101 protein-coding genes, 9 tRNA genes, 6 rRNA genes, 1 other RNA gene, 2 pseudogenes and 1 other annotated feature (2 of these 120 only partly in view) are annotated in these 115,343 nt (G+C 44.1%); of the genes and pseudogenes, 54 read left to right on the plus strand and 65 right to left on the minus strand.

Going from position 1 to position 115,343, the window contains the following annotated elements:
- On the minus strand, positions 1–1,461 hold the 5' portion of the coding sequence (locus IRB79_RS00855) for a methyl-accepting chemotaxis protein (protein ID WP_243506333.1). Its footprint begins 234 nt before the window's first position; only the first 1,461 of its 1,695 coding nucleotides appear in the window; the start codon lies at positions 1,459–1,461; its stop codon lies off the left edge, out of view.
- Between the two features lie 183 nt (positions 1,462–1,644).
- On the opposite strand from IRB79_RS00855, the gene IRB79_RS00860 reads away from it, so the two are divergent.
- Positions 1,645–2,130 carry a hypothetical protein gene (locus tag IRB79_RS00860; RefSeq protein ID WP_243506334.1) on the plus strand — a complete coding sequence of 162 codons (486 nt, stop codon included), beginning with the start codon at positions 1,645–1,647 and terminating at the stop codon, positions 2,128–2,130.
- Between the two features lie 44 nt (positions 2,131–2,174).
- On the opposite strand, the gene IRB79_RS00865 is transcribed toward IRB79_RS00860, so the two are convergent.
- Positions 2,175–2,324: a hypothetical protein gene (locus IRB79_RS00865; protein ID WP_197217394.1), complete on the minus strand. Its 150-nt coding sequence runs from the start codon at positions 2,322–2,324 to the stop codon at positions 2,175–2,177.
- 170 nt (positions 2,325–2,494) lie between these two features.
- Here IRB79_RS00865 and IRB79_RS00870 point away from each other — a divergent pair, with 170 nt between their 5' ends.
- The 7 genes from IRB79_RS00870 to IRB79_RS00895 all read left to right on the plus strand — a co-directional run bounded on the left by IRB79_RS00870 (position 2,495) and on the right by IRB79_RS00895 (position 5,648).
- Positions 2,495–3,199, plus strand: a complete 705-nt coding sequence (locus tag IRB79_RS00870) for a DUF421 domain-containing protein (protein WP_243506335.1) — start codon at positions 2,495–2,497, stop codon at positions 3,197–3,199.
- Between the two features lie 203 nt (positions 3,200–3,402).
- Entirely contained in the window at positions 3,403–4,215 is an 813-nt protein-coding gene (locus tag IRB79_RS00875; protein ID WP_243506336.1) for a hypothetical protein, read from the plus strand.
- 193 nt (positions 4,216–4,408) lie between these two features.
- Positions 4,409–4,894, plus strand: a complete 486-nt coding sequence (locus IRB79_RS00880) for a sigma-70 family RNA polymerase sigma factor (protein ID WP_243506338.1) — start codon at positions 4,409–4,411, stop codon at positions 4,892–4,894.
- Between the two features lie 74 nt (positions 4,895–4,968).
- On the plus strand, positions 4,969–5,073 hold the full coding sequence (locus IRB79_RS28200) for a DUF1659 domain-containing protein (protein ID WP_431833405.1): 105 nt from the start codon (positions 4,969–4,971) through the stop codon (positions 5,071–5,073).
- Complete coding sequence (locus IRB79_RS00885; protein WP_431833457.1) at positions 5,022–5,186, plus strand: DUF1659 domain-containing protein; 165 nt, start codon at positions 5,022–5,024, stop codon at positions 5,184–5,186. The genes IRB79_RS28200 and IRB79_RS00885 overlap by 52 nt, the downstream gene beginning before the upstream one ends.
- A 36-nt stretch (positions 5,187–5,222) precedes the next feature.
- A complete protein-coding gene (locus IRB79_RS00890) occupies positions 5,223–5,441 on the plus strand; it encodes a DUF2922 domain-containing protein (protein WP_243506340.1) in 219 nt (72 codons plus the stop codon).
- Positions 5,442–5,510: 69 nt separating this feature from the next.
- Positions 5,511–5,648, plus strand: a complete 138-nt coding sequence (locus IRB79_RS00895) for a YvrJ family protein (RefSeq protein ID WP_019380521.1) — start codon at positions 5,511–5,513, stop codon at positions 5,646–5,648.
- Between the two features lie 224 nt (positions 5,649–5,872).
- Here the strand turns inward: IRB79_RS00895 and IRB79_RS00900 are convergent, their stop codons facing one another.
- From IRB79_RS00900 to IRB79_RS00935, 8 genes are all read right to left on the minus strand, one after another.
- A complete protein-coding gene (locus tag IRB79_RS00900) occupies positions 5,873–6,745 on the minus strand; it encodes an AraC family transcriptional regulator (RefSeq protein WP_243506342.1) in 873 nt (290 codons plus the stop codon).
- Positions 6,746–6,829: 84 nt separating this feature from the next.
- Entirely contained in the window at positions 6,830–7,219 is a 390-nt protein-coding gene (locus IRB79_RS00905; protein WP_243509690.1) for a helix-turn-helix domain-containing protein, read from the minus strand.
- A 243-nt stretch (positions 7,220–7,462) separates the two neighbouring features.
- Positions 7,463–8,974, minus strand: coding sequence for a malate:quinone oxidoreductase (locus IRB79_RS00910; RefSeq protein WP_243506344.1), 1,512 nt, complete (start codon positions 8,972–8,974; stop codon positions 7,463–7,465).
- Between the two features lie 273 nt (positions 8,975–9,247).
- A complete protein-coding gene (locus IRB79_RS00915; protein ID WP_243506346.1) occupies positions 9,248–10,189 on the minus strand; it encodes a PfkB family carbohydrate kinase in 942 nt (313 codons plus the stop codon).
- Between the two features lie 21 nt (positions 10,190–10,210).
- On the minus strand, positions 10,211–11,650 hold the full coding sequence (locus tag IRB79_RS00920; RefSeq protein ID WP_243506348.1) for a glycoside hydrolase family 32 protein: 1,440 nt from the start codon (positions 11,648–11,650) through the stop codon (positions 10,211–10,213).
- Between the two features lie 30 nt (positions 11,651–11,680).
- Positions 11,681–13,090, minus strand: a complete 1,410-nt coding sequence (locus IRB79_RS00925; protein WP_243506350.1) for a sucrose-specific PTS transporter subunit IIBC — start codon at positions 13,088–13,090, stop codon at positions 11,681–11,683.
- Positions 13,091–13,238: 148 nt separating this feature from the next.
- On the minus strand, positions 13,239–14,228 hold the full coding sequence (locus IRB79_RS00930; protein ID WP_243506351.1) for a LacI family DNA-binding transcriptional regulator: 990 nt from the start codon (positions 14,226–14,228) through the stop codon (positions 13,239–13,241).
- 98 nt (positions 14,229–14,326) lie between these two features.
- Positions 14,327–15,280 (minus strand): hypothetical protein, encoded by a 954-nt coding sequence (locus tag IRB79_RS00935; RefSeq protein WP_243506352.1) that lies wholly within the window; start codon positions 15,278–15,280, stop codon positions 14,327–14,329.
- 234 nt (positions 15,281–15,514) lie between these two features.
- Between IRB79_RS00935 and IRB79_RS00940 the strand changes: the two genes are divergently transcribed.
- On the plus strand, positions 15,515–16,429 hold the full coding sequence (locus IRB79_RS00940; RefSeq protein ID WP_243506353.1) for a nuclease-related domain-containing protein: 915 nt from the start codon (positions 15,515–15,517) through the stop codon (positions 16,427–16,429).
- 588 nt (positions 16,430–17,017) lie between these two features.
- Here IRB79_RS00940 and aspA read toward each other — a convergent pair.
- The 6 genes from aspA to IRB79_RS00970 all read right to left on the minus strand — a co-directional run bounded on the left by aspA (position 17,018) and on the right by IRB79_RS00970 (position 23,409).
- Positions 17,018–18,448, minus strand: a complete 1,431-nt coding sequence (gene aspA, locus IRB79_RS00945; protein ID WP_243506354.1) for an aspartate ammonia-lyase — start codon at positions 18,446–18,448, stop codon at positions 17,018–17,020.
- 196 nt (positions 18,449–18,644) lie between these two features.
- Entirely contained in the window at positions 18,645–19,274 is a 630-nt protein-coding gene (locus tag IRB79_RS00950) for a bifunctional transcriptional activator/DNA repair enzyme AdaA (RefSeq protein ID WP_243506355.1), read from the minus strand.
- Positions 19,275–19,302: 28 nt separating this feature from the next.
- The gene (locus IRB79_RS00955) at positions 19,303–20,073 is read right to left on the minus strand and encodes an isocitrate lyase/PEP mutase family protein (RefSeq protein ID WP_243506356.1); all 771 of its coding nucleotides are present in this window, start codon (positions 20,071–20,073) and stop codon (positions 19,303–19,305) included.
- Positions 20,074–20,221: 148 nt separating this feature from the next.
- Positions 20,222–21,793 (minus strand): L-lactate permease, encoded by a 1,572-nt coding sequence (locus tag IRB79_RS00960; RefSeq protein WP_243506357.1) that lies wholly within the window; start codon positions 21,791–21,793, stop codon positions 20,222–20,224.
- A gap of 35 nt (positions 21,794–21,828) precedes the next feature.
- On the minus strand, positions 21,829–22,758 hold the full coding sequence (locus IRB79_RS00965) for an L-lactate dehydrogenase (RefSeq protein WP_243506359.1): 930 nt from the start codon (positions 22,756–22,758) through the stop codon (positions 21,829–21,831).
- Between the two features lie 273 nt (positions 22,759–23,031).
- A complete protein-coding gene (locus IRB79_RS00970) occupies positions 23,032–23,409 on the minus strand; it encodes a hypothetical protein (protein ID WP_243506361.1) in 378 nt (125 codons plus the stop codon).
- Between the two features lie 226 nt (positions 23,410–23,635).
- Here IRB79_RS00970 and guaD point away from each other — a divergent pair, with 226 nt between their 5' ends.
- Positions 23,636–25,003, plus strand: coding sequence for a guanine deaminase (gene guaD / locus IRB79_RS00975; RefSeq protein WP_243506363.1), 1,368 nt, complete (start codon positions 23,636–23,638; stop codon positions 25,001–25,003).
- Between the two features lie 69 nt (positions 25,004–25,072).
- Here guaD and yeiL read toward each other — a convergent pair whose 3' ends face one another.
- Positions 25,073–25,744 (minus strand): transcriptional regulator YeiL, encoded by a 672-nt coding sequence (gene yeiL / locus IRB79_RS00980; protein WP_243506365.1) that lies wholly within the window; start codon positions 25,742–25,744, stop codon positions 25,073–25,075.
- 79 nt (positions 25,745–25,823) lie between these two features.
- On the opposite strand from yeiL, the gene IRB79_RS00985 reads away from it, so the two are divergent.
- Both IRB79_RS00985 and IRB79_RS00990 read left to right on the plus strand, forming a co-directional pair.
- The gene (locus IRB79_RS00985; RefSeq protein ID WP_243506367.1) at positions 25,824–27,005 is read left to right on the plus strand and encodes an MFS transporter; all 1,182 of its coding nucleotides are present in this window, start codon (positions 25,824–25,826) and stop codon (positions 27,003–27,005) included.
- Between the two features lie 72 nt (positions 27,006–27,077).
- The gene (locus tag IRB79_RS00990; protein WP_243506369.1) at positions 27,078–27,977 is read left to right on the plus strand and encodes an EamA family transporter; all 900 of its coding nucleotides are present in this window, start codon (positions 27,078–27,080) and stop codon (positions 27,975–27,977) included.
- 18 nt (positions 27,978–27,995) lie between these two features.
- Here IRB79_RS00990 and IRB79_RS00995 read toward each other — a convergent pair whose 3' ends face one another.
- The 3 genes from IRB79_RS00995 to IRB79_RS01005 all read right to left on the minus strand — a co-directional run bounded on the left by IRB79_RS00995 (position 27,996) and on the right by IRB79_RS01005 (position 30,393).
- On the minus strand, positions 27,996–28,136 hold the full coding sequence (locus IRB79_RS00995; RefSeq protein ID WP_243509695.1) for a hypothetical protein: 141 nt from the start codon (positions 28,134–28,136) through the stop codon (positions 27,996–27,998).
- 48 nt (positions 28,137–28,184) lie between these two features.
- Positions 28,185–28,619, minus strand: a complete 435-nt coding sequence (locus tag IRB79_RS01000; RefSeq protein ID WP_243506371.1) for a GNAT family N-acetyltransferase — start codon at positions 28,617–28,619, stop codon at positions 28,185–28,187.
- Positions 28,620–29,007: 388 nt separating this feature from the next.
- Positions 29,008–30,393: an amino acid permease gene (locus IRB79_RS01005; protein ID WP_243506372.1), complete on the minus strand. Its 1,386-nt coding sequence runs from the start codon at positions 30,391–30,393 to the stop codon at positions 29,008–29,010.
- A gap of 464 nt (positions 30,394–30,857) precedes the next feature.
- Here IRB79_RS01005 and IRB79_RS01010 point away from each other — a divergent pair, with 464 nt between their 5' ends.
- On the plus strand, positions 30,858–31,322 hold the full coding sequence (locus tag IRB79_RS01010) for an SRPBCC family protein (protein WP_243506374.1): 465 nt from the start codon (positions 30,858–30,860) through the stop codon (positions 31,320–31,322).
- 70 nt (positions 31,323–31,392) lie between these two features.
- Here the strand turns inward: IRB79_RS01010 and IRB79_RS01015 are convergent, their stop codons facing one another.
- Positions 31,393–32,355 carry a helix-turn-helix transcriptional regulator gene (locus tag IRB79_RS01015; RefSeq protein ID WP_243506375.1) on the minus strand — a complete coding sequence of 321 codons (963 nt, stop codon included), beginning with the start codon at positions 32,353–32,355 and terminating at the stop codon, positions 31,393–31,395.
- Between the two features lie 107 nt (positions 32,356–32,462).
- Here IRB79_RS01015 and IRB79_RS01020 point away from each other — a divergent pair, with 107 nt between their 5' ends.
- The 3 genes from IRB79_RS01020 to IRB79_RS01030 all read left to right on the plus strand — a co-directional run bounded on the left by IRB79_RS01020 (position 32,463) and on the right by IRB79_RS01030 (position 35,075).
- On the plus strand, positions 32,463–32,942 hold the full coding sequence (locus IRB79_RS01020; protein WP_243506376.1) for a GyrI-like domain-containing protein: 480 nt from the start codon (positions 32,463–32,465) through the stop codon (positions 32,940–32,942).
- 22 nt (positions 32,943–32,964) lie between these two features.
- The gene (locus IRB79_RS01025) at positions 32,965–33,429 is read left to right on the plus strand and encodes a phage tail protein (protein WP_243506377.1); all 465 of its coding nucleotides are present in this window, start codon (positions 32,965–32,967) and stop codon (positions 33,427–33,429) included.
- A gap of 458 nt (positions 33,430–33,887) precedes the next feature.
- Positions 33,888–35,075, plus strand: a complete 1,188-nt coding sequence (locus IRB79_RS01030) for a DUF3880 domain-containing protein (RefSeq protein ID WP_243506378.1) — start codon at positions 33,888–33,890, stop codon at positions 35,073–35,075.
- A 297-nt stretch (positions 35,076–35,372) separates the two neighbouring features.
- Here the strand turns inward: IRB79_RS01030 and IRB79_RS01035 are convergent, their stop codons facing one another.
- Positions 35,373–35,993, minus strand: a complete 621-nt coding sequence (locus IRB79_RS01035) for a LysE/ArgO family amino acid transporter (protein WP_243506379.1) — start codon at positions 35,991–35,993, stop codon at positions 35,373–35,375.
- A 119-nt stretch (positions 35,994–36,112) separates the two neighbouring features.
- Between IRB79_RS01035 and IRB79_RS01040 the strand changes: the two genes are divergently transcribed.
- Positions 36,113–37,567: a MocR-like pyridoxine biosynthesis transcription factor PdxR gene (locus IRB79_RS01040; RefSeq protein ID WP_243506380.1), complete on the plus strand. Its 1,455-nt coding sequence runs from the start codon at positions 36,113–36,115 to the stop codon at positions 37,565–37,567.
- Between the two features lie 97 nt (positions 37,568–37,664).
- Here IRB79_RS01040 and rlmH read toward each other — a convergent pair whose 3' ends face one another.
- From rlmH to IRB79_RS01165, 25 genes are all read right to left on the minus strand, one after another.
- A complete protein-coding gene (gene rlmH / locus IRB79_RS01045) occupies positions 37,665–38,144 on the minus strand; it encodes a 23S rRNA (pseudouridine(1915)-N(3))-methyltransferase RlmH (protein WP_243506381.1) in 480 nt (159 codons plus the stop codon).
- Positions 38,145–38,224: 80 nt separating this feature from the next.
- Complete coding sequence (locus IRB79_RS01050) at positions 38,225–38,395, minus strand: CxxH/CxxC protein (protein WP_374940688.1); 171 nt, start codon at positions 38,393–38,395, stop codon at positions 38,225–38,227.
- Between the two features lie 147 nt (positions 38,396–38,542).
- Positions 38,543–39,772 (minus strand): S1C family serine protease, encoded by a 1,230-nt coding sequence (locus IRB79_RS01055; RefSeq protein ID WP_243506383.1) that lies wholly within the window; start codon positions 39,770–39,772, stop codon positions 38,543–38,545.
- A gap of 251 nt (positions 39,773–40,023) precedes the next feature.
- Positions 40,024–40,818: an MBL fold metallo-hydrolase gene (locus IRB79_RS01060; protein WP_243506385.1), complete on the minus strand. Its 795-nt coding sequence runs from the start codon at positions 40,816–40,818 to the stop codon at positions 40,024–40,026.
- A 7-nt stretch (positions 40,819–40,825) separates the two neighbouring features.
- Positions 40,826–41,632 (minus strand): two-component system regulatory protein YycI, encoded by an 807-nt coding sequence (locus IRB79_RS01065; RefSeq protein ID WP_243506387.1) that lies wholly within the window; start codon positions 41,630–41,632, stop codon positions 40,826–40,828.
- Positions 41,619–42,956, minus strand: a complete 1,338-nt coding sequence (locus IRB79_RS01070) for a YycH family regulatory protein (protein ID WP_243506389.1) — start codon at positions 42,954–42,956, stop codon at positions 41,619–41,621. Before IRB79_RS01070 ends, IRB79_RS01065 begins: the two co-directional genes overlap by 14 nt.
- Positions 42,953–44,782 carry a cell wall metabolism sensor histidine kinase WalK gene (gene walK, locus IRB79_RS01075; RefSeq protein WP_243506390.1) on the minus strand — a complete coding sequence of 610 codons (1,830 nt, stop codon included), beginning with the start codon at positions 44,780–44,782 and terminating at the stop codon, positions 42,953–42,955. The genes IRB79_RS01070 and walK overlap by 4 nt, the downstream gene beginning before the upstream one ends.
- Positions 44,783–44,790: 8 nt before the next feature.
- Positions 44,791–45,501 (minus strand): response regulator YycF, encoded by a 711-nt coding sequence (yycF, locus tag IRB79_RS01080; RefSeq protein WP_221877170.1) that lies wholly within the window; start codon positions 45,499–45,501, stop codon positions 44,791–44,793.
- 355 nt (positions 45,502–45,856) lie between these two features.
- Complete coding sequence (locus tag IRB79_RS01085; protein WP_243506391.1) at positions 45,857–47,332, minus strand: M23 family metallopeptidase; 1,476 nt, start codon at positions 47,330–47,332, stop codon at positions 45,857–45,859.
- Positions 47,333–47,710: 378 nt separating this feature from the next.
- Positions 47,711–47,783, minus strand: a tRNA-Phe gene (locus tag IRB79_RS01090).
- Between the two features lie 88 nt (positions 47,784–47,871).
- Positions 47,872–47,948 (minus strand) — tRNA-Asp (locus tag IRB79_RS01095).
- Between the two features lie 61 nt (positions 47,949–48,009).
- Positions 48,010–48,081, minus strand: a tRNA-Glu gene (locus IRB79_RS01100).
- A gap of 13 nt (positions 48,082–48,094) precedes the next feature.
- Positions 48,095–48,170 (minus strand) — tRNA-Lys (locus tag IRB79_RS01105).
- A gap of 565 nt (positions 48,171–48,735) precedes the next feature.
- Positions 48,736–50,028, minus strand: coding sequence for an adenylosuccinate synthase (locus IRB79_RS01110; RefSeq protein WP_221877175.1), 1,293 nt, complete (start codon positions 50,026–50,028; stop codon positions 48,736–48,738).
- A gap of 238 nt (positions 50,029–50,266) precedes the next feature.
- The gene (gene dnaB, locus IRB79_RS01115) at positions 50,267–51,631 is read right to left on the minus strand and encodes a replicative DNA helicase (RefSeq protein ID WP_113885492.1); all 1,365 of its coding nucleotides are present in this window, start codon (positions 51,629–51,631) and stop codon (positions 50,267–50,269) included.
- A gap of 223 nt (positions 51,632–51,854) precedes the next feature.
- Positions 51,855–52,301, minus strand: a complete 447-nt coding sequence (gene rplI, locus IRB79_RS01120; RefSeq protein WP_243506392.1) for a 50S ribosomal protein L9 — start codon at positions 52,299–52,301, stop codon at positions 51,855–51,857.
- Positions 52,298–54,271 (minus strand): DHH family phosphoesterase, encoded by a 1,974-nt coding sequence (locus tag IRB79_RS01125; RefSeq protein ID WP_243506393.1) that lies wholly within the window; start codon positions 54,269–54,271, stop codon positions 52,298–52,300. The genes rplI and IRB79_RS01125 overlap by 4 nt, the downstream gene beginning before the upstream one ends.
- 31 nt (positions 54,272–54,302) lie before the next feature.
- Entirely contained in the window at positions 54,303–55,238 is a 936-nt protein-coding gene (locus IRB79_RS01130; RefSeq protein ID WP_243506394.1) for a YybS family protein, read from the minus strand.
- A 243-nt stretch (positions 55,239–55,481) separates the two neighbouring features.
- Complete coding sequence (gene rpsR, locus IRB79_RS01135; RefSeq protein WP_009332461.1) at positions 55,482–55,721, minus strand: 30S ribosomal protein S18; 240 nt, start codon at positions 55,719–55,721, stop codon at positions 55,482–55,484.
- A gap of 57 nt (positions 55,722–55,778) precedes the next feature.
- Positions 55,779–56,288, minus strand: coding sequence for a single-stranded DNA-binding protein (gene ssb, locus IRB79_RS01140; RefSeq protein WP_243506395.1), 510 nt, complete (start codon positions 56,286–56,288; stop codon positions 55,779–55,781).
- A gap of 37 nt (positions 56,289–56,325) precedes the next feature.
- Complete coding sequence (gene rpsF, locus IRB79_RS01145) at positions 56,326–56,613, minus strand: 30S ribosomal protein S6 (protein ID WP_009332474.1); 288 nt, start codon at positions 56,611–56,613, stop codon at positions 56,326–56,328.
- Positions 56,614–56,994: 381 nt separating this feature from the next.
- Positions 56,995–58,095, minus strand: a complete 1,101-nt coding sequence (gene ychF / locus IRB79_RS01150) for a redox-regulated ATPase YchF (RefSeq protein WP_221877179.1) — start codon at positions 58,093–58,095, stop codon at positions 56,995–56,997.
- Between the two features lie 126 nt (positions 58,096–58,221).
- On the minus strand, positions 58,222–60,228 hold the full coding sequence (locus IRB79_RS01155) for a molybdopterin-dependent oxidoreductase (protein WP_243506396.1): 2,007 nt from the start codon (positions 60,226–60,228) through the stop codon (positions 58,222–58,224).
- 27 nt (positions 60,229–60,255) lie between these two features.
- Positions 60,256–60,453, minus strand: a complete 198-nt coding sequence (locus IRB79_RS01160; RefSeq protein ID WP_009332477.1) for a DUF951 domain-containing protein — start codon at positions 60,451–60,453, stop codon at positions 60,256–60,258.
- 2 nt (positions 60,454–60,455) lie between these two features.
- Positions 60,456–61,346, minus strand: a complete 891-nt coding sequence (locus tag IRB79_RS01165) for a mechanosensitive ion channel family protein (protein WP_243506398.1) — start codon at positions 61,344–61,346, stop codon at positions 60,456–60,458.
- Between the two features lie 277 nt (positions 61,347–61,623).
- Here IRB79_RS01165 and yyaC point away from each other — a divergent pair, with 277 nt between their 5' ends.
- On the plus strand, positions 61,624–62,253 hold the full coding sequence (gene yyaC, locus IRB79_RS01170; protein ID WP_243506399.1) for a spore protease YyaC: 630 nt from the start codon (positions 61,624–61,626) through the stop codon (positions 62,251–62,253).
- Positions 62,254–62,678: 425 nt separating this feature from the next.
- On the opposite strand, the gene IRB79_RS01175 is transcribed toward yyaC, so the two are convergent.
- From IRB79_RS01175 to rpmH, 11 genes are all read right to left on the minus strand, one after another.
- A complete protein-coding gene (locus IRB79_RS01175; protein WP_243506401.1) occupies positions 62,679–63,392 on the minus strand; it encodes a DUF554 domain-containing protein in 714 nt (237 codons plus the stop codon).
- Positions 63,393–63,515: 123 nt separating this feature from the next.
- Entirely contained in the window at positions 63,516–64,358 is an 843-nt protein-coding gene (locus IRB79_RS01180; RefSeq protein ID WP_243506402.1) for a ParB/RepB/Spo0J family partition protein, read from the minus strand.
- Positions 64,351–65,112 (minus strand): ParA family protein, encoded by a 762-nt coding sequence (locus IRB79_RS01185; RefSeq protein WP_206841021.1) that lies wholly within the window; start codon positions 65,110–65,112, stop codon positions 64,351–64,353. The genes IRB79_RS01180 and IRB79_RS01185 overlap by 8 nt, the downstream gene beginning before the upstream one ends.
- Before the next feature lie 213 nt (positions 65,113–65,325).
- Entirely contained in the window at positions 65,326–66,207 is an 882-nt protein-coding gene (noc, locus tag IRB79_RS01190; RefSeq protein ID WP_243506403.1) for a nucleoid occlusion protein, read from the minus strand.
- Between the two features lie 140 nt (positions 66,208–66,347).
- Entirely contained in the window at positions 66,348–67,064 is a 717-nt protein-coding gene (gene rsmG / locus IRB79_RS01195; protein ID WP_243506404.1) for a 16S rRNA (guanine(527)-N(7))-methyltransferase RsmG, read from the minus strand.
- 42 nt (positions 67,065–67,106) lie between these two features.
- Positions 67,107–68,996, minus strand: a complete 1,890-nt coding sequence (gene mnmG / locus IRB79_RS01200) for a tRNA uridine-5-carboxymethylaminomethyl(34) synthesis enzyme MnmG (protein WP_243506405.1) — start codon at positions 68,994–68,996, stop codon at positions 67,107–67,109.
- Positions 68,997–69,129: 133 nt separating this feature from the next.
- Positions 69,130–70,515 carry a tRNA uridine-5-carboxymethylaminomethyl(34) synthesis GTPase MnmE gene (mnmE, locus tag IRB79_RS01205; RefSeq protein WP_243506406.1) on the minus strand — a complete coding sequence of 462 codons (1,386 nt, stop codon included), beginning with the start codon at positions 70,513–70,515 and terminating at the stop codon, positions 69,130–69,132.
- Positions 70,516–70,860: 345 nt separating this feature from the next.
- Positions 70,861–71,487, minus strand: a complete 627-nt coding sequence (jag, locus tag IRB79_RS01210) for an RNA-binding cell elongation regulator Jag/EloR (protein WP_243506407.1) — start codon at positions 71,485–71,487, stop codon at positions 70,861–70,863.
- On the minus strand, positions 71,484–72,269 hold the full coding sequence (gene spoIIIJ / locus IRB79_RS01215) for a YidC family membrane integrase SpoIIIJ (protein ID WP_243506410.1): 786 nt from the start codon (positions 72,267–72,269) through the stop codon (positions 71,484–71,486). The genes jag and spoIIIJ overlap by 4 nt, the downstream gene beginning before the upstream one ends.
- 138 nt (positions 72,270–72,407) lie before the next feature.
- Positions 72,408–72,776 (minus strand): ribonuclease P protein component, encoded by a 369-nt coding sequence (rnpA, locus tag IRB79_RS01220; RefSeq protein ID WP_243506412.1) that lies wholly within the window; start codon positions 72,774–72,776, stop codon positions 72,408–72,410.
- A gap of 82 nt (positions 72,777–72,858) precedes the next feature.
- Positions 72,859–72,993 carry a 50S ribosomal protein L34 gene (rpmH, locus tag IRB79_RS01225; RefSeq protein WP_019382473.1) on the minus strand — a complete coding sequence of 45 codons (135 nt, stop codon included), beginning with the start codon at positions 72,991–72,993 and terminating at the stop codon, positions 72,859–72,861.
- A gap of 860 nt (positions 72,994–73,853) precedes the next feature.
- Here rpmH and dnaA point away from each other — a divergent pair.
- The 13 genes from dnaA to rrf (IRB79_RS01290) all read left to right on the plus strand — a co-directional run bounded on the left by dnaA (position 73,854) and on the right by rrf (IRB79_RS01290) (position 89,996).
- On the plus strand, positions 73,854–75,200 hold the full coding sequence (gene dnaA, locus IRB79_RS01230; RefSeq protein ID WP_243506414.1) for a chromosomal replication initiator protein DnaA: 1,347 nt from the start codon (positions 73,854–73,856) through the stop codon (positions 75,198–75,200).
- A gap of 176 nt (positions 75,201–75,376) precedes the next feature.
- On the plus strand, positions 75,377–76,513 hold the full coding sequence (gene dnaN / locus IRB79_RS01235; protein WP_243506416.1) for a DNA polymerase III subunit beta: 1,137 nt from the start codon (positions 75,377–75,379) through the stop codon (positions 76,511–76,513).
- Between the two features lie 252 nt (positions 76,514–76,765).
- The gene (gene yaaA, locus IRB79_RS01240; RefSeq protein ID WP_243506417.1) at positions 76,766–76,987 is read left to right on the plus strand and encodes a S4 domain-containing protein YaaA; all 222 of its coding nucleotides are present in this window, start codon (positions 76,766–76,768) and stop codon (positions 76,985–76,987) included.
- 185 nt (positions 76,988–77,172) lie between these two features.
- On the plus strand, positions 77,173–78,291 hold the full coding sequence (gene recF / locus IRB79_RS01245; RefSeq protein ID WP_243506419.1) for a DNA replication/repair protein RecF: 1,119 nt from the start codon (positions 77,173–77,175) through the stop codon (positions 78,289–78,291).
- 9 nt (positions 78,292–78,300) lie between these two features.
- On the plus strand, positions 78,301–78,549 hold the full coding sequence (gene remB / locus IRB79_RS01250) for an extracellular matrix regulator RemB (RefSeq protein ID WP_206841044.1): 249 nt from the start codon (positions 78,301–78,303) through the stop codon (positions 78,547–78,549).
- A 137-nt stretch (positions 78,550–78,686) separates the two neighbouring features.
- Complete coding sequence (gyrB, locus tag IRB79_RS01255; protein ID WP_243506421.1) at positions 78,687–80,609, plus strand: DNA topoisomerase (ATP-hydrolyzing) subunit B; 1,923 nt, start codon at positions 78,687–78,689, stop codon at positions 80,607–80,609.
- A 231-nt stretch (positions 80,610–80,840) separates the two neighbouring features.
- Positions 80,841–83,366 (plus strand): DNA gyrase subunit A, encoded by a 2,526-nt coding sequence (gene gyrA / locus IRB79_RS01260; RefSeq protein WP_243506423.1) that lies wholly within the window; start codon positions 80,841–80,843, stop codon positions 83,364–83,366.
- A gap of 87 nt (positions 83,367–83,453) precedes the next feature.
- Complete coding sequence (locus tag IRB79_RS01265; RefSeq protein WP_243506425.1) at positions 83,454–84,536, plus strand: HD-GYP domain-containing protein; 1,083 nt, start codon at positions 83,454–83,456, stop codon at positions 84,534–84,536.
- 338 nt (positions 84,537–84,874) lie between these two features.
- Positions 84,875–86,397, plus strand: a 16S ribosomal RNA gene (locus tag IRB79_RS01270).
- Between the two features lie 89 nt (positions 86,398–86,486).
- Positions 86,487–86,563: transfer RNA gene (locus IRB79_RS01275), tRNA-Ile, on the plus strand.
- Positions 86,564–86,574: 11 nt separating this feature from the next.
- Positions 86,575–86,650, plus strand: a tRNA-Ala gene (locus tag IRB79_RS01280).
- A 251-nt stretch (positions 86,651–86,901) separates the two neighbouring features.
- Positions 86,902–89,799: ribosomal RNA gene (locus tag IRB79_RS01285) — 23S ribosomal RNA — on the plus strand.
- Between the two features lie 80 nt (positions 89,800–89,879).
- Positions 89,880–89,996, plus strand: a 5S ribosomal RNA gene (gene rrf / locus IRB79_RS01290).
- Together the 16S, 23S and 5S rRNA genes with 2 tRNA genes alongside form the textbook arrangement of a ribosomal RNA operon.
- Before the next feature lie 328 nt (positions 89,997–90,324).
- Here rrf (IRB79_RS01290) and IRB79_RS01295 read toward each other — a convergent pair.
- On the minus strand, positions 90,325–91,284 hold the full coding sequence (locus IRB79_RS01295; protein WP_243506427.1) for a YaaC family protein: 960 nt from the start codon (positions 91,282–91,284) through the stop codon (positions 90,325–90,327).
- A gap of 112 nt (positions 91,285–91,396) precedes the next feature.
- Here IRB79_RS01295 and guaB point away from each other — a divergent pair, with 112 nt between their 5' ends.
- The 6 genes from guaB (at position 91,397) to IRB79_RS01325 (ending at position 97,939) form a co-directional block, all read left to right on the plus strand.
- Positions 91,397–92,860 carry an IMP dehydrogenase gene (gene guaB / locus IRB79_RS01300; RefSeq protein ID WP_243506429.1) on the plus strand — a complete coding sequence of 488 codons (1,464 nt, stop codon included), beginning with the start codon at positions 91,397–91,399 and terminating at the stop codon, positions 92,858–92,860.
- 333 nt (positions 92,861–93,193) lie between these two features.
- Positions 93,194–94,498: a D-alanyl-D-alanine carboxypeptidase family protein gene (locus tag IRB79_RS01305; RefSeq protein WP_243509136.1), complete on the plus strand. Its 1,305-nt coding sequence runs from the start codon at positions 93,194–93,196 to the stop codon at positions 94,496–94,498.
- 161 nt (positions 94,499–94,659) lie between these two features.
- A complete protein-coding gene (pdxS, locus tag IRB79_RS01310) occupies positions 94,660–95,541 on the plus strand; it encodes a pyridoxal 5'-phosphate synthase lyase subunit PdxS (RefSeq protein WP_053433282.1) in 882 nt (293 codons plus the stop codon).
- 12 nt (positions 95,542–95,553) lie between these two features.
- On the plus strand, positions 95,554–96,141 hold the full coding sequence (gene pdxT / locus IRB79_RS01315; protein ID WP_243506432.1) for a pyridoxal 5'-phosphate synthase glutaminase subunit PdxT: 588 nt from the start codon (positions 95,554–95,556) through the stop codon (positions 96,139–96,141).
- 61 nt (positions 96,142–96,202) lie between these two features.
- Positions 96,203–96,428 (plus strand) — a binding site (T-box leader).
- 52 nt (positions 96,429–96,480) lie between these two features.
- Entirely contained in the window at positions 96,481–97,758 is a 1,278-nt protein-coding gene (gene serS / locus IRB79_RS01320) for a serine--tRNA ligase (protein WP_243506434.1), read from the plus strand.
- A gap of 88 nt (positions 97,759–97,846) precedes the next feature.
- A tRNA-Ser gene (locus IRB79_RS01325) sits at positions 97,847–97,939 on the plus strand.
- A 343-nt stretch (positions 97,940–98,282) separates the two neighbouring features.
- On the opposite strand, the gene IRB79_RS01330 is transcribed toward IRB79_RS01325, so the two are convergent.
- From IRB79_RS01330 to IRB79_RS01350, 5 genes and pseudogenes are all read right to left on the minus strand, one after another.
- On the minus strand, positions 98,283–98,951 hold the full coding sequence (locus IRB79_RS01330; protein ID WP_035333477.1) for a deoxynucleoside kinase: 669 nt from the start codon (positions 98,949–98,951) through the stop codon (positions 98,283–98,285).
- Positions 98,948–99,589, minus strand: coding sequence for a deoxynucleoside kinase (locus IRB79_RS01335; protein ID WP_243506435.1), 642 nt, complete (start codon positions 99,587–99,589; stop codon positions 98,948–98,950). Before IRB79_RS01335 ends, IRB79_RS01330 begins: the two co-directional genes overlap by 4 nt.
- 192 nt (positions 99,590–99,781) lie before the next feature.
- Positions 99,782–100,390: pseudogene (locus IRB79_RS01340) on the minus strand (glycosyl hydrolase family 18 protein); the annotation flags it as partial.
- A 13-nt stretch (positions 100,391–100,403) separates the two neighbouring features.
- Positions 100,404–101,069 (minus strand): annotated as a pseudogene (locus tag IRB79_RS01345) (LysM peptidoglycan-binding domain-containing protein); the annotation flags it as partial.
- Between the two features lie 46 nt (positions 101,070–101,115).
- Positions 101,116–101,691 (minus strand): cysteine hydrolase family protein, encoded by a 576-nt coding sequence (locus IRB79_RS01350; RefSeq protein WP_243506437.1) that lies wholly within the window; start codon positions 101,689–101,691, stop codon positions 101,116–101,118.
- Positions 101,692–101,770: 79 nt separating this feature from the next.
- Between IRB79_RS01350 and tadA the strand changes: the two genes are divergently transcribed.
- The 13 genes from tadA (at position 101,771) to rrf (IRB79_RS01410) (ending at position 111,755) form a co-directional block, all read left to right on the plus strand.
- Entirely contained in the window at positions 101,771–102,304 is a 534-nt protein-coding gene (gene tadA, locus IRB79_RS01355) for a tRNA adenosine(34) deaminase TadA (protein WP_243509139.1), read from the plus strand.
- A gap of 79 nt (positions 102,305–102,383) precedes the next feature.
- Positions 102,384–102,648, plus strand: an RNA gene (ffs, locus tag IRB79_RS01360) — signal recognition particle sRNA large type.
- Positions 102,649–102,784: 136 nt separating this feature from the next.
- Positions 102,785–104,482: a DNA polymerase III subunit gamma/tau gene (gene dnaX, locus IRB79_RS01365; protein WP_243506438.1), complete on the plus strand. Its 1,698-nt coding sequence runs from the start codon at positions 102,785–102,787 to the stop codon at positions 104,480–104,482.
- 22 nt (positions 104,483–104,504) lie between these two features.
- A complete protein-coding gene (locus IRB79_RS01370; protein ID WP_053433273.1) occupies positions 104,505–104,828 on the plus strand; it encodes a YbaB/EbfC family nucleoid-associated protein in 324 nt (107 codons plus the stop codon).
- A 162-nt stretch (positions 104,829–104,990) separates the two neighbouring features.
- The gene (gene recR / locus IRB79_RS01375) at positions 104,991–105,587 is read left to right on the plus strand and encodes a recombination mediator RecR (RefSeq protein ID WP_095246242.1); all 597 of its coding nucleotides are present in this window, start codon (positions 104,991–104,993) and stop codon (positions 105,585–105,587) included.
- A 17-nt stretch (positions 105,588–105,604) separates the two neighbouring features.
- Positions 105,605–105,823 carry a YaaL family protein gene (locus IRB79_RS01380; protein ID WP_243506439.1) on the plus strand — a complete coding sequence of 73 codons (219 nt, stop codon included), beginning with the start codon at positions 105,605–105,607 and terminating at the stop codon, positions 105,821–105,823.
- A 121-nt stretch (positions 105,824–105,944) separates the two neighbouring features.
- A complete protein-coding gene (locus tag IRB79_RS01385; protein WP_206846176.1) occupies positions 105,945–106,208 on the plus strand; it encodes a pro-sigmaK processing inhibitor BofA family protein in 264 nt (87 codons plus the stop codon).
- A 276-nt stretch (positions 106,209–106,484) separates the two neighbouring features.
- A 16S ribosomal RNA gene (locus IRB79_RS01390) occupies positions 106,485–108,021 on the plus strand.
- A 215-nt stretch (positions 108,022–108,236) separates the two neighbouring features.
- A tRNA-Ile gene (locus IRB79_RS01395) sits at positions 108,237–108,313 on the plus strand.
- Positions 108,314–108,324: 11 nt separating this feature from the next.
- Positions 108,325–108,400: transfer RNA gene (locus tag IRB79_RS01400), tRNA-Ala, on the plus strand.
- A 127-nt stretch (positions 108,401–108,527) separates the two neighbouring features.
- Positions 108,528–108,659, plus strand: a complete 132-nt coding sequence (locus tag IRB79_RS27980; protein ID WP_279401044.1) for a hypothetical protein — start codon at positions 108,528–108,530, stop codon at positions 108,657–108,659.
- Positions 108,654–111,556: ribosomal RNA gene (locus tag IRB79_RS01405) — 23S ribosomal RNA — on the plus strand. Before IRB79_RS27980 ends, IRB79_RS01405 begins: the two co-directional genes overlap by 6 nt.
- 82 nt (positions 111,557–111,638) lie before the next feature.
- Positions 111,639–111,755 (plus strand): 5S ribosomal RNA (gene rrf / locus IRB79_RS01410).
- A 152-nt stretch (positions 111,756–111,907) separates the two neighbouring features.
- Here the strand turns inward: rrf (IRB79_RS01410) and IRB79_RS01415 are convergent.
- Positions 111,908–112,111: a sigma factor G inhibitor Gin gene (locus IRB79_RS01415; RefSeq protein ID WP_221878791.1), complete on the minus strand. Its 204-nt coding sequence runs from the start codon at positions 112,109–112,111 to the stop codon at positions 111,908–111,910.
- 266 nt (positions 112,112–112,377) lie between these two features.
- On the opposite strand from IRB79_RS01415, the gene IRB79_RS01420 reads away from it, so the two are divergent.
- From IRB79_RS01420 to IRB79_RS01435, 4 genes are all read left to right on the plus strand, one after another.
- On the plus strand, positions 112,378–113,814 hold the full coding sequence (locus IRB79_RS01420; RefSeq protein ID WP_243506440.1) for an aminotransferase class I/II-fold pyridoxal phosphate-dependent enzyme: 1,437 nt from the start codon (positions 112,378–112,380) through the stop codon (positions 113,812–113,814).
- A gap of 20 nt (positions 113,815–113,834) precedes the next feature.
- Complete coding sequence (gene tmk / locus IRB79_RS01425; RefSeq protein ID WP_243506441.1) at positions 113,835–114,461, plus strand: dTMP kinase; 627 nt, start codon at positions 113,835–113,837, stop codon at positions 114,459–114,461.
- 168 nt (positions 114,462–114,629) lie between these two features.
- Positions 114,630–114,959, plus strand: coding sequence for a cyclic-di-AMP receptor (locus IRB79_RS01430; RefSeq protein WP_009336682.1), 330 nt, complete (start codon positions 114,630–114,632; stop codon positions 114,957–114,959).
- Positions 114,960–115,001: 42 nt separating this feature from the next.
- Positions 115,002–115,343, plus strand: the 5' portion of a protein-coding gene (locus IRB79_RS01435; RefSeq protein WP_221878788.1) for a YaaR family protein. Its footprint extends 99 nt past the window's final position; only the first 342 of its 441 coding nucleotides appear in the window; it begins with the start codon at positions 115,002–115,004; its stop codon lies beyond the right edge, outside the window.

The raw sequence follows: 115,343 nt of genomic DNA on the forward strand, positions 1-115,343 counted from the left end.
TCCGCTTACATTAGAAATCTCATTCATCAGCTCGTCCAATGATATTTTGGATTGGCCTGCCATCTCAAGATTGCCTTTTATCTCTGTATGTAGCTGGTCAAATTCCTCTGAAGCCCTGAGTGTTATATTCTCCATATTTCTTATTCCCTGAGTGATATCTTCTGCAGCACCTGCAGATTGCTCAGCCAATTTCCTGACTTCTCCTGCGACCACGGCAAAGCCTTTCCCTGCCTCTCCCGCACGGGCAGCCTCGATGGAAGCATTTAAGGATAACAGCCTTGTTTGTTCAGCAATCCCTTTTACCATTCCGACAAGATTTGTAATCGCTGAGGAATGGTCTTTGACCTCTTTTATTGTCAGGGTCAATTTTCCAAACTCCGAGCCAAAGGAATGAATGGCAGCGATCAGATCACTGATGCTGTTCCCGCCGCGCCTGGCAGAATCATTCATCACCTCTGAGCTGCGGTTTACACTTTCCATATGTAAAAACATGTCTTCGAACTTATCTTTCATTTCTTTAAAACTGGACGCACTATTTTCAGAACTGGCAGCGGTTTGCTCTGCCCCTATTTTCACAAGGTGAATGGCTGATACCAGCTGCTGTCCGCTTTCAAGAGCGCTGAAGGAGGACCCTTTCAGCTCATTGCCCGTACTCTCCAGCTCCTTCGTTGTGCCGGTCAGCTCCCGCAGCAGGCTCCTCATTTGTTCAATCATGCTGTTATAACTTTTCTGCAGAGAAGCAATTTCGGGAATTTCTGTATGAATCTCAAGCGGGTTTTGCAGGTTTCCTTCCCGGACCTCCCGCATGGTGTTTCTTAATAGGTTCAAAGGCTTTGTTACTTTTCTTACAAAAAGACTGATAATAGCCGAAGCAGCCGATAAACTGACCACAATCGCTGCAATCATAAAATACCCGATCGCATGCACATCAGACATATACGCTTTTGCCGGGATGAGGACTACATAGACTCCGCTAATTTCCTTCATCTCCTGAAAGGCCGCTGTATAATCTGTCCCATTCATCTCAATGTGTATGACGCCATTTTTCATTGCGCTGATCTTACTGATTGTATCCCTTGAAAAAGTGGCATCCCTCTTGCTGCTGACCTTAAAAGGCGTAATCTTGTTATCTGCAAGATAGAAAAAATCAGAGTCAATCCCATCCGACTGCAGCTTTTTCTGCTGAGAACGGACACTGGCCTCGAGCTGCTGCTTAAAGTACGCATCATCACTTACATACACAAACTTTAAGTTTTCCGCTATATAGCCCATTAATTCCGCTTCTCTTGCCAGTCTATCCTCAATTGTTTTGATTGCCATGTCCTTTGTTTTAAGATAGGAACTAACTCCGACTGCCGCTATCGATAGCAGCAGCAGGGTAAAAAACAGTGCCAATAATCTTGTGCCCAGATTCAGCTTATGGCTGAAGGCTGCCGCAAAGTTGTCCAGTCGCTTCTTCATTTATCCAAAACCCCCAAAATATCATACTAATGACCTATAAGAAAATTATACAGACCGAATGTAAATTGAATGTAAAGATTGGGTGAAGAGTAATGTTTTGTAAATTTAAAAGGAACGTAATGTGGGCTGTTTTAATATATTGGTTAAATCCGAGGCTTTATTTTATAAGAACGGGGGAAGGACATGACCAATTTTCAATATTTCACGGGAACCGTTACTCAGATCTCTAATTTTAATGGAGAAGGCTGCCATAAAATCATTTCCGCTGATAATGGAATGGGGGGAACTGTCAATTTCATCGTATCTCCTTCCACTTACGTTTTAGATCAAACCATGCTGTCTGCGGGGGACATCATTACTGGATATTATGACGGCAATGCTCCTGTTCCGCTGATATATCCTCCTCAATACCGTGCGCTTGTGGTCGTAAAACATACTTCTCACCAAAATGTGAAAACGGACTATTTTAATAGCCAACTAGTCAGCAGTGATGGCCAGCTGCAATTAAACGTCTCGCCGTATACCCAGATGGTGCTGACAAATGGGCAGGCCTTTACCGGCAGCCCCGCAAACAGAGACTTAGTTGTAATCTATGGTCCGTCTACCAAAAGCATACCTGCCCAGACCACACCTTATAAGATCGTTGTTTTGTGTTTATCCTCCACATGAAAAAGAGTGCCTGGGATGGGCACTCCTTTTTTCAAGGCTAGTATTTACTCATCATCCACTTCGCCGTCGCCAATTTCATCCTCTTCTTCCACATCTTCAACCTGTTCGTCTTCCTCAGGCTTTTCATCGTTTCCGCAGCCCGTTAACGTTACGAAAGATAGAGATAGAAAAAGCATCAATAAGTATTTTTTCATTTAGATAACCTCCTTTCTCTTAGTTTTTCAAAAAGACAAATCATATATGTATTGTTAATAATTTACAAACCTTCCTCCCTTTTGAATATTTGCAGCTGGATAGGAAAACACTTGTATAAAGCTGAACTATGCAAGCTTACTTTTTACGCAGATTAAAGGATGTGCCATAAATGGATTTTTTACAGAGTCAGCACTCACTTTCTGCCTTGGAGTGGGGACTCAGGGCTGTCATCGCTTATTTCTTCTTAGTCATTGTTGCCAAAGTGCTGGGGCAGCGTGCCATTTCCCAATTAAGACTCCTGGATTTAGTAATGGCTTTAGTGATAGGCAATATTATTGCCCATCCCTTATCAGATGAGGAGCTAGGACTAAAAGGTTCAATTGTTACAACCACTGTACTTGTGGTTCTTTACCTGATCAGTTTATTCAGTATCCTGAAATGGCCAGCGGTTAGAAGACTGGTAAACAGCAAGCCTATCCCCCTTGTGCAGAATGGAGAAATCATCTACAAGGGCTTAAACAAAGCAAGGATATCCATTGATGTGCTGCTGGAGGAATTACGCGAGAAAAAAGTAGAAGATGTAAAAAAGGTGGCGCTGGCTCTATGGGAGGCCAACGGGAGCATTTCCTTCTTTTTAGACCCCAAATATGAGCCCATTACACCTGATTTCCTCCAAAGGAATGCTGAACCATTCGATATGCCCAGAACCATCATTAAGGAAGGCAAAGTGGATAAAAAAGAGCTGCAAAACATACAAAAGGACGAAAGATGGCTAATCTCCCATTTAGAACGCTGCTATCAAACAGAAATTAATAACGTTCTGTTAGCTACCCTGGACAGCAAAGGAACCTTGAAGGTATTTTTATATCACTAATTTGGGCATTGCCAAAGACATGTCTCTCTTTTATGGAAAAGGCCTGCTGATTGCCATTAGGGAAAAATGGCTCGAACAGCCGCCACAGGCAGCGGGGACACAGGTATAAAATTTTTCACCATTCTGTCACATCTTTCTTCAATCCCCCTGTCTTTTCCCCCCTTTCATTTCGATTATCAATGATGAAAGGGCGGTGCAGAGATATGAATCTTAAATCAGGCAGTGTGGACCAGTTTGAACAGTTTTCTCAGTTTAAAGATCTTCAGGAGTTTAATACCCATCTGGAAATGTGGCTTGCCGTACATAAGAATGAGTTTTCGAAGGGAGAACTTGTTGGGCTGAAACGGCTTGTTCGTTTTGCCGCTAAGGTTCCCGGTGTTTCCAATGCCAAGATCGGGACTGTGTTAAAAGCCATTCATGAGGAATACAGCGGCAATGGCATTTCCCGCTCCACTTTTAAAAGAATGGCAGCCAAGGCCGCAAGCCTCGGTCTCTTTACCGTTCATGAAACGGAAAGAAAAAACGGCTCCCAGTCCAGCAATTTGTATGTATTTAATCGTTTCCCCAAGTGTGGACCACCAAAAAAGAAAAAAATGGACCACCCTAATAAAACTATCAATCTTTCTAAAACTAATAAAAATCAAAAGAATACTAAACGTTCCGAAACCGGACTTGATTACAGCTTTACCAGTGATCGTGTTCCAAAAGCATTTTTGGAACTTGCCCGTTCCTTTTTTCCGGAAGCAAAGCAGATTGAGGAGTTCTGGAGAATGACAGCCATAGCCGCTTACAAGCACAATTGTGAACAAAATATGAACGTGGTGCTGGATAGAGCTATCCATGCTTTTAAACAGCTGATCCGGAAAATAAAAACCTGTACAATCGCCCGTCCTATCGCGTATTTCTATGGAATTTTAACGAGAAAATTTGAAGAGCAGTATTACGAAGAATTATTCGAAATGGGCTTTTCAGCGCGTGAAGAGGATTTGTTTGCGAAATTTTTTTATATAAAATAAAAAAACTTCGTTACTGCCCGTAACTCTCAAGTTAGACCCCTTAACTCCGGACTTAGACCCCCTAACTCCGGAGTTAAGGGGTGTTAACTGCCGATTTACAGCTTTTTCTCCATTCGCAAAAAAATGATGAAAAAGCTATGTTTGAGCTACCCGGGAATACTTAGAGAGCGCGCTTTCCTGAAGGGATTCCAGCATGGAGAGCTTTGAGCAAGTGGCAGCACAATATGAACCGATGATTCATCAGATTATTCGATCTTTGAGTATTTATAAAAATCAGGAAGAGTATTTTCAAATCGCCCTCATCCGGCTTTGGGAGGCATGGAATCTATTTGACCATACAAAGGGAAAGTTTCTGACCTTCGCCTATAGCATCGTTAAACAGAAGCTGATTGATGAATTGAGAAAAACCAGGATGCAGAAAAACACCACTGTCACCCGGAGTGAAGAATTCTGGTCACCAGCGGAATCTTCCTATACACATCAGCCACTCGAAGAAGAGCAGCTTCTTTCTTACTGCAGCAGCCTCACCAAAAATCAGACCATCTGGGTCCTATCGACTTTCCTCTATGGTTTGTCAGTCAAACAGATTGCCGAACAGCATGGAGTAACAGTTTCAGCGGTAAAAGCCTGGAAAAAAGGCGCCCTGACAAAAATCAGGGCCACCCTTCAGCAAGATTAATAAAAAAATTTTTCCCACCCTGTCTTTTTACAGCCTTCATTTCGATTATATAGGTGAAAGGGAGGTGAGCAAGAATGGCACAGGCAATCATCATTGATTCAAAGCTTCGCCTGGTTTTTGAAACAGGATTGAACGGACAGGGCAAACCTGTCTACAAATCAAAAACCTACAACAGGTGAAGCAATCCGCTACAGCGGACCAGCTTTTCACAGTGGGACAGGCAATCGCCGGATTATCAAGCTACCCGCTGACAGAGATGAACAGAAATGACAGCTTCGATATTTTAGGCTAATTCTTGTTGAAAATAACAAAGCGGGAGGTGAAAGGAATGGCGAAGACACTTGAAATGACATTTGTAACGGAGCTTGGCAAAGAAACCAAATTATCGGTTGACAGCCCGAAGGAGCCAATTGATCCGGGAGCTGTGAAGGCAGTGATGGAACAAATCATTGCAGTGAACGCATTTGACGGCAATGGCGGTGACCTTGTTTCTGCCAAAGGTGCTAGATTAATAGAGCGCAATGTGACTGATTACGAATTAGTGTAAAGGAATGAGGCCGGATTCTTTGGAACCCGGCCTTTTTTATAGCTTGTAAAATAGAAAGGAGCATATAGGATGGAACAGATGGTCACCCTGATCAGCGAACTCGGCTTCCCGATTGTGGTCACGCTTTTTTTGCTGAACCGGATCGAAGCCAAGCTTGATGTGGTCGTGTCCTCAATCCAGGGATTGCCGGATCGGCTGAAAGAATAGAAAAGCGGAAGGCGCCTTGCCCATTCCCGACAAGCATAAGTCGAGCCCTGCAAGAAGGTGTTCTTTCCTTCTGGAAGGAATGGCTTACTTCTCGAGTCCCTAGGAGCCGCAGCAAGACAAGCTTGTGACCTCGAGGGGCAGGCGCTGGAGAGCTAGACAGTTATCTAATTCCAAATGTTAATACTTATATAAATATCTGGGACTCCACTAGCTGCTGGGGAGTCCTATTTTTTTGCAACCGGAATCCAGATTTCACTGCGAAATACCGGGGAAGTGGTATCTTTACTTTCATTCCAGAGTATTTCCGGCCCTTCTATTTGCTGATAGGAAGAGGAAGGAAACCATTCCGAGTAGATGCGTCCCCAGATATTCTGAAGCGTTTCAGGGAATGGCCCCACCGCTTCAAAAACTGCCCATGAACATGCTTCAACCTCAAGGGACGCCATACCCTCTGGACATTCCTTCGTGGTAGCTGCCCCTATATAATGATCAAGCTCCCCCTTTTCTTCCATTCTTCCTTCAGAAAAATTTGCTGATGCACTAATCAGACCCAGGGGATCTGTATTCGATAAACTTTTAAGTTTAATAATCATTTGTTCATCTAAACTCTTCCACATGGCTGCAATCTCCGGATTCACCCCGTTAAAAATGATCGGTACCCTCTTCTTTAAGCCCACAATCCGAAAGGCATCTTTTTCTTCTATACGATAGTTCATTGCATTTCCTCCCTTAATAGATAAATGGAAGGTCATCGGCGGATAAGCCTTAAGGGCATGGCCATCACTCCTGGCTTCTGAAGGAGTGATGCCATGAAGCTGCTGGAATGCCCGCGTAAACGAATCAGGCGAGCTATACCCATATTTCATGGCTACATCAATGACCTTGGCATTCTTATCCTTCAGATCGAAGGCAGCCAATGTCAGCCGTCTCCTGCGGATATACTCGGAAAGCGATACACCGGCAAGAAAGGAAAACATTCGTTTAAAATGGTATTCCGAGCAATACGAAATCTTTGCTGCTACTTTGAAGTCAATTTCATCCGTTAAATGCTCTTCAATATACCTCATCGCCAGATTCATATTTTGCAGCAAATCCATATCGATGACCTCCTTGTATCTACAGAATAGCAGGAGCTGCATGGTGGGCGCCCGACAATCCATGCACAAGAATGCAGGATTGCGTTACTCATTTTTATATTTCTTTTTTAATGTGTCAGAGAAAATCGCACCGCCCAGCATTAAGAATAAAGGACCGAAATTCCAGAAAAAAGATCCGCGAAGAGGAGTGTCCAGTGCAGTAAATTTATTGAGGCCTAAAATGCATAGTTTAATGATTAGCATGGCGGACCCTATCAAAAATAAACAATCAAAGAATACTTTCCATCTGGGATAAGCCAATTGCCTGCTGTCCTTTATCACTTTCTCTGTCAATTCCCCGTCACTCCTTAACAATTCATCAATTGTAACCCCAAACAGATCACTCAGTTTAATAATAATTTCAATGCTGGGATAGTTTTGGCCATTTTCCCATTTGGAAACAGACTGGCGGCTCACAAACAGCTTTTCAGCCAGTTCCTCCTGTGACCATCCTTTCTCTTTCCTCTACTTTTTCAGCTTCTCGGCAAAAATCATATTCACAATCACCTTTCTGCAAATCGATAATCCCATTATGGTAAAATTTTTGGCCAAAAGTAAAGATAGGAATGGTTGCAGGGGGACGCAAGCTTAGGTTGCAAGGCTTTACCACTGGTTTCTCAGCATATAAAAAAGAACCTTCAACCCGCATTTAGGGTCAAAGGTTCCATCTGGTAAAGATCAGGTATAGGCCAGCTCTTTTTGATTTTCTGCTTCGCTCAGTCCCAGCACCTGTGCTGTTGATTCATGAATCTCATGGAACAGCTCAGGATTTTCCGATAGTGACATACCATAGGACGGAATCATTTTCTTGATTTTAAAATGCCACTCTTCCATATACTGCGGGAAGCATTTTTGCAATACTTCAAGCATGACGTTAACGGCTGTTGAAGCACCCGGAGAAGCTCCGAGCAAGGCAGCAACCGAGCCATCTGAGGCACTGACTACCTCGGTGCCGAATTGCAGGGTTCCTTTTCCGGCAGGCGTATCCTTGATAACCTGCACACGCTGGCCTGCGACCACGACACTCCAGTCTTCGCTCTGAGCGTTTGGAATAAACTCACGCAATTCTTCGACACGCTGTTCATGGGATAGCATGACCTGCTGAATCAGATATTTTGTCAGCCCCATTTCTTTTGCACCAGCTGCCAGCATGGTGATGACATTATTCGGTTTAACGGACTTGATCAGGTCCAAATTGGAACCTGTCTTTAAGAACTTCGGCGAGAAGCCGGCAAATGGTCCGAACAGCAGGGATTTCTTGTTATCAATAAACCTTGTATCCAAATGTGGTACGGACATTGGAGGTGCACCTACTTTGGCTTTTCCGTACACTTTTGCATGATGCTTCTCGACAATTTCCGGTTTGTTGCAGACGAGGAACAGTCCGCTTACCGGGAATCCGCCTATATGCTTGGATTCAGGGATGCCCGTCTTCTGCAGCAGATGCAGGCTTCCGCCACCGCCGCCGATGAATACGAACTTCGCCTGATGGTTTTCGGTTGTGCCGCTTTCCATATTTCGAACTTTGACGTTCCATGATCCATCATCAGCACGCTTCAAATCCTCAACGCTGTGCTTATAATGAACATTGACATTTTTACTCTTTAGATGGTCAAACAGCATGCGCGTTAACGCACCGAAGTTGACATCCGTACCAGAGTCAATTTTGGTAGCTGCAATTGGCTCGTCCGAAGTGCGGCCATCCATCATCACCGGAATCCATTCCTTCAGCTTTTCAGGGTCATCGGAAAATTCCATGCCCTGAAACAGCGGATTAGCTGACAGCGCTTCCAAACGTTTTTTCAAAAACGATACATTTTTTTCCCCTTGAACAAAACTCATATGAGGGATTGGCATAATAAAGTCCTGCGGATTGCGAATCAGGTTGTTTTCTACAAGATAAGCCCAAAACTGTCTGGAAAGCTGAAATTGTTCATTTACATTAATCGCTTTAGTAATATCTATTGATCCATCAGATTTTTCAGATGTATAGTTAAGCTCGCACAATGCAGCATGTCCCGTCCCTGCATTATTCCATTCGTTAGAGCTTTCTTCTCCTGCGCTTTCGAGCTTTTCAAACACTTTGATTTCCCATTCAGGTGCTAACTCTTTCAGTAAAGACCCCAAAGTCGCGCTCATGATTCCGGCACCAATTAAGATAACGTCTGTTTTGTTCTGTACGCTGCTCATTTTAAACCTTCCTTATCCCAGATATTTGCCAAAAACTGCAGGCGCTGCTCAGGTGTCACCACTAGAAAGGCATCACCCAAGGACACACCTTTTCCGTCACACAAAATACACATTCTATTCTATTATAATGATTGATCGGGTAAGATAGCTAGTATTATCTGATAATTATATACTATTTTAGACAAATTAGAAAGTGGCGCGGGGCTTTTCGGGAACCAAAACAGCAGACAAAACGGTTCCATTATTGGAAGGTTTGTCTGCTGTTTGGTAAAATTATGTCTTTTTAAGAATTTCCTGCACTTCATCCAGGCAGGGAAGACCGGTCATGGCGCCTTTTCTGGTTACAGCCAGGCCTCCTGACACATTTGCAAAGCGAACCATGGAAGCTATCTCGTCATGCGAATGCTCCTCAAAAGCTTTAGGAGATTCATTTATGCAATAAAGGAGCCCGGAAACGAATGCATCTCCGGCACCGGTGGTATCCACCACCTTGTATGGCAATGCAGGAATTTTCCCAATCTCATCTTTACAGCGGAAGAGGCTGCCGTCACTGCCCAATGTAACGATTGTCAGCTGATTTTCAGGCAGCCGGGATATTCCTTCCTCAATATCACTGCACCCCGTTAAAAAGGTGAGTTCCTCCTCCGAAATTTTTAACATATCAGCATAGGGGAGAGTCGCCATAATTTCTGCTTTCGCCCTGTCCGCAGAATCCCACAATCCCAAGCGGAGATTCGGATCATATGAAATAATCATGTTCATTTCCTTAGCCCTCTTCACTGCTTGAAGGGCTGCAGTTCTCGAAGGCTCATGAATCAGTGAAATCGAGCCAAAGTGAAAAATCTTATATTCTTCAAAAATGGACCAGTCGATCTCATCTTTATTCAGGAAACTATCTGCACTTGGGTTAATATAAAAACTAAAATCCCGTTCACCAGAGGGCTCTAACGTCACAAACGTAATACCTGTCCGCGCTTCATCCGTCAGTTTCATATATTGTGTATGGACCCCGTACCCCTTCAAGGTATCCTGCAGAAAGTGCCCGAGGACATCGTTTCCGACTTTCCCGATGAAGGCAGCCTTCCCTCCAAGCTTCGAAACTCCAACCGAAACATTAGCCGGTGCCCCGCCCGGAGCCTTTTGATAGGTTGAATTATCAGAAGTCAGGGGAATAAAATCAATCAGAGCTTCCCCTAAACATAGAACTCCTTTCATAGTACACCTCATTCAAATAAGTTATTTATCCTCAAGATTCCACATGGATACCGAAAAGCCTGCATCCCCGCTAAAGAAAATCGTTTCATCCTCAGGATCAGGAAAATATCGTGCGGTGAACACTTCCTCTCCGCCATTTATGAAAATTTCCAGTGAAGACTGATCCATAAACACATGCAGTTTGGATAGACTTGAAATTTTGCAGATTCTTGACTCCTGCATTCCTGTTTTTACATTTCTTCTTTTCAGCTGGATTTCCTTTTGATCCGGATTATAAGTAAGAGAGGCCTCATTCCGTAAATCCATTTTGAATATTCCCTTTACATTCTTAAAGGATTCCAGCATCAGTTCGGCCGTTTTTCCCCTTAATCCGTCCAGTTGCAGGCTTTCTCCATTAATCTCCATATTATGGAGCTCCATCTTATCTTTGCGGAGATTTTTTAATTCCTTTACAGGCGTCTGGATAAGCCTTCCGTTTTTTATTTCAAGCACTCTTGGCATGGTCAATGCGTGGATCCAGCGATAAGGAACAGTTGGTTGGCTGGATTCAGCTTCATCTGTAATGCCCATCCATCCATAAAGAATCCGCCTGCCTGAATCGTCTTTAAACGTCTGCGGTGCATAAAAATCAAAGCCGCGATCCAGCTCAGCAAAGGAACCATGTTTAAACTTCGCTTTTTCGTAATCAAGCTTTCCGGCAAAATACCCTGATTGAAAAAGGTTATGGTATTCATACCCGCTCGGCTCAAGCCCCTGCGGTGAAATAAGCAATATCTCCTGGCCATCCAGCTCAAATAAATCCGGACATTCCCACATATAACCGAAGTCTTCTAGACCATTCATCCATGCGCCGGCAATCTTCCCTTTTTCCTCCCAATGGTATAAATCCTTCGAAGCAAACAGGACAGCGGCACCCTCCTGATTGGGGGTCTGAGCTCCAACTACCATATAGAAGTGCCCATCCTTTTCCCAGACCTTCGGATCCCGGAAATGAGCGGTATACCCTTTCGGCAGCTCCAGGACAGGCCCTTTTTTGGCAAAATGGATGCCATCTTCTGAAACGGCAAGACACTGATAAGTCTCGCGCTTGCCCTCCTCCGTCTTCACATTTCCTGTATAAAAGAGATAAAGCTTTCCATCATGATCTATCGCACTGCCGGAATAGCAGCCATTCCGGTCATACCACTGATCAGGAGCCAGCGCGATAGGCTCCTCCTTCCAATGGACGAGATCCCTGGATGAGTAATGTCCCCAATATTTGGCACCATGTGCAGTGTCGAACGGATTCCATTGATAAAATACATGGTAAACACCCTTGAACTGGATTAAGCCATTGGGATCATTCAGCAAGCCGACAGGCGGCATGAGATGATACTTCAACCGGTAAGGATCCTGCCTAACCAAATGCCTGTTTTTTTCTGCTTCCCCGCTGGCCTTCTTGAATAAATCTATTTCAGTCATTTTAGAACATCCTTGCTGTTGAAATTTCTGTTACTGTCCCTGTTCCACTTCTTTCTTTGCCTTATCCGAATATCCAAACATCCAGGTCAGGGCAAAGGCCACTGCGATGGCAATCACATTGACTAAAATGTACTGCAGAACCTGGCCATTTAAGTAAAGAAGGGTGCCTGGAATAACGGTAACGGCCATTCCTGTCGCTTTCAGCTGAAGCAGGGAGGCAGCGAACCCGCCGGCAGCTCCGCCAATCAGTCCCATGACAAACGGCTTTCCGTAGCGCAGATTGACACCGAACAATGCTGGCTCGGTTATTCCCAAAAACGCAGATAAAGCAGATGGAAAAGCCAAAGCCTTTAATTTGGCTGATTGTGTTTTTAAAGCGACTGCTAAGGTTGCACCGCCTTGTGCTGCAACGGCACATGTAACAATTGCGTTGTAAGGATTGCTTTTATATTGAGCCAATAGCTGGATCTCCAGCATATTGAAAATATGATGAACACCAGTGATAACGATAAGCTGATTAAGACCCCCGATAAGGATGCCGCTGATCCCGAACGGCCATGAGAGCACAGTCGTAGTAACATCCAGGATGCCCTGCTCCACCATATGAAATAACGGCCCAATGACAAGAAGCGATAATCCAATCATGATCAGAAGGGTTAAGAACGGGGTAATAATTAAATCCAACGCATCCGGCACCCGTTTTCGAATGACCCTCTCCAATTTTGCCCCAATAATCCCGGCAATAAAGGCTGGAAGGACAGATGCCTGATAGCCGACAACCGGAATGAATCCAAAAAAGTAAATCGGTTCAACATTTCCACCTGCTACATCCCAGGCATTAGGCAGGGAAGGACTTACAAGCATCAAGCCAAGGATTAAACCGATAATAGGCGTCCCGCCAAATACTCTAAAGGTTGACCAGGCGATAAGAGCCGGCAGGAAAATAAACGCCGTATCCGTCAGTACCTGAGTGAATAAAATGAAATTTTCTGACACATCAGATGCCGTCATGCCAAATAAAGCGAGAATTTCCTCCTGCATCACCAGTCCGCGCAATCCCATAAAGAGTCCTGTCGCGACAAGGACTGGAATGATCGGCACAAATACATCCCCGAATTTCCGGATCGCCCTTTGGAAAGCAGAACCGCTTTTAACCGCTTCTTGTTTCTGCTCTGATGCTGACATGGATTCAATGTCCAGGCCGGATACTTCTTCATAGACTTTATTAACCGTTCCCGTGCCAAAAATAATCTGATATTGGCCTGAATTGAAGAAAGCTCCTTTTACCTTATTGATGCTTTCAACCTTTTCCTGATCAATTTTTTCCTTATCATTCACCATGATCCGCAGCCTGGTCGCACAGTGGGCTACTGAGTGAACATTTTCCCTGCCTCCGACAGCGTCAATTAATTCCTCCGCAATTTTACGATACTCCGACATTCTCTTCACCCCTATTTTCATACGTTTGTGGAATCGATTCCACATTGGATAAAAAATAATGGAACGTTCCGTTGTGAAATCGATTCCATAAAAACAAAAATAAAAGTGTAATCGATTAATCCTACCTATGAAATCGATTACACAATCATTATATACTTTCTCTTTCTACAAGTCTATATCTAATTTTCCGCGTTATTTCCGGGTCATGTTCCCCTTTAATTTTTTGAAGAATTAATAAGGCTGCCTCCCGGCCCGCATCTTCAAAGGAAAAATCTATGGTTGTCAGTCCCGGGGTGATATATTTAGAAAGCTCTGATCCGCCCATGCCGGCTATCGCTACATCACCAGGAACCGAAAATCCATTTTGTCTGAGATATTGCAATGCGCCAATCGCCAGACGATCTGTCACAGCAAGAACAGCTTGAGGTTTATTTTCAGCAGATTCCATGATTCTCTTCATGCACTCAGCGCCTGAGTCTATATCGAAAATCCCCTTTTGCAGCCAGCTCGCTTCAACCGGGAGCTGATGTTCCTTCATTGCATCGAGGTATCCTTTTTTCCGGAGATACCCCACCGCACGGTCGGCTTCATCCACGCCTATAAAAGCAATTTTTCTATATCCCTTCTTGATTAGCAGGCCAGCCATGTCCCTCGCAGCCTGATATTCATCAAAAATTACACTCGTCAATTCTTCCGCATACTGCCCCACCATGATAAAAGGGATTTTCAGCTGATGGATTTCCTGAATCAATTCCGGCTGCACGTTTGTAGCTGACAGAATCATGCCGTCCACATTCCTGCTTTTCAGAAGCCGTATATATTCTATCTCTTTTTCAGCGTGAAGATTTGTATTAGCAAGGAGAATCTGATAGCCTTCCCCGGCCAATACATCGTCAATCCCATTAACCAGACGGCTGGACGTTTCGGTGCTGATCTTCGGGAGAATAACCCCAATAACCTTTGTTTTTTTTGTGCGGAGCGACTTCGCATGGGCACTCGGGACATAACCGGTCTCCTCTATTACGTGCAGGACCCTTTTCCTTGCGTCCTCACTTACATAACCGGAATTATTCATAACCCTCGAAACAGTTGTCCGAGAAACATTCGCCCTTTCTGCTATTTCCTTTATGGTAATCATCTAAATCCTCCCGGGCCAAAATAGTCTATTATCATTTTACACAAATGAAGGGAAAAGGAAATAGCCTGCGTAAGCAAGGACGAATATTACTCCGAATATTACTCCTGCCTTATCAGCGCTCGCCGCCGATCGTGCAGAACCAGGAGAAGGATTATTCCCATCATCACGCCCAATACAATACCGGCCTCCGTGGTCAGCACCCGGGCCAGCGGGTACTCCGGGCTGGACTGAAAATCCGGGCGGATGATGGAAAAGAGGTTATAAGAAAACAGCATGCCCGACGAAATCCATGCCGCAGCCATGGGCGGCAAAAAACTCCGGGAGCCGCGACGGGTAATCAGCACCAAGAGGCCCCACGCACCCACTAGAGCCCACCCGCCTGTACTTAGCGTCAAGAGGTGCCACCACAAATCACGGGAATCCAGCATGCCCGGGTCTATACCAAGGGTTCCACCTGCCGACCAGAACACCTTTATGGCGCCAAGCTGAATGCATCCCGCTGCAGCAAGTCTGCCCAAAGTGACTTGCAGCTGCCGCGTGTGTCCCGGCAGCTCCCCGCAGTCGATTGGACCGCCAAGCGCCTCAGGCCACCGCGCCTTGGCGTACCCTGCCAAAGCCAGAGGCAGGCAAATACCGACCCCGGCCAGAGAGACCATAACGAAGATCTGCTCGTAAATCCAGAAGCCAGCGGCACCTGCTTCCTGATCCTGAGCCATGGCGGCTGGACCAAGGACAGGAGCGAGCAGCAGCATGGGAACAAGAAGACCGGTACCCAGCCAGACAGGCAGAGCCACCAGCCACGCCGGCAGCCGTTCACCCCACGGCCTGCAGAACGCCATCGCCAGCAGGAGGCCAACCGCCGCAACAATCGCCGTAGCTGCGTTAATCCCTCGCCAACTGGCATCGCCCATTTGCTCTGTTGGAAGAAAGATGCCACACGTCCAGGCGATTTTGATTAGCAGATAAGGAGTCACCGCTATCGCGGCGCCATAACCGCCTATTTTGCGCATTTTTTTCGAACGGAAAGATGCCTGCTTTATATTTAATGCCATACCTTCACCTCTGCTGCCTGGAGGACAATAGGTGTTATAGAACCTATTTAAATTGAAACCTCCTGTTTTTTATCAACAATGGAATTGTATTCGGCGGGGTAACACTTAATGTATTGATGTTTCATTAAATCTGGAAAATGGTGTATATTTTCATCTTGGGAGATGATTGAAAGTTGTTTGTATCTTTTGATATTTCTTATAGAATAAGCTTAAGATCAAGAAAGGAAGTGGAAAATGTTAATTAGAAAAAGACCCGTGCCGGAAGAATTATTGTTTTTTAGATTTTTAAACACTCGCATGGAGTTAAGCGAAAAGCAAAAGCATCACTATTCGAACCTTGAAAAAGGCTACACAGGTGAAGTGAAATTTGACCTTCTTGCAGAACAGCTGAAAGAAGAAAGGCTGATTATTAATGACCTGTTCTTGGAAGTAAATAACTCATATTTTCAAATCGACACCTTGATCATTTCACAAGGAATGATCCATCTATTGGAAGTAAAAAATTATCAGGGAGACTGGTATTTAGAAGCTGACAAACTTTATACCGTGAATACCGGCAGGGAATATAAAAACCCTGTAGACCAATTGAAAAGAAGCACAGCTCTATTCCGCCAACTGCTCCAAACCCTCAAGCAAAATTACCCCGTTGAAGCCTCCGTTATCTTTATTAACCCTGAATTCACCTTATATCAAGCCCCTATGGACCAGCCCATTATACTGCCAACCCAAGTGAACCGCTTTTTTAATGACTTAAATAATACACCATCCAAATTAAATGATGGGCACAGGAAACTCGCCCAAAACTTACTCTCCTTACACCAAACGGAAAATCCATTTACATTTACGGGGTTACCTGATTATCACTACGATCAGTTGCTAAAAGGGATGTATTGCGAAACCTGTACATCCATATTGCTATTTGAAAAAAATAGCAGACTTGTATGCGAAAGGTGCGGAGGGCACGAAAAGATTGAACAAGCTATTCTGCGGAGTGTGAAGGAATTTAAACTGCTTTTTCCCCAACGAAAAATTACGACCCAAAGCATTTATGAATGGCGCAGCGCAGCTTTAAGCAGGAAGACATTTTGCAGGGTTTTGAAGAAGAACTTTACTGCAGTTGGAAGTACTAGTGATACTTATTATGAATAATCTTATTGATTTTGTGCATGGTGAGTAGGTTCGGACTGGATTTATCGGATTTCGGCTTAGCCTGTCCGAAGGCACGTCAACTTCGGACTCACTCTCTCGGTTTTCGGCTTAGCCTGTCCGAAGGCACGCCAACTTCCGACTCACTCTCTCGATTTTCGGCTTAGCCTGTCCGAAAGCGCACATACTTCGGACTCGTTCTCTCGGTTTTCGCCTTTTCCTGTCCGAAGGTGCACCAGCTTCGGACTCACTCTCCCTGTTTTCGCCTTTTCCTGTCCGAAGGCACGTCAACTTCCGACTCACTCTCTCGGGTTTCGCCTTTTCCTGTCCGAAGGTGCACCAGCTTCGGACTCATTCTCTCGATTTTCGCCTTCTCCTGTCCGAAGGCACGTCAACTTCGGACTCACTCTCTCGGTTTTCGGCCTAGCCTGTCCGAAGGCACGCCAACTTCGGACTCACTCTCTCGATTTTCGCCTTCTCCTGTCCGAAAGCGCACATACTTCGGACTCGTTCTCTCAATCTTCGTTCGCTCTTGTCCGAATAAGCAAAAAACCCCCCAAACAATACAGTATTGGGGGTCAAGTAAAATTATCAGTCCCTCTCCAGCAGCGCAGCGCCTGCGATGCCAGGATCGGTCATTTCATATGGATCGAGAATTAAATCCAATTCTTCTTCAGTTAGCACATCATATTTCAGGCATAGTTCCCTGATTGGTGAGCCGGTCAAGATTGCTTCTCTGGCAATTCTTGATACGACTTCATAGCCGAGGTGCGGGTTTACTGCAGTAATGATCCCCACACTCTTTTCAACGTATTCCCTTAATCTTTCTTCATTGGCTTCGATTCCTTTTACACAATGCTCTGTAAACGTATTAAAGGCATTGTTCATAATGCTGATCGACTGCAGAAGGTTAAAGATCAGGACTGGCTCCATGACATTCAGTTCAAGCTGTCCTGCTTCTGAAGCAAGAGAGATGGTATGGTCGTTTCCGATGACCTGGAATGCCACCTGATTAATAAGCTCCGGAAGAACAGGATTTACTTTTCCTGGCATAATGGATGAACCCGGCTGTCTTGCTGGAAGCGAAATTTCGCCAAGGCCAGCTCTTGGGCCTGACGCCATTAGACGCAAGTCATTTGCGATTTTAGACATATTGATCATGCAGATTTTCAAAGCTCCGGAAACTTCTGTGTAAGAATCGGTATTCTGCGTGGCATCTACAAGATGTTCTGCCCCTTTAAACGGCAGGCCGCTGATGTCGGCAATGTGCTTCACCACTAAGTCAATATATTTAGGGATGGCATTTAGTCCGGTTCCGACTGCCGTTGCCCCCATGTTCAATTCATATAAGTGCTGTTTGGATTGCTGAATGCGCTTAATGTCACGCGCAATGACACGGCTGTACGCTTCAAATTCCTGGCCAAGTCTGATTGGAACGGCATCCTGCAGATGCGTCCGTCCCATTTTGATCACATGGTTGAATTCCTTTGATTTTTCCAGAAAAACGGAGTGCATATGTTCCATTGTCACGATTAATTGATCCAGCAGATTTAAAACAGAGATGTGCATTGCTGTCGGGAAGGCATCATTCGTCGATTGTGACATATTGACATGAGTATTAGGGCTGCAATGTGAATAATCACCTTTTTCATAGCCCATTATTTCAATTGCACGGTTCGCAAGGATTTCATTAATATTCATATTAATGGACGTCCCGGCACCGCCTTGGATCGGGTCAACAATGACCTGATCATGCCATAGTCCTTCAATCATTTCATCGGCTGCCTGTACGATAGGGTCTCCAATGCCTGAATAAAGGCGCTTAACCTCCATATTTGCTATGGCCGCTGCCTTTTTCACTATTGCCATTGCCTTGATTAACTCCGGATGGATCCGGTAGCCAGTAATCGGAAAGTTCTCAACCGCACGAAGCGTTTGAACGCCATAATAGGCTCCAACCGGAACTTCCTTAGAACCTAGAAAGTCTTTTTCAATTCTGAAGCTGTTCTTTGCTGCTAGCATATACTTCTTCTCCTTTATATAAACCTTTCAGATATATATAGGTTTTGTAATGACTTATCCTTCGTATACACTATAATCCGGAAAGGAGGAATAAGCAATGGTTATGGATGAGTAAAAAGGGGGCAGTTGACCACTTTCATTCAAAGCTGCCCTTGGTTAAGCACCTCCTAATTAAATTTAAAAAGGACAGAGCCGTTTAATTGCTGCTGTCCTTCTGAATGTATTGCTTTAAAGGTTTTGTAACTTCCTCAGCTTCTGATTCTTTATTTAGGAATTCCTTCCGATATTCACTCGGTGAGCAGTTTTTCAAGCTTCGAAACACTTTATAAAAATTGGAAGGGCTCTGAAACCCTACCTCATAGCAGATCTCCAGATTTGTCAGCGCAGTGCTTTTAAGGAGATGAGCTGCTTTATCGATACGAATTTTTTCTAAATAAGTACGGGGAGTTTCAGAGGTTTCCTGTTTAAATAAGCGCTCCAGATAAAAGGGACTTAGGCCGACTTGATCAGCTATATCTTTTAATCCCAAATTCTGTTTATAATGATTGACCAGGAATGTAATGATTTCTCTGACTAGGGCAATATGCGGGGATTGCTCCACTTCTGGCTGGCATCTTTTGCAGGGACGGTAACCTGCTCCTTCCGCCTCATTCTTTTCTGGGTAAAATTCTACATTTATCTTTTTAGGCTTTCTTGATCTGCAGGAAGGGCGGCAGTATATTTTCGTTGTTTTGACTGCAGTAAAAAATAAGCCATCATATTTACGATCACAGGCGATGATTTTCTCCCACATCTCTTCAAATGACAGATTGATGTTTTGTGCCATTTAACTCCACTTCCTTCCTGCACTGCTGTTAATTATTATACAATATGGCAGTATCCATAGACTCTGCCAATTCACGTGCATTCTTTTCTATATATGCAATCACTTTATCAGACAAGGCATTTCCAAAGCTAAAACGCCTCACACCTAATTCTTTTAGCTTATTACAATTTGTCAGTCCCGGTAAAGATAAGACATTGAGCGGGGCACTGACATTCTTCGTGATGGCTTTAATCTCCTCTTCTTTTATTAAACCCGGTACAAAAACTCCGCTGGCTCCGCTCTCCACATATGCTTTTGCCCGTTCAATCGTTTCCGGCAGCGGATTTTGTTTCTGTAAATACGTATCGGTTCTGGCGTTAATATAAAAATCCTTATAGCCATTGTTTTCTAACGATGCTCTTATATTTCCTAAAAGGCTGCAATGCCAGGAAATCTCTTTTAATCCTTTCTGCTTTTTGAAGGAATCCTCAATATTGATGCCGGCAGCCCCTGCATCAGCCGTCTTTAAAACATGATCGACAATCGTTGGGATATCTTCCCCGTAGCCTGCTTCAATATCAGCAGAAACAGGAATTTTCACATTCTCTGCTATGGTTTTGATGATCGCTAAATGCCTGTCAAAATCAATCAATTCTCCGTCTGCATATCCCAGTGAATCAGCAATCCCCCAGCTGGTCGTGCCAATTGCTTTAAACCCTGCTCTTTCAAGTGTTAAAGCGGAAAGCAAATCCCAGGCATTTCCCAGGAATAAAAGTTCATTTGAAAAATGCAGCTCATTAAATTTCTGTATATTATTCATTATTATCTCCTCCTAAAGTTGTTGGACTCATTTTAACAAGAGAACGATATCCATTTCGTCCTCATTCTTGCTCTTATGGTCTGTCTCTAAGAGGATAAAAAAGTGAAGCTGAATGCTCCACTTTCGTTTTTCCTTTTTAATTGGCGAACTAGAAGAACAATGACAATATGAATGTCCAAATACAAACAAACACCAGCAATCCAAAGCTATATTTCAATGTCATTTTAGTCAAATCAGCTTCTTTTCCTGTCTCGCCAACCGCTGCTGTGGCGATGGCGATGGACTGAGGAGAGATCAGCTTTGCCATCACGCCTCCAGCCGTATTGGCAGAGAGCAATAAAGATGAGTTGGTTCCAATCACATTACCAGCTGTCGCCTGGATGGGAGCAAATAGAGTGTTGTTGTTCACGACAGATCCTGTCATGAACACCCCAATCCAGCCTAAGAGCGGTGACAGCAGCGGAAATATTTTTCCGGTTGTCGCAACGGCTTCCCCTAGAGTGACGGTCATGCCGCCGTACGTCATGAGCTTGGAAATACCGATAATGGCACAAATCATGATAATCGGAATCCAGAACTCTGAAACCGTCTTCTTCAGAAGGCTGAAGCCTTCACCCATATTAATACCATTTGTCGTCGCTATTGTCGTTAAGCCGGCCAATAAGATCGCAGTGCCTGTTGCTCCAATTAAACTGATGCTGACAGCAAGAGAAGATCCAGGTATGCTGAAGTTAATGACTGTGAACTCCAGCAGGCCCCCTTCAGCGAAAAGCCCTTTAAATGCCGGGAAGCTCCATATTAAAATAAATAGGGTCAATAGATAAAAAGGTGACCATGCTTTAACTATTTCACCTAATGCATGCTGTTCAAATTGACACTCTTTCCCATTGAGCAAAAAGATGTTCTTTGGCTTCCATTTTTTCAGGAATAAAGCTAATGCACCCATCGCTAATAAGGAAGGAATAATATCAGCAAGCTCCGGTCCTACAAATACGGTAATGAGTGCTTGAGTGACAGTGTACACACCAGCTGTGATCAGGATTGCCGGTAATATTTCCTTAATTCCTTTAAACCCATCAATGAGCCATATTAATAAAAAAGGAATGGTAAAGTTAATAATCGGCAGTGTCAGTGCTGTCATTATTGACACATCCATGGAAGTGACGCCTTGAATACCGAACGTATCGACAATGCCGACCGGTATTCCGATCGCTCCAAAAGCACCCGAAGCACCGTTTGCAATGAGACAGAGCATCGCTGCCTGTAAAGGCTTGAAGCCCAGTGACACTAACAGCACGGCACAAATGGCAATCGGTACGCCGAAACCGGCAGCCCCTTCGAGAAAGGCATTAAAGCAAAATCCAATCAGCAGAAATTGAATGCGCTGGTCTTGGGAAATCCCGGCTATGCTTCCTCGCAAAATATCGAACTTGCCGGATGCCACCGAAATTTTATATAGCCACACAGCCATGACAATAATCCACCCAATCGGCCAAATCCCTGCCGCAGCACCTTGAATAATACTTCCCGCCGCTTCTCCGAAGGGCAACTTAAAAATAATAAGTGCGATAAAAAAAGTAACAGCTAAATTTAATAGGGCTGCATGAATGCCCTTCATTTTTAATACCGTCAGGCAAAGCAGAAATAAAAGGATCGGGATGGCGGCCACTAGGGATGAAACAGCAAGGTTATGAAAAGGATTGAACGTTTCCACTAACATATGATCTGCCCCTTTGGTTCTAAGATGTCAACTCGTTATAATGCTGAATTTTGAATGTCTTTTAAGGTTTGAATTGATTTGGCAAGCTTCCTTTTTTCATCCTCGGTCAGTGACAGCTCCACAATATTCTTCACACCGTTTCTGGTAATCACAGATGGAATCCCGACAAAGACATCACGATGGCCATATTCTCCTTCTAACAGTGCGCCAACCGGCAATACCACATTTTCATTTCGTAAAATGGCTTTTGTTATTCGGACCAGCCCCATCGCAATCCCATAATAGGTTGCACCTTTTGCGTTAATAATTTCATATGCAGCGTCCCGCACTTGAACAGCTATTTCTTCTTTTCTTTCCTCTGTTAACCTCTCTGCTACGGGGGTTCCGGCAATATTGGCGAAGCTCCATACCGGGAATTGAGAGTCGCCATGTTCACCGATAATATATCCATGGACACTTACGGCTGCTGTATCAAATTCTTTCCCCAATAAATAACGGAATCTGGCAGAATCCAGAATGGTTCCAGAACCAATGACTCTTTCTTTAGGCAGGCCGGAGAATTTCAAGGTTGCATAAGACAATATATCGACTGGATTGGTTGCAACTAAGAAAATGCCATTAAATCCAGAGTCCATAATACTCTCTACAATAGATTTGAAAATTTTCACGTTTTTATTCACGAGATCCAGCCGGGTTTCTCCCGGTTTTTGTGCTGCACCTGCACAGATCACCACAAGAGCGGCATCCTTACAGTCTTCATAAAAACCATATCTAATCGTCATAGCCGTTGGGGCATAAACAATGCCGTGGTTTAGATCCATGACATCTCCTTTTGCTTTCTCTTCATTTAAATCGACAATGACAAGCTCATCACATAAGCCCTGATTTAATAACGCATACGCATAACTTGATCCAACGGCTCCATTTCCTACTAGTACTATTTTGTTTCCTAATGTTACATTCATTTTGATTTCCCCCAATATCTATTTGTGAAACTCTTCACATATTGTTGTTAAAAAAATTCATTGCATTCAATTTAATTTAGGTGATTGTAAATTATGTGAAATAATTCACATATAACTTTAAAAAAATATCAATATAATCACTTGTGAAGTGTTTCACAATAAAAATATATCAATATTTTTGATTTCACGCAAGTTTTTTCTTAAGCTTTTTATAAAATAGAGAAGCGCCAGCCCCTGGTAAGCTGCCGTATAGCGGGGAGCTGGCACTGATCATTATTTCACTAATACTTTTTTACGGACTTCATCCTGAATAGGATTTGTGCCATTCTCCACACCCAGCTCATTCAACCATTTACGATAGGCGATGGTAAGGGCGTCTGACTTCAGATGCAGCTCTGCCTGTAAGTCCAGTGGAAGAAGCTCCGGCTTTTGGCTTTGGACGATATCTAAGTCCTGATAAAAAATCGTATCCTGGAATTTAATAAAAGGCTCATCCGGCATGTCCAGATCATAGTTTCTGGTCAACAGCATAAATGCCTTGGCCTGCTCTTGATCCTCTTGATTGACAGCAAGCAGAATCGTCAGTTCATCATCCGATCCTTCCGTTGTTTTTGTAAAACGGGCGGTAGTCGGATTGAGGATTTCATACACATAGTTAGCATATCCGCCTTTGGAGCGTCCGTCAGGGTTCGGCTGATAGACCGGAATTTTACTAGTAATCCATCATAAGAACCCCCTGTTGGTGTTATGATATCCATATAATCTCTGTTTCTATTAAACAGACCAATAGAAAAAAGCCCAAAGTATATGCTCTCCCCAAACGTAAAAATTTACAATGACTATAGTAGCACAAAACACGAACATTAGGAAGGTGTTTATGAGTAAATATACGTATATTTTTCGTGGAACCGCTTTTTCCAGTCATTCTCCTAAGAAAATAAATATTTTTAAAGATTACTTATTTTTCGTAAATTCAAATGGAATGATTGAAAAAATGGCGGGTCCTGAGCATGAGGACTACCAATCCCTGCTGGCTGCCTATGAGGGACAGGAGAACTTTCACCGCTTAGCAGACGGGCAATATTTCCTGCCTGGTTTTGTGGACTTGCATGTCCATGCGCCGCAATGGGCTCAATCAGGGACAGCTTTGGATATTCCCCTCTATGACTGGCTCCACACATACACATTTCCATTAGAGGCCAAATATGCAGATTTGGCTTTTGCCAAGAAGGTTTATGAAGATCTCGTGAATACACTGCTCGCAAATGGAACCACGACGGTCCTCTACTTTGCAACCGTCCATAAAGAGGCCAGTTTATTATTAGCGGAAATATGTGCTGAAAAAGGGCAGAGGGGCTTAGTGGGTAAAGTCGTCATGGATGATCCTGAACAAAATCCAGACTATTATCGTGATGCAGATGCGAAAACAGCATTAGCCGATACGGAGGAGTTCATTTTAGCCGTGAAGGAGCTGGCCAAAACGGTTAAACAAGGCGTGTATCCTGTTGTTACACCGCGCTTCATACCAAGCTGTTCAGATGAAGCACTGAAGGGCCTGGGCGAACTGGCTGCCAAGTATGATACACATATTCAATCCCACTGCAGTGAAAGTGACTGGGCCCACAGTTATGTACAAGACCGCTTCAGCAAGCATGATGCAGCTGCCCTGCATGATTTCGGATTATTAGGCGAAAAATCGGTGATGGCTCATTGCAATTTCCTTGATGACCATGATGCAGAGCTGTTTGCAAGTACAGGCACTGCAATCAGCCACTGTCCGCTGTCCAATGCCTACTTCGCCAATAGCGTGATTCCAATCAAGCGTTTTATGGCTAAGGGAATCGATATTGGATTAGGGACGGATATTTCAGCTGGCGCGACTCCAAGTCTTTATGATAATGCCAAGCAGGCTGTTGTCTCCTCCAGAATGCTGGAAGACGGAGTAAATCCGGCTCTTCCTGCCGAGGAACGTGGTGTACCGGATTCCCGGATTTCCATCCATGAAGCCTTTTACCTGGCTACTGCCGGCGGAGGAGAAAGCTTGAGTCTGCCTATTGGGCGAATTCAGGAGAACTATGCATGGGACGTTCAAATCGTCGATACGAAAGTACCGGGAGCAAGCCTTCCTATCTTTGCTGAAAATGAAGCGTTACATGATATTTTCCAGAAAATCATGTATCTTGTCCGTCCGGAGCATATTCGGGTAGTCTGGGTGCAAGGGGAAAAGGTTCACTCGCGTTCTTGAGAGCTTGCGTAAATGCCACATGGCTTTTTCCATGTGGCATTTTTTATAGGTGCACAGCTAGCCTTATTCTTACTCATTCTTCAGCACATCAGCAAGCCTGTGCAGTGCGTCCGTCTGCCGGATATGGTAATGGCGCCCTTCCTTCTGCAGGTATCCTTTTTCGCAAAACTGCACAAGAACATGCAATAAGTGGCGATAAGATACCCCTAAAAAATCACAGACGGTCACATGCTTTTCCTTATAGGCCTCCCCATCAGCGGTTTGCAGGATGAAATCCGCCAGCCGGTTTTCAAGCGGAAAGGAAAGGCTCTGTGAATACTTTTCAGCCATTTTCGTTGCTTTCACACTTAAAAACTTGGTGAGCTCGCGAAGAAAGGTCGTATCTTCCAGCAGCCTTGTGCGATAGTGATGCAAAGGAATCGCAAAACAAATCGTCTTCGTGGAGGCTTGAATCCCCTTTGTATAGTACACTTCATGTAATAGCTCCATTTCCCCGATATAATCATGGGCATTGATGAAATTGATCAAGGAAACCTTCCCATTTTGATATGTAACGTAAATTTTGGCTTTTCCCTCAATGACATAATACAAATAATCCGGCCTCATGCCTTCGCGGATAATCCATTCATCCCGCTTATATTCGCGTACTTCCATAAACTCCTCAATCGGAAAAGAAAATATATGCGAAATGGAGTGCTGCTCCAGGTAATGCTGTCTTTTTTCCTGTTTATAAATTTCCATTCTCCACCCCGAAATATGAGATATCTCATATTATTGTACGAATCTTCCTGATATCATGCAAATATCGGAGGGATATTTAATGAATACACAGAGCTGGATGGGCAGACAGTTTTTCAGTTTCTTTATGACCTGGGGTGTTTTTCTGCCCTATTGGACAGGGTGGCTGATCTATATAAAAGGAATGACCGTTTCACAGGCGAGTTTGATCATGAGTCTAGGTTTGGCTGTACGGGGCCTTTCCACACTCTTTGCCTTTCCCTATTTATCAGGAAAATTCAGCAGTAAAACCCTGCTTAACGGGATGGGAATCGGCACACTGATTGCCATTCTCTGCTATATCCCGGCCAATTCTTTTACAAGCCTGCTGGTGGTAACGCTGTTTTTACATTTCTTTTACCCTGCTCTGATGCCTGCATTGGATAGTGCTGCAGGCATTCTTGTACAGAGTAAGCAATTAAGAGATTACGGAAAGAGCCGCTCCTGGGGGTCGATAGGATTCGTTGCATCCGGCATGATTCTGACCTTCTTTACAGGGGCATTTGGCGACGATGCCATATTCTGGGCACTGTTGCTCGGCGTTCTGGTATTTTTGAGTCTCGGTTTCATGAATACGCCTGCAGTTTTATCTGAAAAGCCAAAAGCCGGCCAGACAAAAGGAGCCATAATGAAATTATTCAGCATCAAGCACTTCGGCCTGGTGCTCGTCATAGTCATTTTACTGCAGGCAGCACATGCTTCTTATTACAACTATGGCTATATTTATTTGCAGGAAATTCAGGCTCCCAAATATTTAATCGGCCTGATCATTAACATTGCCGTGATTGCAGAAATCCTATTCTTTTTCATTGCCGACCGGACTTTCCGCAAATTTTCAATCGGCTCATTACTGGCATTGGCAGCACTGGGCTCAACCGCACGCTGGATACTCGTATTTGCCTTTCCGCATGTGATTATGTTTACGGTTGCCCAAACATTGCATGCCTTCTCATTTGCGATGGCACACTACGCATTTATGAAATACCTGATCAAATATGTTCCTCATGAACAGGTGCCGATTACACAAGGGGTATACTCTGCACTCGCCCTTAGCTGGAGTACAGCCCTCTTCACCATTTTTGGCGGGTATTTATATGAAATAGAACCAAGATATGCGTTTATCGGGATGGTGGTTTGCACGATACCAGCGGCGCTGCTTGCTTTTGTTTACCGGAGATTGGAAGGGAAGAAAAAAGGGGCGGAAACCAGACAGCTGGTGATCTAACTTTACAAGAAGGCTTAAAAAGGTGATACATGTGTAGCACCTTTTTTATGTTGGCATTAAGGAGGTTTCAAATTGAAAATAAATAAAGGGGTTTTATATATACTTTTAGGTGCATCATTTTTCGGTTTTACACCGATTTTTGCTAAGTTGGGGTTTAGCTACGGCTACTCTCTGGGACAAATTAATATCGTCCAGATGGTTATATCCTTCATTTTGTTATGGGCTTTTACGTTCATTAAGAGGTCCAGTTTCAAAGGGCTAAATACGAAAAATGTGCTGCAAATCATGATGACCGGCTGTTTTGTCGGTTTAACCAGTATTTTTTATTATGGTTCAATGCAGTATCTTCCTGCATCACTGGCCATCATTTTAATGTTCCAGTTCGTCTGGATCGGGATTATTTTAGAATGGATTTCCAGCAAAATAAAACCCTCGCCTGTTACAGTACTAACCATCATTTTAATACTAATCGGGGTCTTTTTTGCTTCGAATATCATAAATGGCGACATCCAGGGCCTTCCATTGAAAGGTTTCATTTTTGGGATTCTCTCCGCGTTCACTTATGCAGGATTTATCTTCTTCAGCGGCAAGGTCGCTGTTCATGTGGATCCCTGGACACGGAGTTCTTTAATGGTAACCGGATCAACCATCCTGGTGCTTATCCTATTTATGGGTGATATCCCGTCTGTGCTGCCTTTGGAGGAAAATCTGCTGACAATTGCCGTCGGTGTTTCATTATTTGGGGCAGTCCTCCCTCCGCTGTTTTTCGCAGCTGGTGCGCCTTTAGTTTCAGGAGGAATCGCCAATATCTTAACCTCCATTGAATTACCGATCGCCATTTTATCAGCCAGCATTATTTTGTCAGAAACCGTAACACCGCTTCAGTGGGCAGGGACGGCGATTATTCTGGCTGCTATTGCTTTTAATGAATTGGGGACAGGCTTTTTCCGGAGTAGAAAGGAAAGTGCCTGACCCGGCACATTTAAAGGATCAGGCACCTGTAATTTTTGATTGAACGGATTCCGGCAGCAGCTGAAAGAACAGCCCTTGATACTTAAGGTCGAGCAGGCCCGCAATCAAAAAAATAATTATTATGAAGAGTACAATCCATGTTTTATTCTTTTTAAGCAATTGGTCCACCTCCATGAATAAGAGCTCCCTCAGCAGGAGCTCTTTTGATTAATACGTTAGTTTATATACGATTTCCCCTTCAATTACCCGGCCATCTGCTTCAAAGCCCAGTTTTTCATATAACCGCTTCGCCAGATTGTTTTCAGGCTCAAAGCTTAAATAAATCACCTTATGCTCCTGATCCTGCTTAATCCGTTCAATCAGCTGCTCCATGGCCGCTTTCCCGCAACCTTTTGACTGGTACTTCACATCAATCATCAGGCGGTAAATCCAATATTCCTTATCGTCGAAGTCCATGCAGTACATCGTAAAGCCCACTAACACATCATCATGATAAATCGCTAAACAAACACACTCTGGAAATGCCTTGGCTTGCGCAAGCGAAAACACATTCGGCGCCACAAACGATTTCTGCTCTTCTGCTACACGCAAATCAATGACATCGAAAAAATTATGCCGGTCTATTTCTCTGAATTCAATCATGTGATCCCCCTGAAATAATTTTCTTTTACCATGGTGCCTCCCCGGACGTTTGTGAAGGAGAAACCTGGAAATTGGCTTTCTGAATTCAGAATTCCACAGATCCAAATGAAAATCCTTCAATGTGAAAACCTTTAGGTTATTGCAGGACAGGATTTTCACTTTCAAGTCACGCTTCCAGTAAACAAAAGAGAGGACAAATGGATCTTCCATAAGCGGTAATGGGAGCAGATAAAAAAGACCACCCAAAAAGACATTTAGCCTATCAAGGTGGTTATAATTATAATGCTTTTATCAATTCATCTGCAGAATTGCACGTTTTGAATCATCTTTGGTTTAATGTTCTTTCAATGAGCAGATCAGCTCACCATGCTGAAGGAACTCTTCTCTTTTAAGCTGCTTCCTGATCTTCTCCAGAATCTTGTGGTACACGCTTTCCTATTCCAAAAGCGAAATAACTGATAACCACAATCCCCAGGAAAACAATACCTGCGATCAGCGAGATCCGGGTATCATCATTCAGCCACATTCCCACTAATACCATTAATAAGAATGCGATGGTTAAATAATTGGTCACAGGAGCAAAAGGCATTTTGAATGGATGCTTGTCCATTTCAGCTCCTTTTGCTTTTCTAAACTTAATTTGACTGATTAAGATGACAAACCATGGAACCATACCTGGAAGAACACTTGCACTGTATACATAGACGAATAAATTTTCTGGTGCAATATAGCTTAAAATAACACCAACCGCTAAACCAATCAGTACACCCATAGTACCGACAATCGGTACACCTTGAGAAGAAATTTTCGTAAAGAATTTAGGTGCCTGCCCATTTACTCCTAACGTATAAAGCATACGACCTGCACTATAAATACCGCTGTTGCAGCCGGACATCGCCGCTGTAATAACAACAAAGTTAATAATTCCTGCAGCAGCAGTGATTCCTACTTTTGCAAAAGTAGCCACAAATGGGCTTCCGACTGATTGAAGCTGATCCCAAGGATATACAGTTACAATCACTAAAATAGCTCCAATATAGAAAATCAAAATCCGCCAAATGATACTTTGAATTGCACTTGTAAGCGTTTTCTTCGGATCTTTTGCTTCCCCTGCTGTAATTCCAATTAGTTCAACGCCTTGATACGCTCCAATAACAAGGGATAAGGCAAAGAAGAAGCCTGTCCATCCACCTGTAAAGAATCCGCCATGTTCCCAAAGATTAGAAAATCCTATTGCCTCTCCTCCATTGCCAATTCCGAAGAAAATAAGTCCAAAACCGGCAATGATCATTAAGATGATCGTTACAACTTTAATCAAGGAAAACCAAAATTCAAATTCACCAAATGATTTTACTGAAATTAAATTCGCCGCTCCCAGCATCAACATAGCAATGAAACCCGGAATCCACGCAGGCAAGTCTGGAAACCAGTATTGCATGTAGGCACCTACGGCAATAATTTCAGCCATCCCGACTATTACCCATTGAAACCAGTTGCTCCAGGCAGTCAAATACCCGGCCAATGGATGAATATACTTATAGCCAAATGTTGCAAAGGAACCCGTGTTAGGCTCTAAATACAACATTTCTCCCATGGCACGCATGATGAAATAGATAAAAATTCCTGCTGTTATATAAGCAAGAAGCACAGACGGTCCTGTCCATTGAATGGTGCTTGCTGATCCCATAAATAAGCCGACACCAATGGTACCACCCAGCGCAATCATCTGAATGTGACGCGATTCTAAGCCTCTCTTCAATTCTTTGTTTGCCACTCCATATCCTCCTAAGTTGAGATTTCAAAATAGTGGTCAAAAAGATTCTTAATCTTGTATTCAAATACTCATTTATAATAATAAATACCGCTAATAATTACAATGGAATATTTTTATAAAAGGCTATATATCAATATTAACATTAGGAAAGAGGCACAAATAATTATTATAGTAAAATACAAAAAGAATTCTGACCTAATCAAAGGCGAGGACTATCACTCCTCTCTATCTATGCAAGTTGCTTAATAACTCTGCATTTAGTTAAATAGGAGTTTTGGCAAGAAATAATGTAAAAAGCACCTGGGTTTCTCAAAAGCCTATATTAAATTAGGAGAATCTCTCACCGTTTATCAGAAGGATAATGATAAACGATTAGCAAATTAATAATATGGTGGCTGAACAGCTGATGAGCAAGAGGGATTAGTGATATGGGTTTTAATCAAATTTAACTTGGAGGGACCGGCATGAACTCAACAAACAAAATGACAACACAAATAGGGGAACGCGAAATTACAGTCACGCGCGTATTTGATGCTCCAGCTGATCTTGTGTTTAATTCTTGGACGAAAGAGGAGCACCTGTCAAAGTGGTGGGGACCACAAGGTTTTACGTTGACTTTTCAGAAATTCGATATGAAACCAGGCGGTACATGGCAATTTATCATGCACGGTCCTGATGGCGTTGATTATCCCAATACCAACGTCTTTGTTGAGGTCGTTAAATCCGAGCGAATCGTCTTCAAACATGATGTGTTTCCCCATTTTCTCGCCACAGCAGTCTTTGAGGATCTGGATGGCAAAACTAAACTCACTTATACCACAATCTTTGAAGAAACTGCCGCTGTATTTGAAAAGGTGAAAACATATGCCGTCCCAGGTGCCGAACAGACTATGAAGCGCTTAGAGGAGCATCTGGGCGGTATGTCTTAATGGCATTCTCCTAATGGTGCCCTTGTAACTCCGTAATGCCTGGAAAACGCCAGGTTTTATCTGGCTCTTCTTATGGACAGAATAAGCGTAATCTCTCTTGCAAACCTTCTAAGATTTCTTTCGGCATTTCCCTGACCTTGATATCCCCACCCAGGAAAAGCATCCAATTGGTTATTTCGGTCAGTTCCTCTGAATTATGAACATTGATAAAAGTCTTCAGAACAGCTGTCGTTTGGTAAGGATTCGTATAGGAAATCGAGACTTTTAAAGGGTGGTATTTTTTGAACTGGGCAATTGCCTGCGGGCCAAGTTCAAGGACAAGGTTGATTACTTCCTCCTGCTTGCTTATTTTTTCTAAAATATTTTTTCTGCTTACTCTTTTTTTCACAGGATAGGGTTCGACATTGGTGAGATTGTCCACGGGGAAAATTTGTTTCTTTTCTTCCTTTAAGTCAAAGCCTTCAATCAGCCAAATGCTTTTTTCACGATAAAGTTGCAAGAGATAAATGGGATATGACCTAATTCCATTTTCTTCGTTGATGGTAATCAATAAATAGCTATCCAAAAGAAGGGTTTGAATAAGTTTTTCCAGCATCGGGTGAGGGAGGTCCGACAGTTCAAGCAGGTCGGGATTATTGGGGTTGGTCCCTTCAAACAGCAGGATTTGATTTAAGAGAACAAGGTCTTCCTGCTGGTTTTCTGAGATGAGGCCGAGCAGTTTTTCAGCCAAAGACTGACGGCTCTTTAGATAGGGGAGCTGCTGATTTCTTGTAGCCATAAAGGCAAGGAACAGAGCTTTGATCTCATTATCGGTAAAGCGAACAGCGGGCAGGACAGAGTTGTTCATGACAAAATAGCCCCCATCCCTTCCAACTTCAGCGACAAGCGGCATCCCCATGGCTTCAATTTCCCGAATATCTCTAATCGCTGTTGAACGGGAGATATTAAATTCTCGCATGATCTCAGAAATAGTAAAGTGGGCACGGTTATTGATATACCGCATCATCACATTAATCCGTTCAACTTTTTTCATTTGGCCTCCTAAACAGTATCATTTTTTGACATGATTTAAGGCTATTATAAACTCATCAAGTGAAAAGATAAATCATTTGAAATTTTTAAAAAAGGATGGTTTTGATTATGGCAGATTATACTCTGGAAGAAAAAGAAAGCTTTACGGTATTAGGCATTGGAACTGAACTGAAGAGTGATTATACGGATTATGCCGGCATCAATAAGGAAAAGGCAGACTTTTGGCAGGCAGTCAAACAGGATGGAAGGCTAGACGCTTTAAAGGCCATAGCCAAAAATGACTACATCTTTGTAGTGAACGAAGCGGTGAATAACAAGATGATGCATTATGCTGGCGTCATGACAGAGGAGTCGCTCCCAGAAGCATCAAGACTGATCCAATTCCCTAAAGGGGAATACCTCGTTGTTAAAGGGGAAGCCGAGACAGGGGAAGAGTTAAGCAATATGCTTACTGGCATTGCCTTTGGTCAAGTCTTGCCAGAAGCAACGAATGTTGCCTATGTTGGCGGGCCCAATGCAGCGGTTGAGATGGGGCAGCGAAACGGCTTGGTATTTGGTGAAATGTGGATTCCTGTTGTTAGGAAATAAGGAGATAAAAGGCGGGATTTAAATGTCCTATATGGTCGATTTTAAAAATGTGTCTGCGGCTGGTTTAGAGTCTTCACCAGCAGCGGAAGCACTTGCTGGTTTGCGTGCGAATGAAGCCCGTTACTTCATGAACAAATATAAGCATGAATTTACGGTTGTACCGGCCAGCAAAAGCCAGGAGACCCTTAATTATGTGAACCATATTTTGAAAGAAGAACGTGATATAGAGTTTGCAGCCAAACCTTTAGAGACGTCGCGTTTTCAAGTGGAGAATATCAAATGGGCCTACGTTTTCTATGAGGATGGCCTTAGTGTCAACGTCATGTATACCGTTGATGACCCTAAAAAACGCGCTGTTGGTTTTAAGCTTTCTGAGGGGATGGAAGTACCAAAGGAGTTAGAAGGGAAGTTTAAGTTTGCCAGGCGGAAATCTAAACTGGCGGGGACTATTCGGGGGTCGTTTTTTGTTATTAAAGGGGAGTATTAAGGTTAGAAATTAAGTTCACCGGGAAGAGCAAAAACAGCCAATGATACAAACAAATACATGTAGGCATTCACAATAACAGCACCTCTCCATCATCTTAGGGGGTGCTGTTATTTTTTTCGCATAAACATCTTTTATTTATGATACGGTTCACCAAAACTAATTAACAGAATCTATAAATAAAGGAAACTTATATTAATTTCTTCAATACTGCCGTTCGTTATGGTCCGGGTTAACCTTTCCCACTCTTACGACTCAAATTAAAATGCATTTTGCAGGTCCTCAACGAATTCTATTAATGTCTACTCTCTAATTCCTTCCCTACTCCTATTATAATCGTCTCACAATGATATTTAGTACTTTAAATAAACTCATTATCACTTATAGATTTATGCCGTGCCAAAATTTCAAGTAATTCGTAGAATAATACAAATTAATACTTGTGATTGGAGTGAATCACCATGAGGATTCTGTTCCTTGAAAGTCATCCGATGTGGATATTTGGATTGCCAAATGGCTTTATAGATGCAGGTCATAATGTCATGATCTCAGGATCACTAACTAAGGGAAATATTCTCGAAATGATAGAGCAATTCAAACCAGATCTTATTATATCTATGGGATGGACCGCAGAACATTCAAAAAATAAGCAAATATGGATTCATGATGTTGTAAAACAGAAAAAAATACCTCTTGTTTATTGGGCGACGGAAGATCCGCTGCACACAAAGAAATTTTCTATTCCATTAATAAAAAGAATGAACCCAGACTTCGTATTCACGGTTACTCCGTCAATTTGCAAGTTATATAATAAACAAGGTTTCAAATCAGCTTATTTAGATTTTGCCTATCACAAAAGTGTCCATCATCGTGTAAAGCCATTTAAAAAATACCGTTGTGATATAGCTGTTGTAGCCAATGCGTATCCCGACTTTCTTTTAAAGAACCCCGACTCCTTCCGTCTTTCTTCTATACAAACGCTAATCTCTCCTCTTCTAGAAAATAATATCCGTGTAGACTTTTGGGGCGATGATTGGGATTCTATGGGGGATCTATTAGGGAAAAACATTCCTAATAATTGGATACACGGATATTTGGATTATAGCGAAGCCCACAAGGTTTATAGTTCAGCAAAAATCGTACTCGGTATCCAAAACTGTAAAGATCAATTAACACAACGCACTTATGAAATTCTTGGTTCAGAAGGTTTTTTGATTACCTCAGATACTCCTGCAGTTAGAAGTAAATTTAAACATAAGCATGATTTAGTTCTTTCGTCATCTCCTGAGAGAACCGTAAAACTAATTAAATACTATTTAAAAAATAATAAAAAGAGAGAACAAATCAGAACTCAGGCAAAACAATCACTGATAAATGACACTTATCGGCACCGAGCTGAAAAAATAATAGAAGTATTGATTGACCACGGGATTTTAAGCAATAACATTAAATCTATTAAAGGCGGAAAGATAGTCCATTTTCCAGAACTGCTAAAACAAAAATACGAATTATACGTTGTAAAAAAAGGGGATACATTATTTCAAATCTCTCAAAAATACGGTGTTTCTTTGGAACATATTATGGAACTTAACCAACTGGATTCACATATTATTGATGTTGGGCTTATGTTAAAAATAAAAGCAAAGTAACCTGAAGGAAGAAATTCTCTATGAATTCTCATTGGGAGAGGTGGTAAATTTTTTAGAGATAAAGTACTCAAGCCAAAAATCAAGGATAAAAATTGTCATTAATTTTCGATAATGTTTGAATCTCATGATCTTAAGCAGGATTCGCTATCAATAGTTCATTTGGCTGTCCACTAGCAGCCCAAATTATAAGAGGGTACAATAGATAAATTACAAACTTCTTTCATGTTCTCTTTAAAAATAGCTTCATTTATGATACGGTTCACTTTGCATTTATGGTCAAGCTTCCTAAAGTTCATGCTAACTTAATAATGAATACAGTTGATATCCCATATAAAGAGCCATAGCCCATATAATAAGTGCGGAAACTTGATTCATATGTTTTAAGAACTTACCATTTTTATCAAATTGGCCAATCTTCCTGCCAGAAATCGCTAAGGAAAAGAACCAGATCCAAGAAATCATTATACAAGCCACGGTAAACGCCCATTTCTCAAATCCTGTATAAGCCAATGAACTAGTTCCTATAACTCCAATAGTATCCATAATAGCATGAGGATTAAGTAATGAAACAGAAGCAGCAAAAGTAACCTGACGACGTGCAGAAAAACGGTTTTGTTCTTGATTAGCGTTTATTTCGGGTGTGTTTTTCCACATGATCCAGCCCATATAAACTAAGAAAAGGAAGCCAATAAAAAATAACAAAATCTTTAACCATTCAAAACTAAAAACAATAATGGATACCCCGGCCACAGCCAAATAAATCAGTATTGTATCACAAACCCCTGCTGTAATAATTGCAGGTAAAGCATTGGTGAATTTGTTGTGTGTCGCTCCTTGATTAAATACAAATACATTTTGAACTCCTAAAGGTAAGATTAATCCAAATGCCAATACCATCCCATGAAATAATGGTTCCACTATGATTCCCCCTATTCTTATCTAGAATAGCCAAGGACAAGTCATATGTCTCCAACCAATTGGATGGGAGTCTATCCAACCATTTTGTTATAATTTAAAAAAATGATTGGAGATAGCCTATGTATGAATTAGATTGGAAGCCAGAAAAAAATTCAGTCGTTCCTTTAAATCAGCAAATATATGATTTTATGAAAAACAAAATAATGAACGGTGAATGGACAATAGGCACTAAAATACCACCACAAAGAAATTTAGCAAAACGATTACAAGTAAATCGCAGTACCATTGTAACTGCACTTGAAGAACTGGCTGCCGATGGATTAATTGAGTCTAAGGTTGGAAGCGGTACTAAGGTGATTAACAATACCTGGAGCCTACTTGCTTCAGCTCCTCCTCCAGATTGGATAAGTTATGTAAAATCGGGTATCCATAAACCAAATATAACGATCATTCAAGAAATTAATAAATCCGAAGCAGACCCTACTATGATTAGGCTTGGAACAGGAGAACTTTCACCAGATCTATTGCCCAACAAAAAAATGGGGCAAATACTACAAATAGATAATGAGCAGTCTTTATCGCTTGGATACATGGAGTCTAAAGGAAGCCTATCTTTACGTAAAACCGTTAGTGCATATTTAAGAACAAAGGGAATTAAAGCATCCCCCGAATCGATTTTAATTGTTTCTGGAGGACTCCAAGCGCTGCAATTGATTTCTATTGGATTATTAAAAAGAGGATCAACAATACTTCATGAATCACCTTCCTATTTAAACTCCGTACACGTTTTCCAATCGGCTGGAATGAATTTATTGGGTATACCACTTGACAAAGAAGGAATTAAAAGTGACTCAATTGGACGTATGAAGCGACAACATCATGCGGCTTTACTCTATACGATACCCACTTTTCACAATCCAACAGGCACATTAATGTCTGAAAAAAGGCGGCTTGAATTAATAAAGGTTTGTCAAAGGGAGTCTATCCCTATCATCGAGGATGATGTTTATGGTGATTTATGGTTTGAAAACCCTCCGCCAAATCCTTTGAAAGCCAATGACACACAAGGGAATGTCCTGTATATAGGAAGTGTGTCAAAAACATTAAGCCCCGGGTTACGAATTGGTTGGATTGTGGGACCAGAACCTGTTATTGAACGTTTGGCAGATATAAAGATGCAAACAGATTATGGCTCAAGTTCCTTATCACAATATGCTGTAGACAAGTGGCTTTGTAGTGGTATGTATGAGGATTTCTTAAAGGCAACAAAAGAGGAATTAAAATTCAGAAGGGATTTCACTATTCAAATTTTAAAGAAATATTTTTCTGAGATAGCAACATGGAGCACCCCAAAAGGTGGCTTTTATATCTGGCTTAAATTACTTACAGGTGTTTCCACCCGAAAACTATTTGACGCAGCCCTTCGAGAAGGAATTTTATTAAATCCAGGAAGTGTGTATGATAATAATGATGATCAGCACCTTCGTATTTCCTATTCGTATGCTTCAATGGAACAATTAGAAAAGGGACTGGTTTATTTAGCACAACTTATTAAAAATTCTTCTATGAATTGAATTTTATTAAGGATACCGTTATAACGGTATCCTTATTTTTATAAAAGTCTATATAATAAGTGCTTATCTAGGATAAGTTTAACTTTTTGTTTTACCACTATTTGTGATACGGTTCCCCCCGATTAATCCGAAAAGCCCTATATATTTGCTCCAATAATATCAGCTTCATCAACTGATGCGGAAACGTCATCTTCGAAAAAGAAAGCTTTTCATCCGCCCGCTGCAATACCTCCTGGCTTAACCCAAGAGACCCGCCAATGACAAAAGCAATCTTGCTTTTCCCGTATGTAGCTAGCTTATCAAGATTATCAGCAAGCTCTTCCGATGATTTCATTTTCCCTTCAATAGCCAAGGCAATGACATGGGCATCCGGATGGATCTTCGCCAGGATCCGCTCACCTTCTTTTTGCTTCACCTGAATCATTTCTGTTTCGCTTAGTTCTTCAGGGGCTTTTTCGTCTGGAACCTCGATGATGTCCATTTTGGCGTAGGCCGACAGTCTTTTCAGGTATTCGTCAATTCCCTGCTTCAGGTACTTTTCTTTTAGCTTTCCGACCGTAATAATTGAGATATTCACAGCATGTCCTCACTTTACAAACAAGATATCCACAGAAGTTATCCACATGTCCACATTTTTCATCCACATCTTGTATGAGATCATTCGTTCGCTACAACATATATTGCGTTATTTTGACAATATTCACAGGTTGTTGATAACTTTTTATCCTCTTCAAGTTTTGTTAATTGCGGGAATGTTTCGTACTCATCAACCACTATATCTATTGCCAGATCAACGTGTTCGTCACAGCAGTAAATCATTTTCAGCATGCTCCTTTTTAGGCTGGCAGCCTGTTTTTTTATCCGATCTGTGGATAATTTTTATTTTCGCGTATGTATATAAGTTATCCACATCTCATATTAACAAAACAATAAAAAACAGGAAAGCGATTGCCGCTTTCCCATTTAGTCTTTCCATTAAAATGTCTCGCCGCTCAGCTTCATTGTTACTTCCTGGGTTTTGCCGTCGCGGTAAAACTTAATCTTCATCTGGTCGCCAACCGATTTCTTCGTATATAGATGCTGTCGCAATTCGATGATGTCTTTGATTTCTTGTCCATCCATCTCGACGATGACATCCATTTCCTTCAGTCCTGCCTGTGAAGCTGGAGAATTCGGTTCAACTGAAGTGATGGCCACACCTGATTTAACATCCTTAGGCAGTTTCAGCGCTTCCTGCTGGTAGTAGCCTGGAATCTCATTGACTGATGCCAATTGTACACCCATATACGGACGTTTTACCTCTCCGAACTTCTCGAGGTCCTCAATTACTGGCCTTGCGTAGTTAATCGGAATCGCCAATCCGATTCCTTCTACCGCACTTTCAGCAATTTTCATGGAGTTGATGCCGATTAGCTGGCCGCTGATATTGACTAAAGCTCCGCCGCTGTTACCCGGGTTGATGGCGGCATCTGTCTGAAGTACCTCTGCTTGCCAGTCAACTGTTCCATTCTGGTCGATATCGACGGGTATGGCACGCTCTAGGCCAGAAATAATCCCCTGAGTGACAGAGCCGGAGAACTGTCCGAGAGGATTTCCGATGGCAATGACAGGCTCACCTGGCTTCAGTGTGTCTGAATCGCCGAATTCGGCAACTGTTTTAATTTCCTTTCCTTCTACTTCAAGCACTGCAAGATCCGTCCAAATGTCGCTGCCAACCAGTCTTGCCGGGAGCTTGGTGCCATCCTGCAAACTTACCTCCAGCTCCTGAGCGCCTTCTACCACATGGTGGTTTGTAACGATGAAGGCTGTATTTCCTTCCTTCTTATAAATAACTCCGGAACCTGTTCCGGCTGGCTGTCCGGCACTGCCATTTCCTTCATTCGACCAAAAACCGGCTGTCTGGATGTTCGTAATGCTTACGACCGCATCCCCAGCTTTGTCGACCGCTTTGGTTACATCTGTTGTCACATCAAGTGAGACATTCTGAACATTGGCGTTATTGTTATTCTCAGCTGCTTCATCCTGCAGCTTTTCATCCGGTTCAACCTTATAAGGAAGCACGTTGTAGTCAGATAGCTTTGGCACTGCAACCACGACCAGGATGGCCCCTAATATGACACCAACAAGGCTGGCCAAAAAATATCCGCCCTTGTTGCCTTTTTGCCCTTTATAACGGTTCTGATGATCTTGATCATAATAGCCCAAACTGCACCCATCCTTTCTTTCATCTGCAAAAAACCACTGTTAAAAAAGCTCCTTTTAAAATATAAATGCTAAAATTTAGTCTTCCTTTATACCCAATATTATACTCTCCCGTTTTTAAAAATCTAACAAAAATGCATCTGCTGCAGCAATCTTACGACTTTGTTCATACTTTTTTTATATTTTTTCAAAAAAGAAAAAGAGGAACACACGGAAACTGATGTCTCTCTGTGTATTCCTCTACTGGTTTATATTTAAACGGCTGTTAAAATCGTTGGGACCTTCGGATCGGTATCAAAAAGGGCGAATTGTTCGCCGACAATGATCCCGCGGCTTTCAAGTGTCTGTGATACGGACATTCTCGCCAGATCCTTAATATTGTTATCCTGGCTTAAATGGGCGAGATAAAAGCTCTTCGTCCGGTCGCCGGCCACTTCACTCATCGCAAGGGCTGCATCCTCATTGGATACATGGCCGACATCGCTTAAGATCCTTCTTTTAATATTCCACGGGTAACGACCCATGCGAAGCATCTGGACATCATGATTGCTTTCAAATACATAAGCCTCCGCATTCGAAATCAGGCCTTTCATGCGGTCGCTGACATATCCTGTATCGGTAATCAGCACAAGCTTTTTCCCATTATGATGGAATACATAAAACATGGGATCGGCCGCATCATGGGAAACCCCAAAGGATTCAATATCAAGGGCTCCGAATGTTTTCACCGTTTCCATATCAAAATGAAACTTCTGGTCAACCGGGACTTGTCCAATCAGTCCGTCCATGGCCAGCCATGTTTTTTCATTGGCATAGATCGGCAGGTTATACTTCCGGGCAAGAATTCCGACACCCTTAATATGGTCACTATGCTCATGGGTCACCAGTATGCCTGAAAGCTTGCCGATGTCCCGGCCAATATGCTGAAATAAACCTTCCATTTGCTTCCCGCTTAATCCGGCATCAACCAGAAAGGAATGATCCTCCGTCTCGACAAAGATTGCATTCCCAGTACTGCCGCTCGCGAGAACGCTGAATTGTAAAGACATGTTCTCCTCACTCCACTATTTTTTTCTCTTCGTTGTTCAGCTTAATAATACTGCCCTGAAAGGCATCAACAAATAAATTCTCCTCGCCATTAATGACAAATCGCCAGGCAGGCGTCAATAATTGAGAAGAGCTCAAATGCACAAAGGTAAAATAGCCAAGCTCTACATTTGTAATTTTTGACTTAGCCTCCAGTGATCCATTCTTGTATAGTGTTTCAACGGCCTTTATCGGCTGAATGACTTTTTCACTTTCTTCCTTCGATTCAATCTTTTCCAGGAGTGTCTGCTTATAAGAGACAATTTCATTTTCATCATTCAAATAAAATGTGAGCTCACCATTTAAATTCATATAGAACATCTTGCCTTCAAATTCCTGATAATACGTAATTCTATTACTGTTTTCAGGTTTTTCCCAGTAGCGGTATTGTTCGCCGTATAACACCCTGTTTTTGATAAAAGCGGATAATTCGGAAGGACTGAATTTATCACTGATCTTTATCGATTCGTCCAGGACAGAATTCAGAGTAGTCCCTTCTGAAATCGTAATTTCCTGGCCCTCCAGCCTTGTATCTCCCTCAAGTTCTTCAATATCAAATTCCACCGGCTTAGCCCTCAGATACCGGTCTTTCGGGTTGCTTTTCGGAAGGGGCTCTTCAAATGTGATATCAGCATTCTTAAGCTGCTTTTCGAGGGATGCCTGTGAAATCGGTTCAAATTCACTGGCTTCCTTCAATTTGAAAAACTCGTACATCAAATAAATATCCAGCACCAGGAAGGTTAAAATAAAGATTGTTTTGATCTTACTCCAATCCATTATCCATACCCCCTGTCTCATCAAGCGAAATGCTTTTCCAAGTCCCTTCATACCGGTAAAACCAGGAAGGCTCCAGACGGATGAAGGTGTTCTGAGCTTCCTTGACCAGCATCATCTTATATCCCAGTGTTACATTCTCCAGCAATTCCGGATCAAACCCTTCCAGACCTAACAAGTATTCCATTACCCGGGTCCCGGAACTTAGAGATACTTCTGATGGGGGTTCAGCACTCAGTCCAAGCTGAAAATTGCTTCGAAAATACTCATAAATTTCATTTTGCCCCCAAATCTGGCGGATTTCGGATATTTTTGGATCATCGCTGAAAATTGGATAACCTGAAGAATCATACATCCGGAATACAACTCTATGATTCAGCTCATCTATTTCGGCAAATTGGTAATTGTCTGTCCACCCCGAATGTCCGTTAATGAAATCAATGCTCCTTTTCAGCAGGTCGCCTGACGGAAAAGTCGGGTTATCCCCGGCAGCCGGTTTTACATAACGAAGGGTATTTTTGTCGGAATTCACTCTCAATAAGCTTAAGGTATCATTATACTCGTCCTCTGATTGCTGAAAGCTTTTCTGCACTACACTTGGGTCACTGAATAGAGCATTTTTATATTGTTCAGAGTCCAATTTTTTCTCCAAATACTGATATCTCGCCATTTTTGTATCCTGTGAAGGCAGGTAGATGGTTCGTTCATCAGATGTCTTAGAAGCAAAATAGGCTTTATATTCAGGGTTATACTCCGATAAATTGAAGAATTGGCTTTTGAAATTCTGAATAAATGAAACAGGTACACGGCTCCTAAAAACCTGCCGGTTATCCATTGAGACAAAATCGACAATTCCATCCTTTTTCTCCACTTGCCTAGTATCAATGACAATATGGTCAAACTGAAAATTAGTCAGATTCTTATCACCAATTTTGATTACTGATTTGTATAATTCAATCGGAACAGAATCCGGAAACACAAGAACAGCTTTTCCTTCATCATGAACAAACGAAGGAAGAATGCCCGCTTCTTCTGTGATATTTTCAAAGTCAGCAAAATTCCAATCGCTGATTTCTTTAATTATATTATCGATTTCACCGGGGCTGACTGTTCCAAAGGTCTTTTTTTCCCCGAGATGGAATAAGAGGGTGTCCGGTCTTACAATCTGATTAACTTCTTTTTTTTCCGCTATTGTTACTTCCTGAACGGTATTTGCTTTTTCAATTGGCTCAAAGTTCGGCTGGTAGGTCCAAAGATTCCAGGTCAGCAGGGCACTTGTCACTACTAGAATGGTCAGTATGATGGTTTTTATATTTTCATAACTCATTCCCAATCATCCTCTTCCGAGCGAACATATGGAAGGCTAAATGAAATCGTTGTCCCTTTCCCTTCTGTACTCGCTGCCCAAATTTTTCCGCCATGCGCTTCCACCATTTCTTTCGCAATGGCCAATCCAAGGCCTGTTCCGCCAAGCTTTCTTGTTCTGGCTTTATCCACCCGGTAAAAACGCTCAAAAATCTGATCAATATTTTCTTTCGGTATCCCTACACCCTGGTCTGAAACGCTGACAATAATAAATTCATCTTTTTCCTCAATGCTGAACGTAACTTTTCCGCCTTCTGGAGAGTATTTAAGTGCATTTGAGATGATATTGTCCAGCACCTGGGTGAGCTTGTCTTCATCTATTTCAACAAAAGCCGAATGGTCCGGAAGCTTTCTTTCAAACGTAACATTCTGCTGCTTCGTCATTTCAAAACGGTCTATAATTCTATTATAGAAGAAAATGAAATCAGTCCAATCCTTGGTCAAGCGGTAATCCTTGCTGTCCATTTTAGACAGCTGCAGCAGATCATTGACCAGGCGGATCATACGCTCTGTTTCATTTTGGGTGACATCCAGGAAGTTTGGGGCAATCTCCTCATCTCTCCAGGCCCCTTCCGCAAGAGCCTCCAGATAGCTTCTCATCGTTGTCAGCGGCGTCCTGAGTTCATGAGATACATTTGCAACAAATTCGCGGCGTTCCATGTCAATCTTCTCCTGCTCCGTGATATCATGCAAAACAGTAATTAAGCCGTTGACAAAGCCGGTTTCTTTTTGGATAACCGAGAAATTAGCGCGAAGGATCAGCGTTTTCGACTTGCTGCTGTAATCCAGGATGACCGAATCGCGCTCATTTAATAGCTCTTCAAAGTTATAATCCTCTTCAAGGCCCAGCAGGGAAACAATCGGAGAAGACAGGACCGTTTCACGTGAAACATTCAGCATTTTTGCTGCAGGCTCGTTAATTAAAATAACACGCCCTTTGCGGTCGGTTGCGATGACTCCATCTGTCATATAAGAAAGAACGGAGGACAATTTTCGCCGTTCGCCTTCTGTCGTGGCATGAGCTTCCTGAAGTTTCTTTGTTAAACTGTTAAAGGTAATGGCCAGCTGGCCAATTTCGTCATACCCATAAACCTTAACCTTGCGGGAGAAGTTCCCTTTTGCCATGGCAAGCGCCTGTTTCCGCATATCCGAAATCGGGCGTGTCACCGTCTGGGCAAGGAGTATGCCCAGGATTGCTGTGATTGCTAATGCAATGGCTATACCGGTGGTGAAAATATTATTAATCTGCCTCATCTGCTCATAGATGTTTTCAATTTTAGCAACCAGATAGATGGCTCCATTAACTTCCCCGCTATTTTTAATAGGCGTGACGAGAACCCATATCCGCTGTCCCTGGGGGTCAACCAGATCCTCTGTTACCTGCTGCCTAGTGGCTATGGCCATCTTGATTAAATTATCAGTAGACCTTCCACCGACAACCCCCTGATTATCGGGATCGGAGGTGCCAAGTATCCTCAGTGATTCTCCTTCAATCACACGGACTTCGGATATATCCGCCGAGTTGTAATCACTTAATAGTCTTCTGATATCATCCTCCAGGGACGGAGCTTCCTCATCAGGAGGCCTTACCTTGGTCATTTGTTCTTCCACATAATAGGTGAGGAGATTAACCCTCTCCTGAATGGCATCCTTGAAATTGTCCTTTAAGGTCGATTCCAGCTGCCTGACAAAATACACCCCGATAATCTGCATGGCTACCAGGATGAGAAGAACATATATGATCACAAACTTCAAATGAATAGACCGAAAAAAACCCACCTTTTCCATGTACCTTATTACTCCTGTTCAGGATTCCGCAAGTAATAACCGACTCCTCTTCTTGTCACGATCCATGTCGGGTGGCTTGGATTATCCTCGATTTTCTCCCGCAGTCTCCTTACGGTTACGTCAACTGTGCGGACATCACCATAGTAATCGTAGCCCCATACGGTCTGAAGCAGATGCTCCCTCGTCATGACTTGTCCAATATGTTTGGCCAAATAGTGAAGAAGCTCAAACTCACGGTGTGTTAATTCAATCGTCTCACCGCGCTTGGAAACCACGTAGGCATCCGGGTGAATAATCAGGGAACCAACTTCAATTTCGTTTGATTCTTCCTCTTCTTCCGTCTTGGAAGCAATTTGCTGATGGCGCCTCATGTTGGCCTTCACACGCGCAATCAACTCCCTCGTGCTGAACGGCTTTGTAACGTAGTCATCTGCACCGAGCTCAAGGCCTAAAACTTTATCAATTTCAGAATCCTTTGCTGTCAGCATAATGATTGGCATATCGTATTTCTTGCGCACTTCGCGGCAAACCTCAATGCCGTCCCTCTGCGGAAGCATGATATCAAGCAGAATCAGATCCGGCTTGATTTCTTCTACTTTATCGAGTGCGTCATTGCCGTCATAGGCACACACCACTTCATAGCCTTCTTTTTTCAAATTGAACTGCAGTATATCTGCAATTGGTTTCTCATCGTCTACAACCAGAATTTTTTTATCCATACCTATCTCCTTTTTCTTGCTCATTTATTTATTTTTGGAGCAGTAGAAGTCAGTTTCATACATATGTTATCTACTTTACTTTACCATTTTAACAGTGGGAATTCATCTATTAGCAAAGGCTTGTAAAACTTTGGTGGTATTTTATCTTATTCTTAACTACAAAAGCCTCTAGCATGAAAGCTAGAGACTTTTTAGCGCAAATTATTTATTTATCGCAGTCTAACGGGCAGTAAGCCCCCATCTTCAAGTCTCTGAAGTATCAAAGGAGGGCTAGGTGGGGGCAAACTGCCCGTAAAGGCCCGATTGGTTCAACTAACAATCAGTGGGGAAAAGTACGCCCCCACTGATTGAAGTTTCACTTTATATATTTAAGCGGATCTTGCATTTTTCCGTTTTTGTATACTTCAAAATGCAGGTGGACACCGGTTGAATCCCCAGTGGATCCCATAACACCGATTTTTGAGCCTTTTGAGACGGTTTGGCCAACACTGACACTGATGGAGTCGAGATGGGCATAAACCGTGCGGAAGCCATTATTATGGTCGATGACGATTTTGTTGCCATAGCCGCCATCTCTGCCTGCAGATACAACAGTACCATTATCAGCTGCTTTGATCGTACGGTCGCTAGGCCTTGCAATGTCTATTCCCTTATGCATTTTCCCCCAGCGGTAACCCATTTTACTTGAGATATAGCCGCCGACAGCAGGATAAGCAAAGCTGCCTTCACCGCGGGATGGAATGACCTTGGTTCCCTTGATGACAATTTGTTTCACAGGCTCTTCAAGAACCTTTTCTTCTTTTACTTCTTTTTTGACCGTTTGGCCGTTTTCTTCAGAAATCAGATAGGTTGCAGCGCGAACGCCTTCCTTGCCTTCTTGCTTTACTTTCGTTTCGCCTTTAGGCATGCTGCTATCTTCGATGACTTCTTTTTCATAATCGATTTTTTCTTTTTTGAAAACTTCCTTATCTGCTATCACTTTTACATACGGTTTGTAGACAGTCACATTTAATTCCTGTCCAGCTTTGATAAGAGAATCTTCCTTGAGTACGCTGTTCAGCTCGATCAGCTGCTTCATATCAAGGTTATGGGCACTGGCGATATTGCTTAGTGCGTCACCTTCTTTAACCTCATATTTCTTTTCCTCAAGGGTTCCCTTTTGAAGAAGCTTCACAGCCTCATCTGCACTGATGATCTGATCCGGTTTCACGGTTGTTTCAGAGATGGATACATCTTCAGTAAAACGGACATCTAAAAGACGTGTTTCATTTTCCTTCAGCTGAGGTAAAGGCATATTAGCAGATGCCTTTCTTTCCTCGAGAGCCTTTAAATATTTCTCTGATACATAGGAAGTCTTGATTTTCTGAAGAGCCGCTTTGGCCTGCTCGTCATTTTCAACGTAAGCCACTTCCTTGCCGCCAATGACTAATGCTGCCGCTTCGGCATGTACTTCCATCTTATCTTTTAAGCCATTGACCGCTTCTGGATCATTCACTTCTGAACTGGACTCAAAAACCTGCTCAGGAATAAAAGATAGTTCAGATGCCAGCGCCAGCTTTAATCCCTTGTAGGAACCTTCTGCCTCACTGATCTTTTTATCGGCCATATCCTCGATGACTTTCTTATCCGACACCGTTCCGATATATTCGTCACCCATATAGACATAGTAAACCGTCACAAGCTTATCATCATTGGCAGAAGCGGAAACGCCGCCTGCCAATGTTAAAGCCGCCGCTGCAAAGCCAGCCGCGATCGTTCTATTTATTGTTTTATTAAAGCTCTTCGCTGTAGATTCTGATGCTGAGGTTACTTTTTTCACCCATTTGAACATGGTTACATCCCCCTAGACTACGGTAACAAAAGACACTTTCATTTAGTGCTATGTAACTACGAATTTGTCAATCTATTTTTTTCACAATATTTACTTTACCATACAGCAAAGCAAATAGATTACTAGACTCGGGAATGTAACAAAAATGTATAATAGCTGACATTTTATGACTATTAATGGTAAATTTTCTAAAGAAATAAAGAGGTTTTTGTCGAAGAAAAGGTAGGAAATAATCCCTATTTCTAAGGGTTTTTTAGGGGTACGAAAGAAGATGAGTTAGGGGAGTGCTAAATTACACCAGCCATGCAGCCGAAACCTGCTTGTATTACATGAATGTAACAAAAAGGAGCATGCTTGGTTACATACTCCTTTTTGGGATGGCTCAGGACGGAATCGAACCGCCGACACAAGGATTTTCAGTCCTTTGCTCTACCGACTGAGCTACTGAGCCATATTAAGTTATTTTGCCTAAATAATGTTTGGCTTCGTCCTTTGTCCCGATTTTACAATCGATTTTAGAAGAAGCAAATTTATGTAAATGGCGGTCCGGACGGGACTCGAACCCGCGACCTCCTGCGTGACAGGCAGGCATTCTAACCAACTGAACTACCGGACCAAATAATAACCGCCAGCAAGTAAGCTGGGCTTGCCAGCTGTTTGCTGACGGTTATTCGCCATGACCCCTACGGGATTCGAACCCGTGTTACCGCCGTGAAAGGGCGGTGTCTTAACCGCTTGACCAAGGGGCCAAAAAAATATAAATGGTGAGCCATGAAGGACTCGAACCTTCGACCCTCTGATTAAAAGTCAGATGCTCTACCGACTGAGCTAATGGCTCGTACTATAATTGTTGCCTAAAGCCTGATACTGCTGAGTCAGATGTTCCAAAGCCCTGCGTGCTTTGTCACAGATTGCTATTCGGGTGAAGAAATTCACTGATGCTGCAATCTGCTCTACCGACTGAGCTAATGGCTCGTACTATGTGTGTTTCCAAGGTTGCCACCTTGGCGACGCTTTTTATAATATCATAGAGTTTTATAAAAACGCAATAACTTTTTTATAAAAATATTATTTTAGCGGAATGCTGCGGCAAGGTTGTGCCTGATTTTTAGACAGGAGTCCCCGTTTAAGGGGTTGCTTTCCCCAAATTGGAGGTTCTTTTCCCTGATTTATGGATTCTATTCCCCATTTTTGATGGTTTATTCCTCAATTTTGCAGTTCTTTTACCCAATTTCAACAAACTATAACTGATTCGGACTCATTCCCGGGATTTTCTCCCCTTCCTGTCAGAAGACACACCTACTTCGGACTCGCACCCTCCAATTTCCGCTTCCCCTGTCCGAAGACACAGCAAGCCCACAAAAAAAAAGCCCTAATTCTCATTAGGGCTTTCCAATCAAGTATTAGTTTTGTCTCCATGGGCTGCGGACTACGTTTGTCTGTGTGCGGTCCGGACCTACTGAGAAGATCGATAATGGAATTCCTGTCAGCTGTGAAACGCGCTCCAGGTAGTGGCGGGCATTCGCAGGAAGCTCATCCAGAGATTTGCAGCCTGTGATGTCTTCTGTCCAGCCTGGAAGCTCTTCATATACCGGCTCACATTCAGCCAGTACTTTTAAGCTTGCAGGGAACTCTTCGATTACTTCTCCATTATGACGGTATGCTACACAGATTTTTAATGTCTCAATTCCAGTCAGTACATCGATGGAGTTAAGAGAAAGGTCTGTAATACCGCTGACACGGCGGGCATGGCGGACAACCACGCTGTCGAACCAGCCGACGCGGCGGGCACGGCCAGTTGTTGTACCGTATTCACGGCCTACTTCACGGATCTGGTTTCCGATTTCATTATCAAGCTCAGTTGGGAATGGGCCGTCTCCTACACGAGTCGTATAGGCCTTGGATACACCCACAACATGCTTGATTTTTGTAGGGCCGACACCAGAACCGATTGTTACGCCGCCAGCCACTGGGTTAGAGGATGTAACGAATGGGTAAGTACCCTGGTCGATATCAAGCATAACTCCTTGTGCACCTTCGAAAAGAACGCGGCGGCCTTCATCCAATGCGTCGTTAAGCACAACAGAAGTGTCGCAGACATAATGCTTGATCTGCTGGCCGTACTCATAGTATTCATCTAGGATTTCTTCGATTGTAAATCCTTCTGTTTCATAGAAGCGCTCAAGCAGGCGGTTCTTTTCTTCAAGGTTGCGTGCAAGCTTTTCTTCAAACACTTCACGGTCAAGAAGGTCCGCGATGCGGATTCCGTTGCGGGCTGCTTTATCCATGTAAGCAGGGCCGATACCCTTTTTCGTTGTACCGATCTTGTTAGCGCCTTTGCGCTCTTCTTCCACTTCATCAAGCTTCAGGTGATATGGAAGGATGACATGTGCGCGGTTTGAGATGCGCAGGTTGTCTGTTGTAACTCCCTTGTCATGAAGATACGCCAATTCTTTTACTAGCGCTTTAGGATCGACAACCATTCCGTTTCCGATCGTGCAAATTTTATCGCTATAAAATATTCCAGATGGAATTAAATGAAGCTTATATGTTTCACCGTTGAATTTGATTGTATGTCCTGCATTGTTTCCGCCTTGGTAGCGTGCGATGACTTCTGCATTTTCAGAAAGGAAGTCTGTAATTTTTCCTTTCCCTTCATCTCCCCACTGTGTTCCAACAACTACTACTGATGACATTAAAAAAGCACCTCCGGGAATCCCATGGTTTTAAAAATTTCTATAATCATTTTTATTAAGTAACTTATTTCAACCACTTTAGTTTATCAAGGTGATGTGTGATAGTCAATAAAACACGAACATTTTTAATAAAAATATAAAAATATGTTCGTGAAACCATGAAAATATGAAAATAAGAAAATTAGAAATGCCTGGAGCTAGACAATAAAAAAGAGGACATGCAAAATGCAGGCCCTCTTTATGCACCAGGCGGCGCAAATGAATCATCAAAGCGTTTCTCTAGGTTTACGAATTTATTATACTCTTTCACGAATGCCAGCTGAACGGTTCCAACCGGGCCGTTACGCTGCTTGGCGATAATGATTTCAATGATGTTTTTGTCTTCGGATTCTTTGTCGTAGTAGTCATCACGGTATAGGAATGCCACGATATCGGCATCCTGCTCGATACTTCCCGATTCACGGATATCTGACATCATCGGGCGCTTATCCTGGCGCTGTTCCACTCCACGGGAAAGCTGAGACAGTGCGATAACAGGGACCTGAAGTTCACGGGCCAATTGCTTAAGGGAACGCGAGATTTCAGATACTTCCTGCTGGCGGTTTTCTCCCGAACGCCCGCTTCCCAGGATTAATTGCAGGTAGTCGATCAGGATCATGCCAAGCCCATGCTCCTGCTTTAATCGGCGGCACTTAGATCGAATATCTGTGATTCTGACACCTGGGGTATCATCAATAAAAATCCCTGCATTTGATAGGCTTCCCATTGCCATCGTCAGCTTTCCCCAGTCCTCATCCGTCAGGGAGCCGGTACGAAGCCTTTGAGCATCAATATTTCCTTCTGCACAAAGAATACGCATGACAAGCTGTTCGGCACCCATCTCAAGGCTGAAGATCGCGACGTTTTCCCCGGTTTTCGTTGCCACGTTTTGCGCGATATTCAGGGCGAAGGCTGTTTTACCCACGGAAGGGCGGGCACCGACAATGATGAGGTCATTGCGCTGGAAGCCGGCTGTCATGCGGTCCAGCTCGGCGAATCCAGTCGCAATCCCTGTAATATCTCCTTTACGGTTATGCATTTCCTCGATATTATCGTAGGTCCGGACCAGAACATCCTTAATATTATGAAAGGCACCGGCGTTTTTGCGCTGTGCGACCTCCATGATATTTTTCTCAGCTTCTCCCAGCAGAACTTCTACTTCATCCTCACGTGTATAGCCGTCCTGGGCAATGCCCGTCGCCGTCCGGATCAGCCTGCGAAGCAATGACTTTTCTTCAACGATCTTTGCATAGTACTCGATATTCGCTGCTGTTGGGACAGAACCGGCCAGTTCACTTAAATAGCTAACCCCTCCGGTATCCTCCAGCAGTTTCGCTGCACTGAGCTCTTCTGTCACGGTCACTAAGTCGACCGCTTTTCCCTGGTCGCTCAGCTTCAGCATCACATTGAAAATCTTCTGGTGTGCCGCACGGTAGAAGTCTTCAGGTATCAAAATCTCTGATGCTTGTGTAAGAGAGGAGGGTTCAAGAAAGATTGCCCCAAGCACTGCCTGTTCCGCTTCAATATTTTGAGGCGGGAGCCGATCCGCAAATAAGTCACTCATCCATTCAAACCTCCTAATTGAAATGCGCAAGCGCCTTGTTTCGGCGCTGGAAAAGCATAAAAGTAATACTCTATTTATATAAAAATCCTTTATATTCCCTTTAAAAAATGCGACCAGCCGAAACTGATCACATTTTTAATCAACCCTTTTATTTTAACATGTTTATAAGCAAAAGCTACTTCCAATATTAGTTTATCGCAGTCAAACTGATTGAAGTTTCACTTTAAGCTTCTTTTACATGTACGTTTAATGTTGCCGTTACTTCGGTATGAAGCTTGACTGGAACCTTAGTGTATCCGAGCGTGCGGATCGCATCTTCCATTTCGATTTTGCGCTTGTCGATTTTGATGCTGTGCTTCTTTTGAAGCTCTTCAGCAATTTGCTTGCTTGTGATGGAGCCGAAAAGGCGGCCGCCTTCACCTGATTTAGCTGTAAATTCAACAGTCAGTTTTTCAAGTGTTTCTTTTAGTTTTTTTGCATCAGCCAATTCTTCTTCTGCAAGCTTAACTTCCTTCTTCTTTTGGGCGTTCAGGCTGCTGACATTGGCCTGGTTTGCTTCGACAGCAAGCCCTTGCTTAATTAAAAAGTTATGTGCATAGCCATCTGCTACATTTTTCACTTCGCCTTTTTTGCCCTTGCCTTTAACGTCTTTTAAAAAGATTACTTTCATTCTTTTTTTCTCCCTTCAAAGTATTCATCTATAGCCTCTTTTAATCGGACCTCAACATCATCAAGTGTTGCATCGTGAAGCTGTGTGGCAGCATTTGTTAAGTGTCCGCCGCCTTCAAGGTTTTCCATGATCACCTGGACATTGATATCCCCGAGGGAACGTGCGCTGACCCCTATCATGTTTTCAGAGCGGTTTGAAATGACAAATGAAGCAACCACACCATCCATCGTCAGCAGGGTGTCTGCTGTCTGGGCAATCAGCACCTGGTCAAATATCTGATCCGGCTGTCCCTTGGCAATCGCAATTCCTTCTCTGTAAAATTGAACGGTTTCAATCAGCTTAGCCCGCTTGATGTAGGTATCTACATCCTCTTTTAAGAACTTTTGGACGAGCACGGTATCTGCACCCTGTCCGCGCAGATAGGAAGCCGCATCAAACGTTCTGGATCCTGTCCGCAGTGAAAAACTCTTCGTATCGACAATAATCCCGGCAAGCAGGGCCGTTGCTTCCAGCATTTCGATTCTGCCGTTTTTCGGCTGATACTCCAGAAGCTCTGTCACCAGTTCTGCTGTGGAGGAGGCATACGGCTCCATATAAACCAGCAGAGGGTTATGGATGAACTCTTCAGCGCGGCGGTGATGGTCGATGACGACAACATGTTCAATCTTATGAAGCAGCTTTTCCTCAATCACCATGGATGGCTTGTGGGTGTCAACGACCACAAGCAGGGTATCGTCTGTTGCAATTTCCATCGCCTGTTCCGGGGTGATGAATTTAGAAAAGAGCTCTTCATTCTTTTCAATTTCCTTCATCATCCTTCTGACACCTGTATCGAGTTCATTGAAATTCACAACCACATAGCCTTCACGCTGATTCAGGCGCGCCACCTTCTGAATACCGATGGCCGCTCCAATCGCATCCATATCCGGGCTTTTGTGACCCATGATGATCACTTTATCGCTTTCGGAAATCAATTCCTTCAGCGCATGGGAAATCACGCGTGCACGGACCCGTGTTCTTTTTTCAACAGGATTGGTTTTCCCCCCGAAGAATTTAACCTTCCCGTTCGTCTGTTTGATGGCCACCTGGTCTCCGCCGCGGCCTAATGCCAGGTCTAAGCTGGACTGGGCCAGTGAACCAAGCTCAGGAAGGGAAGAGACCCCTGTCCCGACACCTACGCTTAACGTTAATGGAACGTTTTGCTTGGAAGTGGTTTCCCGGACATCATCAAGAATCGTGAACTTCCCTTTTTCCAGAAGCTGCAGAATATGTTCATTAAATACCGCGATAAACCGCTCAGATGAGACTCTCTTCAAGAAGACCCCATTGTCCTGTGCCCATTTATTCAAAATCTGGGTCACCAGGCTATTGAGGCTGCTTTTTGTCTGGTCATCCATCCCCTGAGTCAGTTCATCATAATTATCTAGGAAAATAATGGCGATAACCGTCCGTTCTTCCTGATACATTTTTTCAATTTCGGTCTGTTCCGTGACATCAAAAAAGTATAATAGGCGCTCTTCCGGTTTATGGATCACCCGGAATTTGCGGTCGTGAAGGGTAATGATTTCGGTTTCCACTTCTTGTTTGATCAGTGGAACAAGCGAATCCGCGACATCATAAAGCGATCTTCCGACTAGCGTATCTTCATCGAAGCAGGATGCTAAAAAGGGATTGGTCCATTCAATGTAATACTCATCATTAATGAGCATGATCCCGATCGGCATTTCCATCAGAGCTTCTTCGCCGACTTTTTTCACCCTGTAGGAAAGGGTCGAGATGTATTCTTCCGTCTCCTTCCGATGCTTCTGAATCAGCTGAAAAAGATAGTAGAAAGGAAGGATGGCCATAAACAGCCCAATTAGTGCAAAAAGCCAATTGTAGTACGCCAATATACCGAGAAGCACCACTGTTATGCCCATCAATCCAAAAATCGGATAGCGTATGGACCGCTTTTCTAAATACGAAGGCATGTTTTCAGCTCCTAAACAGTAGTGTTGTTTATCACTTTTTTCCTAATCTTTGCCTTAAATCGAATCCTAAGTCAATTATACCTAATATCCTCACAATATAAAGGAGAAATGGCATAAGAAATGTAAATACAGCTGCAAGGACCGGCACAGCTTTCGGCCACCCCTTTAAATGGCTGAAAAAGAAAATCAGGGACAGGCCTTGAATGACCATGAAAATCTGCAGAATGAATGCAATATTTACAAGGGCCATAAACCAGTAGCTTCCCTCTGACGGATTAAAAAGGAAAGAAGCTATAATGGTAATGAGATAGTACCATAATATGCTTTTCGGCAGGCTCATTTCCCTGAACGGCTTCCAGCTTTCAACCTTAATACCAAATCTTTTGACAATCGGAAAGGAGACAAACTGGATGACAAAAACGGAAATGACCGATGTCATGACGAATAAGCTTGGCGTCAGCGTCTCAATCATTTTCAGGCCTTCTGTAAATTGCTCGACTGCTTTATCCGCGTTCTGGCCAAAGCCTTCAAGCACTCCTTCTGAAATTTGGATGGACTCCTCCATCATATTGATGCCTTCTTGAATAATATTCACATTAAAAAGAGCAACTGCCGCCGCATACAGGATCAGCAGGGCTGCAAGGAATACCAGGGTGCCCGCAATAAAGGAGGGCAACCGTCCTTTGTTTTCACTTATAAAAATGCCGATTACCGTCCCGGTCAGTCCAAATGTCAGCACAAGCGGCAGCGCCATAATCGAACCGATAATCAGAGAAAGCAGGATGCCTCCCGTCAGAAATACGATCGCATACATCCGGTTATTTTTTGCTGCAAACATAATAAACGGAAGAGCCAGGAAGAAAACCGAAACGGTACCGAGAAACGGCACATAGAGCGAAATCAGAAGAAGCACTGCAAAAACAGCCAGAAGCACTGCACCTTCTGTTAATTTATGTACATTATTCATTGATACACCCCTCAAACTGTGTATCCAAAAAGGGGAAAATCATTTTCCCGGCTTTTTGAACCATTCCAAATAAGACAACTCATAAAGTCTATTGTAGCTAGTATTAAATGCAGGTTCAACCTTCGCGATTTCGGAAGAGGGAATGCCGGCCTTTTCATCAAGTTTGCACTTTAACACAATCCCGTATTAAAGAAGGAATGCATAATAAAAAAGACGCCGGATATCAGCGTCTTTTCATATTAATTATTCACCTGAAACGTATGGCAGTAATGCCATTTGGCGCGCACGCTTAATAGCAATCGTTAATTTACGTTGGTATTTAGCGTTAGTGCCAGTTACACGACGTGGTAAAATCTTACCGCGCTCAGAGATGAATTTTTTAAGAAGATCCACATCTTTGTAGTCGATGTGAGTGATTCCGTTTGCAGTGAAAAAGCAAACCTTACGACGTTTAGCACGTCCTCCTCTGCGTCCTCCAGCCATGGTCAGTTACCTCCTTTAGCTTTATGATTATATATTTCCGTTCATAATCGGGCACTATTAGAATGGCAGGTCGTCATCGGAAATGTCGATTTGGCCGTCATTTGCGAATGGGTCCTGATCCACGCGAGTATAGCCGCCCTGATTACGAATATCCTGGCGTTGATTCTGATTGCTGTTATTTCCAAATGGGAAATCCTGATCTCTTGGACCGCCGTAGTTCGGATTGCCGCCCTGGCCGCCAGAACTATTCTTCGGCTCAAGGAATTGCACACTCTCAGCCTGGACTTCTGTCACGTAAACACGCTTTCCATCCTGGCCTTCATAGCTGCGGGACTGAATCCGGCCATCTACACCTGCAAGACTGCCTTTTTTAAGGAAGTTCGCTACGTTTTCAGCTGGCTTTCTCCATACCACACAGTTGATAAAGTCTGCCTCCCGCTCACCTTGCTGATTCGTAAAAGTACGATTCACGGCAAGAGTGAATGAAGCGACAGGAACTCCGTTCGGGGTATACCGTAAATCAGGATCCTTTGTCAAACGTCCGACAAGAACAACACGGTTCATCATCAGAATCAACTCCTCTCGGTAAAAATGGCTTTATCTATTATTTTTCGTCTTTAACAACGATGTAACGGATGATGTCTTCGCTGATTTTAGCTAAACGAGTGAACTCGTCAACTGCTTTTGCTTCAGCATTAACGTTCATTAGCTGGTAGTAGCCATCGCGGAAATCATTGATTTCGTATGCAAGGCGACGCTTACCCCAATCCTTTGATTCAGAAACCTCCGCACCATTGTCAGTTAAGATTGTGTTGAAACGCTCAACTAGGGCTTTTTTAGCCTCATCTTCAATGTTTGGGCGGATGATGTACATAACTTCGTACTTTCTCATCACTTTCACCTCCTTTTGGTCTAACGGCCCTTCAAAAGGGCAAGGAGCAATATATTCATTACTCACAAGTTGAAATTATAGCACATTAATTATGCAAAAGCAATAACACTAGAGTTAATTGGCAGGTGGAAGATTATTTTGAGAGAGTACCTGTATTTATGTTGGTCTGGAAGGCAAATTTTTTGCAGTCGCCTGCAATATCGGTCACTTTCATCAGTTTTTCGGTCAGATTTCATTTTTATCGGTCACTTTGAAAATATATCGGTCAAACTCCCAGGTTTATCGGCCGCTTATTTCATATATCGGCCACTCCGCGAGAAATTAGCTTCCTAATGCCGGCATACTAAAAAAGAACCCCTAAAAATAGAGGTTCTCAGCAAATTAAACGTTAAAGCGGAAGTGCATGACATCTCCGTCTTTCACAATATATTCTTTTCCTTCGAGGCGGACTTTTCCTGCTTCTTTGGCAGCTGTCATGTTGCCTGCAGCGACAAGGTCGTCATAGGAAACCGTTTCTGCACGGATGAAGCCTTTTTCAAAGTCAGAGTGAATAACTCCCGCACACTGTGGAGCCTTCATGCCTTTGCGGAATGTCCAGGCGCGGACTTCCTGTACGCCGGCAGTGAAGTAAGTTGCCAGTCCAAGCAGATTGTAGGCTGCTCTAATCAGCTGATCAAGGCCGGATTCTTCGATGCCAAGCTCCTGAAGGAACATTTCTTTTTCTTCCCCATCAAGCTCCGCAATTTCAGATTCAATTTTTGCACAGATTACAATTACTTCCGCATTATCCTTTGCGGCAAATTCTTTAACCTGCTGCACATATTCGTTTGAAGAAGGATCTGCTACATCATCTTCGCTTACGTTTGCCACGTAAAGCACAGGTTTAATTGTCAGCAGATGAAGACCTTTTACAAGCTTCATTTGTTCCTCTGTAAACTCAACTGTACGCGCCGGTTTGTCTGCTTCAAACGCTTCTTTTAATTTTTCCAGAATTTCAAGCTCAAACACAGAATCTTTATCTTTCTGCTTAGCCAGCTTGCTCACGCGGCCAATTCGCTTTTCAACCGATTCAAGATCAGCCAGTATCAATTCCAGGTTGATGACTTCAATATCATCGATTGGATCCACTTTCCCTGCAACGTGTGTAATATTGTCATCCGCAAAACAGCGGACAACCTGGCAGATGGCATCTACTTCACGGATATGAGACAGGAATTTATTTCCAAGACCTTCCCCTTTGCTCGCACCCTTTACGATGCCGGCAATATCCGTAAATTCGAAAGCCGTTGGCACAGTCTTTTTCGGCTGAACCAATTCAGTTAATTTATTCAAACGGTGGTCAGGCACTTCAACAATTCCCACATTCGGATCAATTGTACAGAACGGATAGTTCGCAGACTCTGCTCCTGCCTGGGTAATTGCATTAAACAACGTAGACTTTCCGACGTTCGGCAAACCTACAATACCAGCTGTTAAAGCCATCCAAGTCACTCCTCAACTTTAATTCATCTATAAAAAATACGATTGTTTCTCAATTTAAACAAGCCTCTAACAATTATAGATAGTTGCCGGAGAAATGTAAAGAAAAGGTGGCAGGCATCATACCTGTCACCTGCATTTCTCAATATTAACAAGGCAGTCGTACAAAGTACTGCCAAGGCCATTGTCCGATACTCGGCTGGATGTAAGATTATTGACGGGACCGCCGAATTTTGCCCAAATGCCTTCATCGATATTGATGGTATCCGGATGGGCTTTTTTCATAATATGGACAAAGCCCTTCATTTCTCCGCGGTCATTCCACACTTTGACATAATCGTTTTCCTGCAGGCCAAGCTTCTCAGCAATATTATCGGCAATTTCCACCTTTGCCTTTGGCACGGGCTTCAGCAGGTGATAATGCTGCGAATGATTAGAGCGAAGCGGATGAATCGTCAGCAATGTGTAAGGAAACTGCTCAGCACGCTCTTTGTCCGTCCACTTGGTTTCCCGAGGAAGAGCGAGTGTCAGCCTGCTTTCGGAACCCTTTCGGAACGCCGCAGCAGAGGTGAATTCATACTTACCGCTTGGCGTTTTGAACTGCCGGTCTGCCCAGGGCACCGTATCAACCGGGAGCTCCTTATGGTGGGAATTCCTTAAGCTATCCAATGTGATCCCATGCTCTATAAGTGAACCGAGGCCCATGCTGATAAACTCTTCTCTTGTAAAATCGAAATCGGCTCCGAATCCGAGACGCTTAGAAAGCTCAGTCCAAACCCATAAATCAGTCTTCGCTTCGCCTGGCGGTTCAACCAGCTTCGGACCATGATTGACAAAGTGATGGTACATGGAAGAGTAATAGACATCTTCCTGTTCAAAGACTGTGGCAACCGGAAGCACATAGTCAGCCATTTTGGCCGTATCTGTCATAAACTGCTCTAACACAACGACTGTCTCAACAGATGCAAAAGCCTCGCGTACCCTTGATGAGTCAGGCACCTGAGTTAAAGGGTTTCCGCACGTAACGAAAATCATGTTAATCTCAGGATCTTTTGCTGTTAAAATTCCCTCTGCCTGCCGCATCATCGTAAATTGCCTGAAAGCCGTTTTCCGTTTAGGGAGGGTGAGGGTTGCCCCATCAAAGCTTTGCCCAACCTGCCTGTTGGCATAGTTTGCGCCCCCGCCCGGAATGCCGATATTTCCGCTCACGGCAATTAATGCATCCATCAGCCGGATCGTGTTCCCGCCGTTTTCATAGCGCTGCATGCCCAGGCCAAAGAAAGTGGAAACAGGGCGGTCCCCATACACCATCGCAAGCTCGGTCATCACCACTGCAGGTACTTCCGTTTTCTCTGCCACTTCCTCAAGTGTCACACTGCTCAGCAGTTCATTCAGATCTTCAAAACCAATAGAATACTTATCTATGAAACTTCTATCTTCTAATCCCAGACGGAGCATTTCCTTCATGATGCCGGCCGCAAGCCAGCCATCCATCCCCGGCTTAATGGAAAAATAGCGGTCCGCCATTTTAGCCGTCGCATTAAAAATCGGATCGATCACATACAGCTTGGCACCTTGCCTCTTTGCTTCCTGCAGCTTTTGATACAGGTGCATATTGGTGCGCGCGACATTTCTGCCCCAGACAACAATATGTTTGCTGTTTAAAATATCTTCAGGCCCGTGGCTATACGCATCTCCGAAATCCCAGCTCTGAGCCTCGATGCCGGCTCCCCAGCAGATGGATCCCTTCAGCTCAGTTACTCCGCCATAACAGTTAAAAAAGCGCTGACCCAGATTCGTCAGCAAGCCTCCATTGGCATAATCATGGCTGTGCAGGACCGAAGTGGTGCCAGCCGTTTCTTTTAGCTCTTTCATTTTCAGGGAAATATCGTGCAAAGCCTGCTCCCATGAAATTTGCACAAATTCTCCATCCACCTTTTTCAGCGGATGAAGGAGGCGCTCCGGAGAATTGGTCCTGCTTTCAAGCATTCTGCCGCGGCCGCAAATTTTCCCTTTTGTTATTGGATGGTCCTGATCACCATCTACCTTTGTCACCTTACCGTCTTCAACTGTTACATGAAAGCCGCAGCTGTCCCAGCAGTTAAGGGGACAGGCTGACTTGAATGTATCCGCCAAAACCCTCATCTCCCCGTAATTATCTCTTTATCCCTCATGCTTAACAAGAATTTTCTTCATTTTGCGGGCGAATTCCCTTCTTGGAATCATCACGCTGTGGCCGCAGCCTTCGCACTTAATGCGGATATCTGCTCCCATTCGGATGATCTTCCATTTGTTGACCCCGCATGGATGAGGCTTTTTCATTTCCACCACATCGTGTAGATCAAATTCTTTTTGCTCCATGTTTATCCCTCCGCATTCAGTTTTGGGTTATCCTGTTCATTCCGCGTATACATCACAAGACGAGGGAACGGAATTTCAATGCCATGCTCATCTAAGCAAAGCTTAATTTCCTTCCGCAGCTGCCGTGCAATATAAAAGTGCCTCATGGGCAGCGTTTCTGAAACCACACGCAGCACCACATCCGAAGCAGCAAGATTTTGGATGCCGAGAATTTCCGGCGGCTTGACCATATCCTCATATTTTTCCGGAAGCTTTTCGAATAATTCCTGAAGAACACTTTCAGCTTTCACAATATCGCCTTCATAAGCAATACTGACATCCACAAAGGCCACACTATTATTAATGGAAAAATTGGTCACCTGCATAATGCTTCCGTTCGGAAGGATATGAACTTCTCCCGTCCAGTTTTTAATCTTTGTCGTCCGCAATCCGATTTCTTCTACCGTTCCTTCAAATTGATCAATCCGGATATAATCCCCCACCGAGAACTGATCTTCAAAAATGATGAAAAACCCGGTGATGATGTCCTTTACAAGACTTTGTGCGCCAAACCCAACAGCCAATCCGACGATTCCGGCACCGGCCAAAAGGGCTTTTACATCAATCGTCAGCACCGATAATATCATGATCGCCGCAACGAAAAACACCACATATGTAAGCATATTCTCCAGCAGCTTCAGAAGGGTAGCTTCCCTTCGCTCTGAAATTCGGAGCCTGGACGGCGTCCTCACTTTAAATATATTGCGGATCGCCAGCTTGCCAATCCTGATCAGAATGCTCGTAACGATCAAAATCGCAATAATTTTAAAGATGCCTTCCCCGATGGTTATCCACGTTTCTTCATTAGAAATTTTATCTATCATACTGTGAATCAATTTTTCAATAGGACTCATGGTTTCACCTGCTTTACTTTAGTGAAAATAAGAAGTACAGCACCAACTTCTTTAGCTTGTATGAAATTATACTGCATCTTGCCTCTCAGTGCGAATCCCTCTGTAAAACAAAATAATTTTATCAATTTTTCTCATGACTTTACAGTTATAAACTCGATTGTTTAACGATTAAATAATACAGGTATGTATAGATTACACAAAATTTCCGTATACTGTTAAAAACGTATAAATACTTGTTTTTCGGGCATGGCAAGGAATAAAGAGGGAGTGGACCTATATGAACTTCAAACCAAACTTGTTTGACAAAAAAGGCGGGGCTTCTGCCAGAATCTCGCATGAAGAAACAAACTCTGCTGAAAAATTGGCTGCTGAACTGAAGAATATTCTGCCTGCAGGAATCAGCTGCCGTCCCATCGTTTTTGTCTGCATTGGCACAGACCGCTCTACAGGCGATTCATTAGGTCCGCTGGTCGGCACACTCCTCGAGGAAAAATCCATTTCATCTTTCCATGTATACGGAACACTGGAAGACCCGATCCATGCCGTAAACCTGGAAGAAAAACTGAACGAAATCAAAAAGAAGCATTTTAATCCCTTTATCATCGGGATCGACGCCTGCCTGGGCCGCTTAAAAAGCGTCGGAGTCATCCAAATCGGAGAAGGTCCCGTCAAGCCTGGCGCCGGAGTCAATAAAGACCTGCCGGAAGTAGGGGACATGCACATAACCGGCATCGTCAACGTCAGCGGATTTATGGAATTCTTCGTCCTCCAGAACACAAGACTCAACCTCGTCCTGAAAATGGCCAAAATCATCTCGGGCGGCATCTATGAAGCAAGCCTGACCCACCAGACAGCGCCAGCATGGCCTGCATTCAAGTGGGAACTGAACCGTGAACAAACACCTTAATGAATAGGAAAGCCGCGGGGAATTGGGCCTGCGGCTTTTTTGGTTAGCTAGGGGATGGGAGGGGGATTGCGTTGTTGGTACATCTCTTCTCGCTGTTCTGACAGGGTTTCGTGCTGATAGTGTAAGTTTATGCGCTATATGAAGTTGCTTTTTGCACTCTCAACTTTTCGCACTCTTATAACAGATTTTCGCGCTGATTCGGTAGGTTATGCGCTATCAAATGATGTTTTTGCGCTTTTATCAGGGCTATGCGCTGTAAACACGGATTTTCGCGCTGTTATTTCTATTTTATGCGCTCCTGGAGCCCGCTTTCGCGTCAATTTCATTAGTTTATGCGCTGCGCACAGAAAATTCACAGGCGCTGCACACATTAATTCCCCTGCACACGCTTCCCACCACCGCACCAACAACTAAATCCCCATCACTTAAAAATAAATCCCATAAAAGTAAACAACCGACACAATAACCCCCGTAACCACAATTCCAGGAAGCAGGTTCGCAACCCTGATCTTCGTAATTCCTGTCAAATTCAGACCAATCGCAAAGATCATGATTCCGCCTGTCGCGGTCATTTCCTTGATAAAGCTGTCCATAAGAAGCTGGGGGACAAACCGGTCGATTTGGGTGGCAAAAAGGGCAATGAGTCCTTCATAGAGCATGACCGGAAAAGCAGAAAAGAGTACACCAATCCCTAATGTAGTCGTTAAGATGAGGGAGGTGAAGCCGTCAATAATCGATTTGGTATAAAGAACCGAGTGATCGCCGCGGATGCCGCTGTCGAGCGCGCCGATAATGGCCATAGCACCAATGACAAAGATAAGCGTAGCCGTTACGAAGCCCTGGGAAATGCTGCCCTGGCCTTTTGAGCCGATTTTTCTTTCGAGCCAATCGCCAAGTTGGTTCAGCTTATCTTCGAGAGCAAAGTATTCCCCGATAACCGCCCCGAAAACAAGGCTTAAAATCACAACCAGGAAATTCTCGCTTTTCAAGCCCATTTGCAGGCCGAGCACCATGACAGCCAGGCCGATCGCATGCATCACCGTGCCCTTCATGCTTTCAGGAATGCGATGGAGCAATTTCCCAAGCAGTGTTCCTATAATAATCAATAATCCATTCACAAGCGTACCTAGCAAAAACATATTCTTCACCTTATTATTTCGCAATGCGAATTATTTTCTATTAAAATTACCACGAAAGGTACTGACCTACAATCTTTTTTTATGGAATCCTGTAAAAAAATAAACCATCATTAAGATGGCTTACTAATTGGTTTCTAAAAGTTCCATAATGCGTTCCAAATCTTCTTTTGAGAAAAATTCAATCTCTATTTTCCCTTTGTTTTTGGACTGTTTAATATGGACGGTGGTTCCGAATCTTTCTCTAAGAGAGGATTCGCGTTCCTTAATAAAAATATCTTTTGGTGCATTTTGCTTTTTCGTTTCACGTGAAACATCATTCAGCTGCTGAATCAGCTGTTCAAGCTGTCGGACATTTAAGCCGTCTTTAACTGTTTTTTCAACGAGAGCCTGCAGCTTCTCTTTTTTCCGCAGCCCCAATAGCGCTCTGCCATGGCCCATAGAAATTTTGCCTTCCGAGATCAGCCCTTGGATTTTCGGAGGAAGGGACAGAAGCCTTATATGGTTGGCAATATGCGGCCTGCTTTTTCCAAGGCGCTTGGCCAGCTCCTCTTGTGTCACCTTAAGCTTCTCCATTAACAGCTGGTATGCAGCCGCTTCTTCAATGGGAGTTAAGTCTTCACGCTGCAGATTCTCAAGAACAGCGAGCTCCATCATCTGCTGTTCCGTTAATTCCCGTACGACTACAGGAACTCTCTCCAGATTCGCTTCCTTTGCTGCCCGGTAGCGGCGCTCCCCGACTACAATCTCATAGCCTTTGATGCTTTTGCGGACGATTATCGGCTGCAGAATTCCGTGTTCAAGGATGGACTGCTTCAATTCCTCGATGGCTTCCTTCTCAAACACTTTGCGCGGCTGATAAGGGTTTGGACGGATGTCCTTTATTTTTACTTCCTGCACAGTTTCTTCTTTTTCGGTTTCAATATTATTGAAAAAAGCATTCAGACCTTTTCCTAAACCTTTAGCCATTTGAAACCACTTCCTTTGCCAGTTCTAAATATACTTCAGCTCCGCGTGACTTCGGATCATAAGTAATGATAGGTTCTCCATGGCTCGGAGCTTCTCCCAGCCGTACATTGCGGGGAATGATTGTTTTATATACTTTATCCTGAAAATATTTTTTCACTTCTTCAATGACCTGAATGCCAAGATTTGTACGGGCATCAAGCATCGTCAGAAGAACACCTTCAATTTTTAAATCATGATTCAGATGCTTCTGCACAAGGCGGACCGTATTCAGAAGCTGACTCAGACCCTCAAGCGCATAGTACTCACATTGTACTGGTATGATGACGGCATCTGAAGCAGTCAGCGAGTTAATGGTCAGTAATCCAAGGGAAGGAGGACAGTCAATAATAACATAATCAAAATTTGCCTTCACTTCTTCCAGAGCCCTCTTTAATCTTACTTCCCGTGAGATGGTCGGCACCAGTTCAATTTCTGCGCCTGCCAGCTGAATGGTTGCCGGGATAGCGTATAAATTCTCTACAGAAGTTGGCTTTATAACCTTTGATGCTTCCACATCATCAACGAGAACGTCATAGATGCAATGATCGACATCTGCTTTTTCTATGCCGATTCCGCTTGTTGCGTTACCCTGCGGATCAATGTCGACCAGCAGCACTTTCTTGCCTATGTATGCCAGGCATGCGCCAAGATTGACAGAAGTGGTCGTTTTGCCGACTCCGCCTTTCTGGTTCGCAACGGCTAAAATCTTGCCCACGGTGTCACCTGCTTTCATCTATCAGTATTACAATCTATTTATCTGCAAATTTATTAGAATCGTTAAATCACGTAGTCTATTTTATCATGAAAAGCAGGGCAGAATAATTTTTTTGTAAAAAATAAGAAGATTCTAATAGTCTTTTTATCGTTCCTTCAAAAAAAACGCGAAAAACAAAACAGGGAGCTCCCGCTTTATCTCTCGCGTTAAAAATTATTTCTTTTTAGGAATCTTAATTGTGATTTGATAAAATTCATCAAATTCTTCTTCTTCCGAATCAAGATTAATGCCGCTGTCTGAAACCATGGATAATGATTGACGGATCGTGTTGACCGCAATTCTCATATCCTTGCTGAACGCCTTTCGCTTCGGCTTCGGCTTTGGATTTTTCTGTTCGAGAATTTTGACAACCCTGTCCTCTGTCTGCTTCACATTCAGATTCTTCTCCACTATCTCCTGAAGCAGGGCGACCTGCTTCTCCGGGTCTTTCAGAGGGATGAGCGAACGGGCATGCCGCTCTGTGATTGATTTGTTTAATAACGCATCCTGGACAGGCTGCGGCAATTTCAGCAGCCGAAGCTTGTTTGCAACGGTTGACTGGCCTTTTCCAAGGCGCTGTGCCAATGCTTCCTGTGTCAGATTATGCAGTTCTAAAAGTTTTCCGTAGGCAACAGCTTCTTCAATCGGAGACAGTTCTTCCCTTTGAAGGTTTTCAATTAAAGCCACTGAAGCCGTTTCCGTATCACTTAGATTTTTTACGATAGCCGGAGCTTCTTCCCAGCCCAGTTTTTTCATGGCCCGGTATCTGCGTTCACCTGCTATGATTTCAAACTGGCCATCCTCAAATTCCCGTACGACAATCGGCTGGATGATACCATGTGTATGGATGGTCCGAGAAAGCTCTTCTATCTTCTCATCATCAAACACCGTTCTTGGCTGAAAACGGTTGGGGACGATTTGATCAATAGGTATCCTCTTAACTTCTTCTCTGTCGCTTAAGTCTTCAATATCCAATTGTTCTTCTGCTGGTTTTTCCGCTGTAACTTGTTCTCCCTTTTCGCCTAGGCCAAAAAAGCGTGAGAAAGAATGCTTCATCACCCTGCACCACCTTTACGAAACTCCCTATAACATATTCTCTATCATCATGACAAATCCTGCCGGACAGGAGCAATATTAATATCTGGAAAAATCGATTAGTTTACACCATTATGTCATACAATGGCAATTTGCGCACCCTATTCAATTGGTGTTTTATTGGGTGTCCCCGGCTTCCGCGGGTACTTTTTAGGAGTGCTCTTTTCTTTTTTAATGATTAATATATTGCGCTCACTCTCTTCCTCAGGCAAGGTGAACGTGTGGGAAGCCACGAGTTTTCCGCCAAGTACCGAGATGGCCTTTTTGCCGGCATCCAGTTCTTCTTTTGCACTGGCACCCTTCATTGCCACAAATGTGCCTCCTGTTTTTGCCAGAGGCAGACAAAGTTCACTCAAAACGGACATTCTGGCAACAGCCCTTGCTGTCACAACATCAAAAGACTCGCGGTATTCTTTGTTCTGGCCAAAGGTTTCCGCACGGTCATGGATAAAGCGGACATTCTCAAGCTCCAGCTTCTTCGCCAAATGCTCCAGAAACCCAATGCGTTTATTCAGCGAGTCAACGATCGTAATATGTAAACCCGGAAAAGCAATTTTAATCGGTATACTTGGAAAACCGGCACCAGCACCGACATCACAAACCTTTAACGGCTGGTTGAAATCAAAGTAAAAAGCAGCGCTTATCGAGTCATAAAAATGCTTGAGATAAACATCTTCCTTTTCCGTGATGGCTGTTAAATTCATTTTTTCATTCCATTCCACCAGTGTGGAATAGTATGTGTCATATTGATGCAATTGCTGTGGCGAAAGGGCAATCCCCTTCGCCGCCAGCATTTCTGTAAATTGTTCGGTATTCATTTATAAATCCTTTCGGTTCTCAGACATGATCGGATTTTCCCTTTACTCCGCTGAAACTCTTGCGATTCTGCCCTGTTCTAAATAAACAAGCAAAATAGAGATATCGGCAGGGTTTACACCGGAAATCCGTGAAGCCTGCGCGAGAGATAGCGGCCTTACTTCCTTCAGCTTTTGTCTTGCTTCAGAAGCCAGTCCGTTAATATCATCATAATCGATGTTTTCAGGGATCTTCTTGTTCTCCATCTTCTTCAGTCGCTCTACCTGCTGCAGTGACTTTTCAATATAGCCTTCATACTTGATCTGGATTTCCACCTGTTCGGTTACATCCGCATCAAGCGTGCTCTCAGCTGGAACTAGCTGCTGGATATGCTCATACGTCATTTCCGGACGCTTCAGCAAATCAGATGCGCGGATGCCATCTTTCAGCCCGCTTCCGCCCTGGCTTTTAATCAGCTCCTGCACATCAGAAGTCGGCTTGATGATGATGCCTTGCAGACGTGCTTTCTCTTCTTCAATTGCCTGCTTTTTCAGCTGGAATTTTTTATAGCGTTCTTCACTGATCAGCCCAACTTTGCGGCCAAGCTCTGTTAAGCGCAGGTCAGCATTATCATGGCGAAGCAGCAGACGGTATTCCGCTCTTGAAGTCAATAGACGGTAAGGCTCGTTAGTGCCTTTGGTCACAAGGTCATCAATCAGGACGCCAATATAAGCATCTGAACGGCTTAAAATGACTTCTTCCTTATCCAGCGATTTTAATCCGGCATTCATACCTGCCATTAGCCCCTGGCCGGCAGCTTCTTCATAGCCGGATGTCCCGTTAATCTGGCCGGCAGTATAGAGATTTTTAACCTTTTTGGTTTCAAGTGTCGGCCATAATTGTGTAGGTACGATGGAATCATATTCAATCGCATAGCCGGCACGCATCATCTGTACATTTTCAAGTCCGGGAATGGTTCTGAGAATCTTCTGCTGCACATCCTCAGGCAAGCTTGTTGAAAGCCCCTGCACATACACTTCCTGTGTATTGCGGCCTTCAGGCTCCAGGAAGATCTGATGGCGCGGCTTATCATTAAAGCGGACCACTTTATCTTCAATCGACGGGCAATAGCGCGGTCCTGTCCCTTTGATCATACCGGAATACATCGGCGAGCGATGAAGATTATTGTCGATTAATGTGTGCGTTTCTTCATTGGTATACGTCAGCCAGCAAGGAAGCTGGTCCGTAATGTATTTTGTCGTTTCATAGGAAAAAGCTCTCGGCACATCATCGCCAGGCTGGATTTCCGTTTTGCTGTAATCAATGCTGTGGCTGTTGACGCGCGGCGGTGTTCCTGTTTTAAAACGGACCAGATCAAAGCCAAGCTCCTGCAAATGCTCTGAGAGCTTAATGGATGGCTGCTGATTGTTAGGACCGCTGGAGTACTTCAGCTCACCAAGGATGATTTCCCCTCTTAAGAAGGTTCCTGTGGTAATGACTACCGCTTTTGAATGATAAACGGCACCTGTCTGTGTGACAACACCCCTGCATTCTCCATCTTCGACAATCAGCTGTTCAACCATTCCCTGAATAAGCGTCAGGTTTGGTTCATTTTCCAGCGTTTTTTTCATTTCATGCTGATACGTGAATTTATCGGCCTGCGCTCTTAACGCACGGACTGCAGGACCTTTTCCTGTATTAAGCATGCGCATCTGAATATGGGTTTTATCGATGTTCTTGCCCATTTCTCCGCCAAGGGCATCGATTTCCCTCACGACAATCCCTTTAGCAGGACCTCCGACTGAAGGGTTGCAGGGCATAAAGGCTACCATATCCAGGTTGATTGTAATCATTAATGTCTTTGCGCCGAGACGGGCCGAAGCAAGGCCTGCTTCCACACCCGCATGTCCGGCTCCGACTACTATGACATCATAACTTCCAGCTTCATATGTCATGATGCGGCCTCCTTTGCAGCAATCAGAAAAGCACATGCACAAGCTTTTGAAAAGCCCGGGGCCTGAGCCAGCCGATTGCAAAAGTTAAAAATCTATTTCCGCTGCGTCAGCTTACACAGCCTGCCTGAATCATCTATTTTCCTAAACAGAACTGCGAGAATAACTGGTCGATCAAGCTTTCATGGACGCTGTCGCCAATAATTTCACCAAGCAGCTCCCATGTTCTCGTCAAATCAATTTGCACAATGTCAATCGGCGTTCCCATCTCAACACCCTGCATCGCTTCGTCGATGGCATTTTGCGCCTGGTTCAATAGGGCAATATGGCGGGTATTGGATACATATGTCATATCCCCGGCTTCGATGGAGCCTGCAAAGAATAAAGAAGCAATGGCTTCCTCAAGATCGTCGACTCCCTGATCCTCCAATAAAGAGGTCGTAACCAGTTTATGATGCTTGGAAAGCTCACGGACGCGATTCATGTCGATTTTTTGGTCAAGGTCGGTTTTATTGACAATCACAATGACGTCCATGCCTTCGACCGCTTTGAAAATATTTTCATCCTCAGACGTCAATTCATCCGAGTAATTGAGCACGAGCAAAATCAAATCTGCTTCCTTTAATACCTGCCTTGATTTTTCAACACCAATCCGTTCCACAATATCTTCCGTTTCGCGAATGCCGGCTGTATCAACCAGGCGGAGAGGCACTCCTCTTACATTCACGTATTCTTCGATGACATCACGAGTTGTGCCCGGGATATCTGTCACAATCGCCTTATTCTCATGAACAAGGCTATTCAATAAGGAAGATTTCCCAACGTTTGGACGTCCGACGATGACTGTTGAAAGTCCTTCACGCAGTATTTTCCCCTGCTGTGAGGTCTGAAGAAGCTTTTCGATCTCCTTCTTCACATATGAAGCCTTCTCCATCAGCATATGATGGGTCATTTCCTCAACATCATCGTATTCCGGATAGTCGATATTGACTTCTACGTGAGCAAGGATCTCCAGAATTTCCTGCCGAAGCTTCTGAATAAGCTTTGACAGCCTTCCTTCCATCTGGCCAAGTGCCACGTTCATTGCCCGATCCGTCTTGGCACGGATTAAATCCATGACCGCTTCTGCCTGTGATAAATCAATCCGCCCATTCAAAAAGGCGCGCTTTGTAAATTCACCCGGCTCTGCCAGCCGTGCGCCATTATTCAGCAAAAGCTGCAACACGCGGTTTACAGAAACCAGTCCGCCATGGCAGTTGATTTCAATGACATCTTCTTTAGTAAAAGTTTTCGGTCCCTTCATGGCAGAAACCATTACTTCCTCAGCAATCTGTTCCGTTTTCGGGTCGATAATATGCCCATAATGAATGGTATGGGAAGCAACATCTTTTAGACGTTTGCCTCCCACCCCTCTGAACAGCCGGTCCGCAATTTCAAAAGCCTGGTCACCGCTCAGGCGGACAATGGCAATGGCTCCCTCCCCCATCGGAGTTGATATCGCGGCTATTGTATCAAATTCCACTTCATTCACCTCTCTTTTCTTACTTCATCGATCTATATAAAAAATGAATAATATTATCGATTCCCCAAATTAATAGAATATCACATGGCTTTTTTTTAGAAAAGCATATCAGCCCGCAGTGCCGGCTTGTCCCTCAGTCAGCATGATACTTATCAACAGCCCGCTTACACACAGCCAGCGAAAAAAATTATCCACACGTCTCATAATTAATATGCTCTATTTTAACTTATCCACATGTGAATAACAATAAAACCAATTGAGATTTAATAATTTGCGGGGAAATGACAAAGTGCGACAAAAAAATCCCAATCCGTTAATGGATTGGGATTTTTTATGAACTTCCTGCTATCTTGTTCTGACTGGTGCAATGACGATATGACGATGCGGGTCATTGCCATCAGAATACGTCTTGATTCGCTTATTATTTACGAGAGTGGTATGGATCACTTTGCGTTCATATGAAGGCATAGGTTCCAGCGCAATTTCTTTTCCCGTCTTTAAAGCTTTTTGAGCAAGCCTTTCAGCCAATTGAATCAGGGTATCCTGGCGTCTTTTCCGGTAATCCTCTGCATCGAGCACCACATTTAAGTACTGCTCGGCATAGCGGTTAATGACCAGCTGTGTCAAATACTGAAGGGAATTGAGCGTTTGTCCTCTTTTTCCGATTAAAAGAGCAATCTTTTCACCGGATAGGATAAATTGAACATTTTTTCCGTCCCTTAATGTTTCAATTTCAATGGACACGCCCATTTTCCCGCTGACGTCTTTGAGGAACTTTTCGGCTTCCTCAATCGGATCAGGTTTTTTCACAGCTTTCACCACGGCCGGCCGGGATCCGAAAATCCCGAAAATGCCTTTTTTACCTTCATCAACGATAGTAATCTCTAAGCGGTCTTCTGTTGTGTTTAATTGAGCTAAAGCTGACTCTACTGCTTCCTTGACGGTCTGTCCTGTAGCAGTTACTTGTTTCACTTTTTGGCTCCTCCTGCATTTCCGGCCGCTGCAGCTTTCAGGTCCGGACCTTTAATGAAATACGTTTGAACGATCATGAAGATATTCCCCACTACCCAGTATAAAGAAAGAGCTGCCGGGAAGTTAATGGCAAAAATAACGATCATAATCGGCATTAGGTAAAGCATCATTTTCATTTGTGCAGCCATTTGCCCCGTATGCTGAGTGCCGGCCATCATCATTTTCTGCTGAATGAACGTTGTCACACCTGCAATTAAAGGCAATAAGTAAATTGGATCCGGAGAACCAAGGTCAAACCAAAGGAAATTATGGTTTGCAATTTCGCGCGTACGTGTAATCGCATGGTAGAAACCGATCAGAATCGGCATTTGAACAATTAACGGAAAACATCCTGCAAGCGGGTTAACGCCGTGCTTTTGGAATAAAGCCATTGTTTCCTGCTGCAGCTTCTGCTGGGTTTTCTGGTCTTTAGAGCTGTATTTTTCACGAAGCTTCTGCATTTCTGGCTGAATCGCCTGCATCGCTTTTGAACTTCTTGTTTGCTTAATCATTAATGGCAGGATGACCAGACGGATAATGATCGTCACAATAATGATCGATAGTCCATAGCTGCCGCCAGCGAATTCTGCTGCCTTAATAATGAAAAGCGAAAGCGGGTAGACAATATACTCGTTCCAAAAGCCTTCGCTTTCAGACGTAATCGGCTGGTTGATTTCTGTACAACCCGATAAAAGGGCCATCACAAACACTAAACCGATTAATAGGAATATTCGTTTCTTCAACCGTTTTTTCCTCCTTAATTGCTCCTGATAATAGTATGGATATCATTTGCTTGTCCCCGGTCAGAGGGCACACGCTCATATGTATCTTATTTTAACATCTTTTAAAATGAAGTGCTTCAAAATAAAGATAGATAAAGATTATTGATTTTTAGTATTTCCAAGTCTCGGTTTATTCAAAACCCGCGAAACCTTCAATACATGGATCAGACTCTTTTTCACTTCATGAAAATCCATTTCTGCCACCGGTTTCCTCGCGATGACGATCAGATCATATTGCGGCTTAATTTCCTCCTCCAGTTCTAAGAATGCCTGGCGGATAAACCTTTTGATCTGGTTCCTCATAACGGCATTGCCGATTTTTTTACTGACAGAAAGGCCAATGCGGAAATGATTCTGCTCCTCTTTTCTCAAGATGTAAACGACAAATTGACGGTTGGCGAATGACTTTCCCTTTTTAAAGGCCTCTTGAAATTCTTTATTCTTTTTTACACGGAACTCTTTTTTCATGTCATCACCTTTTCAAAAAAGCGCAGAGCGCCTTGAACATTTATCTTTACATGGAAAAAAAGACCACTGACGTTTCAGTGGCCTAAGCAGATAATACTTTTCTTCCTTTGCGGCGGCGGCGAGCTAGAACGTTACGTCCGTTCGGAGAGCTCATGCGGCTGCGGAAACCATGAACCTTGCTTCTTTTACGCTTGTTTGGTTGATAAGTTCTTTTCATATATGACACCTCCCTGAGGAATTGCTGTTAAAGACAGTCTTTCTAATTATATAGATGTAACTAGAAAATTGTCAACTATGCATATAAGTCAATCTGCCTTCAATGGCAAAAAAATTGTAGTATGAACCTGGCTTCTCTCTTAGCTGCTCTTTTTCTTTTTTACAAATCTGAAAGAACCCACTCAGAAAGTTTACCTTCTTTTTGCATGAATGTCATCCTAAAATTTCATTTTTCCACGTTTTTCTCATTTGTTCATTGTAAAAGCTACTATTTGAGACTGCAAATTTTGACGGTCGCCAGTTGACCTGGCCACAAAAAAATGGCATTGCTCCATCTGATATTCCAAAGTCCACTTTAATTGGATCTTCTCTAAAAACAGGTCTGTGGATAAAATTTCGACAGCATTTTCATTATCCACATCACATATTGACAAGTTTTTCACACAACCAGAGGCTGTGGACAATTTTTATGAACAGGGATGGCGTGTTGTGGATAAAGGTTTAAAAAGCATTGCAAGCCATAGCATTATCTGTTATCATAATTGTGTTTTAACACTTAATAAATCATTGTGCATATCTTCATTATCCACAGATTGTGGATAACATGTGGACAGGTTATCCAAGGGGTTTGTAAAAGTTTGTCCACAGACAGTGGATACTGTCGAAATTCCACTTTACTTCCTTATTATATATTTTTCCACATAAACAGTTTCGTATATTTATAAACTCCAGGGTTATACAGCGTGTATAACCTATCGTTTTTGTGGCTCGAAACAAAGAAAAGCAAGGGTGTCCTCTGAAAGGCACCGGAGCTGGACAGTAATCTAAATTCCAAATATAGATGGAAAAGGAGGGATATCATTGGAAAACATTGCGGATCTTTGGAATAATGCTCTGGCCAATATCGAGAAGAAAATCAGCAAGCCCAGTTTTGATACATGGCTGAAATCGACAAAAGCGCATTCTCTGCAGGGAGACACTTTAGTCGTTAAGGCCCCGAATGAGTTTGCCCGTGACTGGCTTGAAGAGCGTTATTCCCAGCTGATCTCCGGAATTCTTTATGACATAACCGGTGAAGAATTAGGAGTAAAATTCATCATTCCGCAAAATCAAAGTGAAGAAGAAGTCGATCTTCCCCTTCCTCCAAAAAAGAAAAAGCCGGAGGAAGAACAGCCGGAATTGCCATTAACGATGCTGAACCCGAAGTATACATTCGACACGTTTGTCATCGGGTCCGGAAACCGCTTCGCCCATGCAGCTTCACTTGCTGTAGCCGAGGCTCCGGCTAAGGCATATAATCCTTTATTTATTTACGGGGGAGTTGGACTCGGAAAAACTCACCTTATGCATGCAATCGGCCATTATGTATTAGATCATAATCCATCAGCTAAAGTCGTATACTTATCTTCCGAGAAATTTACGAACGAATTCATTAACTCGATCCGAGATAACAAAGCGGGAGATTTCCGCGATAAATATCGAAATGTGGATGTTCTTCTTATCGATGATATTCAGTTTTTGGCTGGAAAAGAACAGACACAGGAAGAATTTTTCCATACTTTTAATACCTTGCATGAAGAAAGCAAGCAGATCATCATCTCAAGCGACCGGCCTCCAAAGGAAATACCGACACTGGAAGACCGTCTTCGCTCCAGATTTGAATGGGGGCTAATTACTGATATTACTCCTCCCGACCTTGAAACGCGTATTGCGATTCTGCGCAAAAAAGCGAAAGCAGAGGGACTTGATATTCCTAATGAGGTTATGCTGTATATTGCCAATCAGATTGACTCCAACATCCGTGAACTTGAGGGTGCTCTGATTCGTGTAGTAGCTTACTCCTCTTTAATAAATAAAGATATTAATGCAGACCTTGCAGCAGAAGCATTAAAGGATATTATTCCAAGCTCCAAACCGAAAGTCATTACCATCCATGAAATTCAAAGGGTGGTTGGGGAACACTTTAATGTAAAGCTTGAGGATTTCAAAGCGAAAAAACGAACAAAGTCTGTCGCATTCCCCCGGCAGATTGCCATGTATCTATCAAGGGAATTAACCGACTTTTCTCTTCCTAAAATAGGGGAGGAATTTGGCGGAAGGGACCATACGACCGTCATTCATGCCCATGAAAAAATTTCAAAGATGATTCAGTCAGATTCACAATTTGAAAAGCAGCTGAAAGAAATCAATGAAATGCTAAAGGTATAATGTGTATAACTTGACCAAACTTACACACAGTCTGTCCACATGTGGATAGGCTGTGTTTCCTTTCAAAAAATACAGTTATCCACATACTAACAGGCCCTACTAGTACTTCTACTATTTTTTATAAAAAAATATATATATTCAATACGCCATTAAAATATGCTTGGAGGATTTAAAAAATGAGATTTATAATCCAGCGCGACCGTTTGGTCCAAAGCGTCCAGGATGTTATGAAAGCTGTAACAAGCAGAACGACTATTCCCATCCTAACGGGGATTAAAATCGTCGCTTCTGAAGAAGGGGTCACATTAACGGGAAGCGACTCTGATATTTCAATCGAATCTTTTATTCCTAAAGAAGAAGCAGGAGAAGAAATTGTCGAGATCAAACAGGCTGGTGCCATTGTGCTCCAAGCGAAGTTCTTCAGTGAAATCGTTAAGAAGCTTCCGACTGACAGTGTAGAGATTAGCGTTGAAAACCATTTGCAGACAGTCATCCGCTCAGGTAAATCCGAATTCAATCTTAATGGTCTGGATGCTGAGGAATATCCTCACTTGCCTCAAATCGAGGAAGAAAATGTGTTTAAAATCCCTACAGACCTATTAAAAGCAATGGTTCGCCAAACGGTTTTCGCAGTGTCCACCTCAGAAACACGCCCTATCTTGACAGGTGTAAACTGGAAGGTCGAAAACGGGACATTAACCTGTATTGCAACAGATAGCCACAGGCTGGCATTAAGAAAAGCGCAAATCGAAACAAATGCCAGCGAAAGCTACAATGTGGTCATTCCAGGAAAAAGCTTAAGTGAATTAAGCAAAATTCTTGATGACAACAATGATTTAATCGATATCGTTATTACTGAAAACCAGGTTCTCTTTAAGGCCGAACATCTGCTGTTCTTCTCAAGACTGCTGGAAGGCAATTACCCGGATACATCCAGATTGATCCCTTCAGACAGCAAAACAGATGTTGTCGTCAATACAAAGGAATTCCTGCAGGCTATTGACCGTGCCTCATTATTGGCAAAAGAAGGCCGAAACAATGTGGTCAAGTTCTCAACAATTGATGGCGGAGTAATTGAAATTTCATCCAACACTCCTGAAATCGGAAAAGTTGTCGAGGAAGTGCAGAGCAAATCCGTAGAAGGCGAAGAATTGAAAATCTCCTTTAGCGCGAAATTCATGATGGATGCCCTAAAAGCACTTGAAGGCTCTGAAATTACAATCAGCTTCACCGGCGCCATGAGACCATTCATCATCAAACCTTTAAACGATGAATCAATTCTGCAATTGATCCTGCCAGTAAGGACGTATTAAGAAAAAAGCTGCCGGTTGTGCCGGCGGCTTACTTTTTTTGGTGAAACAGATCTCTAAAACTGTACCCCTGGCCGCAAGAATATTGGCCAATTGCAGGGGAATAATGAAAATAACCAGCTGCAGGCGAGTTTTCTTTGTGTATCTGCGATTTATTTAGTAAAATAGAATATTAGATACCATTCTGAAATTGTTTTGCCAAAGTGCAGATTTCACTGCAGCACTTGAAGTCGGACAATGGGAAAGAGTGAAAATATGACGGAAATTCAAATTGATACTGAATATATTACGCTGGGCCAATTTTTAAAAGCCGCTGATGTGATTCAAACAGGCGGAATGGCCAAATGGTTCCTGAGTGAATACGAAGTCTTCGTCAATGGGGAACAGGATCAAAGACGGGGAAGAAAGCTAAGAACCGGGGATATAATCGAAATCCCGGACGTGGGTGAATTTACGATCGTCCAGCCCGCTAAATAAATTAATTAAAAAGTTTATAATTTTGAACTTCGATAACTGTCTAGCTCCGGCGCCTACCCCCTCGAGGTCACAAGCCAATCCTCCCAAAAAGGCAAAGAACGCCTTTTCGAGAGGCTCGTCTTGTGCTTGTCGGGGGTGGGCAAGGCGCCTCCGCTTTTCTTATTATCTAAAAGGATGTAGCGTCTATGCATATAGAGCAGTTGCTATTAAAAAATTACCGGAATTACGAAGAGCTTGAAGTAAATTTCGAAAATAAAGTAAATGTGATATTGGGAGAGAATGCCCAGGGAAAGACAAATGTCATGGAATCGATCTACGTGCTGGCAATGGCAAAGTCCCATCGGACATCAAATGACAAAGATCTTATTCGCTGGGATCAGGAATATGCTAAAATAGAAGGAAGGGTCCAAAAAAGGCAAGGATCCCTGCCCATGCAATTAGTCATCAGCAAAAAAGGCAAAAAAGCCAAATGCAATCATATAGAGCAGCAGAAATTAAGCCAGTATGTGGGCAATATGAATGTTGTGATGTTCGCGCCTGAAGATCTCCATCTTGTGAAAGGGAGCCCTCAAGTAAGGCGTCGTTTTATTGATATGGAGATTGGGCAGGTTTCACCTGTCTATTTGCATGATATCAGCCAGTATCAGAAAATCCTCCAGCAGCGCAACCACTACCTGAAAATGCTCCAGATCAAAAAGCAGACCGACCATACCATGCTTGAGATTTTAACAGAGCAATTCATTGAGATGGCTGCAAAGATTGTTTCAAAGCGTTACGAGTTCCTCAGACTCCTCGAGAATTGGGCACAGCCGATTCATGAAGGGATTTCAAGAGGGCTTGAGACCTTAAAAATTGAGTACAAGCCTTCTGCCGAGGTATCAGAAGAACAAGATTTGTCGAAAATGGTTAAAGTATACCAGGATAAATTTGAAAAAGTGAAGAACAGGGAAATAGACCGTGGCGTTACCATGTTTGGGCCGCATCGCGATGACCTGATTTTTCATGTGAATGGGCGCGATGTGCAAACATTCGGTTCACAAGGGCAGCAAAGAACGACAGCTCTGTCGGTTAAGCTTGCCGAAATCGAACTGATCCATTCTGAAATTGGAGAATATCCCATTCTGCTGCTGGATGACGTCCTCTCGGAATTGGATGATTATCGCCAATCCCATTTATTGAATACCATTCAAGGGAAAGTACAGACGTTTGTCACTACTACGAGCGTTGATGGAATAGACCACCAGACACTTAAAGAAGCAGCAGCGTTCAGTGTTGAGGCAGGGAGAATCAAGAAGATTCAGTGAGGTGATCGCATGTACATCCATATAGGTGAAGATGTGTTGGTCCGGGCAAGGGATATTGTCGCCATTATTGATAAAGAAACAGCCCTTGCTTCCGAGTATGCGGAAGAGCGTAAGGAGAACCTGGAGGAGTCAGTTGTGAACCTCGCTAAAGGTTCCTATAAATCTGTGGTCGTCACAACAGAAAAGATCTATTTTTCTCCGCTATCCTCAGGTACGTTAAAGAAACGATCCCATAAATTAAGTGTTCACGAATTTTAAAGAAATGCAGGACTGCCGGAAGAACTTCCCTAATGGAACGAAAGGCAAGTCAGTGAAAACTACAGTTTGGCTCATCTCAGGAAGCCAGGCTTTTTTATAGATTAGTGAAATGGAAAGTGTAGGTGACCGATGTGGCAATGGAGCAAAAGGCAGTGCAGGAACAATCCTATGATGAGAATCAGATACAGGTACTGGAAGGTCTGGAAGCGGTTCGAAAGCGTCCGGGAATGTATATCGGTTCAACAAGTGCCAAAGGGCTTCACCATCTTGTTTGGGAAATAGTCGATAATAGTATTGATGAAGCACTGGCAGGCTACTGTTCTGAAATCAATGTGATTATCGAAAAAGATAATAGTATTACGGTGGTGGATAACGGACGCGGTATACCAGTCGGAATCCACGAAAAAATGGGACGCCCGGCAGTCGAAGTCATTATGACGGTTCTGCATGCAGGCGGTAAATTCGGAGGCGGAGGATACAAGGTTTCCGGAGGCTTGCATGGTGTTGGTGCTTCTGTAGTTAATGCTCTCTCAACTGTGCTGGAAGTATTTGTCCATCGTGATGGAAAGAAATATTATCAGAAGTTTGAGCGTGGAGTTCCAAGTGCAGATCTTGAGGTAATCGGTGAATCTGACCATACCGGAACAACCATCCACTTTAAGCCGGACAGTGAAATCTTCACTGAAACGCTTGAATATGATTATGAAACACTTGCAAACCGCATCCGTGAACTGGCATTCCTGAATAGGGGATTAAAGATCACGATTGAGGACAAGCGTGAAGAAAACAAGAAAAATGAATATATGTACGAGGGCGGAATTAAATCGTACGTTGAGCATTTGAACAGAACGAAGGAAGTTCTTCATGAAGAGCCTATCTATATTGATGGCGAACGGGAAGGCATCACTGTTGAAGTATCCATTCAGTATAATGATGGATTTACAAGCAATATCTATTCTTTTGCCAATAATATTCATACCTATGAAGGCGGTACGCATGAATCCGGCTTTAAGACAGCCTTAACAAGGGTTATCAACGACTATGCACGCAAGAATGGCGTCTTTAAAGAGAGTGACGCAAACCTTTCCGGTGAAGATGTCCGTGAAGGCATAACGGCTATTGTATCCGTTAAACATCCTGATCCTCAGTTTGAAGGGCAGACGAAAACGAAGCTTGGAAACTCAGAAGTGCGTGCAGCAACCGATACGATTTTCTCTGAAGCTCTTGAAAAATTCATGCTCGAAAATCCGGCGGTAGCCAGAAAAATTGTCGAAAAAGGGCTTATGGCAGCAAGAGCAAGACTGGCCGCCAAAAAAGCAAGGGAGCTTACAAGAAGGAAGAGTGCTCTTGAAGTATCCAGCCTGCCTGGTAAACTCGCTGACTGCTCTTCTAAAGATCCTTCTATAAGCGAAATTTATGTGGTTGAGGGTGACTCTGCGGGCGGATCTGCCAAGCAGGGGCGTGACCGTCATTTCCAGGCGATCCTTCCTCTTAGAGGGAAGATCCTGAACGTAGAAAAAGCCCGCCTGGACAAAATTCTGTCCAATAATGAGGTCCGTGCGATTATTACTGCAATCGGAACCGGTATAGGCGAAGATTTTGATATCTCCAGGGCCCGCTATCATAAAATTGTCATCATGACGGATGCGGATGTTGATGGTGCACATATCCGCACATTATTATTAACGTTCTTTTACCGTTATATGAGGCAGATTATTGAAGCTGGCTATATCTATATTGCCCAGCCGCCTCTTTACAAGATCCAGCAGGGCAAAAAGATTGAATATGCCTATAATGACCGCGAACTGGATAAGATTCTTGGCGAACTTCCGAGCCAGCCCAAGCCGGGAATTCAGCGCTACAAGGGACTTGGGGAAATGAACCCAGGCCAGCTTTGGGAAACGACAATGAATCCGGAATCAAGAACCCTTCTCCAGGTGAATCTTGAGGATGCCATCGAAGCTGACGAAACGTTTGAAATCTTAATGGGTGACAAGGTAGAGCCTCGCCGGAACTTTATCGAAGAAAATGCGGTTTATGTAAAGAATCTGGATATTTAATTGTAAAAGCAAGCCTACAGCACAGGCCAAGCGCCTTCGCTTTCTTTCAGGATAGAGGTTCTCTATCCTGCTTTTACATAATTGGTTTATTCTTTTTATTTAATGCCCCATGTGCGTCTAATTTATGAAAAAAAGCAGGATCTGTATGGAAAGACCATGCAGGTTTCAGCTATACGAAGTGACAAACGGATGACAGTTCATCCTGCGTCTCTTTAAAGGAGGTTCCTTTAAATGGCCGATACACCGAATTCTCAAGTAAAAGAAATAAATATTAGCCAGGAAATGCGTTCATCATTCCTGGACTACGCCATGAGTGTAATTGTTTCACGTGCCCTTCCGGACGTACGGGATGGTTTAAAGCCGGTTCACCGAAGAATCTTATATGCAATGCATGATTTAGGGATGCATTCTGATAAGCCATTTAAAAAATCGGCCCGTATCGTTGGGGAAGTAATCGGTAAATACCACCCGCACGGTGACTCCGCAGTATATGACACGATGGTGCGTATGGCTCAGGATTTCAACTATCGCTATATGCTCGTTGAAGGACACGGAAACTTCGGTTCTGTCGATGGTGACGCTGCAGCTGCGATGCGTTATACTGAGGCCCGCATGTCCAAAATCTCTATGGAGCTTTTGCGCGATATTAATAAAGACACGATTGATTACCAGGATAACTATGATGGTGCTGAGAAAGAACCAGTCGTAATGCCGGCGCGGTTCCCAAACCTTCTCGTAAACGGAACGTCTGGAATTGCCGTTGGTATGGCGACCAATATTCCGCCTCATCAGCTTGGTGAAGTAATTGATGGAGTACTTGCCATCAGCCAGGAGCCGGACCTCACTGTTCAGGAGCTCATGGAAATCATTCCAGGTCCAGACTTCCCGACTGCAGGTCTCATTCTTGGACGAAGCGGCATCCGCAAAGCTTACGAAACAGGCCGCGGTTCCATTACATTAAGGGCCCAAGTAGAAATCGAGCAGAAGTCCAATGGAAAAGAAGTTATCATTGTAAATGAAATTCCTTACCAGGTGAATAAAGCTAAGCTGATTGAAAAAATTGCCGAACTGGTTCGGGATAAACGAATTGATGGCATTACCGATTTGCGTGATGAATCAGATCGAAACGGTATGCGTATCGTAATCGAAGTCCGTAAAGATGCGAATGCCAATGTTCTGCTGAACAACCTTTATAAGCAGACGGCCCTTCAGACAAGCTTTGGCATAAACCTGCTTGCGCTTGTAGATGGCCAGCCAAAAGTTCTGAATCTCAAACAGTGTCTGCAGCATTATCTGGATCACCAAAAAGTCGTAATCCGCCGCAGAACAGAATTCGAATTGAAAAAGGCAGAAGCCCGTGCACACATTTTGGAAGGTTTGAGGATTGCCCTTGATCATCTGGATGAAGTAATCAACCTTATCCGCAGTTCTCAGACAACAGATATCGCACGTGAAGGCTTAATGACCAAGTTCAATCTTTCTGAAAAACAGGCCCAGGCGATCCTTGACATGCGTCTGCAGCGTTTGACTGGCTTAGAGCGCGAAAAGATTGAAGACGAATATTCAAGCCTTGTAGCATTAATTGCCGAATTAAAAGCTATTTTGGCTGATGAAGAAAAAGTATTGGAAATTATCCGGGAAGAATTAACCGAAGTAAAAGAGAGATTCAACGATAAACGCCGTACAGAAATAGTTGCCGGCGGCATCGAACAAATTGAAGACGAAGATCTAATCCCGCGTGAGAATATTGTTCTTACGTTAACTCATAAGGGATACATCAAGCGTCTTCCTGTCTCGACTTACCGTGCCCAAAAACGCGGAGGCCGGGGTATTCAGGGAATGGGAACCAATGAGGATGACTTTGTTGAACACCTCATTACCACTTCCACACACGATACTATCCTATTCTTCACGAACAAAGGAAAGGTGTATCGCGCTAAAGGTTATGAAATTCCTGAATTCAGCCGTACTGCGAAAGGAATTCCAATCATTAACCTTCTTGGAGTGGACAAAGATGAATGGGTAAATGCGATTATTCCTGTTGAAGAATTTGCCGATGATTGGTTCCTGTTCTTCACCACTAAACAAGGGATTTCCAAGCGTTCACCATTATCATCCTTTGCCAATATCCGCAATAATGGCTTAATTGCCCTGAATCTGCGCGAAGATGATGAATTAATTTCGGTGCGTCTGACAGATGGCAGCAAGGAGATCATTATTGGAACCAGCCATGGCATGCTGATCCGATTCCCTGAAGAAGATGTTCGTTCTATGGGAAGAACAGCTACTGGTGTTAAAGGAATCAACTTAAGCGAAGGTGATGAAGTCGTTGGCATGGAAGTCCTTGAGGATGACAGCCAGATTCTGATCGTAACCAAAAACGGTTATGGAAAACGCACTCCTGCCGAAGAATACCGTGTTCAGGGCAGAGGCGGTAAAGGAATCAAGACCTGCAACATCACAGATAAGAACGGAAGCCTCGTTTCCATGAAAGCTGTCACAGGAGAAGAAGACGTTATGCTTATTACAACAGGCGGCGTACTAATCCGTATGGCAGTGAACGATATTTCCACTATGGGAAGAAACACGCAAGGTGTCAGACTCATCCGCATAAATGAAGATGCTGACGAAGCGGTATCCACTGTTGCAAAAGTTGAAAAAGAAGAGGAAAAAGATGAAGAAGAATTAACAAAGCCTCTTGAAGATGCTGATTCACTTCCTGAAGAAGAAGTAAATGGAGATAATAGCGAAGAATAATTTTTAAGGAACACAGATTTGTGTTCCTTTTTTTTGTCCAAATAATGTAAAATAGTATAAAAGACTCATTACATTTGGAGTGTGGATATGGTGCGTGTACCTATACAGGAATTAAGAGAAGGCTGTATTTTATCAGAAGATGTTTTCAGCTTGACGAATCGCCCTATTATCAGACAAAAAACAGTGCTGACGAAGGAACTGCTGGATATTATGAAAATATTCCTGATTGATGAAGCAGAAGTTGAAACCACCATGGTTAACGGAAAGCCTTTTGCTTCTGCCGGAAGCTTGGAAGAAGCTGAAGAAGTAATAGAATCAAATGAATCAAGTTTTTTAAATACATTCTTAACAGGCGTTCAAAATTTCAAAAGAGAATTTATGTCCTGGCAATCAGGCCTTCCGGTGGATATTGCAAAAATAAGAAACATTATGATTCCACTGATTGAGAAAATGGATAAAAACCCCTCCGGAATTTTCTCTCTGCATCATCTTTCTACGAATGAAGATTATTTATACCAGCATTCTGTAGCTGTGGGAATGATCAGTGCTTTTATAGGTAAAAAACTGAGTTTGAATAAGGGGGAAATTGTGCAGCTTGCCCTGGGAGGCTGCCTGGCAGATGCGGGGATGGCGAAAATAAACTCATCCATCCTGCATAAAAGCAGTTCATTAAACTCCGAAGAATTTGAAGAAATTAAAAGGCATTCAACCCTTAGCTTTAAAATGGTTCAAAATATATCTCTATTAAGAGAAAGCACTAAGATCGGTATTATCCAGCACCATGAGCGGCTGGACGGCAGCGGCTATCCGTTTGGAGAACAAGGCAGCAAAATCAATCAGGCTGGTAGAATCATCGCGGCAGCGGATGCATTTCATGCCATGACCTCCCAAAGGCTCTACAGACGGAAGCAATCTCCATTTAAAGTGCTTGAAATGCTGATTCAGGATAGCTTCGGCAAATATGATATCCCATCCATTCAAGCGCTGGGTTCCGGCATCATGAACTTTTCCATTGGCAGCATGGTGAAGCTCTCAGATGGCCAGACTGCAGAAATACTTTTTATAGAAGATAAATCACCTACGAGACCGCTTGTGAAACTAGAGGAAACCGGCGACATAATTCATTTAGAGAAAAACCGCCAGTTATTTATTGATGAAGTATTAAAATGACTGCATACCGCGGTCTTTTTTTAATTAGCTCTGCTAAGGCTGGATGCTGAATACAACAGACAAATTTAACAGACCTTATTTTTTAAAAAAAGATATAGAATCTATTAAAAAGTGCTTGCAATTAATAGATAAGAGCTGGTATACTTATTCAAGTCAGCAAGAGATGAACATCATCATTTGATGAGATAAAAAAACTTGTTGACATTGATTATCAGAAATGATATATTAATTAAGTCGCCTCAAGCGACCGATTGATCTTTGAAAACTGAACGAACAAAAACGTCAACGTTAATCTTTAGTCTTTTTTGAAAAGACAACTTATGAGCTTAATCAACTCTTATATGGAGAGTTTGATCCTGGCTCAGGACGAACGCTGGCGGCGTGCCTAATACATGCAAGTCGAGCGGACTGATGGGAGCTTGCTCCCTGAAGTCAGCGGCGGACGGGTGAGTAACACGTGGGCAACCTGCCTGTAAGACTGGGATAACTCCGGGAAACCGGGGCTAATACCGGATAATTCTTTCCCTCACATGAGGGAAAGCTGAAAGATGGTTCCGGCTATCACTTACAGATGGGCCCGCGGCGCATTAGCTAGTTGGTGAGGTAACGGCTCACCAAGGCGACGATGCGTAGCCGACCTGAGAGGGTGATCGGCCACACTGGGACTGAGACACGGCCCAGACTCCTACGGGAGGCGAGTAGGGAATCTTCCGCAATGGACGAAAGTCTGACGGAGCAACGCGCGTGAGTGATGAAGGTTTTCGGATCGTAAAACTCTGTTGTTAGGGAAGAACAAGTACCGGGTAACTGCCGGTACCTTGACGGTACCTAACCAGAAAGCCACGGCTAACTACGTGCCAGCACGCGGTAATACGTAGGTGGCAAGCGTTGTCCGGAATTATTGGGCGTAAAGCGCGCGCAGGCGGTTCCTTAAGTCTGATGTGAAAGCCCCGGCTCAACCGGGAGGGTCATTGGAAACTGGGGAACTTGAGTGCAGAAGAGAAGAGTGGAATTCCACGTGTAGCGGTGAAATGCGTAGAGATGTGGAGGAACACCAGTGGCGAAGGCGACTCTTTGGTCTGTAACTGACGCTGAGGCGCGAAAGCGTGGGAGCAAACAGGATTAGATACCCTGGTAGTCCACGCCGTAAACGATGAGTGCTAAGTGTTAGAGGTTTCCGCCCTTTAGTCTGCGACAAACGCATTAAGCACTCCGCCTGGGAGTACGTAGCAAGGCTGAAACTCAAAGGAATTGACGGGGCCCGCACAAGCGGTGGAGCATGTGGTTTAATTCGAAGCAACGCGAAGAACCTTACCAGGTCTTGACATCTCCTGACAACCCTAGAGATAGGGCGTTCCTTCGGGGACAGGATGACAGGTGGTGCATGGTTGTCGTCAGCTCGTGTCGTGAGATGTTGGGTTAAGTCCCAACGAGCGCAACCCTTGATCTTAGTTGCCAGCATTCAGTTGGGCACTCTAAGGTGACTGCCGGTGACAAACCGGAGGAAGGTGGGGATGACGTCAAATCATCATGCCCCTTATGACCTGGGCTACACACGTGCTACAATGGATGGTACAAAGGCGAGACCGCGAGGTTAAGCGAATCCCATAAAACCATTCTCAGTTCGGATTGCAGGTCGCAACTCGCCTGCATGAAGCCGGAATCGCTAGTAATCGCGGATCAGCATCTGCGGTGAATACGTTCCCGGCCTTGTACACACCGCCCGTCACACCACGAGTTTGTAACACCCGAAGTCGGTGGGGTAACCTTTTGGAGCCAGCCGCCTAAGGTGGGACAGATGATTGGGGTGAAGTCGTAACAAGGTAGCCGTATCGGAAGGTGCGGCTGGATCACCTCCTTTCTAAGGATATTTACATGAAACGTGACGCGTTTTGTTCGTTCAGTTTTGAGAGTTCAATCTCTCATATTTTAATACTTTACCTATTATGTGGGCCTATAGCTCAGCTGGTTAGAGCGCACGCCTGATAAGCGTGAGGTCGATGGTTCGAGTCCATTTAGGCCCACCATCTCATATAATGGGGCCTTAGCTCAGCTGGGAGAGCGCCTGCTTTGCACGCAGGAGGTCAGCGGTTCGATCCCGCTAGGCTCCACCAACCATAACGATTCCATTCGTTATTTTTTGTTCCTTGAAAACTAGATAATGTTAATGAAGAAGCAATAACCGAGTAATCGCCATCTTAGTTTTTTTCTCTTATTTAAAAATAAGTAAGAGCACAAACCATGAGGGCAATGAGAAGCAAGAAGATCAAGGAAGCGACCGAACGAGCACCGGAGCATACGAGTACGTGAGGAGCACAATGACGGAGCTGACGCAGAGATTCGCCGTTTATCATTGGCCGAAGTAGGTTAAGTTAGAAAGGGCGCACGGTGAATGCCTTGGCACTAGGAGCCGATGAAGGACGGTACTAACACCGATATGCTTCGGGAGCTGTAAGTAAGCTTTGATCCGGAGATTTCCGAATGGAAACCCCTATCCGTAATGGGATAGGATCTTTACCTGAATACATAGGGTATTGAAGGCAGACCCGGGAACTGAAACATCTAAGTACCCGGAGGAAGAGAAAGCAAACGCGATTCCCTGAGTAGCAGCGAAACGGATTAGCCCAAACCAGGAGGCTTGCCTCCTGGGGTTGTAGGACACTCTACACGGAGTTACAAAGGAACGAGGTAAATGAACAGGTCTGGAAAGGCCGGCCAGAGAAGGTAAAAGCCCTGTAGTTGAAACTTCGTTCCTCCAGAGTGGATCCTGAGTACGGCGGGACACGAGAAATCCCGTCGGAAGCAGGAGGACCATCTCCCAAGGCTAAATACTCCCTAGTGACCGATAGTGAACCAGTACCGTGAGGGAAAAACCCGGAAGGGGAGTGAAAGAGATCCTGAAACCGTGTGCCTACAAGTAGTTAGAGCCCGTTAATGGGTGATAGCGTGCCTTTGTAGAATGAACCGGCGAGTTACGATTACATGCGAGGTTAAGTTGAAGAGACGGAGCGCGAAAGCGAGTCTGAATAGGGCGAATGAGTATGTGGTCGTAGACCCGAAACCAGGTGATCTACCCATGTCCAGGGTGAAGTCCAGGTAACACTGGATGGAGGCCCGAACCCACGCACGTTGAAAAGTGCGGGGATGAGGTGTGGTAGCGGAGAAATTCCAATCGAACTTGGAGATAGCTGGTTCTCTCCGAAATAGCTTTAGGGCTAGCCTCATGTAGTAAGAGTCTTGGAGGTAGAGCACTGTTTGGACTAGGGGCCCCCATCGGGTTACCGAATTCAGACAAACTCCGAATGCCAAAGACTTATCCATGGGAGTCAGACTGCGAGTGATAAGATCCGTAGTCAAGAGGAAACAGCCCAGACCACCAGCTAAGGTCCCAAAGTATACGTTAAGTGGAAAAGGATGTGGAGTTGCTTAGACAACCAGGATGTTGGCTTAGAAGCAGCCACCATTTAAAGAGTGCGTAATAGCTCACTGGTCGAGTGACTCCGCGCCGAAAATGTACCGGGGCTAAACGTATCACCGAAGCTGTGGATTGACATCTTACGATGTCAGTGGTAGGAGAGCGTTCTAAGGGCGTTGAAGCCAGACCGCAAGGACTGGTGGAGCGCTTAGAAGTGAGAATGCCGGTATGAGTAGCGAAAGATGGGTGAGAATCCCATCCACCGAATGCCTAAGGTTTCCTGAGGAAGGCTCGTCCGCTCAGGGTTAGTCGGGACCTAAGCCGAGGCTGAAAAGCGTAGGCGATGGACAACAGGTTGATATTCCTGTACCACCTCTTTACCGTTTGAGCAATGGGGGGACGCAGGAGGATAGGGTAAGCGCGCTGCTGGATTAGCGCGTCCAAGCAGTTAGGCCGGTAACGAGGCAAATCCGTTACCACACAGGCTGAGCTGTGACGGCGAGGAAATTTAGTACCGAAGTTCCTGATTCCACACTGCCAAGAAAAGCCTCTAGCGAGGGAAAAGGTGCCCGTACCGCAAACCGACACAGGTAGGCGAGGAGAGAATCCTAAGGTGAGCGAGAGAACTCTCGTTAAGGAACTCGGCAAAATGACCCCGTAACTTCGGGAGAAGGGGTGCTCATTAGGTGCATAGCCCTGATGAGCAGTGAATAGGCCCAGGCGACTGTTTAGCAAAAACACAGGTCTCTGCGAAGCCGCAAGGCGAAGTATAGGGGCTGACGCCTGCCCGGTGCTGGAAGGTTAAGAGGAGAGGTTAGCGCAAGCGAAGCTTTGAATCGAAGCCCCAGTAAACGGCGGCCGTAACTATAACGGTCCTAAGGTAGCGAAATTCCTTGTCGGGTAAGTTCCGACCCGCACGAAAGGCGTAACGATCTGGGCACTGTCTCAACGAGAGACTCGGTGAAATTATAGTACCTGTGAAGATGCAGGTTACCCGCGACAGGACGGAAAGACCCCGTGGAGCTTTACTGTAGCCTGATATTGAATTTTGGTACAGCTTGTACAGGATAGGTAGGAGCCTGAGAAGCCGGAGCGCCAGCTTCGGTGGAGGCGTCGGTGGGATACTACCCTGGCTGTATTGAAATTCTAACCCGCGCCCCTTATCGGGGCGGGAGACAGTGTCAGGTGGGCAGTTTGACTGGGGCGGTCGCCTCCTAAAAAGTAACGGAGGCGCCCAAAGGTTCCCTCAGAATGGTTGGAAATCATTCGCAGAGTGTAAAGGCACAAGGGAGCTTGACTGCGAGACCTACAAGTCGAGCAGGGACGAAAGTCGGGCTTAGTGATCCGGTGGTTCCGCATGGAAGGGCCATCGCTCAACGGATAAAAGCTACCCGGGGATAACAGGCTTATCTCCCCAAGAGTCCACATCGACGGGAGGTTTGGCACCTCGATGTCGGCTCATCGCATCCTGGGGCTGTAGTCGGTCCCAAGGGTTGGGCTGTTCGCCCATTAAAGCGGTACGCGAGCTGGGTTCAGAACGTCGTGAGACAGTTCGGTCCCTATCCGTCGTGGGCGCAGGAAATTTGAGAGGAGCTGTCCTTAGTACGAGAGGACCGGGATGGACGCACCGCTGGTGTACCAGTTGTCTTGCCAAAGGCATCGCTGGGTAGCTATGTGCGGAAGGGATAAGTGCTGAAAGCATCTAAGCATGAAGCCCCCCTCGAGATGAGATTTCCCATAGCGTCAAGCTAGTAAGATCCCTGAAAGATGATCAGGTTGATAGGTCAGAGGTGGAAGCGTGGCGACATGTGGAGCTGACTGATACTAATCGATCGAGGACTTAACCAAGTTATATGGTTATTACTCGGCAAACACTTCTTCATGCATTATCTAGTTTTGAGGGAACGAAGTTTCTTCAAACCAAATAGTCCGGTGGCGATAGCGAGAAGGTCACACCCGTTCCCATACCGAACACGGAAGTTAAGCTTCTCAGCGCCGATGGTAGTTGGGGGCTGTCCCCCTGTGAGAGTAGGACGCTGCCGGGCATATGAAAGAGCACCTGATGGGTGCTCTTTTTTGTGTGTTTGGTTGATTTACTGAATCCTAATATATTTTTCGGGCTTTCCTTTTTAAGGGAATATATCTATATGCGCCATTTTTTCATTTTATGCGCCACTTCTTATTCCGCCTCTGTATTAATTTCCATATATGTTCTTTACAAAGAAGAATTGTGCTAAATGTTCGATAAACTTTAATACATGCTAGATAAGCCCCACGGAATGCCTCAAATAAAACCTTCCACTCCGCTCCCTCCTGAATGCCAGCAAAGACTCCAGGTAAACACGAACAAGAGATCATTGGTCCCTATCCAGCTTAATATTTCTTATCAGCCAAATACTGATAAATCAAATATGGTCCCTTTGCAGAAGTAATTTGAAGAAATGTTTGAATAAAAGGATAGTCTTTATTCGGCATCATTTTGATGAGTTCGCTCCACCATTCTGTTTCATAGCGGGCAATCATGCTTAAGTTATACAGCAGCAGGAAATGAATAAGAAGTTCAGGAAAATCAATCAGGCCGTCTTTAGCCAGCGGGAAGAAAAACTTTCCAGTATCAGGGCTATATCTTAACGGCTTGAAATTATATGTATTCAGGTTTTTTGTAAAAAATTTAAGTTGTGAATCCGCTGATTCCTGAAAACTTATATTAAAGTCTGATTTTGACTGCAGATATTCAACAAAGCGGGACTCGGTCATATGAAAGCGATCAAGGATTATATTTGGCAAAATGAATACATCCTTTTCCAGCTCTGCTTCGAGAAAAGTAGTTCGGCCCTCTGTCTGGCTGTACAAATAATTAAGCTCTGGAATCTGCCCAAATAACTCCCCCATTGTTGTTTTTTCGCCTTCCAAATGTTTCATGTGGAACAATTTTTCTCCCATATAAGGGAAAAGCCCGCTTTTTTGAAATTTCACTTCGTCCTGAAAAAAATTGTATTGCTGCTTTTTTCTTTTTCTGGTGGAAACACCATGTGCCAAAACAGAAGTGGTCTCCGGATAATTAGGATCCACTGTCAGTATGCAGGCCTTCACAAGGTGAACAAGTCCATAAAAAAAGAGAATCGGCTTGATAACCAATGGCGCCTTCTCTGCCTGCTCGTAGTATACTTGTCCGTGTTCTAGATAGTATATAAAAGGGTAACTGTTTTCATAGCTCTTTTGTTCAGCATGATCCAGGTTTTGATTTTGGTAGCATTTCTTTAAAAATTCCTGCGACGTGTTCGCAGAAAAGAAGTATAAAAAGGAGTTTTTAAGGTCAAATGAATGTATCACAGCGAAACCTCCGAATCTTTTGAAAAATCCAACATATTAATCCGTCCTTGACAGTATTTTGTCCAATTGATAACCTACTAATAATATTTTCGAGTCCAGGAGGTCAAAAAAGATGTGGGAAACTAAGTTTGCAAAAGAAGGTTTAACTTTTGATGATGTTTTACTGGTTCCATCTAAATCAGAGGTGCTTCCTCGAGATGTCAGCCTCAAAGTAAATTTGACTGAAAAGATTGCACTCAACATTCCAGTAATCAGTGCCGGAATGGATACGGTAACTGAAGCTGAAATGGCGATCGCTATGGCGCGCCAGGGCGGTTTGGGAATTATCCATAAAAACATGTCCATTGAACAGCAGGCTGATCAGGTGGATAAAGTAAAGCGTTCAGAAAGCGGCGTTATTACTGACCCATTCTTCTTAACTCCAGAACAGCAGGTATTTGACGCAGAGCATTTAATGGGCAAGTACCGGATTTCCGGTGTGCCAATCGTCAATAATACTGAGGAACAGAAGCTTGTTGGCATTTTGACTAACCGTGACCTCCGATTCATTCAGGACTATTCGATAAAAATTTCCGATGTGATGACAAAAGAAAATCTTGTAACAGCTCCAGTTGGAACTACATTGGATGAAGCTGAAAAAATTCTGCAGCAGCATAAAATTGAAAAATTGCCGCTAGTGGATGATGAAGGTGTTTTAAAAGGTTTAATTACCATTAAAGATATTGAAAAAGTAATTGAGTTTCCTAACTCGGCAAAAGATGAGCGCGGACGCCTGCTGGCAGGTGCAGCGGTCGGCGTAACCGGCGACACGATGAAGCGTGTTGAAATGCTTGTTAAATCACATGTGGACGTCATCGTTGTGGATACAGCACACGGGCATTCAAAAGGCGTGCTTGATACCGTACGCGAAATCAGGAACACTTATCCGGATCTCGCCATTATTGCCGGAAACGTTGCAACAGCCGAAGCGACAAAGGATTTGATTGAAGCGGGTGCTGATATCGTAAAAGTGGGAATCGGACCTGGCTCCATTTGTACAACACGCGTTGTCGCAGGCGTAGGTGTACCGCAGATCACAGCTGTATATGATTGTGCAACTGAAGCACGCAAGCATGGCAAATCAATCATTGCTGATGGTGGAATTAAATATTCAGGCGATATCGTGAAAGCATTGGCAGCAGGCGGACATGCCGTTATGCTTGGAAGCCTTCTAGCCGGTGTTTCTGAAAGCCCTGGCGAAACGGAAATTTTCCAGGGGCGCCGCTTCAAGGTATACAGAGGAATGGGTTCTGTTGCAGCCATGGAAAAAGGTTCTAAAGACCGTTACTTCCAGGAAGATAATAAAAAGTTTGTTCCAGAGGGAATCGAAGGGCGCATTGCTTATAAAGGGCCTTTAGCTGATACCATTTATCAGCTTGTCGGCGGTATCCGTTCAGGAATGGGCTATTGCGGAACAAAAGACCTTCACGAGCTTCGTGAAAATGCTCAATTCATCAAAATGACTGGCGCGGGACTAAGAGAAAGCCATCCGCATGATGTGCAGATCACAAAAGAGGCGCCAAACTACTCACTATAACGAATACAAAGCAGGAGAGGGAAACCTTTTCTGCTTTTTTTTCGTCTCTGATAAGGATGATGGCTGTTTTTAGCATCCTGCAGTGGAAATCATCAGCCAGTTTAACAGAGTCATCATTTATCCTAAAATACCCGGGAATCAAACCTAGGAAAATACTAATGCATACCAGTGGGCCAAACATGCCACCAGAGAGGCAGGAATAGGTAATTACTCTATCTATTCTTTGCATCGGAGTTATGATAAAATAACAAAAGTGTATTAAAACGTTGGAGGGCAGTAAAATTGAAGAAAACATTGTACCGTAAGTCTATCGCTGGATTCCTTGCCTTGGTCATGATATTAGGTCTTTTACCTGGTATAAATAAAGCTCATGCAGAAGATATCTTAAATATCAATGCAGATGCTGCTATTTTAGTAGATGCAGAGACCGGAAAAATTTTATATCAAAAAAATGCGGATAAAGTACTGGGCATTGCCAGTATGACTAAAATGATGACAGAATACCTGCTTCTTGAAGCAGTTGAAGAAGGTAAAGTGAAGTGGGAACAGGAATATGCAGTAAGTGAATATGTTTGGAAAGTTTCACAGGATCGCAATCTATCAAATGTCCCATTAAGAAGAGACGGCAAATACAATATCCGTGAATTGTATGAAGCAATGGCTATCTACTCTGCAAATGGTGCAACGATCGCGATTGCAGAAACAATTGCCGGTTCAGAAACTAACTTTGTTAAAATGATGAACGAGAAAGCTGCAGAGCTTGGATTAAAAGAATATAAGTTTGTGAATTCCAGCGGTTTAAACAACCGTGACTTAAAGGGATCTCCTCCTGCAGGCGGCCCTGAAGATGAAAACGTGATGTCAGCAAGAGATACAGCCATGCTGGCCAAAGAATTGATTAACCGATTCCCTGAAGTATTGGAAACAGCAAGTACCCCTAGAAAGACGTTCAGAGAGGGTACAGATGATGAAATTAAAATGGAAAACTGGAACTGGATGCTTCCGGAGCTAGTATATGGCTATGAAGGTGCTGATGGCCTTAAAACGGGTACTACTGACTTTGCCGGGTACTGCTTCACAGGTACTGCCATGAGAGACGGCAACCGCTACATCAGTGTTGTCATGAACGCGAAAGGTGCGAATGGCCAGGCTACTTATAAATCCAGATTCGATGAAACTAAGAAAATGTTCGACTTTGGTTTCAGCAACTTCACAAAAGAAGAAATCGTTCCTGCCAATTATCAGGTGAAAGGCCAGAAAACAGTGCCTGTTATAAAAGGGAAAGAAGACAAAGTCAAAATTTCTTCTAAAGAGGCAATCGAAATGGTAGTGAGAAATGGGGAAAAGGAAAACTTTAAGCCCGTTCTTGTTCTGGATAAAAAGAAATTAAATGAAAATGGCGAATTGACCGCTCCTATTAAAAAAGGAGAAAAAATCGGCTACTTAACGATTGAGTCCAAAGAAGACGGCAAGCTTGAGTTCTTGTCCGATAAAGGAAAAGGCAATATCCAAGTGGATGTTGTAGCCGCTGAAAGTGTTGAAAAAGCCAACTGGTTCGTGCTGACTATGCGCAGCATCGGCGGTTTCTTCGGAGATGTTTGGGGAAGTGTTTCCTCCACTGTAAAAGGTTGGTTTTAAGAAAAAGGGCTTTCCTGTCTTGACAGGAGCCCTTTTTCATTGCATATTTTCAATAGGGAAAATTCCGAGTAAAATAATTTATTTTCCTTTTTTTGAAAAATTATTTTTATCATAATATTTAACCCATCCAAAGCAGATGGTATTTACGAAGGGGGATAAACATGAAGACAGGTACAGATCGTGTTAAACGGGGAATGGCAGAAATGCAAAAAGGCGGCGTTATTATGGACGTTGTTAACGCCGAGCAGGCAAAAATCGCAGAAGAAGCTGGTGCAGTAGCAGTTATGGCACTTGAGCGCGTTCCTTCTGATATCCGTGCAGCTGGCGGTGTGGCACGCATGGCAGATCCGCGTATTGTGGAAGAAGTAATGGGTGCAGTTTCAATCCCGGTAATGGCAAAAGCTCGTATCGGCCATATTGTAGAAGCTCGTTTGCTTGAAGCGATGGGTGCCGATTACATAGATGAGAGTGAAGTTTTAACTCCTGCTGATGAAGAATACCATCTAAATAAAAGAGACTACACAGTGCCGTTCGTCTGCGGATGCCGTGATTTAGGCGAAGCAGCACGCCGTATTGGCGAAGGTGCTTCCATGCTTCGAACAAAGGGTGAGCCTGGAACAGGTAACATCGTTGAAGCTGTCCGCCATATCCGCAAGGTGAATGCACAGGTGCGCAAGGTTGTCGGCATGAACGAAGATGAATTAATGACGGAAGCTAAGCTTCTGGGAGCGCCATATGAGCTTCTTTTGGAGATCAAGAGCCTTGGACGCCTTCCAGTGGTAAACTTCGCAGCAGGCGGCGTTGCAACACCTGCAGATGCAGCTCTAATGATGGAGCTAGGTGCTGACGGAGTGTTTGTAGGATCAGGTATCTTCAAATCTGAAAACCCTGCGAAATTTGCACGTGCCATTGTGGAAGCAACTACACATTACCAGGACTACAAATTAATTGCTGAACTTTCAAAAGAACTTGGCACACCGATGAAGGGAATTGAAATTTCTTCATTGGCTCCTGAAGCTCGTATGCAGGAGCGCGGCTGGTAAGGAGAATTGAATATGATAAAGGTTGGAGTATTAGGGCTGCAGGGCGCGGTCAGAGAGCATGTTCTTTCTGTAGAAGCATGCGGCGCAGTAGCTGTAGTCATCAAACGCAAAGAGCAGCTCGATGAGGTGGACGGGCTTATCTTGCCGGGCGGCGAAAGCACGACCATGAGACGCTTGATTGATAAATATGATTTTATGGACAGCCTTAAGGAGTTTGCGCAATCAGGAAAGCCGATGTTCGGGACATGTGCAGGATTAATTCTCCTTGCAAGTAATATCATTGGCTATGATGAGCCGCATATCGGTGTGATGGATGTCCATGTGGAAAGAAATTCATTCGGACGCCAGCGCGAAAGCTTCGAGGCGGATCTTGATATTGCCGGAGTGGCAGAAGATTTTGCGGCTGTATTCATTCGGGCACCGCATATTGTGGAGGCTGGCGAGAATGTTGAAATCCTGGCCAAGCACAACGGCCGGATTGTGGCTGCGCGCGAAGGCAGATTCCTCGGATGCTCATTCCATCCGGAACTAACGGATGACCATCGCCTGACAGGCTATTTCGTTGAAATGGTCAAAGATTCCAAGCAATTAACAATTTGAATATTTTGGTTGCAAAAGGAACATAATTGTAGTACATTATGAATTACAAAATTCTTATAGCTAAAAAGCAATGAGAGGAACTAGTAACAGGAACTTTGTTCTAAAAGAGAGCCGGTGGATGGTGGGAACCGGTGAATAAACCCTGTGAATCCATCCTCGAGCAAAGCATGGAACACCCGGTACTGTCCGGGAAAAGTAAATGCTTTCGGTTAAAACCGTTATGGATTTAAGGTGGAAAGCTCAGGCTTTCAACTAGGGTGGCAACGCGGGTAACTCTCGTCCCTTTTTTGGGGACGGGAGTTTTTTGTGTTTCAAACTATTTTTTAGGAGGTACTAAAAATGCTGGACATTAAGTTTTTAAGAGCCAATTTTGAAGAAGTGAAAAACAAGCTTCAGCATCGTGGCGAAGATTTAACGGATCTTGAAAAATTCGAAGATCTGGATGTAAAAAGACGTGAACTGATTGTACAGGCAGAACAGCTGAAGAGCAAAAGAAATGAAGTATCCCAGCAGGTGGCTGCCTTAAAGCGCGAAAAGCAGGATGCAGACCATTTAATCGCTGAAATGAGAGAAGTTGGCGATGATATTAAAGCATTGGATGAGGAGCTCCGCACGGTCGAGGAAGAATTGGACCAATTGCTGCTGAGCATCCCGAACATTCCGCATGAAAGCGTGCCTGTCGGCGAAACAGAAGACGATAATGTGGAAATCCGCAAATGGGGAGAAGTCCGTGAATTTGATTTCGAGCCAAAGCCGCACTGGGATGTAGCGACAGATCTTGATCTGCTTGATTTCGAACGCGCCAGTAAAGTAACAGGCAGCCGCTTTGTATTCTACAAAGGCCTTGGTGCCCGCCTTGAGCGTGCCTTATTCAACTTCATGCTTGATTTGCACACAGACGAGCATGGCTATAAGGAAGTTCTTCCTCCGTACATGGTCAACCGTGCAAGCATGACAGGTACAGGGCAGCTTCCGAAATTCGAGGAAGATGCCTTCCTAATTGAAAGCGAAGATTATTTCCTGATTCCAACCGCTGAGGTGCCTGTTACCAATATGCACAGGGAAGAGATTCTGAGTGCAGACGAGCTTCCGATTAACTATGCGGCATTCAGTGCATGCTTCCGTTCTGAAGCGGGTTCTGCCGGCCGTGACACTCGCGGGCTGATCCGCCAGCACCAGTTTAACAAAGTCGAGCTTGTGAAATTTGTTAAGCCAGAAGAGTCTTATAATGAACTTGAAAAGCTGACTGGCCATGCGGAAAAAGTCCTTCAGATGCTTGGCCTGCCATACCGTGTGATGAGCATGTGTACGGGCGACCTTGGATTCACAGCTGCGAAGAAATACGATATCGAAGTTTGGATCCCAAGCTATAATACGTACAGAGAAATTTCTTCTTGCAGTAACTTTGAAGGATTCCAGGCTAGACGAGCAAATATCCGCTTCCGCCGCGAGGCAAAAGGCAAGCCGGAGCATGTGCACACACTGAATGGATCTGGCCTTGCGATCGGCCGCACGGTGGCAGCTATTCTGGAAAATTACCAGCAGGTTGACGGAAGTGTCATCATTCCGGAAGTATTGCGTCCATATATGGGCAATCGCGAAGTAATTAAGCCTTAATTGAAGAGCGGATTTTGATCCGCTCTTTTTTTGTAAAAATAATGTTGACATACTTATTTAGAAATGATATAGTATTTCTTGTCGATGCGGAGGAATACCCAAGTCCGGCTGAAGGGATCGGTCTTGAAAACCGACAGGCGGGTCAAACCGCGCAGGGGTTCGAATCCCCTTTCCTCCTCCATTTTAATTGGCATCTAACACGCGCATAAATATTGGAGATACATAAAACCGCTGGTGATCAGCGGTTTTTTTGTTATATAATTTTTTCGCTATGTGTGGAGTGTTAAGTTAATCCTCCGCGAAGTGGCCGATAAATTGAAAAAGTGACCGATAAATTAGTGCTTTGACCGATATCCTGTGAAAGTGACCGATAAAAAGAGAATCTGACCGATATATGTGTGGAAGTGGCCGATAATACTATTTTTTGAAGGACCGCGGGGAGAATTTCGTCAGCGATCCTCATTTCTGCTGAGTATTCGGAGCCATTAATTAAAAGAACAGCAAAAAACCGCCGAAAATGGCGGTTATTTTTTTAATAATTGAGTTTGTCTTAAAAAATATGAAATGCGTTCCACAATCGGCTCAATGGACTGCTCATTCTGAATGATGTCATAGTCATTGATATTCAGGCGCAGGACCGGGCATGCGTTAAAGCTGTTAATCCAATTTTCGTAGCGCTGGTGCATTTCTTCCCAGTAGGAAATAGGCGTCTGCTGCTCCATCGGACGGCCGCGCTCCTGGATGCGGGAAAGAATGTCATCAAGCGATCCTTCAAGATAAATAAGCAGATCAGGGTGCGGGAAGTATGGTGTCATCACCATCGCATCAAATAAGCTGGTGTAAGTTTCGTAATCTACCTTGGACATGGTGCCTTTTTCATAATGCATTTTCGCAAAAATGCCTGTGTCTTCATAAATGGATCGATCCTGAACAAAGCCGCCGCCATATTCGAAGATGCGTTTCTGATCCTTGAACCGTTCCGCCAGGAAATATACCTGCAGGTGGAAGCTCCAGCGGTTGAAATCTGCATAGAATTTATCCAGGTAAGGGTTCGTATCAACCTTTTCGAAAGAGGTTCGGAACCCCAGTGCGTCCGCAAGCGCATTGGTCATCGTTGATTTTCCGACTCCGACGGTTCCGGCAATCGTTATCACTGCGTTCGAAGGAATCTCGTATTTCTGCCTTAGATTCATAAGTGTATGCTCCTCTTTTTTAATGATATCGACAATGTATCGAATATATGCATTAAGTCTGCTTCGTTTTTCACAAAATCCAGCTGATCTCCATTGAAACGGATCACTGGAATATCCGGATGCTGCCTTTCGAACTCATTCATAGCCGTTTCATAATCAAGGGATAATTGCTCGAGATATAATGGACTGATATTCTTTTCAATTTCACGGCCCCGCAGCTCGATTCGGTCGAGCAGTGTTTCGAGGCTTGCATTGAGATAGATAATGACATTTGGCTTTGGCATATCACCCGTCAGAATGTCATAGATCTTCAAATACTTCTGATATTCATTCTGATTTAATGTGCGCTGGGCGAAAATCAGATTCTTGAATATATGATAATCAGCCACAACAGGCTTATTTTGAGCTAAGTAGTGATTGTTGATATCAACCAGCTGTTTGTAGCGGTTGCAGAGGAAAAACATTTCAGTCTGAAAGCTCCATTCTTCAATGTTTTCATAGAATTTACCCAAAAAAGGATTTTCATCAACAATTTCTTTTAACAGTGCGTACTGAAATTTCTCAGAAATCGCTTTAGCGAGAGATGTTTTCCCAACGCCAATCGGCCCTTCTACTGTAATAAAAGGTATTCCCCCCATATTGATCGTCCTCCTGCATTGCTTATTTATCTATAGAAACCGTTTATAGGTACGTTCCAAAACGACACAAAGCTTATTTTAACACAGTATAGAGTGGAAGGGATATGGAATTTAAGCTGGAAATATGAAAATAAGCATATAAAATCTGAATAATAAAAAAACAGCTGCCTGGACGCGGCAGCTGCTGATAGATCACGCTCTTTTTGTAACATCGAAGTTTTCCGTAATCAGGAGCCAATTTTGCGGGAAAGAAAGGCCGAGTTTCCAGTAGCTCATTCCCCGCAGCTTCAGTTCTTTGATTAAATCGAATTTTGCCTGGATGGAGCGGGCATCCTCAAACCAGACCTCATGTCTTTTCCCGTCTGGTGCAGTGTAGTTGAAAAATGGAGCCTGTGCCTGGTAATCCAAAACCTGCACTACTGGACCATCGGAAACAGCCATTGCCGGGCCTCCGCTGTAGCCCCATTCATAGGTCATGATTACCACAAAATCAACAATCTCCCCATGGGCTTTATAATCATGGGCCTCATACCAGAGGCCTTGCTGTTCTGCGCTTGTTTTCGGCGCCAAGGCTGTAGAAATCAGCCAGCCTTCCTGCCCGAACCTTGCCTTCGCTTTTCTGAGAAAATTGTTATAGGCTTCCCGGTCAGCCGGGCGCAGAAACTCGAAGTCAAAATGAATATCCCTGAAGCCATATTTTTTTGCTGTGGCTGTAATGTTATCCAGGAATTTATTCTGAATCGCCATATCATTTAACAATATCCTGCCGAGTTCATCACTGAACTGATCATTTTCCTGATTGGGCTTCCCGGTCAGCCGGGCGCAGAAACTCGAAGTCAAAATGAATATCCCTGAAGCCATATTTTTTTGCTGTGGCTGTAATGTTATCCAGGAATTTATTCTGAATCGCCATATCATTTAACAATATCCTGCCGAGTTCATCACTGAACTGATCATTTTCCTGATTGGTAATAACCATCATCAATACATTATTATTGGCTCTCGCTATGGCAGGGAAATCATTTAGAAGCGGCTCCTTCAAAGAACCATCACGAAGGGCCTGGAAACTGAATGGCGCCAGATATGTCAGATAAGGCGCAGCCTCTCTTGCGCTCTCCTCCAGTTCAGGGGCGACTGTATTGCCTCTTGGCTCCACATAGGCATTGAACTCTGCTTTCGTTTTCGGGCGTGGCGGGATATAAAGACGGAAACCCACCTGCAGAGGCTGGCTTACCGATATGCCATTGACAGATGCCAGCTGCTGATAAGAAATGCCGAATCTTCTTGAAATCGAGTAAAGGCTGTCACCGGGCTGAACCCAATAAAAGCTTCCTATTATCGGAATAACAAGCGTCTGGCCGATCACCAGATTATTTGGATTGGGAATTTCATTTGCCTCTATTAGATCTTCAACCGTCGTTCCATATGCCTGGGCAATGCCGAACAAGGACTGGTTTTGCTGGACCACATGAATCTGCAATCTATCTCCCTCCCTGAAAAACACGTCTTAGAACACTACTGCCATTTTATGAAGGAAACATAGAAGAAATGTTATAATTGTTTTCAGAGAAAGAAGATATATTGGCCTTTAATACGTTTTCCGCCATTTTTAAAGCATTTTCATTATCGTGATCATCATTAGAAGCGGTGCAGTCATGCGGTATATGTAAATGATATTCTCTCATATAGGCATCATTGGCCGAAAATAGGACACAGATATTGCCGGCGATTCCAGTTATGACAAGCATATTGACGCCCAGCTGGTGCAAAAGGGTATTTAAGGCAGTGCCATAAAAAGCGGAATGCTTTGGTTTTATTAAAAAATAATCATCCGGTGACAGGTGCATCTCAAGAAGGATAGGCGCACTGACAGGATTGCGGCAATGATTTAAAATCGTATCCAGATCAGCCTGCCAGAGATTATAATGATCATTCACATAAATGACCGGGAGATCCTGCTCATGAAAAGCAGTCTTTAATTCATTGATGGGTTTTGCGATATTTAATGCTTTTTCAGCAAGGATCTTTCCATGGTGAAAATTAAAGTCGTTAATCATGTCAATAATGATAAGAGCCGGTTTATAGGTTTGCGGATTTTTCATAGTATCGCTCCTTTAAGGGTATTTTTTGTAAAAGGGGCGGCTTTTACACAGATGTTAAGAGAAGGAATGAAGATAATTGATGCAAGCATCATTCACTGAAGATGAACTGTATATGCGGGAGGCCATTAAAGAAGCAAAGCTGGCGGAAGGTCTGGAAGAAGTTCCGATTGGCGCAGTCATTGTCCTGGATGGGAAAATCATTGCCCGGGCACATAATCTGAGAGAAGTGAATCAGACTGCGATTGCGCATGCGGAATTGCTTGCCATTGATCAGGCATGCAAAAAACTAGGAACCTGGCGGCTGGAGAATGCCATTCTATATGTTACCTTAGAGCCTTGTCCGATGTGTTCGGGATCCATTATCCTATCGCGCATCAAAAAGGTGGTGTATGGGGCTAAGGATCCAAAGGGCGGCTGTGCCGGAACGCTTATGAACCTATTGCAGGATGAGCGGTTCAATCATCAGAGTGAAGTTGTGCCAGGGGTGCTGGAAGAAGAATGCGGCGAGATGCTTTCGAGCTTTTTCCGGGACTTGCGAAAGCGCAAGAAAGAAGAGAAAAAAAGAAGGCAATTGCTGCAGATGGAACAGGATACAGGAATTGACAATGGTTAGGCATTGCTTTTTTGCCTGAATGTTAGTATACTTATAAATGCGTCGGACAAAGACGCAACTAAATATGGTATCAACTTTGCCGTGCTAGGCGGGGAGGTAGCGGTGCCCTGTACTCGCAATCCGCTCTAGCGAGGCTGAATCCCTTCCCGAGGCTGATGTCCTGTAGGGCCTGCCTTAAGTAAGTGGTGTTGACGCCCGGGTCCTGCGCAATGGGAATCCATGAATCATGTCAGGTCCGGAAGGAAGCAGCATTAAGTGGAAGCTCCCATGTGCCGCAGGGTTGCCTGGGCCGAGCTAACTGCTTAAGTAACGCCTATGGGCGTCAGTCGACGGAAGGTGCACGGCAGTTTATATTGTAATTAAAACTCATCCTTTAGCGGGGTGGGTTTTTTGTTGTAATTATTTGCTCTAGGTTTTGTAAAAAGGAATTTAGATACGTTATAATAGATGAAGGACTATACATAGGAAGGGGGCGTGTCAGTGAGTTATCAAGCTTTATATCGTGTTTGGCGTCCGCAGCAGTTTATCGATGTTGTCGGGCAGGAACATGTGACAAAGACTTTGCAAAACGCCCTGCTTCAGGAGAAGATATCACACGCCTATTTGTTTTCCGGCCCCCGTGGAACAGGTAAAACAAGTGCAGCAAAAATTCTTGCAAAGGCTGTTAACTGTGAGAAGGCACCTGTCACTGAACCGTGCAATGAGTGTGCAGCCTGCAGAGGCATTACAGACGGTTCGATCCCTGATGTCATTGAAATTGATGCTGCATCGAATAATGGTGTAGAAGAAATCAGGGATATCAGGGACAAAGTGAAATATGCCCCGAACGCTGTAAAGTATAAGGTTTACATCGTCGATGAGGTGCATATGCTTTCCATCGGAGCTTTCAATGCCCTGTTAAAGACGCTTGAAGAGCCGCCTAAGCATGTCATTTTTATTTTAGCCACAACGGAGCCTCATAAAATTCCGCTAACGATTATTTCCCGATGCCAGCGATTTGATTTTAAACGGATTACGGCTCAGGCGATAACAGGGAGAATGAAGCTGATTGCGGATGAAACAGATGCAGCATATGAGGACCAGGCACTGCAGATCATCGCGAGAGCTGCAGAAGGCGGTATGCGTGATGCTCTTAGCTTGCTTGATCAGGCAATTTCCTTCAGCCAGGATCGCGTTACAGTTGAAGATGCCCTGTCTGTGACAGGTGCTGTGTCGCAAGGGTTTCTAAATAAACTGGCAAGAGCGGTTAAAGAAAGGGATGCCGCAGCCGGGCTGGAATTTCTGGAAGAGCTTCTTTTTCAGGGGAAAGATCCATCCCGCTTTATAGAAGACTTTATCCTGTATTACCGGGATATGCTTTTATATAAAGCAGCTCCAAGGCTGGAGGAATCATTGGAAAGAGTCATGCTAGATGAGGACTTCCAGCAGCTTGCCCAGGAAGTGGAGCCGGAAGAGCTCTATGAACTGATTGGGGTGCTGAACAAAGCCCAGCAGGAAATGCGATGGACCAACCATCCGAGAATTTTCCTGGAAGTGGCGATTGTGAAGCTGTGCCAGCTTGAACAGAATGAGAAATCAGGACAGTCTGCAGACATCAAGCCGCTGATGCAAAAAATCGAACAGCTTCAGCATGAGCTGGCGGAATTAAAGAAAAACGGCATAGCGGTGAAAGAGGATGGAGCTCCTGCTGTACAGAAAAAGCCGCAGAGAAGTTCACGCAAAGGATTCCAGGCACCAGTTGGAAAAGTGAATGAAGTACTGAAGCAGGCAACGAAAAACGACCTGGTGGCTGTTAAAAGCCGCTGGGGCGAAATGCTGAACCTGCTTGTTCAAAACCAGATGCGCTCTCAGGCGGCGCTTCTTAATGAAGCAGAACCTGTTGCCGCATCCGAAACAGCTCTTATCGTAAAGTTCAAATATGAAATCCACTGTCAGATGGCCATGGATAATGCGAAATTCCTGGATACACTGGCGAATGTCCTATTTGAGCTATTAGGAAAAAAATTGCAGCTGGTCGGCATTCCGGATGAACAATGGCAAAGTGTCAGGGAGGATTTCCTGCGCAGCCAGCGTGACGGAGATGAGTCTGGCGAGGGCTTCGGCAGAACTGAGGAAGAGCCCCATGTGGCTGAAGCGGTCAAGTTATTTGGCGCTGAACTAATTGAAATTAAAGAATAGAAAATAGCTGGAGGTATGTAAAATGCGCGGTGGAATGGGAAATATGCAAAATATGATGAAGCAAATGCAGAAAATGCAAAAGAAGATGGCACAGGCACAGGAAGAGCTTGGCGAAAAAAGAATTGAAGGAACAGCTGGCGGCGGAATGGTGACTGTCATTGTATCCGGACATAAACAAGTATTAGAAGTAAATATTAAAGAAGAAGTTGTTGATCCGGAAGATATTGAAATGCTTCAGGACCTTGTTCTGGCGGCAACTAACGATGCGCTGAAAAAAGCGGATGACTTAACAAACGACACAATGGGCCAATTTACTAAAGGAATGAACCTGCCGGGAATGTTTTAATCAAACGTCCTGAAAGAGTGCTTTCTTGCATGTTTTATCTATAATAGAGATATGCACGAAAGAACGGACAGGCTGAGCGCCAGCGAACATAGTCTGATGGGAATCTTCATCAGGCCGTCATGCTCGCGGCGCTTTTCCTTTTCATATAGGAGGAAATTATACATGCATTATCCTGAACCGATATCAAAGCTGATTGACAGCTTTATGAAATTGCCCGGAATCGGCCCAAAAACTGCTGCGCGTCTGGCGTTTTTTGTTTTGAGTATGAAAGAAGATACTGTGCTGGATTTTGCTAAGGCACTTGTCAATGCGAAAAGAAATTTATCTTACTGCTCTGTCTGCGGCCATATCACTGATCAGGACCCGTGTTATATTTGTGAGGATCAGAGACGCGACCGGTCAGTAATCTGTGTGGTCCAGGATCCGAAAGACGTTATTGCCATGGAAAAGATGAAGGAATATAACGGACTGTATCATGTCCTTCAAGGAGCGATTTCTCCGATGGATGGGATTGGCCCTGAAGATATCAATATTCCTGATTTATTGAAAAGGCTTCAGGATGAGACGGTCCAGGAGATTATTCTTGCCACCAATCCGAATATTGAAGGGGAAGCAACAGCCATGTACATCTCCCGCCTGATCAAGCCGTCCGGCATAAAGGCTACCCGGATCGCCCATGGCCTTCCGGTAGGCGGAGACCTGGAATACGCGGATGAAGTAACGCTCTCAAAAGCGTTAGAGGGAAGAAGAGAAGTTTAAGCACGGAGGCGGAATATATGTTTTTTCGCAGGAAAAAATGGCTTCGCAGCGAGTTTGATGAGAAACTTCTGGAGCAGCTGAACAGATTGAAAACAGATTGGAACAACCAGAAATCGCTGGTGGAAAAAAGCTTTGATCCATCCCCGGAGGCAATCAGCCAGGCCAAGCTGGCCGAAGCGAAATACTTTTTTCTATTCAGGGAAGCTAAAAAGAGAAATGTAAGAGTCAGAATGTAGTTTGTTCCCGTTAAGGAAAGAAAATCAATCATTACAAAATACTTGTCCTTCTCTAAGGTCTTTTTTGTACGCGCTAATCATAAATTAGTAGTACAAGTTTCCTGAGAGGAGGATTTTTCTTTTGGACCCTATTGCAGTAATCTCCATTTTAGGAGGGTTAATCTTATTGCTTCTATTTATAGGAGCCCCATTAAAACCAGTAAGGTTCATAGGGCAGGGAGCCATTAAACTGATCATAGGAGCCCTCTTTTTATTTTTCTTAAATGCATTTGGCAATCAGGTTGGCATACATGTTCCCATAAACCTTGCCACTTCGGCCATTTCCGGATTTCTAGGCATTCCTGGATTGTTTGCGCTTGTTGCCATACAGACATGGATTATGTAATTGGACAGCCGTTCGAAGCGGCTGTTTTTATTTATTAAATTTTTTTAGTGATTCTGTTGACATTTAATATTGCTGGTGATAATATATTAAAGGTCGTCACCACGACGCAATGAAAAAACATCTTAAAAAAGATGTTGACATTGAATCGTGAGAATGATATATTAATAAAGTCGCTTCTGAGCGGCGGATTGATCTTTGAAAACTGAACGAACAAAAACGTCAACGTTAATTCTTTAGTCTTTTTTGAAAAGACAACTTATGAGCTTAATCAACTCTTATATGGAGAGTTTGATCCTGGCTCAGGACGAACGCTGGCGGCGTGCCTAATACATGCAAGTCGAGCGGACTGATGGGAGCTTGCTCCCTGAAGTCAGCGGCGGACGGGTGAGTAACACGTGGGCAACCTGCCTGTAAGACTGGGATAACTCCGGGAAACCGGGGCTAATACCGGATAATTCTTTCCCTCACATGAGGGAAAGCTGAAAGATGGTTTCGGCTATCACTTACAGATGGGCCCGCGGCGCATTAGCTAGTTGGTGAGGTAACGGCTCACCAAGGCGACGATGCGTAGCCGACCTGAGAGGGTGATCGGCCACACTGGGACTGAGACACGGCCCAGACTCCTACGGGAGGCAGCAGTAGGGAATCTTCCGCAATGGACGAAAGTCTGACGGAGCAACGCCGCGTGAGTGATGAAGGTTTTCGGATCGTAAAACTCTGTTGTTAGGGAAGAACAAGTACCGGAGTAACTGCCGGTACCTTGACGGTACCTAACCAGAAAGCCACGGCTAACTACGTGCCAGCAGCCGCGGTAATACGTAGGTGGCAAGCGTTGTCCGGAATTATTGGGCGTAAAGCGCGCGCAGGCGGTTCCTTAAGTCTGATGTGAAAGCCCCCGGCTCAACCGGGGAGGGTCATTGGAAACTGGGGAACTTGAGTGCAGAAGAGAAGAGTGGAATTCCACGTGTAGCGGTGAAATGCGTAGAGATGTGGAGGAACACCAGTGGCGAAGGCGACTCTTTGGTCTGTAACTGACGCTGAGGCGCGAAAGCGTGGGGAGCAAACAGGATTAGATACCCTGGTAGTCCACGCCGTAAACGATGAGTGCTAAGTGTTAGAGGGTTTCCGCCCTTTAGTCTGCGACAAACGCATTAAGCACTCCGCCTGGGGAGTACAAGGCTGAAACTCAAAGGAATTGACGGGGCCCGCACAAGCGGTGGAGCATGTGGTTTAATTCGAAGCAACGCGAAGAACCTTACCAGGTCTTGACATCTCCTGACAACCCTAGAGATAGGGCGTTCCTTCGGGGACAGGATGACAGGTGGTGCATGGTTGTCGTCAGCTCGTGTCGTGAGATGTTGGGTTAAGTCCCGCAACGAGCGCAACCCTTGATCTTAGTTGCCAGCATTCAGTTGGGCACTCTAAGGTGACTGCCGGTGACAAACCGGAGGAAGGTGGGGATGACGTCAAATCATCATGCCCCTTATGACCTGGGCTACACACGTGCTACAATGGATGGTACAAAGGGTCGAGACCGCGAGGTTAAGCGAATCCCATAAAACCATTCTCAGTTCGGATTGCAGGCTGCAACTCGCCTGCATGAAGCCGGAATCGCTAGTAATCGCGGATCAGCATGCCGCGGTGAATACGTTCCCGGGCCTTGTACACACCGCCCGTCACACCACGAGAGTTTGTAACACCCGAAGTCGGTGGGGTAACCTTTTGGAGCCAGCCGCCTAAGGTGGGACAGATGATTGGGGTGAAGTCGTAACAAGGTAGCCGTATCGGAAGGTGCGGCTGGATCACCTCCTTTCTAAGGATATTTACATGAAACGTGACGCGTTTTGTTCGTTTAGTTTTGAGAGATTAAATCCTCTAACTTACTTTTAAAAAAATGAGAGAAATGAGAAGCAAATAGATCAAGGAAGCGACTGAACGAGCACCGGAGCGTACTGAGGTACGTGAGGAGCGCAGTGAGAGAGCTGACGCAGAGATATGCAGCTTATCATTTTTCGAATCCTATTATGTGGGCCTATAGCTCAGCTGGTTAGAGCGCACGCCTGATAAGCGTGAGGTCGATGGTTCGAGTCCATTTAGGCCCACCATCTCATATAATGGGGCCTTAGCTCAGCTGGGAGAGCGCCTGCTTTGCACGCAGGAGGTCAGCGGTTCGATCCCGCTAGGCTCCACCAACCATAACGATTCCATTCGTTATTTTTTGTTCCTTGAAAACTAGATAATGTTAATGAAGAAGCAATAACCGAGTAATCGCCATCTTAGTTTTTTTCTCTTATTTAAAAATAAGTAAGAGCACAAACCATGAGGGCAATGAGAAGCAAGAAGATCAAGGAAGCGACCGAACGAGCACCGGAGCATACGAGAGTACGTGAGGAGCACAATGACGGAGCTGACGCAGAGATTCGCCGTTTATCATTGGCCGAAGTAGGTTAAGTTAGAAAGGGCGCACGGTGAATGCCTTGGCACTAGGAGCCGATGAAGGACGGTACTAACACCGATATGCTTCGGGGAGCTGTAAGTAAGCTTTGATCCGGAGATTTCCGAATGGGGAAACCCCCTATCCGTAATGGGATAGGATCTTTACCTGAATACATAGGGTATTGAAGGCAGACCCGGGGAACTGAAACATCTAAGTACCCGGAGGAAGAGAAAGCAAACGCGATTCCCTGAGTAGCGAGCGAAACGGATTAGCCCAAACCAGGAGGCTTGCCTCCTGGGGTTAGGACACTCTACACGGAGTTACAAAGGAACGAGGTAAATGAACAGGTCTGGAAAGGCCGGCCAGAGAAGGTAAAAGCCCTGTAGTTGAAACTTCGTTCCTCCAGAGTGGATCCTGAGTACGGCGGGACACGAGAAATCCCGTCGGAAGCAGGAGGACCATCTCCCAAGGCTAAATACTCCTAGTGACCGATAGTGAACCAGTACCGTGAGGAAAGGTGAAAAGCACCCGGAAGGGGAGTGAAAGAGATCCTGAAACCGTGTGCCTACAAGTAGTTAGAGCCCGTTAATGGGTGATAGCGTGCCTTTGTAGAATGAACCGGCGAGTTACGATTACATGCGAGGTTAAGTTGAAGAGACGGAGCGAAAGCGAGTCTGAATAGGGCGAATGAGTATGTGGTCGTAGACCCGAAACCAGGTGATCTACCCATGTCCAGGGTGAAGTCCAGGTAACACTGGATGGAGGCCCGAACCCACGCACGTTGAAAAGTGCGGGGATGAGGTGTGGGTAGCGGAGAAATTCCAATCGAACTTGGAGATAGCTGGTTCTCTCCGAAATAGCTTTAGGGCTAGCCTCATGTAGTAAGAGTCTTGGAGGTAGAGCACTGTTTGGACTAGGGGCCCCCATCGGGTTACCGAATTCAGACAAACTCCGAATGCCAAAGACTTATCCATGGGAGTCAGACTGCGAGTGATAAGATCCGTAGTCAAGAGGGAAACAGCCCAGACCACCAGCTAAGGTCCCAAAGTATACGTTAAGTGGAAAAGGATGTGGAGTTGCTTAGACAACCAGGATGTTGGCTTAGAAGCAGCCACCATTTAAAGAGTGCGTAATAGCTCACTGGTCGAGTGACTCCGCGCCGAAAATGTACCGGGGCTAAACGTATCACCGAAGCTGTGGATTGACATCTTACGATGTCAGTGGTAGGAGAGCGTTCTAAGGGCGTTGAAGCCAGACCGCAAGGACTGGTGGAGCGCTTAGAAGTGAGAATGCCGGTATGAGTAGCGAAAGATGGGTGAGAATCCCATCCACCGAATGCCTAAGGTTTCCTGAGGAAGGCTCGTCCGCTCAGGGTTAGTCGGGACCTAAGCCGAGGCTGAAAAGCGTAGGCGATGGACAACAGGTTGATATTCCTGTACCACCTCTTTACCGTTTGAGCAATGGGGGGACGCAGGAGGATAGGGTAAGCGCGCTGGATTAGCGCGTCCAAGCAGTTAGGCCGGTAACGAGGCAAATCCCGTTACCACACAGGCTGAGCTGTGACGGCGAGGGAAATTTAGTACCGAAGTTCCTGATTCCACACTGCCAAGAAAAGCCTCTAGCGAGGGAAAAGGTGCCCGTACCGCAAACCGACACAGGTAGGCGAGGAGAGAATCCTAAGGTGAGCGAGAGAACTCTCGTTAAGGAACTCGGCAAAATGACCCCGTAACTTCGGGAGAAGGGGTGCTCATTAGGTGCATAGCCCTGATGAGTGCAGTGAATAGGCCCAGGCGACTGTTTAGCAAAAACAGGTCTCTGCGAAGCCGCAAGGCGAAGTATAGGGCTGACGCCTGCCCGGTGCTGGAAGGTTAAGAGGAGAGGTTAGCGCAAGCGAAGCTTTGAATCGAAGCCCCAGTAAACGGCGTAACTATAACGGTCCTAAGGTAGCGAAATTCCTTGTCGGGTAAGTTCCGACCCGCACGAAAGGCGTAACGATCTGGGCACTGTCTCAACGAGAGACTCGGTGAAATTATAGTACCTGTGAAGATGCAGGTTACCCGCGACAGGACGGAAAGACCCCGTGGAGCTTTACTGTAGCCTGATATTGAATTTTGGTACAGCTTGTACAGGATAGGTAGGAGCCTGAGAAGCCGGAGCGCCAGCTTCGGTGGAGGCGTCGGTGGGATACTACCCTGGCTGTATTGAAATTCTAACCCGCGCCCCTTATCGGGGCGGGAGACAGTGTCAGGTGGGCAGTTTGACTGGGGCGGTCGCCTCCTAAAAGTAACGGAGGCGCCCAAAGGTTCCCTCAGAATGGTTGGAAATCATTCGCAGAGTGTAAAGGCACAAGGGAGCTTGACTGCGAGACCTACAAGTCGAGCAGGGACGAAAGTCGGGCTTAGTGATCCGGTGGTTCCGCATGGAAGGGCCATCGCTCAACGGATAAAAGCTACCCGGGATAACAGGCTTATCTCCCCCAAGAGTCCACATCGACGGGGAGGTTTGGCACCTCGATGTCGGCTCATCGCATCCTGGGGCTGTAGTCGGTCCCAAGGGTTGGGCTGTTCGCCCATTAAAGCGGTACGCGAGCTGGGTTCAGAACGTCGTGAGACAGTTCGGTCCCTATCCGTCGTGGGCGCAGGAAATTTGAGAGGAGCTGTCCTTAGTACGAGAGGACCGGGATGGACGCACCGCTGGTGTACCAGTTGTCTTGCCAAAGGCATCGCTGGGTAGCTATGTGCGGAAGGGATAAGTGCTGAAAGCATCTAAGCATGAAGCCCCCCTCGAGATGAGATTTCCCATAGCGTCAAGCTAGTAAGATCCCTGAAAGATGATCAGGTTGATAGGTCAGAGGTGGAAGCATGGCGACATGTGGAGCTGACTGATACTAATCGATCGAGGACTTAACCAAGTTATATTTGGTTATTACTCGGCAAATGCTTCTTCATGCATTATCTAGTTTTGAGGGAACGAAGTTTCTTCAAACCAAATAGTCCGGTGGCGATAGCGAGAAGGTCACACCCGTTCCCATACCGAACACGGAAGTTAAGCTTCTCAGCGCCGATGGTAGTTGGGGGCTGTCCCCCTGTGAGAGTAGGACGCTGCCGGGCATATGAAAGAGCACCTGATGGGTGCTCTTTTTCTATATGTATGGATGATTTACTGAATCAAAATTGGGCTCTCCCTTTTAAGGAAATATTTCTATATGTGCCATTCCGTCCAATATAAAAAAATAAAAAGCCCCTATCAAAGGGCTTACATTTCAAGAAAATATCTCCGGCATGGTTATTTTCCGCAGTTTCTTTAAGTAATAATTATATTTTGGATTGCTTGTATCCGTGGTGATTAAATCTTTTTCACAATCTGTGCAGATAAAAGAAGTGTATAGATGTATTCCCCTGGTTTTTGCCTGCTCGCATATGACACATTCTTCCCCTGCATGTTTTTTTGCTAATAGCGAACCCAATCACTCCACCTCCATACACTTATTCTGCCCAGATCAATGGTATTGTATACAATTTTTAGAATATTCATTGGCGGGTTTTTTGAGGTTACTTGATTAATATTGTATGATGGAAATCTAATTTGGGTGTATGTCTATAAAGGATTTCTTTCATAAATTTGCCTGATGCTTCAGGGACTGGCACAGATATCGCCCTCATGTTTCTTTTATAGCAAGCACATACTTGTTTTGTTAAAATAAGAGAAGAATCTTAGGAAAGTGATGAAGATATGAATCACGAACACACTCCATTATGGGATCAATTAAAAAAACATGCTTCCCATCAGCCGGTATCTTTTCATGTGCCGGGACATAAGAACGGTCATCTTTCAGGCGGTGAAGGAACAGATTATTTTAAAGATATTTTAAAGCTCGATGCTACTGAGCTCAGCGGACTGGATGATTTGCATTCTCCTGAAGGAGTCATTTTGGAGGCGCAAAAGCTGCTTGCAGATTTGTATGGGGTTCCAAAAAGCTTTTTCCTTGTTAACGGATCGACCTCAGGGAATCTCGCCATGGTCATGTCAGCCGCAAAGGAAAATGAGACTGTACTTGTCCAGCGGAATTGCCATAAATCCATTCTTAATGGCATTACATTGGCTAAGGCTAAGCCTGTCTTCTTAGCACCGGAGTTTAATGAAGAGTGGGGCGTTGCCGGGGGAGTAGCTTTAGAGACCGTTAAAGAGGCAATCAGACAATATCCGGATGCAAAAGCACTGATCTTAACTTATCCCAATTATTACGGAATGGTGTTCAACCTTGAGGGTATTATTCAGTACGCCCATGATCAAGGAATTCCAGTACTGGTGGATGAAGCGCATGGAGCGCATTTGATCGGGGGAAATGATTTTCCTGCGTCGGCCGTTCAGCTTCACGCAGATCTGGTTGTACAATCGGCACATAAGACTTTGCCTGCTATGACGATGGGGGCTTATCTGCATTTTAATAGCCGTTTTATAAAGGAAGAAAGAGTGTCCAAATATCTGGGGATTCTCCAATCAAGCAGCCCTTCCTATCCCATTATGGCATCTCTTGATTTGGCAAGAGCCTATTTAGCTTCCTTTTCGGCAAAGGATGAGGAAGTACTGCTTGGAAAAATCGGGCAGTTCAGGAAGAAACTAAGCAAGATAATAGGAATTAAAGTTCTGAATTTTGAACATCAAAACGGTGACCCTTTAAAAGTGACCATCCAGTCGGAAACCGTTCTTAGCGGGTTTGAACTGCAGACTCTTCTGGAGAAGCACGGGATCTTTACGGAAATGGCGGATCCCTATAATGTCCTATTTGTTTTGCCTCTTTTGAAGAACGATATGGATTATCCATTTGACCGGGTTATTGAATGTTTGAAAGAGGAATTGAAATCATTCGGACCGGCAGACCGCCAAGAAAAAATCACTTTCAGTAAAAAGCCTGTTTCCGGCCTTGCCCTTGAGCAAAAGGAACAGAGTCAACACACCATTAAAACGGTGGCACTGGAAGAGGCGGCCGGCAAAATATGTGCTCAGCAGGTAATTCCTTATCCGCCAGGCATTCCGCTCTTATACCCGGGTGAAATCATTGAGGGTAAAGATATAGCAAACATCAGAATTCAAATTCAGGCCGGAGCACGGTTTCAAAATGGAGACAATATAAAAAAAGGCAGCATCAACGTTTATCAGGATCTATAACAGCAGCTGGAGGAAGTAAAATGAAAAAAGGTAAGTTTATTACGGTCGAAGGACCTGAGGGTGCCGGAAAAACAACGATTATTGATATGCTGGCAAGCAATCTGGCAAAGGAAGGCTATCAGGTTCTTCAGACAAGAGAGCCTGGCGGAATTGAGATTGCAGAGCAGATCAGAAGTGTCATACTTGATAAAAATAATACAAAGATGGATCCAAGAACAGAGGCTCTGCTTTATGCTGCAGCCAGAAGGCAGCATCTGGCTGAAAAAGTAAAGCCAGCGATGGATAAGGGATTTATCATATTATGTGATCGGTTTATTGATAGTTCTCTTGCTTATCAGGGCTATGCAAGGGGCCTTGGCATTGATGAAGTCTACTCTATAAACAGCTTTGCCATTGAAGGCATGATGCCTGAACTGACGCTGTATTTTGATATTGAACCGGAGGCCGGGCTGGATCGAATCAATCAGCATAAAGGACGGGAAGTGAACCGCCTGGACCTGGAAAAGCTCGACTTTCACCACAAAGTGCGGGAAGGCTATTTGAAGCTAATGGAGCTTTACCCGGAGCGCATCTTTAAAATCGATGCTTCGAGGCCATTGGAGGAAGTGTATCAGCAGGCGGAGAGCAAGCTGAAAGAACTAATATAAAAAATTCGCCTTAAAGATCATATTTCTTTAAGGTTTTTTTGATAAGCTTGCCAGCCAGTTTTCAAAATAATTTTTCCGGTATTCCCTTAATTTCTGCTTGAAGATAAAATAATTGATATAATAAAAGTAAGATAAAACGGATTAAAAACTTGTAAAGGGGATGGGCTTATGAAATTAATTCTGGCAGTCATTCAGGATCAGGACAGCAATAAGCTAATGAATGCGTTGGTTGACAATAATTTTCGTGCGACAAAATTGGCCAGCACGGGCGGATTCTTGAAATCAGGCAATACAACGTTCATGATTGGGACAGAGGATATCCGTGTGGAGAGAGCCCTGCAGATTATTAAGGAAAATTGCAGAGCAAGAGACCAGCTGGTAGCACCTGTATCGCCAATGGGCGGAAATGCTGATTCTTATGTGCCTTACCCTGTAGAAGTTGAGGTTGGCGGTGCAACGGTATTTGTCCTGCCAGTTGAACAATTCCACCATTTTTAATAAATATAAAGGGAGCTTAATGCCCTTTGCGGAGGATTAGGTATGAAAATTAATCAGGAACTTCGGCTCAAGATGGAAAATGTCCGCAATGAGCAGAAGCAGGCTGCTGGGAACGGCGTTAAGTTTTCTGAAATGGTGCAGAAGCAGGACCAGAAAATGCAGGCTTCTCAGCTTCAGGGTCTGTTAAAGGACATAGATGCCGCTGGAGAACGGCTGGCCCGCTCCAGAACCTTTAAGGATTTAGCCAAATTTAAAACGCTTGTGAAGCGGTTTGTGAAGGAAGCCGTTGACTTTGGGATGGAGCTGAAGCAATCGCACAGCTGGAACCAGCATGGACAGGGCCGGTCTCTGAAAGTGGTAGAAACGGTTGATGAGAAGCTATCA

The organism is Cytobacillus oceanisediminis, assembly GCF_022811925.1.
GTDB classification, from domain to species: domain Bacteria; phylum Bacillota; class Bacilli; order Bacillales; family Cytobacillaceae; genus Cytobacillus; species Cytobacillus oceanisediminis_D.

Coding starts and splice junctions, on each gene's coding strand:
- IRB79_RS01040 (WP_243506380.1), top strand. CDS start 36,113: ATGTATGAATTAGATTGGAAGCCAGAAAAAAATTCAGTCGTTCCTTTA.
- walK (WP_243506390.1), bottom strand. CDS start 44,782: ATGGAAAAGGTGGGTTTTTTTCGGTCTATTCATTTGAAGTTTGTGATC.
- IRB79_RS00930 (WP_243506351.1), bottom strand. CDS start 14,228: ATGATTACCATAAAGGAAATAGCAGAAAGGGCGAATGTTTCTCGGACA.
- IRB79_RS01265 (WP_243506425.1), top strand. CDS start 83,454: ATGGTGCGTGTACCTATACAGGAATTAAGAGAAGGCTGTATTTTATCA.
- pdxT (WP_243506432.1), top strand. CDS start 95,554: ATGATAAAGGTTGGAGTATTAGGGCTGCAGGGCGCGGTCAGAGAGCAT.
- IRB79_RS00860 (WP_243506334.1), top strand. CDS start 1,645: ATGACCAATTTTCAATATTTCACGGGAACCGTTACTCAGATCTCTAAT.
- IRB79_RS01180 (WP_243506402.1), bottom strand. CDS start 64,358: ATGGCTAAAGGTTTAGGAAAAGGTCTGAATGCTTTTTTCAATAATATT.
- IRB79_RS01130 (WP_243506394.1), bottom strand. CDS start 55,238: ATGAATAATGTACATAAATTAACAGAAGGTGCAGTGCTTCTGGCTGTT.
- IRB79_RS01025 (WP_243506377.1), top strand. CDS start 32,965: ATGTCCTATATGGTCGATTTTAAAAATGTGTCTGCGGCTGGTTTAGAG.
- ssb (WP_243506395.1), bottom strand. CDS start 56,288: ATGATGAACCGTGTTGTTCTTGTCGGACGTTTGACAAAGGATCCTGAT.
- recR (WP_095246242.1), top strand. CDS start 104,991: ATGCATTATCCTGAACCGATATCAAAGCTGATTGACAGCTTTATGAAA.
- rsmG (WP_243506404.1), bottom strand. CDS start 67,064: ATGAATACCGAACAATTTACAGAAATGCTGGCGGCGAAGGGGATTGCC.
- tmk (WP_243506441.1), top strand. CDS start 113,835: ATGAAAAAAGGTAAGTTTATTACGGTCGAAGGACCTGAGGGTGCCGGA.
- IRB79_RS01125 (WP_243506393.1), bottom strand. CDS start 54,271: ATGCCTTCGTATTTAGAAAAGCGGTCCATACGCTATCCGATTTTTGGA.
- IRB79_RS01010 (WP_243506374.1), top strand. CDS start 30,858: ATGAACTCAACAAACAAAATGACAACACAAATAGGGGAACGCGAAATT.
- IRB79_RS00985 (WP_243506367.1), top strand. CDS start 25,824: ATGAATACACAGAGCTGGATGGGCAGACAGTTTTTCAGTTTCTTTATG.
- gyrB (WP_243506421.1), top strand. CDS start 78,687: ATGGAGCAAAAGGCAGTGCAGGAACAATCCTATGATGAGAATCAGATA.
- noc (WP_243506403.1), bottom strand. CDS start 66,207: ATGAAGCATTCTTTCTCACGCTTTTTTGGCCTAGGCGAAAAGGGAGAA.
- IRB79_RS00940 (WP_243506353.1), top strand. CDS start 15,515: ATGTTAATTAGAAAAAGACCCGTGCCGGAAGAATTATTGTTTTTTAGA.
- rnpA (WP_243506412.1), bottom strand. CDS start 72,776: ATGAAAAAAGAGTTCCGTGTAAAAAAGAATAAAGAATTTCAAGAGGCC.
- dnaN (WP_243506416.1), top strand. CDS start 75,377: ATGAGATTTATAATCCAGCGCGACCGTTTGGTCCAAAGCGTCCAGGAT.
- IRB79_RS00935 (WP_243506352.1), bottom strand. CDS start 15,280: ATGGCATTAAATATAAAGCAGGCATCTTTCCGTTCGAAAAAAATGCGC.
- IRB79_RS01085 (WP_243506391.1), bottom strand. CDS start 47,332: ATGTTCAAATGGGTGAAAAAAGTAACCTCAGCATCAGAATCTACAGCG.
- yyaC (WP_243506399.1), top strand. CDS start 61,624: ATGAACTTCAAACCAAACTTGTTTGACAAAAAAGGCGGGGCTTCTGCC.
- IRB79_RS00915 (WP_243506346.1), bottom strand. CDS start 10,189: ATGAAAGGAGTTCTATGTTTAGGGGAAGCTCTGATTGATTTTATTCCC.
- IRB79_RS00890 (WP_243506340.1), top strand. CDS start 5,223: ATGGCGAAGACACTTGAAATGACATTTGTAACGGAGCTTGGCAAAGAA.
- ychF (WP_221877179.1), bottom strand. CDS start 58,095: ATGGCTTTAACAGCTGGTATTGTAGGTTTGCCGAACGTCGGAAAGTCT.
- IRB79_RS00960 (WP_243506357.1), bottom strand. CDS start 21,793: ATGTTAGTGGAAACGTTCAATCCTTTTCATAACCTTGCTGTTTCATCC.
- tadA (WP_243509139.1), top strand. CDS start 101,771: ATGCAAGCATCATTCACTGAAGATGAACTGTATATGCGGGAGGCCATT.
- IRB79_RS00910 (WP_243506344.1), bottom strand. CDS start 8,974: ATGAGCAGCGTACAGAACAAAACAGACGTTATCTTAATTGGTGCCGGA.
- IRB79_RS01070 (WP_243506389.1), bottom strand. CDS start 42,956: ATGAGTTATGAAAATATAAAAACCATCATACTGACCATTCTAGTAGTG.
- serS (WP_243506434.1), top strand. CDS start 96,481: ATGCTGGACATTAAGTTTTTAAGAGCCAATTTTGAAGAAGTGAAAAAC.
- remB (WP_206841044.1), top strand. CDS start 78,301: ATGTACATCCATATAGGTGAAGATGTGTTGGTCCGGGCAAGGGATATT.
- IRB79_RS01380 (WP_243506439.1), top strand. CDS start 105,605: ATGTTTTTTCGCAGGAAAAAATGGCTTCGCAGCGAGTTTGATGAGAAA.
- IRB79_RS01050 (WP_374940688.1), bottom strand. CDS start 38,395: ATGCTGAAAATGATTTACTGCTGTGACGAACACGTTGATCTGGCAATA.
- yycF (WP_221877170.1), bottom strand. CDS start 45,501: ATGGATAAAAAAATTCTGGTTGTAGACGATGAGAAACCAATTGCAGAT.
- IRB79_RS00920 (WP_243506348.1), bottom strand. CDS start 11,650: ATGACTGAAATAGATTTATTCAAGAAGGCCAGCGGGGAAGCAGAAAAA.
- IRB79_RS01430 (WP_009336682.1), top strand. CDS start 114,630: ATGAAATTAATTCTGGCAGTCATTCAGGATCAGGACAGCAATAAGCTA.
- IRB79_RS01065 (WP_243506387.1), bottom strand. CDS start 41,632: ATGGATTGGAGTAAGATCAAAACAATCTTTATTTTAACCTTCCTGGTG.
- recF (WP_243506419.1), top strand. CDS start 77,173: ATGCATATAGAGCAGTTGCTATTAAAAAATTACCGGAATTACGAAGAG.
- IRB79_RS27980 (WP_279401044.1), top strand. CDS start 108,528: ATGAGGGCAATGAGAAGCAAGAAGATCAAGGAAGCGACCGAACGAGCA.
- IRB79_RS00955 (WP_243506356.1), bottom strand. CDS start 20,073: ATGAATAATATACAGAAATTTAATGAGCTGCATTTTTCAAATGAACTT.
- mnmG (WP_243506405.1), bottom strand. CDS start 68,996: ATGACATATGAAGCTGGAAGTTATGATGTCATAGTAGTCGGAGCCGGA.
- IRB79_RS00880 (WP_243506338.1), top strand. CDS start 4,409: ATGGAGAGCTTTGAGCAAGTGGCAGCACAATATGAACCGATGATTCAT.
- IRB79_RS01020 (WP_243506376.1), top strand. CDS start 32,463: ATGGCAGATTATACTCTGGAAGAAAAAGAAAGCTTTACGGTATTAGGC.
- yeiL (WP_243506365.1), bottom strand. CDS start 25,744: ATGGAAATTTATAAACAGGAAAAAAGACAGCATTACCTGGAGCAGCAC.
- IRB79_RS01370 (WP_053433273.1), top strand. CDS start 104,505: ATGCGCGGTGGAATGGGAAATATGCAAAATATGATGAAGCAAATGCAG.
- IRB79_RS00895 (WP_019380521.1), top strand. CDS start 5,511: ATGGAACAGATGGTCACCCTGATCAGCGAACTCGGCTTCCCGATTGTG.
- IRB79_RS00865 (WP_197217394.1), bottom strand. CDS start 2,324: ATGAAAAAATACTTATTGATGCTTTTTCTATCTCTATCTTTCGTAACG.
- IRB79_RS01000 (WP_243506371.1), bottom strand. CDS start 28,619: ATGATTGAATTCAGAGAAATAGACCGGCATAATTTTTTCGATGTCATT.
- rpsF (WP_009332474.1), bottom strand. CDS start 56,613: ATGAGAAAGTACGAAGTTATGTACATCATCCGCCCAAACATTGAAGAT.
- IRB79_RS00925 (WP_243506350.1), bottom strand. CDS start 13,090: ATGTCGGAGTATCGTAAAATTGCGGAGGAATTAATTGACGCTGTCGGA.
- IRB79_RS01030 (WP_243506378.1), top strand. CDS start 33,888: ATGAGGATTCTGTTCCTTGAAAGTCATCCGATGTGGATATTTGGATTG.
- rpsR (WP_009332461.1), bottom strand. CDS start 55,721: ATGGCTGGAGGACGCAGAGGAGGACGTGCTAAACGTCGTAAGGTTTGC.
- IRB79_RS28200 (WP_431833405.1), top strand. CDS start 4,969: ATGGCACAGGCAATCATCATTGATTCAAAGCTTCGCCTGGTTTTTGAA.
- IRB79_RS00950 (WP_243506355.1), bottom strand. CDS start 19,274: ATGGCACAAAACATCAATCTGTCATTTGAAGAGATGTGGGAGAAAATC.
- dnaB (WP_113885492.1), bottom strand. CDS start 51,631: ATGAGTGACTTATTTGCGGATCGGCTCCCGCCTCAAAATATTGAAGCG.
- IRB79_RS01335 (WP_243506435.1), bottom strand. CDS start 99,589: ATGGGGGGAATACCTTTTATTACAGTAGAAGGGCCGATTGGCGTTGGG.
- IRB79_RS01330 (WP_035333477.1), bottom strand. CDS start 98,951: ATGAATCTAAGGCAGAAATACGAGATTCCTTCGAACGCAGTGATAACG.
- IRB79_RS00875 (WP_243506336.1), top strand. CDS start 3,403: ATGAATCTTAAATCAGGCAGTGTGGACCAGTTTGAACAGTTTTCTCAG.
- rplI (WP_243506392.1), bottom strand. CDS start 52,301: ATGAAAGTAATCTTTTTAAAAGACGTTAAAGGCAAGGGCAAAAAAGGC.
- IRB79_RS01160 (WP_009332477.1), bottom strand. CDS start 60,453: ATGGAGCAAAAAGAATTTGATCTACACGATGTGGTGGAAATGAAAAAG.
- guaD (WP_243506363.1), top strand. CDS start 23,636: ATGAGTAAATATACGTATATTTTTCGTGGAACCGCTTTTTCCAGTCAT.
- IRB79_RS01305 (WP_243509136.1), top strand. CDS start 93,194: ATGATATTAGGTCTTTTACCTGGTATAAATAAAGCTCATGCAGAAGAT.
- gyrA (WP_243506423.1), top strand. CDS start 80,841: ATGGCCGATACACCGAATTCTCAAGTAAAAGAAATAAATATTAGCCAG.
- IRB79_RS00965 (WP_243506359.1), bottom strand. CDS start 22,758: ATGAATGTAACATTAGGAAACAAAATAGTACTAGTAGGAAATGGAGCC.
- IRB79_RS00870 (WP_243506335.1), top strand. CDS start 2,495: ATGGATTTTTTACAGAGTCAGCACTCACTTTCTGCCTTGGAGTGGGGA.
- IRB79_RS01015 (WP_243506375.1), bottom strand. CDS start 32,355: ATGAAAAAAGTTGAACGGATTAATGTGATGATGCGGTATATCAATAAC.
- IRB79_RS01420 (WP_243506440.1), top strand. CDS start 112,378: ATGAATCACGAACACACTCCATTATGGGATCAATTAAAAAAACATGCT.
- IRB79_RS00900 (WP_243506342.1), bottom strand. CDS start 6,745: ATGGATTTGCTGCAAAATATGAATCTGGCGATGAGGTATATTGAAGAG.
- IRB79_RS01060 (WP_243506385.1), bottom strand. CDS start 40,818: ATGTCTTTACAATTCAGCGTTCTCGCGAGCGGCAGTACTGGGAATGCA.
- IRB79_RS01350 (WP_243506437.1), bottom strand. CDS start 101,691: ATGAAAAATCCGCAAACCTATAAACCGGCTCTTATCATTATTGACATG.
- rpmH (WP_019382473.1), bottom strand. CDS start 72,993: ATGAAAAGAACTTATCAACCAAACAAGCGTAAAAGAAGCAAGGTTCAT.
- IRB79_RS01175 (WP_243506401.1), bottom strand. CDS start 63,392: ATGTTTTTGCTAGGTACGCTTGTGAATGGATTATTGATTATTATAGGA.
- pdxS (WP_053433282.1), top strand. CDS start 94,660: ATGAAGACAGGTACAGATCGTGTTAAACGGGGAATGGCAGAAATGCAA.
- yaaA (WP_243506417.1), top strand. CDS start 76,766: ATGACGGAAATTCAAATTGATACTGAATATATTACGCTGGGCCAATTT.
- aspA (WP_243506354.1), bottom strand. CDS start 18,448: ATGCTAGCAGCAAAGAACAGCTTCAGAATTGAAAAAGACTTTCTAGGT.
- IRB79_RS01110 (WP_221877175.1), bottom strand. CDS start 50,028: ATGTCATCAGTAGTAGTTGTTGGAACACAGTGGGGAGATGAAGGGAAA.
- guaB (WP_243506429.1), top strand. CDS start 91,397: ATGTGGGAAACTAAGTTTGCAAAAGAAGGTTTAACTTTTGATGATGTT.
- IRB79_RS01165 (WP_243506398.1), bottom strand. CDS start 61,346: ATGAGTCCTATTGAAAAATTGATTCACAGTATGATAGATAAAATTTCT.